The sequence below is a fragment of the Pseudarthrobacter sulfonivorans genome (assembly GCF_014712225.1).
Taxonomy (GTDB): Bacteria; Actinomycetota; Actinomycetes; order Actinomycetales; family Micrococcaceae; genus Arthrobacter; species Arthrobacter sulfonivorans.
In genome coordinates this window covers 1-115,343 of the sequence record NZ_JACXBW010000014.1, presented here as the reverse complement: position 1 = coordinate 115,343, position 115,343 = coordinate 1, and the positions used below count along the sequence as shown (strand labels likewise).

Genomic DNA, 115,343 nt, shown 5'->3' with positions numbered 1-115,343 from the left:
CACGCCGGCGGTTCTCAAGATGCAGGAACTGGTGCAGGAAGGCGCGTTGGGCGAAATCCTGTTCGTTGACTCCATCAGGATCAATCTCGGACTCGTCCAGCCCGATGTGGATGTGTTCTGGGACCTGGCGCCGCACGACCTGGCAATCCTGGACTTTGTGCTTCCCGGCGGCCTGAACCCTGCCGAAGTTTCCGCGTTCGGAGCGGACCCGCTGGGTACGGGACGCGATTGCGTGGGGCACCTGAATTTCAAGCTTCCCAACGACGCCACTGCCCACGTCAACGTGAACTGGCTGAGTCCAACCAAAATCCGGCAGATGGTGATCGGCGGATCGTTGCGGACCCTCGTGTGGGACGACCTGAACCCGCAGCAGCGGCTCAGCGTTTACGACCGGGGCGTCAGCCTGGACCGGCAGGCGAAATCGGCGGGGGAAAGAAAGGCATCGGCAATCTCCTACCGGCTCGGTGACACCTGGTCGCCGGCGCTTCCCGAGAGGGAGGCCCTGGGCCAGGTGGTGGAGGAACTGGCCTCTTGTATCCGGAACAAGCGGGAGGCCCGTACGGGTGGTGCGTCCGGCCTGCGGGTCCTGTCCGTATTGGAAGCGGTGACGCACAGCCTGAGCATGGACGGACAATCCGCGCCCGTGGCAGGATACGAGCTGGCCGGCGCCGGCGCGCAGTTTGGGAGTGCGCTGTGAGCGAGCTCCAGGGGGCCAATGTCCTGGTGACCGGCGGAGCCGGAACCATCGGTTCAACGCTCGTGGATGCCCTCCTAAACGCCGGGGTGAACCGGATTGACGTGCTGGACAATCTTGTCCGCGGCCGGCTGGGCAACCTTGAGCGGGCGCGGGAAAGCGGGCAGGTTGAGCTCGTCCGCGGAGACATCGGCAACCGCGACCTGGTTCACGACCTCACCAAGGGCAAGGACCTGGTCTTTCATCAGGCAGCCATCCGGATCACGCAGTGCGCCGAGGAACCCCGGCTCGCCCTTGAGGTGATGGTGGACGGGACATTCAACATTCTTGAAGCCGCCGCGGAACACAAGGTGGACAAGCTCATCGCAGCCTCCAGCGCCTCGGTCTATGGCATGGCGGAGGAATTCCCCACCACTGAACGCCACCACCACGCCAACAACGACACCTTTTATGGCGCCGCCAAGTCGTTCAACGAAGGAATGGCCCGGAGCTTCCACGCAATGACGGGCCTGGACTATGTGATGCTGCGTTATTTCAACGTCTACGGACCCCGGATGGATGTCCATGGCCTCTACACCGAGGTCCTGGTCCGGTGGATGGAAAGGATCATGGACGGCAAACCACCGCTGATATTCGGCAGTGGCCTGCAGACCATGGACTTCGTGTTCACCGCAGATGTGGCCCGGGCCAACGTGTTGGCCGCCACGAGCGACGTCAGCCAGGGCATCTACAACGTCGCAAGCGGAACCGAGACCAGCCTGCTGGAAATGGCGCAGGCGCTGCTGCGGGTCATGGGTTCGGACCTGACCGTGGAACACGGCCCGGACCGCCTGGTCAACGGCGTGGTCCGCCGGCTGGCGGACACAACGGCCGCGCGGCAGGACCTCGGATTCAAAGCAGAGGTGGAACTCGAAGAAGGACTTCGCGAACTCGTCAGCTGGTGGAAGCCTCTGCGGGAAGAAATTGCAGCGAGCAGGAAAGTTGGTGTCCGATGACTGCAGAAACAACCGTTGCCCGGATCAACGTCATGAAGCCGTGGCTCGGTGACGAAGAAGCCCAGGCACTGGCGGAGGTGGTTGCCTCCGGCTGGGTGGCGCAGGGGCCCAAGGTCAAGGAATTTGAGACCGCCTTCGCTGCCTCGCAGGAAGTCCAGCACGCCGTCGCGACCTCCAGCTGCACCACGGCTCTGCATCTCGCCCTGGTGGTTGCCGGCATCGGTCCGGGAGATGACGTGGTGGTGCCTTCGCTGTCGTTCATTGCCACTGCCAACGCGGTGACGTATGTGGGGGCCCGTCCCGTCTTCTGCGACGTCGACCCTGCCACTGGCAACGTGACTGCAGAGACCATCCACGCGGCGCTGACGCTGGACACGCGCGCCGTCATCGTCGTTGACCAGGGCGGCGTGCCGGTAGACCTGGATCCCATCCGCGAACTCTGCGACCGGCACGAGATCACGATTATCGAGGACGCCGCCTGCGGCGTGGGGTCCCAATATAAGGGCCGGCCGGTAGGCACCGGGGCAGACGTGACCGTCTGGTCGTTCCATCCGCGCAAAATTCTCACCACCGGGGAAGGCGGGATGCTCACCACGCAGCGTGCTGACTGGGCTGCGCGTGCCCGGACGCTCCGGGAACATTCAATGAGTGTCTCCGCGACTGACCGGCACGGTTCATTGCTGGCGCCGCCGGAGGTCTATCTCGAGGTCGGCTTCAACTACCGGATGACCGACCTGCAGGCCGCCGTCGGGATGGTGCAGCTGCGCCGGCTTGCCCGGATAGTGGAGCGGCGCCGGGAAATAGCGGCGGCGTATGTTGCCGGGCTGGCGGGGGTCAAGGGCCTGCGGTTCGTGTCTGATCCCCCCTACGGCACCACTAATTTCCAGTCCTGCTGGGTTGAGGTGCTGCCCGCTTTTGCAACCAGCCGCGACGGCCTGTTGTCCCGCCTCGCGGATGCCGGCATTTCGGCCAGGCGTGGCATCATGGCCGCGCACCGCCAGCCCGCGTACCGCGGACGCGACAACGGCAACGCGGGGCTGCGGCACACTGAGCGAATGACGGACCGGACACTCATCCTGCCCGTATTCCACGAGTTGGACACCGTCAGTATGAACCGGATCATCAACACGATCCAAGCCGCCGCAAAGGGAGTAGGCCCGTGAGTGAGCTGATTCTGGTCGCCGCCAGTGGCCTGGCTCGTGAAGTTTTGGCCATGGTCCGCAGCAGCGGTCAATACGATGTCGTAGGCCTGCTTGATGACGACAAGGAGATGGCAGGCGTCACCGTCGACGGGGCGCCGGTCCTGGGAACCATCGACGACGCGGCCAGATACACGCACGCCTTTGTCCTGGTGTGTCTGGGCTCCGGAAAGTCGCGGGAAATGGTGGTGGACAGGCTCAGCGCCATGGGGCTGCATGAGGCCCGGTACGCCACCGCGATCGACCCGTCCGTGCAGTACCCGGAGGGGTGCCGGATCGGCCGGGGCAGCATCCTGCTGCGCAACGTCACGCTGACAGCCTCCGTCACCCTGGGCTCGCACGTGGTGGCCATGCCGTCGGTGACGTTCACGCACGACGACGACGTGGCGGACTTCGCGACCTTCGCCGCCGGAGCGTCCCTGGGCGGCGGCGTCCGCATTGGCCGTGCGGCTTACGTGGGGATGAATTCCAGCGTCCGGGAACGGACGTCGGTCGGAGCCTACGCCACCGTGGGGATGGGCGCTGCGGTGCTCAGCAATGTGCCGGACGGCGAGACGTGGGTGGGTGTCCCGGCCCACGCAATCCAACGGGAGGCTTTCTCCATCGGGAGCGGACAATGAACCCGGGACGGACGGTCCGAGCGGAAACTTCCATCCCCTTGGTGGACTTGATGGCCCAGCAGGCCGACGTGAACGCGGAAATTATGGAAGAGCTCACGGAGGTCTTCCGCCACGCCGCCTTCATCGGCGGGCCGGCCGTGGCAGAGTTTGAGACGGCATATGCCAACTTCCTGGGCTCCCGCCACTGTGTGGGCGTGGCCAATGGAACCGATGCGCTGGAGCTGGCGCTGCGGGCGGCTGGCGTCGGGGCCGGCGACGAGGTCATCATTCCGGCAAATACTTTCATCGCCACAGCCGAGGCGGCGAGCCGAATCGGAGCCGTCCCGGTGCCGGTTGACGTCGATCCTGACTATTTGCTGATTGACCCGGAGGCCGTGGCCGCCGCCGTCTCGGCGCGTACGCGGGCCATTGTGCCGGTGCATCTTTTCGGCCAGACGGCCTTCGTGGAGCGGCTCATTCCCATTGCGTCGGCCAGCGCAGCCGTGATCGTCGAAGACGCCGCGCAGTCGCAAGGTGCCACACGGTTCGGCCGTTCGGCGGGAACTCTGGGCCTGGCGGCGGGAACCAGTTTCTACCCCGGGAAGAACCTGGGGGCCGCTGGCGACGCCGGTGCGGTGGTGACGGATGACAGCGCCGTGGCCACCCGGGTGCGGACGCTCAGCTCCCACGGGAGCTTGCGCAAGTACGAGCACGACGTCGTCGGGTTCAACTCCCGCCTGGACGCCGTCCAGGCGGTCGTCCTTCGCGCGAAACTCGCAAAACTTCAGACCTGGAACCTGATGCGGCGCGCCGCTGCTGAACGGTACAGCCATCTGCTCGCTGACGTGCCGGGCGTGGAACTCCCCCGCGAAGCTCCCGGCAACGTGGATGTCTGGCACCTGTATGTTGTTCGTGTTCCTGACCGGGATGCCGTGCTCGCCGCCCTTCAGGCCGCGGGAATCCAGGCCGGGGTCCACTATCCTGTGCCGGTGCACCTCAGTGGCGCGTACGCCGGCCCGGGAATGCGTGAAGGGTCGTTCCCTGTTACGGAGGAAGCCGCGGGCCGCATCCTTTCCCTTCCCCTGTTTCCGCACATCACGGCCGCGCAACAGGAACGCGTCGCGGGGGCCCTGAGCACGGCGATGAGCCGGCGATGACTGATACTCAGCGGCGCCAGGGGGCTTCGGGAGCCTTCGGCTGGAGCGTACTGAATACAGTGCTGTCCCGCGTGGGCACCCTGGGCATCGGCATCGTTCTGGCGCGCGTCCTGGGGCCTGAGTCTTTCGGCACGTTCGCGGTGGCTCTCGTGGCCCTCATGGCAGTACTGAGCTTCAATGAGTTGGGCGTGTCCCTCGCCATTGTCAGATGGCCGGGGAATCCGGCAAAGATCGTTCCCACAGTCAACACCATCTCCGTCGTTGGGAGCGCCGTTTTCTGCGGGGCGGCGGTACTGGCGGCGCCGGTGTTCACCGCCGCCGTGGGGGACCCCGAGGCCACCGACGTCATCCGCATCCTGATTATCAGTGTCTTCATCAACGGCGTAGTCGCGTCGCCGGCAGCCCTGCTTCAGCGCAACTTCCGCGAGAAGACGAGGATGGGCATCGACCAAGTCAATGTGTGGGTTGGCGCGGCAGTTTCGCTGGCTCTGGCCTTTGCCGGAGTCGGGGCCATGGCGCTGGCCGTTGGCCGGATTGCCGGCGGCCTGGTGGCAGCGGTCATGTTTTTGCGGGCATCGCCCCTACCGTACCGGTTCGGATTGGACCGGGACTACCTGATGCCGCTCCTGAGGTTCGGCCTGCCGCTGGCCGGCACCAGCACCATCTTCTTCGCCATCGGTTACGCTGACCAGCTAACCGCGGGAATCCTGCTCGGAACAACCGGCCTGGGTTTCTACGTGCTGGCCTTCAACCTCTCCAGTTGGCCGGTGAGCATCCTGGCGCAGCCGTTGCGCCGGGTGGCACCAGCAGCGTTCTCTGCACTCCAGCACGACCCGTCAGGACTCAACGGCACACTGGGCGCCATCTACTCGGTCCTCCTTTGTGCGGCACTGCCGCCCATGATCTTCCTTGCCGCCAGCTCCGAACCACTGATCAACCTGATCTACGGGACTGCCTGGCTTCCCGCGGCCGCCGTGCTGTCCTGGCTGGTAGTAGCCGCCTTTGTAAAGATCATCTGCGACCTCGCGTACGACTTCCTTGTGGTCCTCGGAAGGTCCGGCACGGTCTTCATGATCCAGGCCGGGAGCCTCGTGGTTCTGATTCCCGCGCTCATCTCCGGGGCGCTCCTGTTCGGGCTGGCCGGCCTCGCGGCGGCACAGGCGCTGGTCACGGGCCTCGTCGTCCTTCCCTGCTACCTGCGCCGGCTTCACCGGAACGGCGTCAGTTTCGAAGTTTTCGCGCGCGCCACCTGGCTCCCGCTTCTGGCGGCCCTTCCCGTCGGTGCACTGTCCCTTGGCTTTGCGCACTGGATTGCGGTTCCGTTCTGGGCCCTGGTCGCAGGGGGCAGCACCGCCGTCGTGGTCACGTCAGGTCTGCTGTGGCTGCGGCGCGACGCACTCAAGGCACTCCGCGCCCTTGGCGCCCCAGCCGCTACAACCGAAGTGGAGCTTGTTCCGTGAAAATACTTGTCTACCCCCACGACCTGAAGATGGGAGGCAGCCAGCTGAACGCCATCGAAATCGCCGGAGCCATTCAGCAACGCGGACACGAAGTGGTGGTCTTCGGCCGGCCGGGTCCTCTTGTTGAACACATCGACAGGCTTGGACTGGAGTTCGTGGAGTGCCCTGGAATCCGCCGCCGCCCCTCTCCTGCCGCGATACGGGCGCTGCGGCGCCTCGTGCGGGAGCGCGGCATCGACGTCGTGCACGGCTACGAGTGGCCACCGTCTTTGGAGTGCTACCTTGCGGCCCACCAGATGCCGGGAACAGCCGCGGTTTCCACCGTCATGTCAATGGCGGTCGCACCCTTCATCCCGGCCCACATGCCGGTTGCCGTAGGCACGGGGCAGATAGCGGCAGCCGAGGAGGCGTTCGGGAGAGACTCCGTCACGCTGTTGGAGCCACCCGTTGACGTCGCCAGCAACCGGCCGGGGCTCAGCCTCGACCAGGCCGGTTTCCGGGAGCGGTGGGGCCTTCGTCCCGAAGCACAAATCGTGGCAGTAGTGTCACGACTGGCGCGCCAGCTCAAGCTTGAGGGAATCCTTGCAGCGATAGAGGCGGTATCAGCCCTTTCCGGCACTCAGGATGTGCAACTTCTGATCGCTGGCGACGGCCCGGCGCACGATGAAGTTGCGGCCTGTGCGGCCGAAACCAACAGGGTCCATGGCCGCTCAGTTGTTGTCCTGACAGGCGAACTCCAGGACCCGCGGGCAGCGTACGACGTCGCCGACGTCTGTCTCGGAATGGGCGGATCGGCCCTCCGGGCCATGGCATTCGCCAAGCCCCTGGTGGTCCAGGGCGAAGAAGGATTCTGGGAGCTTCTGACTCCCGACTCGGTTGATCAGTTCCTGTGGCAGGGCTGGTACGGTGTCGGCACGGACGCCCCGGCCGGAGCGGCACACCTGACAGGTATCCTCGCGGAACTCCTGCCGGAACGCAGCCTGCGTGCAGAACTCAGCAACTTCAGCCTGTCGCTCGCGAGGGATCGTTTCACCCTTGAACGGGCAGCAGACACGCAACTGGACATCTATGTACGGGCACTCCATAAGGGGGGAAACCCGGCCTCAACCCTGGCTTCCGACTGCCGCGCAGCGGCCAGCTTCGCCAACTATGAGAGCCGGCGGATGCTCGCTCGCTGGACCGGCCGGGAGTCTGCTGAAGACTTCAATGCCAAGCCCGTGGCGGCCATCCACTCCCAGTTTGTCCGGAGTGCCCGGTGACGGGCGTGCCGGGGTCCACACAGGCTCCACTGGTGTGGATTGCTGGAACGGGCTGGGACGGTGTCGCCGGAACCGACCGGCGCCTTGTCGAGGCGGTGTCGCAGTACCGGCAAGTCCTGTGGGTTGACCCTCCCGTGGCCGCCTCGCCGGCACAGATATTCGATGCCGCGCGAAGAACACTCACGGGCGCGGGCAACGTGGCAGCCACGGAGTGGGTTACCGGCTCCGTCCTCCGCCTCCGCGTCCTCGCTCCGCCGGGTGTCACTAGGCCGGGGATCCGCTCCATTACTGCCGTGTGCCTCAATCGGGCTGTCATCTCCGCACTTGCCTCTGTCGGCTGGCTCCCGGAGGCCGTCGTGCTGGCCTTCCCACAGGCGAGGTTTCCTGCCCGGGTCCCGGGCCGCCGGATCTTCTATGTCACGGATGATTGGCTGGCAGGGTCGGGCCTGATGGGGTTGTCGAGGCGGGCCATGAAACGCGCCATGGCATTCAACGTGGAGCGCAGCCACGTCGTGGCCGCCGTCTCCCGTTCGCTCGTGGAACATCTTCAAACGATGCTTCCTTCGAGGCAACCACACCAGCCGGTCGGTACCCCCGAGTTCGTGGTACTCCCGAACGGGTGCCCGCAGCCGGCAGCTGGCGACCCGCCAGTGCGGGACAACGTGGCCGGACTTGTGGGGCAACTGAACGAAAGATTGGATCTGGACGTGTTGGAGGCTGTTGTAGCCGCTGGCGTGCAGGTCCGGGTCATCGGACCGCGTACCGACCGCGATCCTGGCTTTGGGCGCCGCTTGGACGCCTTCCTGGAAATGGACTCGGTGGAGTGGCAGGGTCCGCTGGACCCGAAAGAACTTCCAGGGCAACTCGCAACCCTGGGCGCAGGTCTCACTCCCTACACGGATTCGACTTTCAACCGTGCAAGTTTTCCGCTGAAAACGCTGGAATACCTGGCGGCGGGACTCGGCGTGGTGGCAACCGACAGTCCGGCTGTCCGTTGGCTCCGGACCCGTCACGTAACCGTCGGCCGCAGCCCGCAGGACTTCGCGCAGGCTGTGGTCGAGGTACTCCGGAACCGGACCGACGGTGCAGGGGAACTCGATCGCCGCGCCTTTGCCGCCAACCATACGTGGGACTCCAGGGCCCGTGAATTCCTGAGGCTGGCCACCCCCTCCCGGGCTACCAGCCAGGCTGACGCCTGAAAGGACAGCTGCCATGACTGCTGTGCAGACGCTTTCCATTGTCACCCCGAGCTACCTGCCCGATCTGGAATTGTGCCGGGATCTTCAGACCTCCGTGCTCAACTTCACGGCTCCCGATGTCGATCAGTTCATCATTGTCCCGGCGGCTGACCGTACTCACTTCGCGGACCTTGCCGGGGCCAGGACAAAGATCCGCGACGTAGGTGACTTCCTGCCGCGGAGCATGGTGAAGGTCCCCGCGATGAACATGTGGGTTAACGCCCGCAGACCATTCCCGCCGGTGCGCGGTTGGGTTGCGCAACAGATCGTCAAACTCGCGGCGGCCGCAGCGATGCCTACTGATGTGGTTCTGCTCCTGGACTCCGATGTTCTCCTCATCCGGTCTCTGACGGCCGCATCGTTTGCTCCGAACGGTGTTCTGCAGCTGTTCGAACTTCCGGATGGGGTGGATGCCACGTTGCCCCGCCACCGAGTGTGGCATCACGCAGCAAGGCGCATGCTTGGGCTGCCGCCTCTAACAGCAGGCCTGCTGCCCGACTACATCTGCTGGCCCTGCGCGTGGTCGCCCGCAATCGTCCGGGACATGCTGGCCCGCGTGGAGTCCGTGACAGGACTACGCTGGCAGACGGCGGTGGGCCGGGAACTCCATTTCTCGGAGATGATTCTCTACGGCGTCTACGTCAGGGAAGTACTCGGTGCGGAATCGCCTGTGGACACCACCGCAAGGATGCGATGCGTCAATCATTCGGACGAGATCCCGCTGGATGAGCAGTCCCTGCGATCCATGCTGGACGCCGTCTCCCCCGAGGACCTTGCGATCATGGTCTCGGCAAAGTCCGGAACCGACCTGACAACCCGCCGGTCAGTTCTCAACGCCTTCCAGGCACCCGCCTGACAGGGTCCTCGCGCCGGTGCACTTCCTGAATGGCGCACCAGCACCACCACCACCAGGCAACGCCTCAACCCAGGGCGACTGGAATCCGGTAGATGTGATGGGTGTATTCGAAAGGAAAGACGTCGGTGAAGGTGGAGTTGCTGATGGGGATGCTTCTTTGTTCGCCCACCACTTCAACAGCCGTGGCCGCGAACGACGCCGGCAGCGTGAAGGTCCGTGAGCCGGGTTCCGTTCCGAGGGCGAGGGAGGCGAAGACATACGCTGCGCCGTCGTGCGCCTTCAGCATGGTGTCTGAATCCGCACCGAAGTCCCACTCGTAGGACTGGGTGTTGAGCACGGGGGCCATCGCGCGAATGCGGGAGATGGCGGTTCGGATGAGCTCCTGGCGGGGCAGGGGGGACTCAACCAGGGAATAGTTCCCATTGATGCCGTCGTTGTTGTGCTGGAAAAACACAATGCCGCGCGCTTCATGGATGATGGCGGACCAGCAGGCACCTTCGATCTGGTCCGGCAGTATGGTCGAGGCGCCCGCTTCAGTGAGGTAGGGCATGGCCGTTTCCACCAGCATCCAGTTGGGTTGGACTCCCGGAGACGCCTGAAACGCCCGCATCCGGTCAACCAGCCAGCCGTAGGTTGCCGAGCGTGCCACAGGAACCCCTAACGGCCAATGCGCCGATGCCACAACAGCAACACCGGTATGCGGTGAGGTATACGCATAATTGTCAACACTTGCCGCATCCACCACGGACATGAAATCACCCATCGTGCCACGGGCCCAAAACGTTTCAAGAACGCCCTTGGAGTAGTTGGCATTGATGAACCTCCCGTCGTTGCGGGATCTGAGCCTGTCCACCTGGGCACGCATGTTGGCCAGGCTTTCCTGCGTGGTCGCGCCCCCGCAGCCCAGGCCCATGTCGCATTCATCGTAGGCAAGGAGCCCGACCGCCAGAGGATCCTCGCCGATCTCAGCGGCGGTGAATTCGTCCTGGGGGATGCAGAACATGCCTTCGGCGGTGGCGACGGAAAGGGGGTCGTTGTGCTCCACGGCCTGGAAAACATTGATTCCCAGTGATTTGAGGTGTTTGGCGTGTGCGGGTCTGCCGAAGAAGACCCCTACCGGAAAGAACGCAGGATCGGTCCAGCCAGCAGCTGCCGCCTTGCCGAATCGTCGCCAGTACTCGGGCCCGCCTTCCCAGGCGATGCGGGGCAGGTCCGTCATGGCAGGCGCCGAGGCTGCCTTTTCCGCTACCCCATCTGTCCGGCTGGCCTGTCCAGTGCCGCTGAGTACGGCGCCGGCGGTCCCGGCCGCGAGGGAGGCCGCCCCGATCCCCATGACAAAATTCCTGCGTCCGAGAATCCGCGCTTGCGGCTTGTCCTGTTCCATGTTTTGCCCCTTGTCTGGTGTGCCTGTCGCTGTTTGACGCTCCCCGGTGCCCGTGCCGCCAAGATGCCCCGTGGATGGGCGACGATCCATTTCAGCGCCGGGACCGGTAGGTGTTACCGCATGACCCGTTCGCCGCTTCGGATTTCGTCTCCTCTCTCTTCAGACGGTGACGTCCGGATTGACCGGCGCGTACTAGGTTGCGGCCCGGGGGGACGCTTTGCGGGGGTTGCCGCCGGAAGGGCGCCCGGCTCTTTGGCCGATGGGACGACATAATGCCACTTGGCGCTGCCTCCGCGCTCCTTGTCGTCGTTGGGTGTTTCCGGGGCATCTCCACCAGAAGTGGGCTGCTTCTTCTTGCGGTGCTGGTTCCGGCGCATCGACGCCGCCGACCTCGCCATGGAAACAGCTGCGAACATCAAGACAGCACCTCCCAGGACCACCATGACCACTGAGCGCAGCCTGCTGGAAAACTGTTCCGTTGCCTTGGCCAGCGGGGTCACGGTGAGGGCTGTGAACAGGAATCTGTCGTCGGCATTGTTGACTTTCTGGACATCGCGCAGGTTGCTCTCCAGTTCATTACCGAGTGCGGCTACTGTCTTGATCGCCAGGTCCTCGGAATCCGCGCTGCCCGTGATGGCGACAACAAATCCATTGCCGTTGATACCTTTGCTGACGGTGTAGTCGGTGCTCAGCCCCTTCGCTTGCAGTCCTTCGGCAACGGCGGTGGTGGTCAGCCGTGCAATCAGCACCTCGCTGATGAGCGCCTGGTCGGAAGATCGCAGGAACGGATTATCGCGATTCACGTTTGCCAGGCTCGCGTCCTGAAGCAGTTCGCGGTCTGACGGCAGGCGCGGATTGACGATCGCGTAACTGGTGTCCGCCTCGTAGTATCGGGGCCCAAACTGGAAAACGTATCCCGCCGCAACAGCGGTCAGCAAGAGCACTGGCAGGACAAACACCTTGTGCAGCCACATTGCCCGGATAACTGCCATCGGATCCATTAGATTTTTCCTTTATTCGTCAGAACATTTTCATTCTTGGTCATGATCCAGGCCGCTCCACCGAGCCCGATGAAGAGCGGATAGGTCAGGGCGAAGATTGGGAAAGAAAGGGAATCGAACGTCAATGAACAGACCATGCCCACGAAGCCGGCGGCCGCAACGGCGGCGGCCAGGCCGCGAAGGGCCGGGGCCTTGGCCGTCCGGGCTGCCAGCAGGGCGGCCACGCCAGGAATGACAAAGTAGGCCACAGTACATGCCAGCCCAACAATCCCCATGGTCACGGTGGCGTTCAGGTACTGGTTATCGAGAATGAGCTGGGCGTTCGCCGGCAGGTAGTTCCCCGGACCGGCACCGATGATGGGCCGCTGCTCGAACATCGCCGCGACGCGAGGGTAGTTGTTTGTCCTGGTACTGATGGAGGGATCGCCCTCTTCGGGCGTCAAGGCGCTGAAAATGGTGCTCACCAACCCTGGAATCCCCATGAAAAGGGCTGCGACAACAACCGGAAGGACAACGATTGTCCATCTGCGCGCGACGACCGGCAGGAAGGGGACGAAAACAGCCAGGGCAATGGAGGCTCCGAGGACCCCGGAACGGGAAATGGTTGCGGCGATCGCGAAGATCAGCAGCAACGTTCCTGCCCAGTGCACCCATTTGCGGCCCTTGGTGTCGAAGAGGCCCCGCCAGACGGAGAGGGGCAGGAGCATCGAACAGACCACGGCGAGCTCTATGGGGGTAAAGGTACTCCCGGCAACGCGCAGGAGCGCTCCCCGATTCTGGAAAGTGGTGTCACCACCGTTGTAGCTGAACCCGGGCATGATGCTTTGGAACCATTCCATGGGATTGATCTGCAGGAAGAACTGCGCGGCGGCTACCAGGCAGCAAAACAGACCACCAGCAAGGAGGGCGCGGACGAACATCATGACATCTGCCATGGTGCGTAGCGTCTCAGTCGCCACAAGAATGAGTGCGGCGCTGGCAAAGAGAAGAATGACGAATCGGTCAGCTGACGCCCTGGCGGCGACGGTGCTCGGCCCGGTCCATCCGGAGTAGAGACCGACGTAGGAAATGCAGGTACCCAGGAGCAGCAGGGCCAGCGCCATGCGGCCGGGGTGCCGGAACGGAATCGGATCGTGCAGGCCGAAAATACATGAACCAAACCACAGGACAAACAGCAGCAGAGCCAGCAGCAGCGGCACCGTTCCCGCTGCCCCGATGGGTTTGATGACCATGGATGACGGAAAGATGAAGATGGCAGCGGCCGTCACGCGAAGGAGCAACGGCACTTTTCCCTCGCGGGACGTCGCCGGGTTGAGGTCGGCCAGGACCATGCTCACCCCGTTCGCTGTGCGGACCGGGGCCCCGGCTGGCAGTGTCCCGGCGGCGTGCCCCAGACGCATCAATGTGGGCACCGCGGGTCGATGGAGTCATCTGTCACGGCGCTCCCGCTCCCGCGGTGCCGGATGGCGTGGGAGAAGCGGCGTAACCAGCAGGCATTTCCTCTGGTGTGGCGTCCTGGTACACCGTGGCGCGGGGCAGTTCATCCCAACGACGGGGCAACACCACCTTGCCCAGGATTCCGGAGCGCCCGGGGATCCCGGACCGCAGCAGCAGGCTCAGGCTCACGGCCGCGTGGAAAGCGCCGGCATAAGCAGGGTTCCGGTGTTTCCTGATGTAGCGCACCCGGTTGGCCGCCATCAAGGCGTCAAGGTCCGATGAGGTGCCGGAGCCGCCGCGGCTGTGCTGCATGATGGCAGTGGGTTCAAACCAAGCTGTGGCACCGGTTTCCCGTACGCGACGGAAGAAGTCGGTCTCCTCCGAATAGAGAAAGAACTGTTCGTCCCAGTTGCCCACGGCGGCCACGGTGTCCGCGCGGACCAGAAGCGCTGCTCCGGTGGCCCATTCCACGCTGTGTGCGTGGCGGTAGCTCTCGGCGTCACGGTCCATTTCAGAGAGCCACCCGGGACGGGCGGGGAGACGGCTGCCCAGGAGCGCATCACCCAGGGCACTCACCAGTGTCGGTTCGCGCCGCAGCGAAGGGTAGACGGAGCCGTCGTCGTCAAGGAGCAACGGAACCACCACTCCGGCGTTGGATGCAAGCATCCTGGCCCGCAGCGCACTGATGGCACCGGGCTCCACCCGTACATCCGGATTGAGGACCAGGTAGGCTGCAGCGGCTCCTGCCCGCTGAACGGCCATGTTGATCGCGGCTGCGTATCCCACATTGCCACCGGTGCGGAACGCATGGACGTCGGGATCATTGGCCGCGACAGCCATGGTCAGCGGTGTGGGCGAGTTGTCCGCCACAATCACCTTGATGGACTGGCTGCCGGTTTCCGCCCTCAGGTCATCCAGGAGAACCGGCAGGGTGTCCTCGTTGTTGTACGTGACCACCAGGACCGCGATGTCGGTGTGCTCGGTGACCGGCTGGAAACCGCACGGCTGGAGGCGGTTGCCTCCACTGGCTGCGGACACGCTGGCCGCTGTCCCGGGCTGCGCGTCCTGCAGGTTACCCGCTCCTTCCCACCAGCTGCGGTTACCCACGGGGCTGCCACTGTGCCGGCCCAGCTTCAGGTACGCCGGGGGCCCATCTACCAAGTATCGGGACGCGAGCCTGCGCGGCTCCAGGGCCAGCCGCCACGCCCACTCGAGCCCGGCATCCCGGACCTGTTCGGGCGCGCGGCGGACGGTGCCGGCCAAAAAATTGATAACGGCGCCAAAGGCGAGCAGCACTTTGGCGCCGCTCTGCCGGCCGTATTCCGTGATCCACAATTCCTGGCGCGGCTTGCCCAGGCAGACGAAGAGCATGTCCACACCCGTGGCCGCGATCTCGGCGGACAACCGCGATGCTGCTGCGTGATCACTCAGCTCCGGGCGCTCCGGCGACCAGAAGCCGGCAATGGTCAGGCCGGGGTAGTCCTCGGCGAGCCTGGTGCGTACCAGTGCATGTGTATCAGCCCGGCCGCCCAGGAATCCGACGCTGAGACCGTTTGCCTGGGCTTCCTGGAGGAGGGTCGGCGAGAGGTCGCTGCCGGCCAGGCGCGGCCACTGTTCTCCGGTGAGCTGGCGCGATCTGGTGACCAAGGGTGCGCCGTCCAATAAGGTCACCCATTCCAGGTCCCGGGTGGACTGCGCCATCCCGGCCCAGCGGCTGCCATGACCAAAGTGCTTGACGTGATCCAGGTTAGCGGAGGCAACAACGAGGGGCCGGGTCCCTCCGGTGATGGCGCGCCCCACAATCAGGGTGCGTGCCTCGTCCAAGGAGAGCAGGTCGACAGCGGTGCCGCCGAGCTTTACAGTGCGTTGTGATCGGGTGAAAGTTGGCGCTGCTGTTGGGCGCATCTGCACAGCGTTCGGGACGGCAGTGGCCGGCGTGGACCGTACAGGTTTGATAATCACGGACATCTGTGGGCTCCAGGGTCGCGGCGCACCCTGCGACGGCCGGATCAGGGGTCTGCACTCCCCGTACCGGCCAGGCACCAATGGTCGGCGCCCTGCCTGATGCGTCAGTCAGTTGTCACCGATACCCCGTCGCCGGGTGACCTGCTGGTCGCCCGCAAAGCAGTCCGGAACCGCGGACTGCTTTCCAGGGGCATCTGTGTCAAACCACCGTATGCATCCCGTTCATCCCCCAACCAGAGGGACGGGCTACTGCTGTGGGTATCCGCACCAACTTTGCGGACGGCCGCACGCCGCCCGGAGTGCCCCGAAGCGCTACACGGCCGTCCTGAAGAACAGCTCCGTTACCGCAGCCAGCCGGCGCGGGTCCTCCACACCGCACAGCTCCCGCGCCGAGTGCATCGAAAGCAGTGGAACACCCACGTCCACAGTGCGGATTCCCAAACGGGTGGCGGTCAGCGGCCCAATCGTGGAGCCGCACGGCATCACGTTGTTGGACACGAACTCCTGGTAGGGCACCCCGGAGTCAGCACACAACCGCGCCCACAAAGCCGCGCCGGGCGCATCGGTGGCGTAGCGCTGGTTGGCGTTGATCTTCAGCAGCGGCCCGCCGTTGAGCACCGGGTGGTTGGCCGGATCGTGCCGCTCGGCATAGTTCGGGTGGACGGCGTGCCCCGCGTCGGCAGAAACACAGAACGACGCCGCCAGGGCCTGCCGCCGCTGGCTCACCGTGGCGCCAAGTCCGTCGGAGACGCGCACCAGCACATCCTCAAGGATGGGACCGCAGGCTCCCGACCGTGAGTTCGAGCCGATTTCCTCGTGGTCGAAAGCGGCCAGTACTGCGACCGGCGCCGCCGCAGCAGAACCTGCACCGGAACCGGCGTCAGACTCTGCAGCAAAGGAAGCGTGCGCGATCAACGCCGCCAGCCCCGCATGGGTGGCGGACAGGTTGTCAAGGCGCCCGGACGCGAAGAACTCGCTGTTGGCCCCGAAAACCGCGGGTGCCTGCGTGTCCGCTATGACGACGTCGTACCCGCCGATCTCCGCCGCGTTCACGGAAACGCCTGCGGGCACATGGGACGCCAAAACACCCAGCAGGTCCACGTCAGCGGGGTTCCCCAGCCCCCAGACGGGGTTCATGTGCCGCTGCTTGTCCAGGGTCAGGCCATCGTTCACGGCACGGTCCAGGTGGATGGCAAGTTGCGGGAAGCGGAGCAGCGGACCGGTGGCCGTGAGGTGCTGGGTCCCGTCCAGCATGACCAGCCGGCCGGCCAGCTGCAGCTCCCGGTCCAGCCAGGAGTTCAGGAGCGGACCGCCATAGACTTCCACGCCGGCCTGCAGCCACCCGAACGCACCCGTGGTGGGTTTTGGCTTCAGCTTGAAGGACGGCGAATCCGTGTGCGCACCCAGGATGTTGAACCCGGTGGTGGGTCCCGCGCCGTGGGGCACAACCCAGGCGATCAGGGCACCGTCGCGGATCAGGTAGAACGAGCCCGCCCCGCCGGACCAGGGCTCCCGCTCGTCCAGGCCAGTGAACCCGGCTTTGTCCAGGCGGCGCGCGGCCTCGTGGACGGCGTGGAAGCTCGACGGCGATGCGCTGACGTACGCGGCAAGGTCCTGGATGTGGTCTGCGGCGGCAGATGGTGAAGGCATGGTTCCGAGTCTAACGCCGGCCCCTGCGCCTCAAGCCGCGCCCGGCGCCTACAGCGTGACGTTCAGGCCCGCGGTGTAGCCCGTGGCGGCCGAGCCGGTCATCGTGGCCAGCTGGTAGATGCCGCCGTCGTCCCGGAAGACATTGTCATTCTGCAGGGTGGTCCGCTTCATGTTCGCCACACTGTCCTCGTAGCCCGGAGTGGCGTAGACGTCGTCGCAGGCGGCCTTCGTCAGCGCGACCTGGGAGACGGCGAGCACCTGCCCGGCCGCCGTGGCGTTGCTCATCGATTCGAACACCTCGAAATGGATATGCGGCCAGCGGCCGGAATAGGCGCCGGGGAAAATGGAGGTGAACGTGACCTGCCCGTTGGCGTCGGCTTCCTGGACGCCGCGGAGGTAGTTTTCGCTGGCCAGGCCCGGATCGTAGAGCGAATACCTCCCCTCGCGGTCGCAATGCCATGCGTAGACTGCGGCCCCGGCAAGGGGAACGCAGCCGTTGGCGTTGTCCAGCAGGGTGAGGGTGAAGGTCAGCGGCACACCGCCGGCCTTCGCGCTGCCGGTCCCGAAACTCGAGGTAATGTCCTGCCGCACCACTCCCGACGCTGCCAGGACGTTGGGTCCGTTCGAACCGTCACCGGGGAACGGGCCCGCGGTCTCCGCCGGAATCTCAACGCCGCACTCGGCGATCGCCCGGGTGAGCGCCGGGCTGGCGGAGGGCGACGCCGTCGTGCTGGCTGCACCGGATGAAGCGGCACTTTCGGTGGCGGCCGACGTCGACGTGCTGGCTGTGCTGCCCGACCCGCCGTTTCCCGATCCACCCGGGGTGCACGCGGCCAGGGCCGCTGCCGCGCCGCCCGCGCCGAAGAGCACGCCAAGTGAACGGCGGCTCATGAGGGTGGAGAGATCGAACTCGAGGCCGCGGTCGTGGTCGCGATGCGGAACGTGATTGCTCATGGCTCCATCCAACCCGCCGCCCCTATCGCCTGGCTAGGGCGTTCCTGTGCTGAAGCTGTGCGTCAGTCGGCCGCGCCAGCGTCAGTAATCAGGGTTGCTCGGAACCACCAGGCCGGTTTCGTAGGCGTAGACCACTGCCTGGACGCGGTCGCGCAGGTGAAGTTTGGTGAGGATGCGCCGGACGTGGGTCTTCACGGTGGCTTCGGACAGGAAGTACCGGTGCGCGATCTCGGCGTTGGACAGGCCCTCGGCCATGGCTTCGAGCATCTCGGTTTCGCGGGGCGTCAGGTCCTCCAGCAGAGGGTCGCGCTGGGTCGAGGATGCCGGCCGGGCAGCACCGCGGACGTATGTTTCGAGCAGCCGCTGGGTGACGCGCGGGGCCACCACGGCGTCGCCGCTGGCCACCACCCGAACGGCGTGGATGAGTTCCGACGGTGCCACGTCCTTGAGCAGGAACGCGGAGGCCCCCGCCTGGAGGCCCGCGAACGCGTATTCGTCCACGTCGAAGGTGGTGAGGATGATGACCCGCGCCGCCGCATTGGCGCCGGTGATGGCACGGGTTGCCTCGATGCCGTCCAGTACGGGCATCCGGACGTCCATCAACACGACGTCGGGCTTCAGCTCCCGGACCTGCCGCACCGCTTCGGCGCCGTCGGAGGCTTCACCCACAATACTGAGGTCGTCCTCACCCTCCAGGATCAGGCGGAACCCCATCCTCAACAGCGGCTGGTCATCCACCAACAGGACGGTGATCGGTTGTGTCTGCGTCATGCTCTGCCTTGGAGTTGTGGAACGTGGTCAGGATCCGGATGGTCATCGCCGGGCCAGCTCAGGACTGCCCGGACCAGCCAGCCTCGGCCGCTCCGCCCCGCCTCCACGGACCCGGCATATATGCGTGCGCGCTCCGCCATTCCCGCAAGTCCCTGGCCGGTGCCGGCACTCCCGGAACCCGGCCCGCCGCCGTCGGCCGCGTCCGGGCCTCCCACGCCCGCGCCGTCGTCGAGCACTTCAATGGTGACCGCGGAACCGGCCCGGACAATGCTGACATCCACCCGGCCCAGCGACCGCCCGTACCGGAGCGCATTGGTCAGTGATTCCTGCACAATCCGGTACACGGTCAGCTGGAACGCGGCGTCGCTGGGCAGCGCCGGGCCGGTGTGCGCGTAGTGCACCGGCAGGCCCGCGGTGCGGAATCCTTCCAGGAGTTTGGCCAGGCTGTCGCCCGAAGCGAGCGGCTGCCGCGGTGCCGTCCCCGCGTCGTCCCGGAGGACTCCCAGGACGCGCCGCATGTCCGCCAGCGCGGTCCGGCCGGTCCGCGACAGTTCGCCGAGCACCTCCGCGGCGCGGTCGGGACTTTTCCGGACCACGACGGCGGCGCCGTCCGAAAGGCTGACCATCACCGTCAGGGAGTGCGCCACGACGTCGTGCATTTCGCGGGCGATGCGGTTCCGCTCGTTGACGGAGGCCAGGCTGGCCGTCCGCGACGCCCACGCCCCGACCTCCTGCTCGTGTTCGCGGCGTTGCCGCACCGAGATGCCGATCCCGGTGGCGATGACATTGGACAGGGCGATGGTGGCACCGGTGGCGATGCTGGTCAGGAGGTGGAAGTCCCCGGGATTGCCCGCGTCAGCGTGGACGAAGGAACTCTCCATGGGGCTCACCGCAGCCAGAAGATACAGCAGGGCCAGCGGCGCAGTGGCCGCGGCCATCGCCATCAGCGCGAACCGGCGCGTGTGCGTCACCGCCACCGCGTACAGCGAGAACCACAGCCCTGCCGAGACATTCGAGCCCCACGGGTGGAGGAGGGTCACGGCCACTTCCATCACCGCGACGAACGCCGCCAGCGCCACGGGAAAGGAGCGCCGAAGGAAGAGTGCACATGCCACGGCCGCGAGCAGCGCCGCCGCAAACCAGGCGCCCTGCAGGATGGCATCCACCATGGTGGGGGCAACCAGCACCGTGTAGCCGGCAACTACTACCGCGTCCATGAGGCGCGGACGCTGGTAAAGATACCGCCTGAACCGGCCGCGGCGCCTGGCCGTGATTTCGGCGAAGGACGCGTGGGCCAGTCCGGCCGACGCGTCCTTCACCTGTGCCGCTTCATTCATGCCTTGAGCCTAGCCTCAGCTCAGACGTCGCGTTTTTTGAGGACGACGGCGGCGAGCACCACCGGGACAACCACCCAGGCGCCGAGGACCAGCGCGGCCTGCCAGACCTCCAGGGTGTCCGGCAAGTGGGTCACAGCTGTCATCGGCTCCACAGTGTTCCCTGGCAGGTATTTGCGGGTCTGGACGAAGAAATCGCCCGGGATCAGCTGAAAGGCGATGGGAGCCACGAAGAAGAGGCCCACCAGGCCCATGATGCCGCCGGCCGAATTCCTGAGCAGGGAGCCCAGTGCCATGCCGATGGCGGCGACGGCCGCCACGTAGATGCTGTTGACCAGCAGCATTTTCATCGACTGCGAGCTGGCGAGGTCCAAATCAAGGTTGTAGTTGTCCAGGATCGGCACCGAAACGAGGCCCGCGACGAACACGGAGACGGCGGTAACAACAAACGCCGTCACCATCACCACGAGCAGCTTGGCCATGAAGGCGGGCGTTCGCCTGGGTACTGCTGCGAACGTTGAGCGGGCCATTCCAGTGGTGAACTCCGAGCTCATCAGCAGCACGCCGAGGGAGCCCAGGATGAGCTGCGCGAAGGCAATGCCGGACGTGGGCACACCAATGGCAAGGTTGCCGCCCTGGGCGGCAAACGCAGCGGCTGCCTCGGGGTCCTGGAGGGCCTGGTCGGCGAAGGAACCCGTGCCCCAGGCGGAAAGCGCGCCGAAGCCGACCACGACCAACACCGTGCAGGCCAGGAGGATCAGGGTGGACAGGAGCGTGCGGAACTTGATGAATTCCGAGTTCAGCACACGGGGGAACGACGGTCCCGGACCGGTGCTGGTGGCGTCGCCGGACAGGGGCCCTGCGGCGGCAGCGTGCGCGCCGCGGCGGGACGGGTTGGGTTCGAGGGTGGTTGAGCTCATGGCTTAGTTGCCTCCGGACTGGGCGGGAGCCTCGGCGGCGCCCGCGGTGATCAGCGAGTGGTATTCGACCTCGTCCTTGGTCAGCTCCATGTAGGCCTCTTCGAGGCTTGCCTGCAGCGGGGTGAGTTCGTAGATCATGGTGTGGCTGTCGAGGGCGGCGCGGGCGATTTGGCGCGGATCAAGGCCGCTGACCTCGAGCAGTTCGTTGTCCTGCAGCTCCACGGAGACGCCGTCCCCGGCCAGGAGCCGCATCAGCTGATCCGGCTGGTCGGTGCGGACCCGGGTGCGTACGCGGCCCTGACCGTTGATGATGTCCTTGATGGGAGCATCGGCGATGATCCGGCCGCGGCCGATCACGATCAGGTGGTCCGCGGTGAGTGCCATCTCGCTCATGAGGTGGCTGGAGAGGAACACCGTGCGTCCCTCGGACGCCAGGTACTTGACCAGGTTACGGACCCAGACAACTCCCTCGGGGTCCAGGCCGTTGACCGGCTCGTCCAGGATGATGGTCTGCGGGTTGCCGAGCAGCGCAGCGGCAATGCCCAGCCGCTGTCCCATGCCAAGCGAAAAGCCGCCCACCTTCTTCTTGGCCACTTCGCCCAGGCCCGTCATTTCGATGACTTCGTGGACGCGCTTCTTCGGAATGCTGTGCGTGGCCGCCATGGCCCGGAGGTGGTTGTAGGCGGAGCGGCTGGTGTGGACGGCCTTGGCATCCAGCAGGGCGCCCACGTCCCGCAGCGGAGCGGCGTGCCGGTCAAACGGTGCACCGTTAACGGTGACGGTGCCCGACGTCGGCCGGTCCAGACCCATGATCATGCGCATGGTGGTGGATTTGCCGGCGCCGTTGGGACCGAGGAAACCGGTGACCCGGCCGGCCTCCACGGTGAAGTTGACTCCGGCGACGGCGGTCTTCTCGCCGTACACCTTTGTCAGGCCTTGTGCCTCAATCATGGACGTGTTCCTTAGAACGGCAGCCTGCCGGCTGCGGGAAGTTTGGTGTGCACTGTCCACGCTACAGACGGGAATCCGGCAATTCGCCTGTCTCAGGGATGATTCAGGGTCGAATCAGGGTAGTCCGGACGGATGATCAGGGCTGTACACGTTGCAATAGCGCGGCTCACGGGCGGGGCGAGTAGTACGTCAGTGCCCGCGGCTCAACCCGGATCCGGGCGCTGCGTACACCTGCCAGCGCTTCGCCGTCCACTGCCAGTGCCATGGGCGAACCCGCCGACTCGATGAGGACCTCTGTGGCTTCCCTCAGGTGCGTAATCCGGGAGGTTGCCACTGTGCCCGTCAGCACCGACCCCAGGAGCCTTAGCCGGGCGAAGGATTCGTCAGCGGTGATCATGCGGACATCCAGGACGCCGTCGTCCAGGACCGGACGGAACAGCGGGGCGTGGTCCCGGGGATAGTAGCGGCCGCGCCCCACGTACGCTATCCAGACCTTGTGCCGCACCCCGTCCACCATCAGGGTGGTGGGCGTTCCCACCGCGAAGGTCCGGAACATGGCCACCACTCCGGCCAATGGTTTCCCAAGCGCAGGCTGCAGCTGTTCACGGCGCCGCACCAAGTTGGGGTAAAGGCCCACGCTGGCGGTGTTGACCATGATGAGTTCGGCCGTCTCCGGGTTTCCTGCCAGCCCGCGTTCGACTGTCACGATGCCCACGTCTGCCCGCGCGGCCTCACCGTTCGTTGCCGCCGCGACTGCCTCCTTCAGGCTGCCGGTCCCCGTGTCGCGGGCGAAGTGGTTCAGAGTGCCGCCGGGCAGCACCAGCAAGGGAAGGGAATGTTCGGCGGCGGCCGCCGCCGCTGTGCCGACGGTTCCGTCACCGCCCCACACACCGAGGGCCAGGGTGCCCGGGCGCTTGGCGGTGGTCTGGACGGCGTCCTTGAGGCTCTCCTCGGGATCCACCGTCCTTATATACGCGTGCGGGAATACCTCCTGCAGGGCCGCAGCGGTTTCCTCCTTGTAGGAGCCGCCCAGGGTATTCACCACGATGCTGAGGCCGGTGCCTCCCGGCAGTTCCGGGGCATCCGTTGCGGCGCGCGCCACCTCGGGAAACGGCGGACGGACGGGCCACCACCTGCGGGTGGCCAGGGCGGCGCCTGCACCGATGGCCGAACCGAAAAACACATCCGAGGGCCAGTGCGCCCCGGTGTGGACGCGTGAATAGGCGACCCCCAGCGCCGCCGGAGCCAGTGCTGCGCCGAGGGCCGGCCTTACCAGTCCGGTGCCAACCGCGAAGGCAATGGCGGAGGCAGAATGTCCCGACGGCATGGAGGAGCTGGTGGGCTGCGGGTGGACAAAGCGGAACACGGGCAGGTGCTCCGGCAGGGGCCGGGTGCGTGGCAACAGGGTCTTGAAGCCGGCGTTGGTCACCGCGGATGCCACGGCCTGGGCGATCAGCCCGTGAAGTGCCGCGCGGCGCGTCTTCCCCGGAAACAGGGCCATGATCGCGGCGGCTCCAATCCAGAGCTTGCCGTGATCGGCGGAGGCAGAGAGACGGCGGAAGAACGTGTCATGTGTCCCCCCGGGGAACGCCGAAACGCTCCGGACCAGATGCCGGTCAAGGCGGCTGATCCACCCCGGTGCCGGGCGCCACTTGCTGTGCATGTCCCTACCCTAATCCCGGGGCGGTCTGAGTGCGGGGAGCAGGCCCCCTTCTCTGTGGTGGGCTTAGTTCCGATCCAGCGGCTTACTGGAAGCCTGTGCCTGCCCGGCAGCCACCCCTTGGCCCGCAGGCAGCGGCTTTGCCGCGCCGGCGAGGAGCATTGCCACCACGATCGGGGCGAGGATGGCGAGCAGGGCAAGGTGGATTCCCGTGAGGTCGCCCAGGTACCCCAGCAGGGGCGGCCCCGCCAGGAACGAGACATAACCCAGAGTGGATACAACTGACACCCTCGCGGCGGCATGCTTCGGATCATCCGCGGCGGCGGACATTCCCATCGGGAAGGCCAGGGCAGCGCCGACGCCCCACAGGGCCGCACCGATGCCGGCCAGCCACACGTTTCCGGCGAGCACAAACAGGCCAAGGCCTGCAGCTGCGGCGCCCATGCTGGCACGGAGCACTGCGACGCGGCCGTAGGCGTCAATCACCCGGCCGCCGAAGAACCGCATGCCCGTCATCGCCAGGACAAACAGGGCAAACATCAGGGCGCCGGTGGATTCTGACGTGCCCAGGCCGTCCACCGTGGCCTTGGCGATCCAGTCGTTTCCGGCACCTTCGGTGAGGGTCGCCCCGAGGACCACCACGCCTATCAGCAGGGTTCGGCTGTCGCGCCAGGCGGACGGGCCCTTCACGGCCCTGGGTTCACCATCGAGGGGCGCCGACTCGGCCTCGTGGGGGAGGAAATAGCGGGGCGTTACGAGTGCCACCACCACCACAACCGCTGCGATCACCAGCAGGTGCTCAGGCAGCCCGACGCCGATGGTCGAGAGCCCTGCACCGATCAGCGCGCCAATGAACGCCCCGCCGCTGAAGGCTGCATGGAACTGGGGCATGATGGTCCGCCGCAGTTTGTGCTCAACGTCGGCCCCCTCAATGTTCTGGGACACGTCCCACAGTCCGATGCCGATGCCGAAGAAGAAGAGGGAAATGGCTGTACCCACCACCGATTCGGCCGACAGGGAGAGTGCAATCCCGACACCGGCCAGTGCAGCCAGCACCCCGGCGGCGCGTACGGCATTAGCCGTGCCGATCCTTCCCACCACTAGCCCCGCCGTCGGAAGCGCCAGCAGCGAGCCGATGGCCGTGCACAGCAGGAGCGTGCCCATCTGGCCGGAGGTGAGGTGCAGCGTTTCCGTGACTGCCGGGATCCGCGCCGCCCAGCTGGCAAAAACGAAGCCGTTGACGCCGAAGACCACAAAAGTCGCGGCCGCCGCTGCCTTGAGGGAGGGACCGGCCGCGGTACTTGAGATGTCAGTCTTCATGCTCGAATGCTAGCAACCGACACGAAACCCAGAGCAAACGCTCTCTCACTTAATGCGCTTAAATGACCGACGCTCTCTCACTTTCCTTAGGAAAGTGAGAGAGCGTCGGTGTTAAAGCTGCATTAAGTGAGAGAGCGTCCGGGGTCAGCGGGCGCGCACCACGCGCTTTTCGTCCCAGACGGGCTCGGCGGACTCATAGACTTTGCCGTCGGAGCCGAACACCAGGAAGCGGTCAAAGGTGCGGGCGAACCACCGGTCGTGCGTCACGGCGAGGACGGTGCCTTCGAAGTGGTCGATGGCCTTCTCCAAGGCCTCGGCCGAGTGCAGGTCCAGGTTGTCGGTGGGTTCGTCCAGCAGCAGGAGGGTGGCACCGGAGAGCTGGAGCAGCAGGATCTGGAACCGCGCCTGCTGGCCACCGGACAGCGACTCATACTTCTGCTCCGACTGTCCGGCGAGGCCGTAGCCGTCCAGCGCGCCGGCAGCGGCCTCGCGGCCCAGCCCGGAGCGGTGTTCGTCGCCGCGGTGCAGGATTTCCAGCAGGGTTTTGCCCAGCAGGTCCGGCCTGACGTGGGTCTGGGCGAAGAAACCGGGCCGGATGCGGGCGCCGAGCTTCACGGTGCCCTCGTGCGGGACTTCGGCGATTTCGACGTCGGACACAGGCAGGTGCTCCCGCTCCGGGTCCGTCCCGCCGGTGGCGAGCAGCCGCAGGAAGTGGCTCTTGCCTGACCCGTTGGAGCCAAGCACACCCACGCGGTCGCCGAACCAGACCTCCGTGGAGAACGGCTGCATCAGCCCGGTGAGTTCAAGCTTCTCCGCCACGATGGCGCGCTTGGCGGTCCGCCCGCCCTTGAGCCGCATCTGCACGTTCTGTTCGATGGGCAGGGCCTCGGGCGGGCCCACCTCCAAGAATTTGGCCAGCCGCGTCTGTGCTGCGTGGTACCGGTTGGCCATGTCGGAGCGGAAGGCGGCCTTGTTTTTGTACATGTTGACGAGTTCCTTGAGCTTCACGTGTTCCTCGTCCCAGCGTTTGCGCAGCTCCTCGAAGCGCGCGTTCCGGTCGGCGCGGGCGTCCACGTAGGAGCCGAAGCCGCCGCCGTGCACCCACGCGCCGGCGCCGTTGATCCCCGGTTCGAGGGTCACGATCCGTCCGGCGGCATTGTCGAGGAGCTCGCGGTCGTGGCTGATGAAGAAGACGGTCTTTTTGGACTCGTTCAGCTTGTCCTCGAGCCAGCGCTTGCCGGGCACATCGAGGTAGTTGTCCGGTTCGTCCAGGAGCAGGAGTTCGTCGGGGCCGGCGAACAGTGCCTCGAGGACCAGTCGTTTCTGCTCGCCGCCGGAAAGGCTCGACGCCGGGCGGTGCTGGGCGCGGTCAAAGGGCAGTCCCAGCGCGGCCATGCAGACCTCGTCCCAGACAGTCTCAACGTCGTAGCCGCCGGCATCGCCCCAGTCCACGATGGCCTGGGCGTAGCGCATCTGGGAGGGTTCGTCGTCGTGCTCCAGCATGGCGAGCTCGGCCTCGTCCACCTCCCGGGCAGCAGCGGCCAGGGCAGGCGGTGCGGCGGAAACCAAAAGGTCCCGGACCGTGGAATCGTCCCGGACCTGGCCGACGAACTGGCGCATGATGCCCATGTTTCCGGAGCGTCCAATGACCCCTTCGTCCGGAATCAGGTCGCCCGAAATGATCCGGAACAGTGTGGTCTTGCCCGTGCCATTAGGTCCGATCAGGGCAGTTTTGGTGCCGTCCGGGACCTTGAAAGTCACGCCGTTGAGGAGCTGGGTGCCGTCGGAAAGGAAGTAGTCGATGCCGGAAACGTCAATATGAGCCACACCATCAATCTTCCCACGCCCGCCGCCTGCGGGTTTTTCGTGGCGTTAGCCCGCAGCGGTCAGGAACTGTTTGAGCAGCGGCCCCGACGTGGTGGCACCTAGTCCGCCGTCCTCGACGAACACCGCAACGGCCAGGTCACCGTGAACCGCCACGATCCAGGCGTGCGTTTTGGGCGGTGTTTCCTTGCCGTACTCAGCCGTTCCGGTCTTGGCCCCCACCGGCGCCCCGGGCACGCTCGCCAGGAAACCTGCGTGGCCGGACGTGACCACTGCGCGCATCATGTCGGACAGTGCTGCGGCTTCCTCGGCCGTGATCGGCTTGTCGGACGCCTGGGCGGGTGCTTCGGGCGTAACGGTCGACGACGGCGACGCAGCCTCCGCCGTCGGCTCGCCCGGGGTGCCGCCGGAGGCACCGGCGTCGGGGTTCAGGACCAGCTGCGGTGAGACGGGGGAGCCCTTGGCCACGGAGCCTGCCATGATGGCCGCCGCGAGCGGGGACATCAGCACCTTGCCCTGGCCGATCATCGACGCGGCGTGTTCGGTGCCGGCAGCCTCGCCGGGGACGGAACCGAGGAAGGCCACGGCACCCAGCGACGGGGCTTCGACGGCCACACCCAGGGCGACCGCGGCGGCTTCAAGCTGGGCCTGGGTGACTTTGTCCCGGGCCGCGATGAACGCCGTATTGCAGGAGTGGGCGAATGCATCGCGGAGCGACACAGACCCGAGCGAACTTTCCGGGTAGCCTTCCGAATTCTTGAAGGTCCGGCCGTCAACCTCGAGGGTGGGGGTGCACTGCACCTTCGAATCCGGCGTCAGGCCGTTGCGGAACATCGCGAGCGAATCGACCATCTTGAAGATGGATCCCGGTGCGTACTGGCCCAGCATCGCGGTGTTATAGCCGTTGCTTCCCGGCCCCGAGGCAGCTGCGAGCACTGCGCCGGTGGAGGGCCGGAGCGCCACGATGGCCGAGGCGGGCCCCACGCCGGCCAGAGTGCTCTCGGCCAGGGACTGGAGGTTCGGGTCGAGGGTGGTTTTCAGTGGCGTGCCGGGCTTGGGTGCGATCTCGAAGACCACGCGGCGCGGATCGGTCCCGGCGGCGTTGATCTGTTCGCGGGTGAGGTCGGCCCGGTGCGCACGGATCACCACGGCGTCGGTGCCGCGGAGCTGGGCGTCGTACTGCTGCTGGAGCCCGCCGATGCCGGTCACATCGCCGGTGCTCAGTGCCCCGGCCGAGGCTTCAATCTGTTCTGCACTGGCCTCGCCGACGGAACCGAGGACTGCCCGGGCGAAGGTTCGGCTGGGAGCCAGGGGCTGGCTTTCCTTGATGGCGCGGCCACCAGGGATCGCCGAGATTTGCTCGTCGGTAATGGTGCGGCCTTCTTCACGCAGGGTGATGGCAGCGACAAATGCCTGGGCGCCCGACGCCGAAACCTGCTGCGCGTAGGCCGCAGCATCCACGCCCACCAGTTCGGCCAGCTTGGTGGCGGACCCGGCCGCGTCAGCTGAGCCGAGGAGCGGCTTGTCGATGCCGACTTTCACCACGGGGCGGTAGGTGACCAGCTTCGCGTCCCCGGCGCCGAGGATGTCGGCGCGTGGCGGAGACTGGGTGCCTTTGGTGAGGATTTCGTTGTCTGCGAGTTCGGGAACCAAGGATGCGGGGTTCCAGACGGTCAGCCATTTGTCCCCGGACTTCGTGAACTCGGCGTAGGTGGTGTATTTCCACTCATCGGAGCCGATTTTCCACGTGTAGTTGAGGGGAACGGTGGCAGTTTTGCCATCCAGCGACAGGTCCCCGGTTTCCACCGAGGGCCTGTCCGGGTCGAGGGCCTTGAACACGTCCTGAACCTGCTGCTTGGCCACAGCGGAATCCTTGCCGTCAAAGGCAACGGGGCCGACGTCGAGTGCTGACACCGCGGCGGCGAACTGTTTGGCCGCGCTCTCGGCTCCCCCTCTGCCGTCGTCGCAGGCCACAAGGGAGGCACCGAGAATGAGACCAGCTATGGCAAGTGAAAGTTTCTTTGAGTTCCCCACGGCGTTATTATCCCCCAGTGCGGCACGTGCCGAGGCCCGGCCAAGCCCGGCCCCGCGTTGCGCGGCCTCACAACCCCAGCGCCGGGACCCGAAGACCGAACATGTCCTTCAAAGCATGCTTCGCGGCGAAGAAGCCGGGCATGCCTGTCACGCCGGGGCCGGGCGGTGTGGAGGAAGAGCACAGGTACACGCCGCGAACGGGTGTCCGCCACGGGACGGGGGATACAACCGGCCGCTGGAGGAGTCCGCGAACGTCCATGATGCCCGCGCTGAAGTCGCCGCCGATGTAGTTTCGGTTGTAGCTGGCCAGTTCCGCCGCGGTGGTCACATGGGTCTGCACCACCACATCCCGGAACCCCGGTGCGAAACGTTCGAGCTGTGCGGTCACGGCCTCGCCCATGTCCCGCGTTGATCCGGCAGGGACATGGCAATACGCCCACAGGATGTGGCGCCCGGCCGGTGCCCGGCCACTGTCGAACCGCGAGGGCTGCGCCACCAGCACGTAGGGCCGCTCAGGATGCCTCCCGGCGGAAACCTCGTTCTCGGCCCGGGCCAGCTCCTTCCGAGTGCCGCCCACATGCACGGTTCCGGCGTCCGCCAATTCAGGAGCTGCCCACGGAACGGGGCCGGACAGGATGTAGTCCACTTTGCAGGAACCATTCCCATAGCGGAATGTCTCAAGGGACCGGCGGTACTTTGCGGGCATCTTGTCGCCTGCGATGTCCAGCAGTCCGCGGGGGGCGACGTCCAGCAGCGTTGCGCGCGCGCCGCCGAGTTGCTGGAGGCTATCGATCGGCTCCCCGGTGCGGATGACGCCGCCATGGGCCCGAATGTCAGCTGCCAGGGCCTCTGCGATGGCCACCGAGCCACCCTGGGGGATGGGCCATCCCCGGGCATGGGCCAGGGCGGTCAGCATCAGGCCGGCTCCCGCGGCAGCCAGCGAGGGCAAGTGCGAAACAGCGTGCGCTGCCACTCCGCTGAGCAGGGCAGGCGCCAGCTCCTCACGGAACCGCGTGTCCCACAGCGGAGTACCCTGTTCGAACGTCCGCAGTCCGAAAAGTGCGGCCGCGACGGGGGACCGGGGGACCCGCAATAACTGGTGCTGGGTGAGGTCCATGACGCCGTCGATGCGGCTGACAAGGGGGCCCAGGAGCCTTCCGTAAGCCGCGCCATCCCGGCCGAGTGCCTCGACTGTCCGCTCCAGCGAGTGATAACCGAGCGCAGCCCGCCCGCCATCGAGCGGTGAACCAAATCCGAGCTCCGGAACCACCAGGTCAACCCTGCGCTCCAGTTCGAAGTCGCGGAAGAAGGGCGAGGCCAGGGCCATGGGATGCACGGCCGAGCAAATGTCGTGCAGGTGCCCCGGCTGCATCAGTTCGGCGGTTCGCGTGCCTCCGCCGATGGTCCCCGCGGCCTCATGGACTTCCACGGACAGCCCGGCCCGGGCCATCACCGCAGCTGCCGCGAGTCCGTTGGGCCCGGATCCTACGACGGCGACATCAGGCATGGTGCTTCGCCCGCCAAGGAAGGACCGCCTGGGGGCGATTGAGGGGACTGAAGCGCAGCCGATCAGGCAGCCCGTTGAAGGGCCCCCCGTGCGGGTCATCGGGATGGTGCCTGCGGACGGGGTCGTAATTGGGATCGTAAATGTCCCAAATGACCCGGATCATTAAATATGCCGTCACGAGCATATGTGCAGCCACCGCCAGAACGTAGTAGGGCATATCAATATTGTGCTGTGTTGGGCCCTGGCTGGTCACTTGGGCCAGGTACATCCAGACTGCAGCCCAGTAAAGGCCTTCAACACCCTGCCACACCAGGAAGTCGCGCCACCGCGGTCTGGCCAGTGCCACCAGCGGAATCAGCCAGAGCACAAACTGCGGGGAGTAGACCTTGTTGGTCAGGATGAGGGCGGCAACGAGCAGGAACGCCAGCTGGGCCAGGCGCGGCCGCCTGGCGGCCGTCAGGGAAATGTAGGCCACCGCCGCGCACGCCAGCAGGAAGAAGGCAAGGGCCAGCACGTTGATGACCGCCGGATCCAGAACGGGCCAGCGCAGGCGCCGTGCGACAAGATTATAGGCAAACCACACGGAACCATACCCGGCCTCGCGGGATTCAGTGGATCCGAAGGAGTGCCCCCAGCCAGCGGGATTGGCTACCGCCACAGGAGCATTGACGGTCACCCAGGCAGCCGCGGCCGTTCCGGCGGTGAGAAGGAATGCCCGGAGCCGCCCAGTGCGGAGGGAGAGGAGGAAGACGGCCACAAGGACCAATGCGGCATAGGGCCTGGTGGCTGCGGCGAGGCCGATCAGGACGCCGGCAAGGGCCAACCGCCCGCGCGCGAAACACAGCATTCCCAGCGCAAGCAACCCCACCGCCCAGAGGTCCCAGTTGATGGTGCCTGCCAGGACAATGCCTGGTGCGAGGGCAACCATGGCAGCGTCCCAGGGGCGCCGCTGTGATATCCGTGCCGTGGCGAGGACAGTGACAATCCAGACGGCGGTTATCAATGTGGCGTTGACGTCGAAATACCCCAGGATGCGGCCATCCGTGACACCGTTCCCGGGGGGGAGCCAGGCCGTGGCACCGGCAATTAAACCCATCAGGACCGGGTAATCGAAAAGGTTGCCCTGGCGGAGGAAGACGAAGGGGTCCTCGCCCAGGCCCCGGTTCCGGAAGAAGTCGGGGAAATCTGAATAGCAGGTGGAATAGAACTGGTCGGGGGACTGCCAGCCATTGGCGCGGCAGTAGCCCTTGACCGCAAGGGCTCCCAGAGCGGCCAGAACCGTCAGGATGATCAGGACCCGTTCCACGGTAAACACGCCGGGGGAGACGATGCCGGGCGCCGACCGGGCACCCAACGGCCCGCCAATCAGTTCCGTGAAGTTCTTCAGCAGCAGGTCACTGCGGCTGGGAACAACCAGGCGGGCACGCTGTGGGCGCACCGGCGGCTTCGTCTCCTGCATGCCCCTGAGCTTACCGGGACGGTGCCCGGGCCGGCCGTGCTTTTTTCCGGGCCCCCGGGCGTCAGCGCAAACCGGTCATCTGCTGGTGTATCAGGACAAAAGCCTCTTCCCGGCGTTGGTCCAACAGTTCACCGTTGAATTCGCGCCGTCCGGGGTGGACAGGCAAGCGCAGCAGGAAGAGCGCCTTCTTGATGTTCTTTATCAAGGGAGTCACCTCCTTTCCAAGGAGAATGGGCATGACAAATAACGCCAATTACGGTCGAAGCAATATCGGCGGTAATTAGGCATGGAAATACCCGGAGTTTATGAGTGGTTCGCAAATGCGAATGCGGCCAAATGACGGTGATGCAACCGGCGGTAATGCAGACCCGGGCGGCGGTGCAACCCGGCCAGGAAACGGGTTCCGAGTCAGTGGGCTGCTGTGTCACCGCGTGGACCGGCACCAAGGCTGCGTCAGCGCGAACCGGGACCTGCGTGAAAGTTGTGCCCTGCTCCGGGGATACCGCGCGGAGGCGGGATCAGGCGGGGCTAGGAGGCAGACACTCCACGAAAATGGCGCGCGGAAGCAGCGAAGGCCGGGGTGGCGGTGATGGTCATCTTCCATCCGCTAGTCAAAGTAATCATTTCTCCCAACCTCCTTTTCTGTCAGCCGTTGTACCAGCAGGCTGGCCCGGCAACGCGCGCCGTGACCCCGGCAGAGTCGCTCTGGGGTTAGGAATAAAAATACCCTACCAACGCAGCGATCCGCCACTTAATTCGAAAAGATTCTCAAGAAATTCTATAAACCGGCTATTACAGTCCCCAGCGCACAATAGCGGGCGTTTTTTTATCCCATCCAAGGGTGCAGACTTTTGCCGTGCCCAGAATGAAGTGGCGCCCTTCGGTGGGGGCCAATTCAAGCCAGCGTGCAGTGAGGATCCGGGAGAAGTGTCCATGGGCCACGATCAGCACGTTGTCGAGTCCGGATTCCAGCACGCGGGCTACGATCTTGTCCGCACGGGCCGCCACTTCATCGAGGGATTCGCCGTTGGGCACGCCGTGGGTCCAGATCAGGTAGTCGGGGTTATCCTTCCGGATCAGGTCCGAGCTGATGCCCTCGTAGTCGCCGTAATTCCATTCCACGGCCAGCGGTTCGTGCTGCGCGTCGGGGAAGCCGGCCAGTTCCGCCGTCCGCCGGGCCCGGCGCAGCGGTGAGGTCAGGACGAGGTCAAAGTCCACCTGGTCCAGGATCTTCCGGGCTTCCACGGCCTGCTGCTCGCCTTCGACGGTCAGGGGCAGGTCTGTGAGGCCGGTGTATTGCCCGCTCTTGGACCATTCGGTCTCGCCGTGGCGCAGGATCCAGAGCTGCGGGCGGGGAGCAGTGTTCGGGACTGTCATTTGGACTCCTCATTCGTGGAAAGTTCGACGGCGGCGGCTGACTGTGGTGCGTCCGGAACGGAGGGTGCCGCTTCGGGCTGCTGCGCCCACCAGGCGAGCAGCCTGGCTTCGGCGTCCTCCGGCTGCAGCGGGCCGTGCTCCATCCGCTCCTCCAGCAGGAACCTATAGGCGCGGCCCACCACGGGACCGGGTTTGAGCTCAAGGAGGGCCATGATCCGTGCACCGTCCAGATCGGGGCGGACCGCGTCCAGGGACTCCTGCTCGCGCAGGGTGGCGATCCTGTCTTCCAGGTCGTCGTACGCAAAGGCGAGCCGTTCAGCCTTGCGCTGGTTGCGGGTGGTGACGTCCGAGCGGGTCAGCCGGTGCAGCCGTTCCAGCAAGGGACCTGCGTCCGTGACGTAGCGCCGGACAGCAGAGTCGCTCCAGCCGGCATCGCCGTATCCGTAGAAGCGCATGTGCAGCTCCACCAGCCGGGCAACGGCCTTGATGGTGTCGTTGTCGAAGCGCAGGGTCTTCATCCGCTTTGACGTGAGCTTGGAGCCCACCATGTCGTGGTGGCGGAAGCTGACCGCGCCGCCCGGTTCAAAACGGCGCGTAGCCGGCTTGCCGACGTCGTGCATTAACGCTGCGAACCGCAGGACGAAGTCGGGACCCGGCACCGCGCCGTCGGCGTCTGTTTCCAGGGCTGCCGCCTGCTCCAGCACCTGCAGCGAGTGCTGGTAGACGTCCTTGTGGCGGTGGTGCTCGTCCGATTCAAGGCGCAGGGCGGACACCTCCGGCAGCACGAACTCGGCCAGCCCGGTTTCCACCAGCAAGTCCACGCCGGTCCTCGGACGCGCCCCGCAGATGAGTTTGACCAGCTCATCGCGGACGCGTTCGGCGGAAATGATGGTGATGCGCTCCGCCATCCCGCTCATGGCCAGGCGGACGTCGGGGTGCACCGAGATGCCCAGCTGGGAGGCGAACCGGGCGGCGCGCATCATGCGCAGGGGATCGTCGGAGAAGGAGTCCTCGGGGGAGCCCGGCGTGGCCAGCACCGAGGCGTGAAGGTCCCGGACGCCGCCGAACGGGTCAACGAGTTCAAGGGACGGCAGGCGCAGGGCCATCGCGTTGATGGTGAAGTCGCGGCGCAGCAGGTCGTCAGTGAGCGAGGTGCCAAAAGCCACTACCGGCTTGCGCGACTCGGGATCGTAGGCCTCAGCCCGGTACGTGGTGATCTCAATCTGGAAGCCGGCCTTGCGCATGCCGATGGTCCCGAAGGCCCGGCCGATTTCCCAGAAGTTGTCGGCCCACTTCTTGATCAGCGCCACCGTCTGGTCCGGGGTGGCGTCCGTGGTGAAGTCCAGGTCCAGCGAGGCGCGCCCCAGGAACAGGTCCCGCACCGGACCGCCCACAAGGGACAGTTCGTGGCCGGCATCAACAAAGCGCTGGCCGAGCTCCAGGACCACCGGGTCCACCTGGAAATCGACGGTGTGGGAATCAGTCTTGTGATGTGGGTGCGCCATAGTTACTTAAGCTTGTCAGAAACCAGCGGCTTGGCAGGCCAAAATCTGGTCAAGATCACGCCTATTCCCTCAGGGGCACTCAAAGTGAGTCATATGCAGTCCATCTTGATGTCATGTTCCGGTCATCAAGAACGGGCAAGAGTCGTTAGAGTGGACTGCATGGCCCATCCCGTACCGAGCGCTCCCGGCAGGAGGACAAGCGCACCGTTGCCGTCGGCAATCGGTGCCCACGTCGCGCCTGCCCTGCACTCGGCACCGGCCTCGCTTCCCACCGTGGAGGAAATCTCCGCCGGCGGCGTGGTGGTGGACACGTCCGACGCCGAACTCAGGGTGGCGATCATCGCGCGCCTTAACAGGGGCGGACGGCTGGAGTGGTGCCTTCCAAAGGGCCATCCGGAGGGCAAGGAAGACAACGAGCAGGCCGCGGTCCGCGAAATTGCCGAGGAAACCGGCATCGAGGGCGACATCCTCGCCCCGCTGGGCAGCATCGACTACTGGTTCACCGTCAGCGGGCACCGGGTCCACAAGACCGTTCACCATTACCTGCTGCGTGCCACAGGCGGGGAGCTCACCATTGAAAACGATCCCGACCATGAAGCCGTGGACGTGGCCTGGGTGCCCATCCGGGAACTCGCACGGAAACTCTCCTTTCCCAATGAACGCCGCATCGCGGACCTGGCGCGGGACGTCCTGCCCGAACACCTCTGAGCCTGTTGCCGCAGGCCAGTGCCGGCCCAAGCCTCGGAGCGGGCCGGCCCGGTGCCGAACAACCAGCGTCCGGGTGAGACGATGAACTCGATGTCAGCTTCCAATCCCCCCTCCAGCAGCGCAGGCCGCGCCGGTTCCACCGGGCCTGCCGCCGGGCCCGCCGCCAGGCCCGCGGCTCCGGCTGATGAGCCAGCCCAGGCCGGGCAGCCAACTGCCCCCGAACCGGTTGCTCCCGGAGAACCAAGCGTCCCCACCGGAGCGAGCGAAACCCGCTCCAGCGCCATCATGGCCGCCGGCACGCTCGTGTCCCGCTTCCTGGGCTTCGGCAAGACGTGGATGCTTGGCACTGCCCTGGGGCTCGGGTCCACGGTCAATGACACGTTCATCAACGCCAACAACCTGCCCAACCTGATCTTCCTGCTGGTGGCCGGTGGCGTGTTCAACGCCGTCCTGGTGCCGCAGATCATCAAGGCGAGCAAGGCTCCGGACAGGGGAGCGGACTACATCAGCCGGCTGCTGACCCTGGCTGTCCTGCTCCTGCTGGGGCTGACTGCCCTGGTGACGCTGGCCGCGCCCTGGGTCATCGAGCTCACCACCCAGGGTTACTCGCCGCAGCAGAAGGCGCTGGCAGTAGCCTTCGCGTTCTGGTGCCTGCCCCAGATCTTCTTCTACGGCCTCTATGCCCTCCTCACCCAGGTCCTGAATGCCAACGGTGCCTTCGGGCCTGCCATGTGGGCGCCCATCCTTAATAACGTGGTGGCCATCGCCGGGCTGGGCATGTTCATCTGGATCTTCGGCACCAACGAGTTCAGTCCACACACCCTGGCCAACTGGGGCCCCACCCAGACCCTGCTGGTTGCCGGGTTCTCCACCATTGGGGTTGTGTCGCAGACCGCCATCCTGATGATCCCGGTGATCCGGTTGAGGCTGGGCCTCCGGCCCAAGTTTGGATGGCGCGGAGTGGGACTGGGCCAGGCAGCGAAGCTGAGTGTCTGGACGCTCCTGACCGCCGCCGTCGGGCAGTTGGCCTTCCTGTACGTCATGCGCATCGCCACGATTCCCGGCGCCGAGCGCCTCCGGCTGATGGAGGCGGGGGACCCCGCGGCCGAAATACTGCCCGGCAACGCCGTCCTCGAGGTGGCCAGCCAGCTGTACCTGCTGCCGCACTCGATCATTGCCCTTTCGCTCGCCACGGTCCTCTTTAACCGGATGACCCGTGCCTCGCAGGACGGCAACCGGGCCGAACTGCGCGATGCTCTTTCGCACGGTCTCCGCACCATGGCCGTGGCAACAGTCTTTGGTGCGCTGGCACTTTTTGCGCTGGCCGGACCGCTGGGAATGTTCTTCTCGGGCGGCCTTCGCCAGGACGGCGTCATGCTGGCCCAGACGCTGACCATTCTGGCGCTCAGCACGCCGTTCATGAGCGCAAACTTCATGATGTCGCGCGTTTTCTACGCCAACGAGGACGCCCGCACGCCGTTCTACGTCCAGCTCCTCCTGGCCGTCGTCTACGTGGCGGGGGCCTTTGCCATCCAGTTCATGCCCGTCGGCCAGATCATCTACGCGATCGCCATCCTGTACATGGTGGGCAACATCCTCTCGGTAGTGATCAGCGCCTTCTTCCTGCGCCGCCTGCTCGGCCACCTCGACGGTCCACGCATTGCCAATTCGTATATTCGGATGGGTTATGCGGCGCTCGGCTCCGCTGTTGCCGGTGCCGGCGCCCTGTGGCTGATGGGCAGCTACAGTCCGGACGGCTTCGCCTGGAGCGACCGCCTTGCCGCCCTGGTGACCCTGATCGTCGTCGGACCCATCATGCTCGTGGTCTACGTCTTCCTCCTCAAGATTTTCCACGTCTCGGAGCTCCGCGATTTGCTGCGCCCCCTGCTCGGGCGGCTGGGACGCGGCGGCGCGGGACCGTCGGCCGCACCGGGGGGAACGCCGCCGTCGCCCGCTTCCGGCTCCGGATCCCGCGCCGAAGCGGAACGTCCGACGCCGGAACGCGCAACGGTGTCGGTGGATACCGGTCTCATTCCTCGCATCTCGGGCGAGTTCGACGCGACATCGTTCCGCGCGGGACCGGCGCCCGAACGCCATGCTCCTGCGGCACCCGCGGCGGCCCCCTCGGAGAACGGCACCGGTGAATACCTGCCGGCCGAAGACGTTCCCGGCACCGCGCGCGGCGGCCTGCTACGCGAAGAGATTCCCCTGCCCGGCCGGCGCACGTTCCAGGGACGGCCCGGCCGGAACCCGCATTTCAGGCCGCGACGGCCCCGCAAAAAGTAATCTCAACGGAGTCGCCGGCTGCCTGTCGCCCGCGGCGGACATGGCCAATCGGCTAGGATCGAACCTGAACAGGGGTAGTTGCAGGCAGGCGCAAACCGGCTAGCCGGCCGGCATTTGACCGGTTCCGGCCGGCAATGGGTTCGTCGACGCCCGCAATTCCCGGACAGTCTAGGAGGAACACGTGTCCCACCCGATCGACGTTGGATCAGTACTCGGCGGCCGCTACAAGGTCACAGCCACGGTACTGACCTCACACGACCAGGATCTGGTGCTGGACGGGATGGACCAGGTGCTCAACCGTCCGGTCAGCATTCTGGTCGCAGGCCCGGACAACACTGAGCAGGTGGCCCAGAGCGCCCGCGAGGTGGCCACCGGCGAGCGTCCAGGCAGTGTCCAGGTCCTTGACCTTGGCGTCACCGAAGCCGCCACGTACCTCATTACGAACCACACGTCCGCGGCAGATCTGCTCGACCTCGTGGTTGCCTCCGATGCGCCCTACGTTGAACCGTTTTTTACGGACACCCTGGGCAGCGAGATTTTCGGCCAGGCGCGTTCGCACGAGCCGGAACCGTACGACGACGAAGAAAATGTCGACGCCGGCTACATCAACTACGCCGACAATCACCCCGGCCAGGTTGACCCCTACCGCCCCGCACCCACCGTTCCGCCGGTGGTTCCGCCCCGGCCTCCGATCCGGCCGGCCACTCGCCCTGCTGCGGGCGCTGCTCGCGGTGCCGGTACCGCTGCGGGCGCGGGCGCGGCTACCGGGGTTGTCACTGGATCTGCCTCTGCACGCGAGCAGGCGACCGCCCCCCAGCCGGTGCAGCCGACGGACCGGGAGCCTGTTTCCGGCTCGGGACGTGGCGGCGGCGCCGCAGCCAGCCAGCCGGACCACCGCACGGGTGCCGATACACCTAAGGTTTCCCTGTGGTCCGAGGACGACTACTCCCATGAGGATCAGGGCGACAGCCGTGGCGAAGCCGCGGAGCCCCAGCAAGTGAAACAGCCCAATCGTTCGGCAGCGGCCTTCCCTTCGCTTGCCCGGAAGACGTCTTTGTCGGCTGCGGCGGTGCCGCCGGCTGGCAATTCCAGCGACCACTACGAGGATGAGCCCGAGCGCGAGCCCCGGTCCATGCGCTGGCTTGTGGGCGGTCTGCTTGCCGTGGTGCTGATCGCGGGGCTGGTATTCGCGCTCACCAACCTGGGTAGCCTTTTCAACGGAGGTCCCCAGGCCAACCCGTCCACCGCCACGACCGGCACTTCGGGTCCCGGCACGGGAACCCCGACGCCGAACGCAAGTCCGGCAGCGCCTCCAGCGGCACCTCCGGCCATCGAAAGCATCACCCGACAGGGCAACTTCGATTTCGCAGCCACGTATGACGTGGATCTTGCGAAGGCATTTGACGGCAACGCTGCCAGCTACTGGTCTGACATGGAGTTCGCTACCGAGGCCTGGGGCGGGCTGGCAGCCGACGGTGTGCCGCTGTTCGTCAAGTTGAAGAGCCCCGCCACGGTCTCTTCCATCACTCTGACCCAGCTCGGGGCCTCGGGCGGCAATCTCAGTGTCTACACCAATGACCGTCCTTCCCTGGACGGGGCCAAGCTGGTGGGAACAAACGGCTTTACGTCAACGGACCTCACCATGCCCCTGGCGGAGCCGGTGAAGGCCCAGTACGTGATTGTGTCCATCAAGGCGCTGCCCAGGCTGGCTGCGCCGAAGACGCGCTACGGATACGGGATCCGTCTGGCGGAAATCAAAGTTCAGTAGCGGGAGCCCGAAGCGCTGCCGGATCTGCTGCGGCTAGCCGCGTCTAGCCGCGCCGGTGCTGCCCGGCATGCGGTCCCCGGAATATTCGCCACCAAGATTCAGTTGTGCCATGTGGCCGGACGAGAAAACCGGCGCATCGATTAAGGAAGAGGTTCACCGTTCAGTGAGCAACGCAGAAAACACCGCGTCCGAAGTACGTGATGTCATCATCGTCGGCTCGGGCCCGGCTGGGTACACGGCTGCGGTCTATACGGCCCGAGCCAACCTGAAGCCCCTTCTGTTGGCTGGTTCAGTCACCGCCGGCGGCGAACTGATGAACACTACCGACGTCGAAAACTACCCGGGGTTCCCTGAAGGGATCATGGGGCCCGACCTCATGGAGAACTTTGAGAAGCAGGCAGCCCGGTTTGGCACGGAGATCCAGTTTGAGGACGTCACCGAACTGGACCTGGAAGGTGACATCAAGACCGTCACTATAGGTACGGGCGAGACATTCCGCGCGCGGGCGATCATCCTGTCCACCGGCTCCGCATACCGGGAACTGGGCCTGCCCAACGAAAAGCGCCTGTCCGGTCACGGCGTCAGCTGGTGTGCAACCTGCGACGGTTTCTTTTTCAAGGACCAGGACATCGCGGTCATCGGCGGGGGAGACTCCGCCATGGAGGAAGCACTCTTCCTGACGAAGTTCGCTAAGTCCGTCACCGTGGTTCATCGCCGAGACTCACTCAAGGCTTCCAAGATCATGGCCGACCGGGCGTTGGCCCACGAAAAGATTTCGTTCATCTGGAACAGCACTGTTGACGACGTCATCGGCCAGGACAAAGTCACAGGCCTCAAGATCAAGAACCTCCAAGACGGAACCGTTTCGGACCTCGCTGTTACCGGCGTGTTCGTCGCCATCGGAAACGACCCCCGTACTGACCTCGTCAAGGACACGCTGAAGATCACGGCCGAGGGCACCATCGCCGTTGATGGTCGGAGCTCCAGGACAAGCGTCCCGGGCGTCTTCGCCGCCGGCGACGTTGTCGACCCCACCTACCGTCAGGCCATCACTGCGTCGGGTTCCGGCTGTGTCGCAGCCATCGACGTGGAGCACTACCTCGCAGACCTGCACGCGTAACACGCGGCACCGCATACGAAGAGAGAGACAACGCTATGAGTAACGCTAAAGACGTAACAGATGCAAGCTTCGGCACGGATGTCCTGTCCGCTAACAAGCCCGTCATTGTGGATTTCTGGGCTGAATGGTGCGGCCCCTGCCGCAAGCTGGGACCCATCCTGGATGAGATCTCCGTTGAGTACAGCGAGAAGGTCGACGTGGTTAAGGTCAACGTCGATGACAACCCGGGCATTGCGGCCGAGTACGGCATTACGTCCATTCCGGCCGTTTACCTCTTCCAGGGCGGCGAGGTCAAGAGCACCGTCATCGGAGCCCGGCCCAAGCAGTACTTCGAAAAAGAATTTGCTGACGTCCTTTCCTAAGTGAAACGGTGCCCTCGGGCATTTGTGGCCACTGCTTCCGTGAAGCCGTGGCCACGGCCGTTTAAGGCCGGCACTTATTATCCGTTTGGAAGATGTTTTAGGTTGGCTAACGCTGCCCTGTGCTCCTGATCGCCCTGCACTGCTTCCGAAGATCAGAATGCACTACGGTTGGCCCCACATCGCGACCAAGTGCCGCTTCAATACGCTTCGAACCCGCGAGAACGGTGTGACGTCCGATGCGTATCAAGTGCGGGGATCGCGCTGCCCCGTTTCACGTGAAACATCACCGGGGTGAGGGGTGTACTCGGAAGCAGTCGGGATTGAGACCCCGGTTCAGGATTTGATTTCTGCAAGTCCACCGCGAACTGCTGTCTCGGGTTGGGGAGGCTCCTCTCGGCCAGACGCAGCGCGAGCTGCTGTCATGGCTTGGGGCCTCCGCGGTCAGTCCACTGTGCACGGCCGGGACGTTCTGTTTCAGCGGCTCCTGGGCTTGCACCAGGCCCAGTTTCATCTGCACTCGGCCGCGTTAACGCAGCGTATGGACGCCTCTGGTCGCAGGAGCCCACGTCCTTGAACCGCGGGTGGGGCTCCCGAGACGACAGTGGCCTCCACGATAGGCGTTCGGCGTATGGCGCCTGGATGACATCAGTCCCTGCTTGGCCAGCGCTTGGTCTACCGCGCAACTGAGTGCTTGCGTACTGCAAAACTAGGATTATGTATCGCGGCACTGTTCGCCAGTTGGGGGCACAGCACGCCCGCACGTCACGTTCCACGACGATGTAGCCCAAAGCGGGAGGCCGTTGCCACAGCTATGTTTCACGTGAAACAAAGGCACCACCGTGCATGTTTCACGTGAAACACCCTGAGCCGTCCCGAGCCACAGCGACAGGCACCCTGAAGGGTTAGGCCGGTTATCGCAACCCCGCCCCGCGCCGGAACCAACAGAGGTGCTCGTCCCCATTCAACGTCCAATCGGAACGAGCAGTGACACCTTAATGAACCGTGCGCTTCTTCGCAGCCTCCACCGTGAGATGTTGGCTTCATCAACCCAGGGTCTCCGGTCCTTGAGCATCAAATGGACAGCCTTGTTACAGCGATGCCGTCTTTACTATCCGCGGGAAGACTCCGGTACGGGAACTCATGCACCAGCCATGGATGGGGTAGTGCGCACGCGGTTCCAACCGCAGCGGGGCGGCAAACCCATTGGGTGCGGTCCAACGATAGGGCCAACGGTCGGATGCTGGGCAACCTAACCTTATTGAGACCGCCTACATGCTCACGAGATCTGTGGAGTCCGGTAAGGGCATGTACCGATCCCGAGGAATACGCCTGTATCGCGGCCTGTACCGCTGCGAATTGCTTACGACCGGGTAGGGGATTGGCCGATACGGCAGACTGTTGGGACTCATCCCGATGAGGAAACACTCTGTCGGACTGAAGTCGGTCCCCGCGGAAAGGAATCCTTTACGGTACGCCATCCCGGAAACGAAAACCACCGTCCCATCCTCCATGCTTGCACCGGACAATCTGAGAGCTCGAACGCTCCATTCTGGGTTCTCTACACTAAGGCCCGGGATTCGCGTGCAACCACCGAATGTCATCACCCCCGCGGGATGCAGCGCACACCCGCATCAGCAGGTCAGCGGAAGAACGGTGCAGTCGCGGGCAGTCCGCGGCAACGGCCCATCCTTCTGCCTCTTTCACGCGCGGTAGGACCGTTGCATAGACGGTCGCGTCGCTCCCAACGGCCGGAGGATCTCCCGGATGACTCGTATACACAGGCAAATCCGAGGCATCCAACCTATCGTTCTGTTCAGCGCGGTGCCTGTATGACTCGGGGCGCGCGGTCAGCCAGTGACCGTCGGCGCAAAGATCCGGTGGCTGCACCCGCGGGTAATCGGATGCCCGCCGTCCACATACGCCTGTATATGTTTCACGTGAAACGCCACTCGAACCGGCCCAACCTCCACGCAGAAGGTTTGGGGAGAACTGAGCAGGGTTACCGGGCTTCCGGAACTGGAGGGGCGGGAGTTTGCCTTGATGCTTCCCACCTGCGCCAAGACGTTTCACGTGAAGCACCTGCGGATACAACAAGCATTCCAGTGAACCTTCAGCGGCACTGCCGGGGCTCATCCGCCCTATTGGGGACAACCGCCTGGGAAAACCTGCCGGAAATACAAAGTAAGGTTACTATCCGTCACCATCATTCGGGCTGCGCTGACCACGCTTCGTCTCGGCACGAAGGCTGCCAACCCGAAGGTTTCGTCACCGGCGCAGCTGGTGCCAAAGAAACTGGTCGTACCTGGTGCTGAAGTCATGAGGGGAGTAGCTGTGGGGCCGGCTAATTCCTACTGGCCGGTGATCCGCTTTAGTGCCCGCCCGTCCAGTGCCCCTTCAGTACTTCGGTCCCGAGCCTGGGTCCCCAGCGGGCATGCCCGAACCTCGCCATGGCTGCGCTCACTTTACCTTGTACCCGGAGCTCTCGCGTTCCAGCACCGGGCGCAATTCAAACAGCCCCGGCAAGTGCAGTTGCAACTGCACCTGCACTCAGCCCAGGCATCAAGTCCAGCCGAACCAACAAGCACACGGGGACCCGTGATCCGAAACTTGGGACCCTCACTTTGTATGGATGTACACGCGGAGTGGACGGGCCACAGGTCGCTCGTCAGTCAGGCCGCGCAGCGCACAGCTATGCCTCGCGAGCGTAATTCCATTGAACACGCCGCGGGCGTCTGACCCTCGGCTGGTAGACACTCCGGCATATTGTGTTCCTGTCAGCCGTCGAGAACGATGGGATGGTGCCCCTTCAGAGGGCCATGAGCGTGGTGTGATCACGGTGGTGATGATGCAGCGCCTACGCATTTGGCTCGGCCCGCAGAACCGCAATTGTTGCTTTATCCCCAGAGCTTATCCACAGCACTATCCACAGGGATTTCCACAGGGTTATCCACTGCCAGTCAAGCTCCAATACCGGTCAGGAGGCGTAGCGCACGAATCGGCCGGAGAATGCAGGCAGCGGGAGACCGTGCGCACCCGGATACAGCCAGATGCCTCGGCGACGGATTCGGGCTCGGAAGCCGGAAAAATCACTGTCAATCAGCCGGTTTTTGGCGATTCCTCGTCCAGACCAGACCGCTGTCAGTGCCCTTGGTCTTGTTTCACGTGAAACACCCGCACTCATCAACCATCCCGGCAACAGGGCAGCAGCGTTCGGCCTCGCCGGATGCGATACACGGCACATGTTATCCACGTCGCTACGCACTTCCTTCCACAAAGTTATCCACAGCACTATCCACCGATTGAGGACCCACGCCAGCCACGAACTTTGGTGGTCTTGTTCACCCAAGGAGCTGCGGAATTCCTGCAGTTCGCGGTCCGGGAGGACGTTCGCATCGGCCCTCAAGATGGTCAGCGGGGCGCGGCACTGTACCCTCTTTCTCTCCCGAATGCGGGCCCCCGATATCGCGAATCACCGGTTATTCCACAGAACAGACCTACCCCTCCGGTAAACCGAGGCACCTATTGATGCTACGAGGCCAACATGCGCTGAGCCATCGGTTGGTCCAGGGCATGGGCACAGGCCAACAGAGACACAGCCCGGGGGAGCATCCAACACTGCCCGCTTCGCGATAAGTTGGGACCGCCGAACATGGATCCTACTAACCCACGGCCGAACTCCTACAGAGTTACGCTGGCCGGCACGGGGCCCACAGCCGTTATGTTGTACCAGGCAGCCGGCTTCTGCGGGTGTCATTCTATTCCTCCACATCGTCGATCTCCCCGATCTTCCGGGCTTCCATCATCACGGCCATCTGCGGTCCTCGAACCCGTTCCGCCTGGGCTAGCCATGCCTGCTGCAACACTGGCCGTCCGCTGAGTGCTCTCGTTCCGGACCGCATGGATCCGCGCGCAGGCGACTGCACTGGCGATGACACCAGTTGACAGCCACCGCCGGGCTCGCTCATTTGCCTGCTGTGGTAGTCCCAGGGCATGGAGCGACTTGGGAGCCGCAATAAACGGGTACGTACGGCAGAGTCACCCACAGCGGCTGTCCGCACGGCCGTCCTCCAGTTCTTCGTCCAACAGTCCTCATGCCACTTGGGCCATCCGTGTTTGCGCCTGCCGGGTTCTTGTCAGCGAAGAGGAAGCCGTCCAATGTTTGAATGGGGCAGCGAAGATACTGGGGCCGTCGGGACGCCTTGGCCCCGGAGTGGACCTTCTACGCCCCGTCCGCCCGCACACGGCACGCTGCGGTCCCGCTGCCGCCGCGGCCCCCATGTAGCCTCGTCGAACGCTCGCGATCGATGCGCGGGGGCGTCAAGTACACGGGAGCACGCACTCCGACGCAGCGTGAATACGCGGCCGTCTTCTGGCACCTGACTGGCTGAGCACCGCCCTGCGCACGCGATCGCACCCCCTATCAACTCACTCATGGCACTCTCAACCGATGCGGTTCCCCTGCGTCGGCTCGACGGTCTCTTCCTGTTTCACGTGAAACATTGCGGGGTTTGCTTCGGGCAGGCATGCCCGTGAGGCTGCCGGATGCATAAGACCCACGGCTGCCGGCAGTAGACGACGCATTTATCTGGTCACGGGGCTGATCGGCCGCTGGGTCCCAGGGGCGGTCCAATCGCAGGAATCGACCGGAGAAATCCGAGACGTCTCGGCAGCAGTAGGGCAAGTGACAGTAATCCCGACGCATCTCGGCACCGCTGACCAGACGCATCGGACATCCGGGTTTCAACTTTGGCAGCCGCTGTTCCATCTGCCGCGGTGTTGGCCGTTGCGACACTGGCCCAGGAGTCGCAGGCCCTGCGCCCCTGCGGTGGGCGGTTGAGGCGGCCCGCTGGAATGGAGGAATCTGGGGCGCTTCTAGGCTGATCAGAGCGGGGTCTGCGCTGCCACACTCAACCTTTGAGGTTTTCTAGACAGCGGGTGGCTGTGAATTCTCCCAGCTATCTGCTCCGAGGAGTCCCGTATACGGCGGGATGCGGCGGTATGCGGCAGCCCCTCCGCCAATGTTTCACGTGAAACTGCGCATTCCCGCCCTAGCTATTCCGGAACACCCGAGCATCTGAGCGGACGTCGAAACGACGTCGAGCTCAATGCCGTACGTCCTCGTACGGGGGATCGCCATTTCTGACCGACAGCAGCGGCAACCCATTCGCCGTTGCACAACAACACCTGGCGCGCTCAAAACCGGACATCCAGCCGGTCGCTGCGCTGACTCTCAGGCCCGATATATCGAATCATTGCAGAGCCGCATCCACCGACCGGGACCGCAGTTGAGTGCGTTTCTCTGCAAAGTGTCATGAGCGGCGAAGGGAAAAGGGAGCCCTGGAGTTGCAGAACGCGAGACCGTGCCTTCACATGGCTCAACTTCGCCATGCGAACATGTGCGAGATTCTGCTTGCGTACTCGAACCGGGGGACAACCCTAGGGCAATCCTTCTGGAGTCGACGACAGCCCCATCGGAATCCGCATGGACGCGACGACTGGCACTACGCCAGGGACAACCCCAGGTGCACCACACGCTCTTAACCGGCCGCCGCAGCGCGGAAACGGTCCGAACCGCCGTCCCGGCCACCTCCCCAACGCAATGTCCGTATGGCGAAGGGACCAGTTATGTGGAACGCACCCTATCGCAGCTCCATCTCACGGCACTTTAGAGACAAAGAAGAGGGCCTGTTTCAAGTGAAACAGGCCCTCCATAAAATACGATCAGACGGGTTAGTTCTCAGATCCAGGGGCAAGAACGTCCATGATCCGGTTCAGATCCTCAACGCTCGCGAATTCGATGCTCACGCGGCCCTTTCGGACGCCAAGGGAGATCTTCACATTGGTATCCAACCGGTCGGACAGAGATGAGGCCAAGTAGTCCAGCCGTTCGTGCCGGGCGCCGGGACGGGGGATGTTGTTCTTGGCCGGCTTGGTGGGATCCTGGTACAGCGTTACGGCCTCTTCGGTCGCCCGCACGGACATTCCCTCAGCCACAATCTTCTGTGCGAGGCGCTCCATGGCAGCAGCGTCCGGCAGGCCGAGCAGGGCACGGGCGTGACCGGCCGAGAGGACACTTGCCGCGACGCGGCGCTGAACCAAGGGCGGAAGCTTCAGTAGCCGGAGAGTATTGGAAACCTGCGGGCGGGAACGCCCAATACGATCAGCGAGCTGCTCGTGTGTGGTCCCAAAATCCTCGAGGAGTTGCTGGTAGGCGGCCGCCTCTTCCAAGGGGTTCAGCTGGCTGCGGTGCAGGTTCTCCAGGAGGGCATCCCGGAGCAGGTCATCATCAGTAGTATCGCGGACAATGGCAGGGATGGTTTCCAAGCCCGCGGCCTGCACCGCACGCCAGCGGCGCTCACCCATGACCAGTTCATAGGGCTCGCCACCCTTTTCGGTTGAAGTCCGCACCACAATTGGCTGGAGAACGCCGATTTCGCGAACCGAATGAATCAGCTCCGCCATGTCGTCCTCATCGAAGACCGAACGGGGCTGTTTGCGGTTCGGGTGGATGTCGGTGACCGGGATCTCGGCGAATCTGACGCCCGGGACCTCAACCAAATCGACGCCATTGTCCTCAGCAACGTTTTGCACTTCGGCAGAAGGAGCCGCGGCATCCTTGGCAGGCCCGACAGTATCGTCGGCCGACGCCGGAGCTACATCCCCGGACTTCACGGCTGCTCGGGTCTTCGCCGGAGCTTTGGCCGGAGCCTTCGCGGATGCAGGGCCCCCGGCCGGCTTGGTGCTTGGCTTCGCGGGGGAGGCGCCCTTCGGGGCAGCCTCATCGTTCGTCACCGCAACATCCCCGGCGGCTGACTGCTTCACCAAAGCCACGGGAGAACCCGTGGTCGAGGACAGAGTCGCCTCACCGGCACCGACGGAGGAGTCAACTTTTTTCCGGCCTTCCGGAAAGAACAGGTCCACGGGTCGCGACGCAGGTGCCCCGTTACCCGCCCCGTTGACAGCGGCGGAACTTGGAATGAGTGCGCCAAGACCGCGGCCCAGGCCGCGTCGCTTCTCGCTCATGGATAAATCCCTCCGATGGAAGAATCCGGCATTGCCGGACTCCGGTTGTTGCAGTTTTTGAAGATTCTAGCGCTCAGCGATTTCCGCTGCGGCTTCCAGGTAGGACAGGGCTCCACTGGAGGAAGGGTCGTACGTCATCACAGTCTGCTGGTAGCTCGGGGCCTCCGAGATACGCACCGAACGGGGAACCACGGCACCCAGGACTTGGTCCGGGAAGTGCTGGCGAACCTCTGCTGCGACCTGGGCCGCCAGGTTGGTACGGCCGTCGTACATTGTCAGGAGGATCGTCGAGACCACCAGATCAGCGTTCAGGTGCTTCTGGATCATCTCGATGTTCTTCAGGAGCTGACTGAGGCCTTCGAGGGCGTAATACTCGCACTGGATGGGGATCAGGACTTCACCGGCGGCACAGAAGGCGTTGACCGTCAGCAGGCCCAGGCTCGGCGGGCAGTCAATGAAGATGTAGTCAAGACGCTCCTCGCCGTTCTTGGCACGGGTCTTGGCGTAGACGTCGATGGCCCTGCGCAGCCGCTGCTCCCGCGCCACCAGGGAAACAAGCTCGATCTCGGCACCGGCCAGGTGAATGGTCGCAGGCGCACAGATCAGGTTGCTGATGTCCGGGCAGGGTGCCACAACATCGGCCAGGGGGAAGTCGTTGATCAGGACATCGTAGATGCTGTCCACATCGGCGTGGTGTTCCACGCCAAGGGCGGTGGAGGCGTTGCCCTGCGGGTCAATGTCGATAACCAGAACATTTAGGCCGGCAGCAGCAAGGGCCGCAGCAATGTTCACGGTAGTGGTTGTCTTACCCACTCCGCCCTTCTGGTTGGACACCGTGAAGACGCGGGTTTTGTCCGGTTTGGGCAGTTCCCTGCCTACGAGGCGCTCCCGACGTTTGGTCTCATGCGCAAGCTCACGGGCAATGGGGCTGGAGTCGTCCATCGTGTCGATGACGTTCATCTTGCCGCCCGACGTTTCACGTGAAACAGACGCAAAACTGGCAACGCCCGCAACCGGATTCGGATGATTCTCGCCGCGCACCGGTGCGGAACCCATGCCAGCCAAGGAACGTGCTGACCCCAAAGACACAAACGGGGGAATCCGTTGTGTGTGGGCTTCGCTACTGGTCACTGGGACACACTCACTCTCGTTCAGCTGTTGCTGCCGTTGTCTAGCCTAACCGCTTCGCCCTGCAGACCTAGGTTACCGGGCCAGGACTAGGCAATCTTTCGGGACTTGTTTACTACGATCCGCACCACAGTTGTGGGCTCTTCCAGCAGGCTTTCACCAACGGTGACCACGGACGTCTGCACGCCGCCAAGTTTACGGATCACTTTCGCGGCCTTTTCGATCTCTTCACCGGCGCTGCGGCCTTTGATCGCCACAACCTCACCCTTGCCCGCAAGCAGGGGAATCGTGAGGCCGGCCAGGTTACTCAGCGCGGAAACGGCCCGTGCCGTGACCACGTCTGCGTCCACCATGCCTACCGCCAGCTCCGCGCGTGTTCGCATCACCGTGACGTTGGTCAGGCCCAGATCATCCACCACCTCCTGGAGCCAGATAACCCGGCGCTCCAGGGGCTCGATCAAAGTGAGCTCCAGATCAGGCCTCGCAATAGCGAGGCACAGTCCCGGCAGCCCCGCACCGCTTCCGACGTCGGCGACGTGACTGCCGTGCGCGATCACGCTTTCGATGACAGCGCAGTTGAGTACGTGCCGGCTCCACAAACGCGGAATCTCACGCGGGCCGATGAGCCCGCGTTCCGTGCCCGACGTTGCGAGGTGTTCAACGTAGCGCCTCGCCAGGTCCAGGCGGTCGCCGAAGATCTTCTCCGCCGCCAGCAGTTCAGCTGCCGTGATATCAACCATGGTTAACGGTTCAGCAATTCTCTAGTCAGCGGATACAACAATGTGGCGGCCGGCGCCTTCGCCTTCGGACTCACTGACCAGTCCAAGGTCAGCAACGGCATCATGAACGATTTTGCGCTCGTAGGCGCTCATCGGTTCCAGAGCCACGGCGTTGCCGGTTTCCTTCACAGTTGCTGCGGCATCTTCAGCAATCTTCTGCAGATGGCCTGCACGCTGCTGACGGTAACCGTTGATGTCCAGGACCAGCCGCGAACGGTTTTCGGTCGCTGACAGCACCGAAAGCCGCGTCAGCTCCTGAAGGGCCTCAAGGACTTCTCCGTCCTCACCTACCAGGCTGTCGAGACTATCGGTCTCTTCCTCGGCGACGATGGAGATGTAGGTCCGTCCATTGCGTACCTCGATGTCAATATCACCGTCGATGTCTGCGATGTCGAGGAGTTCCTCCAGGTAATCTGCAGCGACGTCGCCCTCCTCTTCGAGGCGGCTCGCGGCAGTCCCTTTGGGGTTATCTTCGGTGTCCGTCGAGGCTTCGTCCTGATCGCCAATGATCTCGTCGGAAAGGGCGTTTTCGGTGCTTTCGGCTGACATTACTTCTTCTTCCTGTTCTTACGCTGGGGCTGGACGCGCTGTCCCTTTTGCTCGATAACCGCCGCGGCGGCAGCTGCTTCCGCTTCGGCGTCGGCCTTTTTTCCGCCCAGAATGGGCAGGGCCGGAAGGCCCTTGGCGGCCCGGCGTTCGGCGAGTGCCTTGGCAGCGGGGGATCCCGGCGTCGGCATGCGGCGGATCACGAAGAACTGCTGCGCCATGGTCCAGAGGTTGGTGGTGGTCCAGTAGATGAGGACACCGATGGGGAAGTTGATGCCGCCAACGCCGAACACAACGGGGAGGATGTAAAGCATCATCTTCTGCTGGCGCATGAACGGGCTGGCCATGGCCTCTTCGGACATGTTTTTCGCCATGATCTGCTTCTGCGTGATGAACTGCGAGGCCGTCATGGCCAGGATCATCACGATGCTGAGGACAACAACGGAGACATTGGTGGCACCGCCGTGCAGGAGCGCGGAGGACAACGGAGCCCCGAAGATGCTGGACTCGTCGAACTGGATGACCTGTTCCTGGCTCATCGCACCGATGCCCTTGCCCTGCGTCTTGGCAGAGCTGATGCCCGACAGCACCTGGAACAGGGCAAAGAAGAACGGCATCTGGATCAGCATGGGCAAGCAAGCGGAGAACGGGTTGGTGCCGTGCTTCTTGTACATGGCCATCTGTTCCTGCGCCATGGCCTGGCGGGAGAGCTGGTCAGTCTTGCCCTTGTACTTGTCCTGGAGTTTCTTCAAGTCCGGCTGCAGCAGCTGCATGCCGCGCTGCGCCTTGATCTGTTTGACGAACACAGGGATCAGCGCGGCACGGATCACCAGCACCAGGCCGATGATGGACAGCGTCCATGTCCAGCCGTTGGCCGCAGGCAGCCCAATGACTGTCAGGCCCTCATGGAATCCCACCATGATGACGGACACCAGCCACTTGAACGGAAACATGATTGTTTCAAAGAAGTCCATACGATATCCCTATTCGTCAGGCCGCAGCGCGGCCTTCTCCATCAGTCTGAGCAGCCAGGTACTTGTCCGGGTTGTTCAGGACAACAATTCTGGGGGTCCGGTTTTCGGGCCAACGGCGGTGGCCGGCGGGGACATGGTCCACTCCACCGGCGTTCCACGGATGGCAGCGCGCGAGGCGCCGGGCGGCTAGCCAGCTGCCCTTCACTGCCCCGTGGACCGTGATCGCCTCAAGGGCATAGGCCGAGCATGAAGGAAAGAAGCGGCATACCTGGCCGTACAAGGGTGAAATCACCTTGCGGTAGGCCATGAGCAGCAGGATAAGAATGTTTTTGGGCAGGTTCCAGATGACCCTGCCCGCAGCGGCAACTCCAGGAAGAATGTGGACGACGGCGGCAGTCACGTTATGCACGCTGTGTCCCTTCCTGTGTTGTACCGGTTGAACCGTCTACAGCAGCCCGCGGAAGGCGGCTGCCCAACCGGCTCGTGGTCGATTCCAGTGCAGAGTCGTAGTCCGCCAGCAATTGGTTCCAGCTGGCGGCCGCGGACGCAGGCAGTGCCCGGACCACTATGGCGAACCCGGTACCGTACTCGCGCAGCGAGCCGGCAGCGGCTTCTCTCAGTCTCCTCTTAACGCGGTTCCTGACCACAGCGTTCCCGACACCCTTGGAAACGATGAACCCGATCCGGCTGGGTTCGTCGGCAGCGATGGCTGCCGCATATAACACTACGTTCCGGCGTCCATTGCGGACACCGGAACGTACGGTTGTTGAAAAATCAGTTGCAGTCCTCAAACGGTTACGGGTGGCCAGCACCTTAAACTCGCAAAGAAATGTAAACCGACGAGTCAGTTATTTAGGCCGACAGTTCGGTGCGGCCCTTGCCACGACGGGCTGCCAGGATGGCACGGCCGGCACGGGTACGCATACGAAGGCGGAAGCCGTGCTTCTTGGCTCGACGGCGGTTATTCGGCTGAAAAGTCCGCTTGCTCACGTTAGTTACTCCAGTGGATCAAAGGTGCGCCCACCCGATCAGTATTTTGGGAAGAACTGGCCGACGCTAAGTTTTGTATATGCACGCTTCCCCCGGCTGCTCAAACGCACTGCGTTGGAGAGATTCAGATGGGGACAGAAAGCGTACACAAAGGACTTCACAACACTAGGGCAAACGGCCTGCCTGAGTCAAACCGACGGACCCGCCAGTGCCGGCCAGGGGCTGTGGCAAACGTGCCCCCACAGCCTGTGGATGAAGTGGCTCACAGGGGGCGTTTTAGAACCACACAGGTGTAATTATCCACAAGCTACTTCCCAGCTATCTTCTAGCGTTTTGATCCCCTAGAGTGGCCCAGTAGCCGATTATCCACGGACTGTGCATAACCCTGTGGATGAAGCTGAATCAGACTCCTGGTTCCGGACTCGGGCTGCAACGTAATGCAGGCACGCAAGTTTGAGGAACCGATTGATGACAGTAGACGAAGCCAACCACGCCAATACTGTCGGAAGTTCCTGGCGACGCGTGGTGAGCCTCCTCGAGCAGGACGACCGCGTTTCGCCGCGGCAGCGGGGTTTCGTTATCCTGGCGCAGGCACAGGGCCTGATCGGATCCACACTCCTGGTAGCGGTTCCCAATGAACTGACCCGCGAAGTCCTGCAGACCCAGGTGAAGGAAGCCCTGGACGACGCACTCCACAACGTTTTCTCCGAGGACATCCGCTGCGCCATCGACGTGGACACGGATCTCGTGCCCATCCACAAGGAGCCCGAACCCGTCGTCGAGCCTTCCTATTCGGCGGACCAGCTGATCGAGCAGAAGCCGCAGCCCATGCTGCCGAGCACGTCCCATGAATTCGGCCGACTGAATCCCAAGTACGTTTTCGACACTTTTGTGATCGGCTCATCCAACCGCTTTGCGCATGCGGCCGCCGTTGCCGTAGCCGAAGCCCCCGCCAAGGCCTACAACCCGCTGTTTATCTACGGTGACTCGGGTCTTGGCAAAACCCACCTCCTCCATGCGATCGGCCACTACGCCAGGCGCCTGTACAGCGGAATCCGCGTCCGCTACGTGAATTCCGAGGAGTTCACCAACGACTTCATCAACTCCATCCGCGACGATGAAGGCGCCAGCTTCAAGACCACGTACCGGAACGTGGACGTGCTGCTCATTGATGACATCCAGTTCCTGGCCGGCAAGGACCGCACCCTGGAGGAGTTCTTCCACACCTTCAATTCGCTGCACAACAACAACAAGCAGGTGGTCATCACCTCGGACCTGCCGCCCAAACAGCTCGCAGGTTTCGAGGACCGGATGAAGTCCCGCTTCGAGTGGGGCCTGCTGACCGACATCCAGCCGCCGGAACTGGAAACCCGAATCGCCATTCTGCGCAAGAAGGCCCTCAGCGAAGGTCTGTCCGCACCGGATGATGCCCTGGAGTACATCGCATCCAAGATCTCCAGCAATATCCGGGAACTCGAAGGTGCGCTGATCCGGGTCACGGCGTTCGCCAGCCTGAACCGCCAGCCCGTGGACGTTGCCCTCGCTGAGATGGTCCTGAAAGACCTCATCACCGACGACGGTGCCCAGGAAATCACGTCGAGCCAAATCCTGATCCAGACGGCTGATTACTTCAAGCTCACCATGGAAGAGCTCTGCAGCAAGTCCCGGACCCGGACCCTGGTTACCGCACGCCAGATTGCCATGTACCTCTGCCGTGAACTCACTGACATGTCGCTGCCGAAGATCGGCCAGGAACTGGGCGGCCGCGACCACACCACGGTGATCCACGCTGACCGCAAGATCCGTGAGCTGATGGCTGAGCGCCGTGTGATTTACAACCAGGTCACCGAACTGACTAACCGGATCAAACAGCAGCAGCGCGACTCCTGACCCGCCGCCTCTATACCTTATTAACAGGTGCATGTGGATAACCCTGTGGATACTTAAGGGGACAACCCCGCTTAATGGGCTTAAAACCCTTAAGGCGCCTGTGGATCAGCAAAAACCGAAAAATTGTTATCCCCATCCACAGCCTGTTTAAAACCTGGCTCGCCCACAATCGATGAACAGGGCTTAACCGCTGGATCCTGCGGCCGGATCGAGTTATCCACAGTTTCCACAGGGGTTATTAACACTACTAATCCCAAGAAATTGATTTCCCTCAAACAACAATCTCGATCCGCACCCCGAACCGACCCTGGCCCTGCGGCCCCGGATGGCCAGGCGGCAGGACCGGGGATGGGTTAATCCCCGCTCTTCCGGCTAAGCTGTCAGCAGCGCTCCCATCCTTGGGTTTCTCTGTGGTTCAGCACTCCGGGAACCATGCAGGTTCCGTGGTTGGAGCGCGATTACTTTTGGGCTCCGCTTGGGAGTTTCCGGTTCAGATATGGCAGCAGCAATGAAAGGCGGCACCCTTCCGTGAAGTTCAGAGTCGAACGGGACGTCCTGGCAGAAGCCGTCACCTGGACAGCCCGGTCGTTGTCTCCGCGGCCGCCGGTTCCCGTGCTTTCAGGTTTGCTCCTGAAGGCTGAAGCGGGCACGGTCAGCCTGTCGAGTTTCGACTACGAGACCTCGGCGAGGCTGGAAATTCCGGCTGACGTCAGGACCGAGGGCACCATCCTGGTCTCCGGCCGTCTCCTGGCAGACATCTGCCGCAGCCTTCCCTCCGCTCCGGTGGACGTGGAAACCGATGGCAACAAAGTCACGCTGACCTGCAGGCGCAGCAGTTTCCACCTGGCCACCATGCCTGAGGCTGAGTACCCGCCCCTGCCTGCCTTACCCGCCATCAGCGGTACCGTTCCGGGTGACTCTTTCTCACAGGCTGTATCCCAGGTCATCATCGCGGCCAGCAAGGATGACACCCTGCCCATCCTCACCGGTGTCCGCATGGAGATCGAAGACGATCTCATCACCCTCCTCGCGACGGACCGATACCGGCTCGCCATGCGCGAAGTCCCCTGGAAGCCGGCCACTCCCGGAATTTCCACCAGTGCCCTGGTGAAGGCAAAGACCCTCAACGAAGTAGCCAAAACCCTCGGCAACAGCGGCGATATCAACCTCGCCCTGGCTGACGATGACAGCCGCCTCATCGGCTTCGAAAGCGGCGGACGCACAACCACCTCACTCCTGGTGGACGGCGACTACCCCAAGATCCGCTCCCTGTTCCCGGACTCCACCCCCATCCACGCCACGGTGCAGACCCAGGAACTGGTCGAAGCGGTCCGGCGCGTGTCCCTCGTGGCTGAACGCAACACCCCGGTGCGCCTCGCCTTCACCGAAGGACTCCTGCACCTGGATGCCGGCACCGGCGAGGACGCCCAGGCCTCCGAAGAACTCGAGGCCCAGCTGTCCGGTGATGAAATCACTGTCGCCTTCAACCCCCACTACCTTGTGGAGGGCCTGGCCGTCATCGAGACCAAGTACGTCAGGTTCTCCTTCACCACGGCGCCGAAGCCGGCCATGATCACGGCCCAGGTGGACGCCGATGGTGAGGACCAGGACGACTACCGTTACCTGGTCATGCCCGTCCGCCTCCCCAACTAGTCCCCACCGCCACCCTCGCCTCGCAACCTCGGCCAGGGAACCCTGGCGGCGTGGGCCCAGACAGTGGTTGTCGTTCTGGGCCCCCCAAAACGACAACCGACACCCAATGCAGAAAGAGAACCCGCATCGTGCACATCGGACTGATCGGCCTTGGCAAAATGGGTTTCAACATGCGCGAACGGCTGCGCAAGGGCGGCATTGAGGTCACAGGCTTTGACCGCAACCCCGAGGTCACTGACGTTGCCTCCGTGGACGATCTGATCAAGGCCGTTCCGGCGCCGCGGCTCATCTGGGTCATGGTCCCGTCCGGCGGGATTACGGATGCGGTGATCACGGAGCTGGGCAACAAGCTCGACGCCGGCGACCTGGTGATCGACGGCGGCAACTCCCGTTTCACCGAGGACCAGAAACACGGTGCCGCACTTGCCGGGAAGGGCATCCGGTTTGCGGACTGCGGCGTTTCAGGCGGTGTCTGGGGCCTGCAGAACGGCTACGGACTGATGGCCGGCGGCGACGCCGCCGATATCGAGGACGCGCTGCCGGTTTTTGATGCCCTCCGCCCCGAAGGGGAACGGGCCGACAGCTTTGTCCACGTGGGCGGCATCGGCGCCGGCCATTACGCGAAAATGGTCCACAACGGCATTGAGTACGGCCTGATGCAGGCGTATGCCGAAGGCTACGAACTGCTGGCCGCCAAGGACATCGTGGATGACCTGCCCGGAACGTTCCGCGCGTGGCAAAAGGGCACCGTGGTCCGGTCCTGGCTGCTGGATCTCATGGTCAAAGCCCTGGAGGAGGATCCGGGACTGGCCTCCATCGACGACTACGTCGAGGATTCAGGCGAAGGCCGCTGGACCGTTGAGGAAGCCATCGCCAACGCCGTTCCGGCCCCTGCCATCACGGCCGCACTGTTCGCACGCTTCTCGTCCCGCGAGGACAACTCGCCCGCCATGAAGATGGTTTCCGCCCTGCGCCACCAATTCGGCGGGCATGCCACCCGTCCCGCCAAGTAGCCTCCACCCGGGACCCTGCGGGGTTCTCAGAATTATGAAGACCGCGTGTACCTAGAACACCTTTCCCTGACCGACTTCCGCAGCTACGCCCAGGTTGACCTTGCCCTCGGCCCCGGTGTCACCGTGCTGGTGGGGTCCAACGGAATCGGCAAAACCAACCTCATGGAGGCCATCGGCTACCTGGCCACGCTGAGCTCGCACCGGGTCAGTTCCGACGGTCCGCTGCTCCGCTTTGGCACGGACCGCTCACTCGTCCGTGCCCGCGTGGTCCGCGGTGGCCAGACCACGGTGCTGGAACTTGAAATCAATGCCAGCCGGGCCAACCGGGGCCGCATCAACCGCAGCAACCCGGTCAGGGCCAGGGATCTGCTGGGGATCTGCCAGACAGTGCTTTTCGCCCCGGAAGACCTGGCGCTGGTCAAGGGAGATCCCTCAAACCGCCGCCGCTTCCTTGACGAACTGCTGGTCAGCCTCATTCCGCGGCACGCCGCCACCCGCACGGACTATGACAGGGTCCTGAAACAGCGCAACGCGCTCCTCAAATCGGCCCGGGCCGGAAAATTCACCGCCGGCCATGAAGCCACCCTCGATGTGTGGGACCAGCACATGGCCCGTGCCGGCGCCGAGCTGCTGCACGCCAGACTGGAACTGGTCGAACGGCTGCGCCCACATCTGGCCAAGGCATATGCCCAGCTCACGGACGGCTCCAAGGAAGCCGGTGCGGTGTATCGGTCCACCCTCCAGAACCTGATGGACGACGACGGCGGTGCATCATTTGGTGTCAACGGTGGTTCCCCGGGGGCCGGGGCAGCAGTGTCCGGCTCTGCCGGAACGGAGGATCTCAGCCATCTCACCGTCGTGGAACTCACAGAGCGCTACGTCCAGGCTTTCGCAGGCTCACGCCGCAAGGAACTGGAGCGCGGAATCTCCCTCGTGGGACCGCACCGGGATGAGCTGGAACTGATCCTTGGCGAGGCACCCGCCAAGGGGTACGCCTCACACGGTGAAACCTGGTCGATGTGCCTGTCCCTGCGGCTCGCCTCCTACTATGTGATGCTCGATGACACCCGGACCGGCGGGTCTGCGCCAATCCTCATCCTTGACGACGTTTTTGCGGAGCTTGATGTGATGCGGCGGCGTAAACTGGCCGCAATAGTCTCCGGCGCGGAACAGGTCCTGGTGACCGCCGCCGTCGACGCCGATATCCCGGCCGAGCTGTCCGGCCGGCGGGTGAAGGTTATCCCGGGAGGTATCGATGAATAAGGACGAGAAGGGCGGGCTGCAGCCCGGCCGGGATCCTGACAACATTGATGCGCCGCAGGCTGCACTGAACCGGATGCGTGAGGCCGCCGCGGCGCGCGGGGAGATCCGCCGCAAAACGTCACCTCCCGGCGGGGCCGCCAAATCCAAACGCGGCATCAGGGACACCCGCGGTTTCAGCCAGTTCCATGCCACCGGGCGGGATCCCCTGGGGCTCGGCAAGGTGGTGGGACGCCTGGTGGCCGAACGCGGGTGGACCTCACCGGTGGCCGTGGGTTCGGTCATGGCGGAGTGGGCCACCCTGGTGGGCCCGGAAATCTCCGCGCATTGCACGCCTGAAAGTTTCACCGACACCACCCTGCACGTGCGCTGCGATTCGACCGCCTGGGCCACGCAGCTGAGGCTGCTGAGCCTCAGCCTGCTGGAAAAATTCCGCACCGAACTCGGCGACGGCGTGGTCACCAGCATCCAGGTGCTCGGACCGTCGGCGCCCAGCTGGCGCAAGGGCGGCCGCACCGTCAACGGCCGCGGGCCCCGCGATACCTACGGCTAACCGCCGTCGTCCGCTCTTGAATATTGGTCCGACGGCGTGTAGGGCGCTCTGACTGCCATGGGGCGTATAGGCACCCGGAGACGGGACCGCGAGGGCGCCCTAGGCGCGGTCAACGGCCTCACACGGGCACATCGGGAGTCGGCATGGCCTCCGGAATGCGGGGTTGCGGCCCATTTCACGGTAGAATCACAGCAGATAACTGGGCGCCGGCGAAACGTTGACTGTGTCCGTTTTCCGCGCGCACAGCAGGCGGAAAACGGTTCTGCAGGTCGACCCACTCGTCAGTGCCATCAGCTTGTGCCTGTTGGCGGCCTTTTTCCTTGGGAAAGTGGACGCCGGCCATCATCGAAAAAGAGGAGTCGACAGCACCTGTGGCTAACGACAATACAGATACCCAGGCAGTGGACCGCGCAGCGGAGGACGTCCTGACGCCCGATACGCCGGCGGAAGCCGTGAAACCCCGGGAATACGGCGCAAGCGACATTACCGTACTCGAAGGCCTGGAGGCCGTCCGGAAGCGCCCGGGCATGTATATCGGATCCACCGGACCGCGTGGCCTGCACCACCTGGTCTACGAAGTGGTGGACAACTCCGTCGACGAGGCACTGGCCGGGTACTGCACGCACATCGAGATTGTGCTGCAGGCCGACGGCGGCGTGAAGGTTGTTGACGATGGCCGCGGAATCCCCGTGGACATGCACCCCACCGAGCACAAGCCCACCGTTGAAGTGGTCATGACCATCCTGCACGCCGGCGGCAAGTTCGGCGGCGGCGGATACGCGGTCTCCGGCGGCCTTCACGGTGTGGGCATTTCCGTGGTCAACGCCCTCTCCAGCCGGGTGGACACCGAGGTCCGGCGCCAGGGCAACGTCTGGCGGATGTCCTTCGCCGACGGCGGCAAACCCCAGGGCGGCCTGGTCAAGGGTGAAGAAACCGCCGAGACCGGCACGTCCCAGACGTTCTACCCTGACGCGACCATTTTCGATTCCACCGAGTTCGATTTCGAGACGCTCCGTGCCCGCTTCCAGCAGATGGCGTTCCTGAACAAGGGCCTGCGCATTACCCTGACGGATGAACGCCCCGCTGCAGTGAAGTCCGACTCGGACGATGACCTCGACCTCGACGGCGTGGTCACCGAAGGCGAAGTCGCAGCCGATCACCGCACCGTGGTGTACCAGTACAACGACGGTCTGCTCGACTATGTGAAGCACCTGAACTCAGGCAAGAAGGTTGATGTTGTCCATGAGGACGTCATCGCCTTTGAAACCGAGGACAAGGACCGCAAGATTGCCTTGGAAATGGCCATGCAGTGGACCAGCGCGTACTCCGAAAGCGTCCACACCTACGCCAACACCATCAACACGCATGAGGGCGGCACCCACGAAGAGGGTTTCCGCGCCGCGATGACCTCGCTGATCAACCGCTATGCGCGGGAGAAGGGCATCATCAAGGAAAAGGATGACAACCTCACCGGTGATGACATCCGTGAAGGCCTGACCGCTGTCATCTCGGTCAAGCTGGCCGAGCCCCAGTTCGAGGGCCAGACCAAAACCAAGCTGGGCAACTCCGAGGTCAAGGGCTTTGTCCAGCGCGTCGTGACAGACGGCCTGGGCGACTGGCTGGAACGCAACCCCGGCCCCGCCCGCGACGTGATCCGCAAAGCCATTTCCGCGGCCCAGGCCCGGATGGCCGCCCGCAAGGCCCGCGACAACGCCCGCCGCAAGAGCCCGCTCGAGTCCTTCGGCATGCCGGGCAAACTGTCCGACTGCTCCTCGAAGGACCCCGCCCGCTGCGAGGTGTACATCGTGGAGGGTGACTCCGCCGGTGGTTCCGCCAAGCGTGGCCGCAACCCGGAAACCCAGGCCATCCTGCCGCTGCGCGGCAAGATCCTGAACGTGGAACGTGCCAGGCTGGACAAGGCCCTGGGCAACGCCGAAGTGCAGTCCATGATCACGGCGTTCGGTACCGGCATCGGCGAGGATTTCGATCTCAGCAAGCTGCGGTACCACAAGATCGTGCTGATGGCTGATGCCGACGTCGACGGCCAACACATCACGACGCTGCTGATGACGCTTCTGTTCCGCTACATGCGCCCGCTCATCGAAAACGGCTACGTGTACCTGGCGCAACCCCCGCTGTACCGGATCAAGTGGTCCAATGCCCCGCACGATTACGTCTTCAGCGACAAACAGCGGGACGCCAGGCTGGTTTCCGGCCAGGCCGCCGGCCGGCGTATCCCGAAGGACAACGGCATCCAGCGCTACAAGGGCCTCGGCGAGATGGACTACACCGAACTGTGGGACACCACCATGGACCCGGACAACCGGACCCTCCTGCAGGTGACCATGGACGATGCCCTGGCAGCGGACCAGGTGTTCTCCACTCTGATGGGTGAAGACGTGGAGTCCCGCCGAAACTTCATCCAGCAGAACGCCAAGGACGTCAGGTTCCTGGATATCTAGACGGTTTTCCGCCTGATATTCCCTAACCGACATATACCTGAAACGGAAAATATAAACGATGAGTGACGAGACACCCGAGAACCCGGCGGACTCCGCCGACCTTCCGGACACCGTACTTGAAGGCGATGTGCTGGTCGACCGTGTGGAACAGGTGGACCTGCAGACCGAAATGCAGCGGTCCTACCTGGACTACGCCATGGCGGTTATTGTCGGCCGTGCCCTGCCGGACGTGCGCGACGGACTGAAGCCCGTGCACCGCCGCGTCCTCTACGCAATGTTCGACGGCGGCTACCGCCCCGACCGTTCGTTCAACAAGTGTGCGCGCGTGGTCGGCGAGGTCATGGGCCAGTACCACCCCCATGGTGACACCGCGATCTACGATGCCCTGGTCCGCCTGATCCAGGACTGGACCATGCGGTACCCGCTGGCCCTGGGCCAGGGAAACTTCGGTTCGCCGGGCAACGACGGTGCCGCGGCGCCCCGTTACACCGAAACCAAAATGGCGCCGCTGGCCATGGAGATGGTCCGGGACATCGACGAGGAGACCGTCGATTTCCAGGACAACTACGACGGCAAGAACCAGGAACCCACCATCCTGCCGGCCCGTTTCCCCAACCTGCTCGTGAATGGTTCCTCGGGCATCGCCGTCGGCATGGCCACCAACATTCCGCCGCACAACCTCCGCGAGGTAGCCGAAGGTGTCCAGTGGTACCTCAGGAACCCGACGGCCACCCGGGAGGAGCTGCTCGAAGAGCTGCTGCTGCGCATCAAGGGACCGGACTTCCCGACCGGTGCAACCATCCTTGGCCACAAGGGCATTGAGGACGCTTACCGGACCGGCCGCGGGTCGGTCACCATGCGCGCCGTGGTCAATGTTGAGGAACTCCAGGGCCGCACCTGCCTGGTGGTCACGGAACTGCCGTACCAGGCCAACCCGGACAACCTGGCCATCAAGATCGCCGAGCTGGTCAAGGACGGCAAGGTCTCCGGCATCGCCGACCTCCGCGACGAAACCTCCGGCCGCACCGGCCAGCGTCTGGTCATTGTGCTCAAGCGCGACGCCGTGGCCAAGGTGGTGCTGAACAACCTTTACAAGCACACCGAACTGCAGAGCAACTTCTCGGCAAACATGCTGGCCATCGTGGACGGGGTTCCGCGCACGCTGAGCCTGGATGCGTTCATCCGCCACTGGGTCACACACCAGATGGACGTCATTGCGCGCCGCACCCGGTACCGCCTGCGCAAGGCCGAAGAAGAAGCACACATCCTGCGCGCGCTCCTGAAGGCGCTGGACATGCTGGACGAAGTCATCGCGCTGATCCGTGCGTCCAACACCACTGAAGCCGCACGCGACGGCCTGATGCAGCTGCTTGATATCGACGAGCTGCAGGCCCGGGCCATCCTTGACATGCAGCTGCGCCGCCTGGCCGCCCTGGAACGCCAGAAGATCCAGGACCGGCACGCTGAGCTTGAGGCCCTGATCGCCGAATACAACTCGATCCTTGCCTCCGAGGAGCGCCAGCGCGAAATCATCAGCACCGAGCTGGGCGAGATTGTGGCCAAGCATGGCGATGACCGCCGCACGAAGATCCTGATGGGCTTCGACGGCGACATGTCCATCGAGGACCTCATCCCCGAAGAGGAAATGGTTGTCACCATCACCCGCGGCGGCTACGTCAAGCGCACCCGCAGCGACAACTACCGTTCGCAGCAGCGTGGCGGCAAGGGCATCAAGGGTGCCCAGTTGCGCGGCGACGACGTGGTGGAGCACTTCTTTGTCACCACCACCCACCACTGGCTCCTCTTCTTCACCAACCTGGGCCGCGTCTACCGGGCCAAGGCCTACGAGCTGGTGGAAGCCGGCCGTGACGCCAAGGGGCAGCACGTTGCCAACCTGCTGGCCTTCCAGCCGGACGAACACATCGCGCAGGTCCTGGACCTCAAGGACTACCAGCAGTCCCCGTACCTGGTGCTCGCCACCAAGCGCGGCCTGGTCAAGAAGACCCGGCTGGAGGATTACGACACCAACCGTTCGGCCGGCGTCATCGCGATCAACCTGCGTGACGAGGACGAACTGGTTTCAGCCCAGCTGGTTTCGGAAACGGATGACCTCATGCTCGTCTCACGCATGGGCCAGTCCATCCGCTTCACCGCCACGGACGATGCGCTGCGCCCCATGGGCCGTGCGACGTCCGGCGTGACCGGCATGAAGTTCCGTGAGGACGATGAACTGTTGGCCGCGGACGTCGTCACGGACGGTTCGTTTGTCTTCATCGTCACTGAGGGCGGCTACGCCAAGCGGACCGCGGTGGAGGAGTACCGCCTGCAGGGCCGCGGCGGCCTGGGCATCAAGGTGGGCAAGTACCAGGAGGAACGCGGGCATCTCGTCGGTGCCTTGATTGTCCAGGAAGAGGACGAGGTCCTGGTGGTCATGGAAGGCGGCAAGGTGGTCCGTTCCTCCGTGGCCGGTGTGCCTGCCAAGGGCCGCGACACGATGGGTGTCATCTTCGCAAAACCGGACAAAAACGACCGCATCATCGAGGTGGCCCGGAACAGCGAACGTGGTCTCGAGGGCGAAGAATCCCTGGAGGATGACGTAACGTTGGCTGAAGACGGCGGGTCCCCCGAGGGAGCCGAAGAGTCAGCATCAGCACCAGAATCATCACCGGCTGTTGAGTCAGAGGACGCCTCCGGCGACGCTGAGCCGAACGAAGACTACACCGGAGGTAACGAGTGAGTAATCCCGACTCATATCCCAAGCCGAGCAGCACCGTCCCTGGCGGAGCACCCCCGCCCGCGGCCGCGCCCCGGGTGAACGCACCCGTTCGTCCGCAACAGCGGCCGGCAGCCCCTGCAGGCGCCCCGGGCCAACGTCCCGCCGCGCCCGGCCAGCGCCCCGTCCAGGGCCAGCCGGGTCAGCGTCCCGGTGTCGTCGGTCAGAGGCCCGCAGCTGCGCAGGGCCAGCCGGGCCTGGTCAAGCCCGCGCCGAAGGCCAAGGTCAGGCGTGCCCGCCTGCTGGTCAGCAAGGTGGATCCCTGGTCCGTCCTGAAGATGGCCTTCCTGCTGTCTGTGGCGCTGGGAATCGTCACCGTGGTGGCTGCCATCGTCCTCTGGACGGTCCTGGACCTCACGGGAATCTTCGACCAGGTGGACAGCCTCCTGGGCACCCTGGCCGGTTCCGAGGGCGGTGGCTTCGAACTCAAGAAGGTGGCGTCCCTGGGACAGGTGGCCTCATTTGCCACCATCATCGCCGTGGTGAACGTTGTCCTGCTGACGGCGCTGTCCATGCTGTCTGCGGTGCTTTACAACATCTCTGCCACCTTGGTGGGCGGCATTGGCGTGACCCTTACGGACGACTGAAATCCCATGATTTCGCCGGGAATTCGCCGGCGAAATGCCTCGATTTGAGATCGGGCCGGGATGTGCTGTAAAGTCATGTCTCGGCCCGATGAGGCATCGGGGCGTATAGCTCAGGCGGTTAGAGCGCTTCGCTGATAACGAAGAGGTCCCAGGTTCAAGTCCTGGTACGCCCACGGAACCTGTGCAGGTTTCATGGAAGGTTCGGTTTGCTTAGCGGCAGGCAGAGCCGGAACGGGGTGCATGTGAAGAAGTTGCTGGTACTCGCAGCTGCGATTGCAGGCGTCCTGCTCTACAGGAAAGCACAGGAATCCGAAGCCCGGAAAGCAGTCTGGAACCAGTCGACCGATCAGGTCGAATAGGCCGGATCCCCGGAACGGAAGCTGGCCAAAGGCTTCACCGTTCTAGGGTATGATTGACGGGTTGCTTCTTATGGGGGCATGGCGCAATTGGTAGCGCACCTGCTTTGCAAGCAGGGGGTTCGGGGTTCGAGTCCCCGTGCCTCCACCATAAGAGAGTCCCGGACAGCGGAAACGCTGTCCGGGACTTTTTCGTTGAAGCCGACCAGTAGGGTGAAACAGTGAACCTCCTTCTAGCAGCCCTTGGCGTGCTGGGCGTGGCCTCATCCGGGCCGCTGATCGCCGCCACCCTCGGCGCAACCACTGTCAGTGCCCTCGCCATCGCCTTCTGGCGCAACGCCATCGGGGCCGCCGTGATGGCCACACCCACTTTGGTCCGCGAACCCCGGCAGTTTGGCCGGATCACCGGTCCCGAATTCCGCTGGTCCCTGCTGGCCGCCGTCGCGCTTGCGCTTCACTTTGCCTGCTTCATCACTTCCCTGCAGCTCACCTCCGTCGCGGCCGCCACTGCCCTGGTCTGCCTGCAGTCGGCGTGGATCGCCGTCTTCCAGCTCTTCCGCGGAACCAGGCACCGCTGGCAGGTGCTGGCCGGGCTGGGCATTGCCCTGGGCGGGGTTGTCACCATCACCGGGTTCGATATGGGTTCCTCGCCGGACGCGTTCCTGGGCGACGTCCTGGCCGTGGCCGGCGGGGCTCTGGCCGGGCTCTACACCCTTGCCGGCGGCAGGGCCCGGCAGACCATGACCACGGGCACCTACACCACGCTCTGCTACGGCATGTGCGCAGTTGTGGTCGCGCTGCTGGCTTTGGTCAGTGGCCAGCCTTTGGCAGGGTTCGACGCCGTTGGCTGGCTCGGGATCCTCGCCATCACCGTCTGTGCCCAACTGGTGGGCCACACGGCCTTCAACCACCTGCTGGCCACCATGAGTCCACTGCTGGTGTCCATGATCATCCTGCTGGAAATCCCCGGCGCGGCGCTGCTCGCTGCGGTTTTCCTGCACGAAACACTTCCGGCAGGCACTTATGCCGGCCTGGCCCTCATCCTCGCCGGCCTCGCCGTCGTGGTGATGGGACAGCGGTCAGGCCTCAGCCGCCGTCGGGGTGCCGACTCAGCGGACGGCACCCGGGCTGGCGAACCGCCGTCGGACCGGCTCGCCGAACTCGGCACGGACTGAACTCCCCAAGCCGCCGGGGGAACAGCGGTGCTACTGTCCGCCGCGGCGGACAGGTTGGGCCGTGTTGACCGTGTGAATCGCCCGCAGGAGCTTGGCCGGGAAGTACACCGAGAAGAACACCACCATGGGCGCCTTAAGGGCCATCTTCTTGACGTTGTGCGCCTTGTAGGTCCGGTCGAAGCGGGTCACGTAGTACCGGTAGTCGCGAGGTGAGTCCTCGAGCCGGCGTGCGGACATGCCGGATACCATCTGGGGCCAGTACTGGACCTTGAGGTCGTGGTCGGCGAGGTGCAGGGAGAGGTCGATGTCCTCGTGCATCTCGTCCTTCTCATCACGGCACGTCTCGTCCCGGATAGTTTCCCAGGCGGTGGCACGCAGGGCCATGTTGGAACCGAACAGGAAGTGGTACTGGTGCTTGGCCAGCTTCAGCATCATCTGGCGCATTTTGTCGTCAGCCTTGAGTCCGAAGCGCCGCATCGGCATGTCGTAATAGACCACCGGGCCGGTTGCTGCCTGCACTGACTGGTCCTGGAACGCTTTCCGGACCTGTTCCACCCAGTCGGGCTCCACCACGGAATCAGCGTCAATGCGCCCCAGGATCTCGCCGGTGGCGTGGTTCAGGCCAAAATTCCGGGTGGGAATCAAACCCTGGTCCTGATCCTGGCTGAGGAGAATGATGGGGCTTTCCGGATACTCCAGCTGCATTTGCGCCACAATCGCGGCGGTGCGGTCTGTGGAGAGGTTGTCCACCACGATGATTTCGTGGGCCGGCACCGACTGGTAGACGGCAGCGATGAGGCACTGCCGGATGACGCTTTCCTCGTTGTAGGCCGGGATGACAATGGACACGCGGGGCAGCTCTGCTGCGTCGTTCAAGGCATCCCCAGAGGATTGATCGGCTGACATCAGTCCAAATTTAGCACCGATCGGGGTCTGTCCCACCGGTTACCGGGCGGAGTCCGGACAAACTCCGGGAAAACATTGAAGGGGTCCCGCAAGGCGGAACCCCTTCAATGGACGGCGCTGCGGCGCCGGACTAATCAGATGGTGTTCTTGTCCGAGGAACCGTTCATGTTGGACGCGATGTTCTTCATTGCCGTCTTGGCGTCCGTGGAAGCGCCGGCCGCTGCGTCATCCGACTCGTCAGCGAGGTGCTTCGCCTTGTCGCCAGCCTCGTCAGTGCCAACCTGGGCGTCGCCGGCAACATCCTCCACCTTGTCGGCAGAAACATCGGCTGCTGAGGCCGTGGCGGCCGCAGCCTTGCTGGCGGCGTCCTCTGCCGTGTCCTTCGCCTCGTTCACCGTGGTGGCCGGGACCGGAGCCGGGGTGGGCGTGACCGGTGACGGCGTCTTCCACGGATCTTCCACCGGCTTCGATGCCTTCCAGGCCGCAACACCGGCTGCCACTGCAGCGGCGATGACGCCGAACACCAGCCAGCCGCGCTTCTTCGGCTTCTGGGGCTCGGCGATCTGCACACCTACTGCCTTGCCGGCCTGCTGCGCGGCGGCCCGGAACTGGGTGCCGGCCGTCTGTGCCTGCTCCTGGAGGGCGTGCACCACTCCGGAGTCGGTGAGCCGCTTGGCTACGGCGTCCACGTGGGTGGGAGCACTTTCCAGCGTGCGGTGTACAGCCTCCGAGGCGTGGCCGATCTGGTCCGAGAGACGCGGCAGGTACTCCACCACTACCCGGTCCCGGGCATTGAGGATGACGGGGGTGGCCCTGTCCACGGCCTCGTGCAGGCGGGGGGTGGTGCCCTCCACGGCATCGTGGATTTTGGGGGCGAGGTGTGCAAGCCCGTCCTGGATGCGCGGTGTCACCGTGGCAACGCCGTCCGCAAGGTTATGGGCCGCGGTCTTGAGACCTTCCTGAATCTTGGGAGAAGCGGTATCCAGGCTGTGCTGCAGGCGCGGAACTGCCCAATCCACTGCTGCTTCCACGCGGGGAGATGCCCACTCCTTCGCATACTCAACTGCGTTGTTGACTGACTGCTCAAGGTCACGGGCAATACGATCCGATTTCTTCACAACTACCTCCCGATTAATGTGACGTTTCTGGTGTTAGCCTACGTGGATTGACCTGCACGGGCTATTCTTCCCGCCGATTTACAGCCGATTTCACCCAGCGCGGAACTGCCGGTCCAGCCGCTTTCCGCGTTGACCCGCCGTGAAAGAATGGCGCTATGACTGCCATCGCAACTGCAAAAGCAACCATCCACACCAGCCTCGGCGACATCGTCGTCAACCTCTTCGGGAACCACGCCCCGAAGACGGTCAAGAACTTCGTCGGCCTGGCCACTGGCGAGCAGGCCTGGACCCACCCCGAGACGGGCGAGGACAAGACCGGCACGCCCCTGTATGACGGCACCATCTTCCACCGCATCATCAAGGACTTCATGATCCAGGCCGGCGATCCCCTTGGCCGCGGCGTGGGCGGACCCGGCTACCAGTTCGACGACGAAATCCACCCCGAACTCAGCTTCAACCAGCCCTACAAGCTGGCCATGGCCAACGCCGGCATCCGCATGGGCAAGGGCACCAACGGTTCACAGTTCTTCATCACCACCATCCCCACCGACTGGCTGCAGGGCAAGCACAGCATCTTCGGTGAAGTTGCCGACGACGCATCCAAGAAGGTCGTCGACGCCATCGAAGGCGTCCGGACCGGAACCGGCGACCGTCCGGTCGAGGATGTCACCATCAACAGCATCGATATCGAGCAGCTCTAACCCATCACATGAGTTACGGAATTCCGGCGGCTGAGCCGTCCGCGCAGGTTCCGGTGTGCCCCCGGCACCCGGACAGGCCTTCCTATGTGCGCTGCCAGCGCTGCGGGCGCCCGGCGTGCCCGGACTGCCAGCGGGCGGCCGCCGTCGGATTCCAGTGCGTTGACTGCGTCAACGAAGCAGCCCGGTCGACGCCGGCCGTCAAGACGGTATACGGCGGCGCCGTCGCTGCCGGCAAGCCACTCGTAACGTTCGGCATCATCGCGCTGTGCGCGGTGATGTACGTGCTGCAATTGTTGTTGCCGAATGACGAAGTTTTTCGACGCCTGGCTTATGCCAACGTTTTCGCCGAGCCACGCTGGGGGCAATTTGAGCCCTGGCGGATGCTGACTGCCGCTTTCCTGCACTCGCAGGGTTCCTTCCTCCACATTCTCCTTAACATGTACACATTGTGGATTTTTGGTCAGGCCCTTGAACCGCTCCTCGGCCGAGCACGGTTCCTGGCGCTTTACCTGATCTCAGCGCTGGGTGGCTCTGTTGGCTACCTCCTGCTTACGCCCCTCTATGTGCCGGGCCAGGAACCAGCTGGGGTCGTCGGTGCCTCCGGTGCCATCTTCGGTCTTTTCGGAGCGATGCTCCTGGTGCAGCGGCACCGGGGCGGCGATACCCGGCAGCTGTGGATTCTCATAGCCATCAACGGCGTGATTGGTTTCGTGGTCCCCCAGATCGCCTGGCAGGCCCACCTCGGCGGCCTGATCACCGGCGGCCTGTGCGCTGCCGTGATCGCCTACACGCCCCGCGGTCCCCGCCAGGGCCTGATCCAGGCGGCGGGTCTAGCCGCCGTGCTGATCTTCCTCATCGCCGTGAGCTGGTTCAAGGTCACCACGGGCTAAGCCCGTCCTGCCGCGGTATCCCTTAGACCATAACGCGGCAAACTTCACTTAGACCCCGGCGTCCCCAGTGGACGCCGGGGTCTTCTGCGTGGCGTCCCAGCAGCGGATCGTCCAGCTCCAGTTCTCCCAGCACGGTCAGTGCAGCAGCACGCCGCTCACAGGGGGCTTTGTCGACTCCGAGAGGGCCTGGCTCACGCTCATGCTGCCCGTACGCCCTCCACCCGTGCACTGCTGCGCTGCCTTCGCCCGGGAAGGTGCTGCGCGGGGCGCTTCGCGACGGTCGGCCCCGAATCGTCCGTCAGCAGCGCGCGTAGTTATCCACAGGGGTTATCCACACTGTTGGTAACTTACACACGTGTAGTTCAATCTCCGCCCTGCGCTCAGCTCCCGGAAGCCAGCTACTTTTCGAAATTTCGAGTTTCGACTGTCCACATTTGTGGATAACCTCTGGGGATGAGCCTGTGGTTAAGTGGAAAAAGCGGCCACTTTTGCTGAAATTGTGGATAACTTACCCATTCCGGCCTTTGTAGGCCTAAGTGGCTCAGCCGGGCAGCGGTGTATCAACAGGTTATTCACAGTGTTAATAACTTACAGACGGATAGTTACGTGTCCCGATTTTCCGGACTGTGGCCCATGGAGGGCCTGCTCCGATCGGCCCTGTGGATTGTTGTCCACAACTGTGGATAAGTTGTGGTTAGTCGAATGTTAGTAAGTGGAAAACTCCGGGCTATGGGAAGGTGTTTGTGTACCTTGACCCGCAGATGCTCCCCAGCCAGGAGGACCGCCATGAGCGCCACCACCACCCAGCACATCTTCCTCGACAAGCAGCATCCAGTGGTCTGGCGGGCCCTGAACGGTCTGGGGCTGAAAGTGCGGGAGGCTGCCGAAGCGGCGGGAATCGACCGAAGGACCATCGAGCTGCTCTACGTACGCACGTCCCAAATCAACGGCTGCGCCTACTGCCTGGACATGCACGTGGGGGATGCGGTGAAGGCCGGAGAAACCCAGCAGCGGCTTGCTGTCCTGCCGGCATGGCGCGATACGGCGTTGTTTACGGCCAAAGAGCGGGCGGCGCTTGCCCTGACTGAATCCATCACCGAACTTCCGGACCACCGAACCAGCGAGCATGCGGAAGCCTACGCGCGGGAGCACCTCAGCGCCGACGAGTTTTCGGCCGTGAGCTGGCTGGCGATCACCATCAACGCCTTCAACCGGGTGTCCATCATTAGCCACCATCCCGTGCGTCAGGAACGCTGAGTAGGATCATGAGCCGCAACCTGGGCGTCGGAGTTATCCACAGCTAATCCACACTGTTAATAACCGTGTGCAGGAACACTTCTGCCACGCTTCCGCGCGTCAGGGCCTGCTCCCGAAGGCGAGATTTTGGGTGCGGCAAACGTTATGCACATTGTGGATAACTTTCCCAACAGTTGGGGACAACTTCTGTGGCGCGGGGCCGGATCAGGCGGGCCAGACGCCCGAGGACCCGCGCCGGTGGCTGGCGGTCAGATGGGTATCCACCATGCCGATCGCCTCCATGAGCGCAAACATTGTGGTGGGGCCAACGAAGGAGAACCCCTGCTTGCGCAGGGCCTTGGATAACGCCACCGACTCCGGCGACTGTGTGGGGATCTCCGTGTGGCTGGCCGGCCGGGGTGTCGTTGCAGGCTGGAACTGCCAAACGAAATCAACCAGGCCTCCCCGCTCCCTGAGCGAGACAGTGGCCCGGGCATTGGTGATGGCAGCCCTGATCTTGAGCCGGTTGCGGACAATGCCGGCATCCTGCAGCAGACGCTCGACGTCCGCGTCGGTGAAGGCGGCAACCGTGTCCGGTTGAAAACCATGGAAGGCGCTCCGGAAGGCCGGACGCTTGCGGAGGATGGTGGCCCACGACAGGCCGGCCTGGAAGCCCTCCAGGCTGATGCGCTCGTACAGTCCTTGCTCGTCCCGGACGGGAAGGCCCCACTCGGTGTCGTAGTACTCACGCAAGAGTGGATCTACGGAAGCCCACGGCGGACGGGCAAGTCCGTCGTCGCCGATTACGGTGCCGTCCCCATCGACGGCAGCGGCGGCAGCGGGGATCATGCTCTGACTTCGGGCGGGGTCAGGAGCGCCAGCGCGTGGTCATCAGGAAGCCGATGATGGCGATGCCGAAACCGGCCACGATGTTCCATGACGCCCAGGCCTGCACGGGGAAGCGGCCTTCACTGATGTAGAAGGTGATGATCCACAGCAGTCCGATGATCATCAGGCCGAACATGACGGGCTTGAACCAGACTGCATTGGGCTTGTACGCCTGCGTCGCGGATGCGGGCTGGGCTCCGCTGGAAGTCTTCCGGCGTGGCTTTGACTCGGGCACGTGCTCTCCTTGGCGGACTGGAGCAAGCTCGGCGCCGCGGGCTTGATATCCTGCAAGAAGGAAGTTGCCAGCGGTCTGCGCGATCTTGGTCAAATCTGGATTCTTACTAGCAGTCAATTCTAGCCGCAGTTCAGGGCGCACTAATGCCCGGCGCGGCCGCCCCGGAGGAGAACGCGTGGTAGTGCAGGAGAGGGCGAGGCGCGCCGCCGTGCGGCCCGCCCGTGAGCGGCCCGGCCGCGGCATCCTGCGCGGGACCGTGCAGGTAGTCGGCGAGCTGCTCATCACCGCAGGGATTGTGCTGTTGCTCTTTGTGGGCTGGCAACTGTGGTGGACCAACGTGGAGTCCGACGCCAGGCAGAGTGCCGTCATCAAGGAATTCGCCCAGGAACTGGGCAATGCGGCACCGGAGCCGTCCGCCGCGGAACCGGCAGCGCCGGCGGAGCCGGTGGACTACGGCGACCCCGTGGTCGGTACGGCACCCGGCCAAGCCGGCACCATCGGCATCATGTATATTCCCCGGTTCAGCAACAACTACACGCGCCCCATTGTGCAGGGAACTACGGGCGATGTCCTGGACACTCTCGGTCTGGGCCACTACGCCAATACGGCCATGCCCGGCGCGGTGGGTAACTTCGCGGTAGCCGGGCACCGCCAGACCCACGGCGCCGTCCTGGACAACATCCACACCCTGGTACCCGGCGACAAGATCTATGTCCAGACCAAGGACGGCTATTACATCTACGTGTTCCGAAACAACCAGATCGTGATGCCGTCCCGCACCGACGTCCTGGAACCCGTGCCTACGCGCCCGGGCGTCACTCCGACCGAAAGCTACCTCACCATGACCAGCTGCAATCCGCGCTTCGGTGCCGAGGAACGCATCATCGCCTACGCCCTGCTCGACAGCTGGCGCCCTGCCTCGGCGGGTCCACCGGCCGAAATCGCGGCCCAGGTGGCGGCGGCAGTGGGAGGAGGCTGAGCATGTACGGCTGGATTTTCCGCCATTTGCCGGGACCCCTGTGGCTGCGTATCTTCACATCGCTGGTGCTCATCGCCGGCGCCCTGGTCCTGATGGTCCAGTTCTTGTTTCCCTGGATGTCCGATCTCACCCAATTCACCGACTCAACGATTGGTGCAGCAAGCCAGCCATGACCACAACTAAAATCCTGGTCGTAGATAACTACGACAGCTTCGTTTACACCCTGGTGGGCTACCTCCAGGAGCTTGGCGCCCAGACCACGGTTGTCCGCAACGACGACGTGACCCTCGCCGAGGCGATCGAGATGGCAGAAACCCGCGACGGCGTCCTCATCTCGCCGGGCCCCGGCAACCCCGCCGAGGCAGGCGTGTGCGTCGAACTGATCAAGTGGTGCGGCGCGAACAGCAAGCCAATGTTCGGCGTTTGCCTCGGCCATCAGGCGCTGGCAGAGGCCTACGGCGGCACAGTGACCCACGCGCCCGAACTCATGCACGGCAAGACGTCCCTCGTGGAGCACAACGGCACCAGTGTTTTCGCGGGGCTCCCCTCCCCCGTGACGGCAACGCGTTACCACTCGCTCGCGGCAGTGCGTGACACCATCCCCGACGTCCTGGAGATCACCGCCGAAACGGCCTCCGGCGTCATCATGGGTCTGCAGCACCGCACTGCCCCGCTGTGCGGGGTGCAGTTCCACCCGGAGTCCGTCCTGACCGAAGGCGGCTACCGGATGCTGGGCAACTGGCTTGAGTCCCTCGGCATGACCGGCGCGGCCGCCCGTGCTGCCACCCTGAGCCCGCTCATCCAGCACTGACAGGAAAACGCGTCAACAACGCGGGGTCACTCCACGCCCAATATCCCCTGGCAAAGTCAAGCAGTCGGAGCAACGCGGGGGTTTATGCCGCGGTTAGCAGCTGGTTCAGCCGCGACCGGTACGGGTCGGGCTGGGGGTGGGCGTCGGCGTGGGTGACGGCGTGGGCGGCGGTGCAGGTGCCTTGGCCACCACCACATTGATGGTCTTCCCCTGATCAACGGTGGCGTTCGCGGTCTCGCTCTGGTCCGTCACCCGGCCCGGCTCCACCTGGGAGTTCTCCACTTCCTGAACGTTTGGCACCAAGCCAAGGTCCTTGAGTGCCGTTTCCGCCTCTGCCCGTGTGCTGCCACGAAGTTCCGGCACGGCCACCTTGCCGGTGGAAATGACAATCTCCACCGTGCTGCCCACTCCCACCATCTGGCCCGGCGCCGGGCTGGTGGTTATCACCCGGCCGCCCGGCACCGTGGAGCTGTTGGCCGTGGTGGTGGACGGGGCCCCTACCAGACCGGTCTGCCGCAGAATGTCCCGCGCCGCCGCCTCGGTCTGGCCCGGCAGGTTGTCCGGGACCTTCACAGCGGCCGGACCGTCCGAGATATTCAGAATCACTTCGGCGTTGGGATCCACCGACGTTCCGGCCGCCGGATCGGTGCCAATCGCCGTGCCGGCGGGGATGGTGTCGTGTTTGGTGCGTTGGCTCTTCGGGCGGAGCTTGGCGCCGAAGAGTTCCTGCAGTGCCGCCGACTCGGTCATTGAGGCGACGGCGGGTATTTCCACCTTCGGTGGCGGCGGAGGAGGCTGGTTCAGCAGTTGGAACAGCCACAGGCCGCCGCCAGCCAGGACCAGCAGGGTGAATATCACCAGGGTGGCGATCCACGTACGACGGCGGGACTTCTGCCGTGCGGTCCGCTCGCGTTCCGGCGGGAGGCCCAACGGCATTTCGTCCGCGTCCCGCTGCTCAGCCAATGCGGACGCCTCTACGGGAAAAGTCGTCCCGTCCACCATGTCCGCGAGTTCAAACCGCCCGGTGGGGGCGTCATCCAGGAAACTGGCGCCGGTGACGGCAAACGCCTCGGTGGCCGGTGCGCGCATGGGTGTGGGGACGTGGTCGTTGGGATCGGTGGGGGCCTCGGATGCCGGGAGTGCGGCAACAGCCACCCCTGCCCGGGCTGCGCGCAGTGCACGACGGAACGCCGCGGCATCCTGGAAGCGGTCATCACGGTTCTTCTGCAGGGCCTTGGCCAGGACGCTGTCCAGGGCCGGCGACACGTCCGGGTTCAGGCTGCTTGCCGGCTCGTGGATTTCACGGACGTGCTGGTAGGCCACCGATACCGGGCTGTCACCGATGAACGGGGGACGGCCGGTGAACATTTCGTACAGCAGGCAGGCCGCGGAGTAGAGGTCGCTGCGCGCGTCGACGGTTTCGCCGCGGGCCTGTTCAGGCGAGAGGTACTGGGCGGTGCCCACCACGGCCTGGGTCTGGGTCATGGTGGCGGCGGAATCAGCCATGGCCCGGGCAATCCCGAAGTCCATGACCTTGACGGAATTGGATCCTTCGCAGTACATCACGTTGGCTGGCTTGATATCGCGGTGGACGATGCCTGCTTTATGACTGTATTCGAGCGCCGCGAGCACACCGAGGCAGAATTCGATGGCCTGGTCGATGCTGACTTCCTTGGCCCGGATCAGGTCGCGGAGCGTCTTGCCCTCCACAAACTCCATCACGATGTAGGGCACCCGGACGCTGTCCTCGGAACCGTCTTCGACGGTGTGCTCGCCCGTGTCGTAGATGGCGACGATGGACGGATGGTTCAGGGCGGCCACGGACTGGGCCTCCCGCTTGAACCGGGCCCGGAACTGAGGATCCCGGGCCATGTCCGGCCGCAGCAGTTTCACGGCGACGGTGCGGCCAAGCCGGGTGTCCAGTCCACGGTGGACGTCCGCCATTCCCCCACGGCCGATGAGTCCGCTGAGTTCGTAGCGTCCACTGAGGACACGCTGATTATCCACCGGGAGGCTGTCCTCACGGTGTAGCGGGGTGCGGGGCGAATCGTTCACGTCTGGTTCCTGGCGGCTACGGTACGCAGGCAGGAGGAGTTCCCGGCTGCTGGCCAAGGTTGCAGGTGGGCAGGGTGGGGGCTGCTGCTGGGGTTGATTGGGCAACTGTCGGGCGAGGTGCTGCACTGGTCTGCGTCGGGGTGGGTGTCGGAGCCGGTGCGACGGCATAGGTGATGGTCACCGGGGACCCAACTTCCACCCTTCCGGTCCGCGACAGCGCGATGACCGAGTCCGGCGTGGAGTTCGGGTCCACCTGGGACTGAATGGTGACATCCAGGCCCATGGCGGAGAGCTCTGACTGTGCCTTTCGGTAATCCCCGCCCAAATATGCCTCAGGGATGATGTTCACTGTCTCCGTGGTGGGAGTAGGCGTGGCGCTGGGCTGGGTTGGCGTGGGCGACGCGGACTGCGAGGTCCTCGTGGGGCTCGCACTCGTCGACGGCGGGCTGCTGGACGCGGAGGTGGTGGTGGTGTCCTTGGCCGGGAAAAGAATCCCCTGCTGGGTGAGGAAGAACCCAACCAGCGCGAAAAGGACCAGCAGGATCAAGGCGATCAACGGCCACGTCCAGGGGCTGCGGCCGCGGCGGTCGGGCTCATCGGCGGGCTCGTCGTCGTACCTTTCTTCTTCCTGGACCCAGCTCCGCTCCGCAGCCAGGGCGTCTGCGCGCGCCAGCGTGCTCCCGGCTCCGGTCATGGCGCTGGTGGCAGGGCCGTCGGCAGCCGCGTCGGCCGCCCCCGCGCCGGCGGCACCGGCGGCGGCTCCCGCGGCGGCGGCGCCGAGCACCGGCAGGGCGGAAGTCGACGTCGTACTGCTGTCCTTCTGGCTGATGACACCCGTGGGTGCTGTGGCGATGTCCACCGGCGCCGTGATGGGGCCGGTGGCCGCTTCGAACAGCAGCATGCCGGGAACCGCGGCGTGTGCGGCGCTGATATCGCCGTTCCGGATGGCTTCGGCGGCTTCGGACAGCTTGATTGCGTTGGCCGGGCGGTTCTTGGGGTCCTTGGCCAGCATGGACATCAGGAGCGCCCGGACCGGCTTCGGCAGGCTTTCGGGCAGTGGCGGGGGTGCATCGTTCACCTGGGCCAGGGCAATGGCGATCTGGGACTCGCCCGAAAACGGCCGGTGTCCGGTGAGGCACTCGTAGCCGATCACGCCGAGGGCGTAGATGTCCGAGGCGCCGGTGGCGACCTGGCCGGTGGCCTGCTCCGGCGCGAGGTACTGGGCGGTGCCCATCACCTGGCCCGTCTGCGTCAGCGGAACCTGGTCAGCCAGGCGGGCGATGCCGAAGTCCGTGACTTTGACCCGGCCGTCCGGGGTAATCAGCAGGTTCCCCGGCTTGACGTCGCGGTGCACCAGGCCCTGCGCGTGGGCGACGGACAGGGCACGTGCGGTTTGGGCGATCATGGACAGCGTGCGGTCTGGAGACAGCACCTGCTCATGTTCGATGATGCTGCTCAGCGGCTGGCCGGGGACCAGCTCCATGACCAGGTAGGCCGAGCCCTCTTCTTCGCCGTAGTCAAAGACATTGGCGATGCCCACATGGTTCAGCAGCGCAGTGTGCCGTGCCTCGGCGCGGAAGCGCTGGAGGAAGCCGGGATCGCCCGTGTACTCCTCCTTCAGCACCTTGATGGCGACGATTCGGCCCAGGACGAGGTCTTTGGCCTTCCAGACCTCTCCCATCCCGCCGATCGCGATCCGCGTGGTCAGCTGGAATCTGCCGCCGAGGGTGATTCCTGTTGTTGGCCTCACTTATTCAACACCGCCTCAAAAATCTTCTTCGCATTCGGACTGGTTAGCTTTGCGCCGGTGGTGATGTCCACGCCTTCCATGGCGATGGTGACACTCACCTGCGGATTGTTCGCCGGGGCAAAACCGGTGAACCAGGAGTTGTTCAGGCCGTTGCCCAGTTCAGCGGTTCCGGTCTTGCCGGCAACCTGGACACCGGGGACCCCGGCGCCGCCGGCAATGCCCTGGCTCACCGCGCTGGCCATCCATTCGGTGATCTGCTTGGCGATTTCCGGGCTGGTGGACGTGCGGAGCGTTTCAGGCTTGGGCTCGTCAATGACCCTCAGATCCGGGGACCGCAACGTCTTGACCAGGCTGGGTTTCATCTGGACGCCGTTGTTGGCGATGGCCGCGGTCATCATGGCGATCTGCAGCGGTGTGACCCGGACGTCCTTCTGGCCAATCACCGATTGGGCCAGGCCGGGCGCGTCCAGGTCATCCGGGAAGCCGTTGCCCTTGGCATACGCGAGCTTGAGCTGATCGCCCACGTCCTGGCCGAAGCCGAACTTCGTCGCCTGTTCCGCGATGGCATCCCGGCCGAGATCCAGGGCAATGCTGGCAAACGGTGTATTGCAGGACTGCTGCAGGGCGAAGGCAAAGCTGGCAGTGTTCCGGGTATAGCAGTTGCCGCCGGCGTAGTTGGGCAGCGTGTAGGCAATTCCCGGGAAGGGCATCTGAGCAGGGTTGGGCAGCTCGCTGTCCTTGTTGTACTTTCCGGAGTTCAGGGCGGCGGCAGTGGTCACCAGCTTGAACACGGAGCCGGGGGCGAGCATCTCGCCTGTGGGACCACTGACGTTCTGGTTCAGGTTGATCCCGGGAACCTTGTTCAGCTCGGTGTAGTTTGCCGCCTCCGCAGTGGGGTCCTGCGTGGCGATGAGGTTGGGGTTGTAGGACGGCTTGGATGCCATGGCGAGGATGGCGCCCGTCTTGGGGTTGGTGACCACGATGGACCCGCGCTGGCCGTCCGGGATCAGGTCGTACGCGAGCTTCTGGATGGCCGGATCCACGGTGAGCTCAACCGAGGCACCCTTCGGCTGGCTGCCCAGGAAAAGCTGGCCGACCCGGTCCAGGAACTGCTGGTCCGAGCTTCCCGCAAGCTGGTCACGCATGGACTGCTCGAGGCCGGTGGCGCCGTAGTTCTGCGAGAAGTAGCCGGTGAGGCCGGCGTAGAGTTCCGGCTGCGGGTAGGTCCGCTGGAAACCGCACTGCTCGGTTCCCGGGACAGACTCGGCCACCGGGTTTCCGCCCACAATGATGGCACCGCGGTCGTTGCAGTAGTCCTGCAGGATGGCGCGGTTGTTCCAGGCGTTGGCTTTCAGATCATCCGCGCCCACTACCTGGACGTAGCTGATGGCGCCGAACAGCAGCGCGAACAAGGCGATGGCCGCGACCCATGAGTTCCTGATGGCCTGGTTCATAGGGGTTTCACCGCCTCGGTTGGTTTGTTGCTTGATTCGGCTGCCGGTTCGTTACCCGCCGGCAGGGGCGTCGTGTCGACCGGGCCGCGGGCAGCATGCGAAATCATCAGCAGCAGGCCCACGATGATCCAGTTGGCCAGGAGCGATGACCCGCCGGCCGCCAGGAACGGTGTGGTAAGTCCGGTCAGCGGAATCAGCCGCGTGACACCGCCGATGACCACGAAGCACTGCAGCGCCACCGCGAAGGACAGCCCGCAGGCCAGCAGTTTTCCGAAAGCATCCCGCGTGCCCAGGGCTGCCCGGAACCCGCGGGTGAACAGCAGCAGGTACATCATGACGACCGCGAAGAGCCCGATCAGGCCCAGTTCCTCACCGAGCGATGCAATGATCATGTCGCTGTTGGCGAAGGGGACCAGGTTCGGCCTGCCCTGGCCCAGTCCCGTTCCAACCAGGCCGCCGCTGGCCATCCCGAACAGGCCTTCCACGATCTGGTAGCTCCCGCCGAACTGGCGGCCATAGACCTCTTCGGTAAAGGCGTTCAGCCAGCCGTCGATCCTGAGGCCGACGTGCGAGAAGACCTTGGACGCGACGAAGCCGCCGCCGAGGATCAGCGCGACGCCGATCACCACCCAGCTGATCCGGCTGGTGGCCACGTAGATCATCACGATGAACAGGCCGAAGAACAGCACGGAGGAGCCGAGGTCCCGCTGGAAGATCAGCACGCCGATGCTCACCAGCCAGGCGGTAATCATGGGGCCCATGTCCTTGAACCGGGGGAACTGCAGGGGACCGATCTTGCGGCCGGCAAGCAGGATCAGGTCGCGGTTGGACGAAAGATACCCGGCAAAGAATATGGCCAGGGTGATCTTTGCAATCTCACCGGGCTGGAAGGTCATGGGGCCCAGCCGGATCCAGACGCGGGCGCCCAGAATTTCCCCGGCCGAGATACCGGGCACCAGGGGAAGGATCAGCAGGAGCGCACTGACGGCAAGGGAAATGTAGATAAAGCGGCGCAGCGTCCGGTGGTCCTTAAGGAACCAGATCACAGCGATGGCCACGGCCATGGCGATGAGAGTCCAGCGCAACTGGTTGTTACCGGTGTCATCTCCCGGGGCATCCAGCCGGTGAATCATGGCCAGGCCCAAGCCGTTCAGGCCTACCACCAGCGGAAGTATTACCGGGTCGGCATATTTTGCGCGGATGCGGAGTACCACGTGGAACGCCAGTGCGGCCACGGCCAGAAGGCTGGACTGGAACCAGAAATCCGAGTCGAACGCTTTTTCCTTGTCCACGCCCACCAGCATGTTGGCACCGATGCCGACGCTAAGGGCAAGTAGGAGGAGCAACAGCTCCACGTTGCGTCGTGGCTTGGGGATCGTGCTGAGCTGGGTCATTGACCCACCCCACAGACGGCCGTCGGGCTGGTGGATGCGGTCGGGGTGGGCGCAGCCGCTGGAGTGGAGGCATCCGGTGACGGGGCCGGCGCGGTGGGTGTGGCTCCGGCGGTCGGTGGGGTGGTGGCCGTCGACGACGCGTTCAGGCACTCGTCGGCGGGCGCGATGGTCCCGGTCCCCTCGAGATTCTTGACGATCCGCTGTGCGTCGTAGAGGTCACGCGCCGGAACCGTCTGGCGCACGCGCTGCTGGGAGAACTGGGGCAAGGAGTCCATCCGGATTTGTGTCACGGCCTCGAGGGTTGAAAGTTGGATGGGTCCGAGCCGTTGCGAGACCCCGTTGTAGATGGCCACGCGGGAATCGAATTCTCCGATGTAGTACCGGGTCTGGGTCCAGGCGTAGCCGAGCCAGAGCCCCACGGTCAGCACCAGCAGTACAGAGGCGGCAATGGACCAGGTGACCCAGCGCCGCAGTTTTGCCGGCTCCAGGATCTCGTCTTCTTCGCTCGCCGGGGCGTCGGCCTTGTGCGTGAGGACGGTGGCCGCGCGCCTGGCCACGGTGCGGCCCGCGATGGTGGGAATGGAGCCGGACTCCGCGGCGGTGGCTGCAGCGCCGACCAGTTCGTGGGGCCGCGAGGACAGCTCCTGGCGAAGCACTTCAGCTGACAGGTGCTCACCCAGGTGCGGATCGGTGGAAGTGGCCTGGTCACCGGCGTCCGGCTTCCCGGCTGCAGGCTCCGGGACCGGCGGGGCTTCGCCCTCGGAATCCGCCGCTGCGGCGGTTTCAACCTTGGTATCCGCGGTTTCGGTTTCGGTGACCGGTGCGGGCGGAACGACGTCGACGGCGGCGGTGCTGACGTCGTCGGGCGTTTCCTCCACGATTTCCACCATGACCACCGTGACGTTGTCCGGTGCGCCGGCTTCGAGCGTCAGGTCTACGAGCGTTTCAACGCACTCGCGGAGGTCTTTTGTCTCCCGGACCGTACGCTCCACGACATGTCCGGCCACGTAGTTGAGGCCGTCCGAGCAGAGAAGCCAGCGTTCGCCGGGCTTGACGTCCATGGTGTCCAGGTCCAGTTCGGGGCTGGCATCCACATCGCCCAGGACGCGCATGAGGACGTTCTTGTGGGGGTGGGTTTCGGCTTCATCGGGCCGCAGCCGTCCCTCGTCGATGAGGCGCTGGACGAACGTGTGGTCCACGCTGACCTGCTCGAACACGCCGTCGCGCAGGCGGTAGGCACGGGAATCGCCAATGTGGGCGATGTGGAGCTTCCCCTCGGCGAGCAGCAGCGAGGTGACGGTGGTGCCCATGCCGGCCAGTTTGGGGTTGATGTGCACGAGCTCGGACAGCAGCGAGTTGGCTGTCTGGATTTCGTCGGCGAGAACGGTGACAGCATCGCCGTCGTAATCCCCGTGGTCCAGGTGCAGCATGTCCAGGACCGTCGCGGCCGAGGCGACGTCGCCGCCCGCGTGGCCACCCATGCCATCCGCTACCACTGCCAGATGCCGGCCCACGTAGGCCGAGTCGTCATTCTTGGCACGGATGCGGCCCACATCCGAGCGCGCCGCATAGCGCATGATCAGGGGCCGCTGTACGGGCTTGGCCTCGTCTGCGGGGGTTTCATCGGCCATTGCTACGGCCTCAATTCGATGACCGTCTTGCCGATTCTCACGGGTACGCCAAGCTCGACGGGCAGGGCCCGGGTCAGTTGCTGGTCGGCCAGATAGGTGCCGTTGGTGGAGCCAAGGTCCTCGATGAACCAGCGGCTGCCCTGCGGAAATAACCGCGCGTGGCGGCCCGACGCATAGTCGTCCTCCAGCACGAGCGTGGCTTCCTGCGCGCGGCCCAGCAGGATGGGGCTGGCGGCCAGGGGGAGGGTGGTGCCTTTGAGTGGTCCCTCGGTGACAACAAGCTGGTGGGCCTGCTGTTTGACCGGCTGCGGCGGAGCTTCGGCCAGCTCGGGATTTTTGCGGACCTGCCGCGCCGTGGGTGTGCCCGCGGCGGCCTTCCGGCCCACCATGAGGTCGCGGCGCATGGCGGAGACGATGCTGAAGATGAGAACCCAGAGCAGGATCAGGAATCCAAACCGCAGGGCGGTAATGGTCAGTTCGCTCATGTCACTCACCGGCGGCCACCAGGGCCGGCGGGGAGCAGGCGGAAGATGATCTTTGTCCGTCCCATCGTGATCGTGGAGCCGTCTGTCAGTTCGGTGCTGCCCGCCACTTTGTGGCCGTTGACGTAGCTGCCGTTCGTGGAGCCGAGATCCACGGCGCTGGTCACCCCGCTGGCGGTGCGGATCTCCAGGTGGCGCCGTGAAACGCCGGTGTCGTCAACCAGGATGTCGGCCTCTGAGGAGCGTCCCAGGACGATGGAGGGGGCGTTCAGGGAATAACGCTGGCCGTCGATGTCCAGCACGGGTTGGAGCCGGACCGGCTCGCGGGTGGGGGCGGCCGGGAGGTTGGGCCTGGGCGCCGGTGTACCGGGGGAGCCGGCGGACTTCTCGGTGGATGAGGCGATTTCGAAGTCGCCGGCGCGCATTTCCTCCGCGCGGCGGAACGAGATCCGGACCGGCCCCTGCAGTGTGTACCCCTGGCTGCGGACGTGGTTGATGACCACATCGCACAGTTCTTCAGCGAGCGGCGTCCCCCATTCCTGGGCCCTGGTGAAGTCGTTTTCACTGAGTTGGACGTCAAACACGTTCGGGGCAAGCGTGCGGCCGGCCGAAACGGTGAGCGACTTGTGGTCCAGTTCGCGGCGGAGGCGGCTGGCGATTTCAACGGGTTCCACCTGGGCCCGCGAGCCGGTGGAGAAGACACCGCGGACGGCCTTTTCGATGCCGCGCTCGACCTTGTCCAGCAATCCCATGGTCCTTCTCCTTTCCCCCCGGCTGCGGGGCAGTATTCGTTCCGGAACTCAACCAGCAGCGCAGGTAAGTACGCGGTGCTCCGCCGTGCAGCGGCAGGCACTACTACATCAGATACTACTGGGCAGGCCTGCGAATGACCTTAATCCCCAACGGCCGGGCCGCCGGAAAAGTTCAGTTTCCGGCGTCAGCGGGTGTGGTGGCGCGGCGGGCTTTGGAGGCTTCCGGACGTCAATTAGTGTTTTACCGCTGATGTCCGTTATGCTTGATCTCGCTGCTTTTACAAGGTTGCGGATCGGGGAAACCCGCCGTGATTCGAGGAAAAGAAGTTGCGCGCGAGTGGCGGAACGGCAGACGCGCTGGCTTCAGGTGCCAGTGTCCGAAAGGGCGTGGGGGTTCAAATCCCCCCTCGCGCACGCATCAAAGGAACCCCGGTCTTCGGACCGGGGTTCCTTTGCTTAACCGCAGGGGCGGCGCTACTCCCGTAACGCGCCGAAGCCCCCAATAAGCGCCTCAAGGCCCAGGCTGAACGCCACGTCCGCAGGTTTCCCGTGTCCCTGTGCGGCCAGGCTTCGGACTGCCCCCGTGAAGCTCGGCGTCGATTCCGCCATGCTGCCGGAATCGAAGATGTCGGCCGGGGCAGTCACATCGTAGGCGGAACCAAAGATGAAGGACTCCAGGGCCACGATGGCGGATACGATCCGCTCCTCCGGGAAGCCGGCTGCCCGGAATCCGGCGCTGACCGTCTCATACATGGCGAGGGTCCGGGGCGCGTCAGTCACGGGAAGTACGGCGATGACTGGGATCAGCGGCGTGTGCTCCGCGAAGACGTCCCGGTAGCTCCAGGCCCACTTCCGCACCGCGGACTCCCAGGGTTCTGCCGCGAATGCGGTCACATCGACCAACGCAGTCAGGTGGTCTTCCACGAGCAGGAGCACATCCCGCTTGGATTCCACATGGTTGTAGAGGGCCGACGGCGCGACGTGCAGTGAGCGGGCGAGTGCGGCCATGGTGAGTCCGTCGTAGCCGTTCTCGCTGATGAGGCGCAGGGCCGCTGCCGTGATTCCCGCCAGGTCGAGAACGGCTGCAGCGGGCCGCCCGGCGCGACGCCGCTCCGCGCCGTTTTTCGGCGCGGTTTCGCGCTCCCTGATGCCGGGTGAATTGGCTGGCGGTGCCGGCATTGCTGGCCTTTCTGCGGGCAGTATCCACAGCATTATTCCACCCACCTCTTCCTCGCCGGCCCCACAGCAGCTATAGTTCTCGTAAATGAACGGCATTCATTTAGTGGTTTGCATCACGCGAATTGCCCGAGAAAGGACATCATGCTGAATCTTGACCGCGACGTCGTCATCGTTGGCGCTGGCCCGTCCGGGCTGACCGCCGCCCGCGAGCTGAAGAAGGCCGGCCTCACCGTGGCAGTACTGGAAGCACGGGACCGCGTGGGCGGCCGAACCTGGACCGACACCGTCGACGGGGCCGTGCTGGAAATCGGTGGCCAGTGGGTCTCACCGGACCAGACTGCGCTGCTGGAGCTCCTGGATGAGCTCGGCCTGAAGACCTACTCCCGCTACCGTTCGGGCGAATCCGTCTATATCGGCGCCGACGGTGGGAAGACCCGTTACACCGGCGATTCCTTCCCGGTGAGTGAAGCCACCGGGGAGGAAATGGACAAGCTCATCGGCATCCTGGACAGCCTTGCCGCAGAAATCGGCGCCACCGAACCGTGGGCGCACCCCAAAGCCCGTGAACTGGACACCATCTCCTTCCACCACTGGCTGCGCAAAAACTCCGGCGACGAGGAGGCCTGCAACAACATTGGCCTGTTCATCGCCGGGGGCATGCTCACCAAGCCCGCACACGCATTTTCGGCACTGCAGGCAGTCCTGATGGCAGCCTCCGCCGGGTCCTTCAGCCACCTCACGGACGAGGACTTCATCCTGGACAAGCGGGTTATCGGCGGGATGCAGCAGGTCTCCCTGCTGCAGGCACAGGAGCTGGGTGCCGACGTCGTACTTAACAGTCCGGTGCGCACCGTCACCTGGGAGACGGAAACGGAAGCAGATCACCGCGTCACCGTGGTCGCAGAGCGCGCCACTGTGAACGCCCGGTTTGTGATCATGGCTGTGCCGCCGAACCTCTACTCGAGGGTCTCTTTTGACCCTCCGCTGCCGCGGCGCCAGCACCAGATGCACCAGCACCAGTCGCTGGGCCTGGTGATCAAGGTCCACGCCGTCTACAGCACGCCGTTCTGGCGTGAGGACGGACTTTCGGGAACAGGTTTCGGTGCCGGTTCGCTGGTCCAGGAGGTCTACGACAACACCAACCACGGTGATTCACGTGGAACGCTGGTGGGCTTCGTTTCGGATGAAAAGGCCGACGCCGTCTTCGAGCTGAGTGCCGGGGACCGCCGCCGCGTCATCCTGGAATCGATCGCCGGGTTCCTGGGGGATAAGGCCCTGGAGCCCGAGGTCTACTACGAATCCGACTGGGGCTCGGAGGAGTGGACCCGGGGCGCCTACGCGGCGAGCTACGACCTGGGCGGCCTGCACCGTTACGGCAAGGACCAGCACACCCCCGTCGGCCCTATCTACTGGTGCTCGTCAGACATCGCGGCCGAGGGCTACCAGCACGTTGACGGAGCCATCCGCATGGGCCAGCGCACTGCGGCGGCCATTATTGCTGCGGCGGGCGTTTCCGGTGCGGCGAACAGGGCCGCGGCCGCCGTCGGCTGAGCGCACCAGCCCAAACCATTCAGCGTCGAATGACCATACGAGAGGCAATGCCATGAGTCCCAAAGAAGTGACCGCACAGCCGCCCAGCACCACGGACCCAGGCCGGGCTGACAAAGGCCTGAGCGGGAAGGGCCTGAAGGCCGGAGCGGTGGGGCTGGTGGGCGCCGTCGTGATCGGCGTTTCCTGCATCGCGCCCGCGTACACGCTGACCGCGGCGCTGGGGCCAACGGTATCGGAAGTGGGGGTTCAGCTGCCGGCGGTGTTCCTGGTGGGCTTTATCCCCATGATCCTGGTGGCGTTCGGCTACCGCGAACTGAACAATGCCATGCCCGACGCCGGCACCTCGTTCACGTGGGCATCGCGCGCCTTTGGCCCGTGGATCGGCTGGATGGGTGGCTGGGGGCTGATTGCGGCCACCATCATTGTGCTGTCCAACCTGGCGGCTGTCGCCGTCGACTTCTTCTACCTCATGCTGGCCCAGCTGTTCGGGAACCCGGAACTGGGCGAACTGAGCAAGAACCTGCCGCTGAACATCGCCACCACCCTGGTGTTCATCGCCCTGGCCTGCTGGATTTCCTACCGTGGCATGGAAACCACCAAGGGCGTGCAGTATGTATTGGTGGCGTTCCAGTTGCTGGTTTTGGGCTGGTTTGCCGTTGCTGCCTTCAGTCACGTTGCCGGCGGCACGGCGTTTGATGCGACTGCCATTTCACCGGACTGGTTCAACCCCTTCGCGGTTGGATCCTTCTCAGCCTTTGCTGCCGGGGTTTCCCTCTCCATCTTCATTACTGGGGCTGGGACGTCACCCTGACCATGAATGAGGAAACCAAAAATCCGGAGAAGACCCCTGGGCGGGCGGCCACCGTCACCGTCGTGGTCATTGTGGCGATCTACATGACCGTTGCGTTGGCCACCCTTTCCTTTGCCGGCGTGAGCGACACCGGCCTGGGCGCGGGGAATCCGGAGAACCAGTCGAGTATCTTTGCTGTCCTCGCCGGGCCGGTCATGGGACCATTCGCCATTCTGATGTCCCTCGCCATCCTGAGCAGTTCTGCCGCATCGCTGCAGTCCACGTTTGTCTCGCCGGCGCGGACCATGCTGGCGATGGGCCACTACCAGGCACTCCCGGCCAGCTTCGGCAAAGTCAGCCCGCGTTTCAAGTCCCCGAACTACGCCACGATCGCCGCCGGCGTTGCCGCCGCAGCGTTCTACGTCATCACCCGGACCACCTCTGAGAACGCGCTGTGGGACACCATCACAGCGCTGGGCATGATGATCTGCTTCTACTACGGCCTTACGGCCCTGGCTTGTGTCTGGTTCTTCCGGGCAGAGGCGTTCAGCAATGGCCGCGCCTTCTTCTTCAAGTTCCTGGCGCCGTTGCTGGGTGGCGTCATCCTGCTGGTGATGTTCCTCAAGACAGCCTCCGATTCCATGGACCCCGAGTACGGCTCCGGATCATCGGTGGGCGGCGTGGGGATGGTGTTCATCCTGGGCATGGGCGTGATCCTTCTGGGCGTGGTGATCATGCTGGTGATGTCCCGGCTGCGGCCCGAATTCTTCAAGGGGCAGGTGCTGGCCCGCGGGAACTGAGCTTCCCCGCGACGGCCTGCCGGGCCGCGGCTTTTCCGCCTCCGACAGCTTTTCCCCGCCCGACGGTCCAATCCCCCGGTAACGCGGCGGGGAATGGACCACCAGGCGGGGAATGCCGAGCCGGGCTGGTGTGGTGCGTGGCTCCTAGCGGGCGGCGGCCGGCTCCAGTTTCTCCGACGCGGCGCCTGCTGGCTCCTGCTCGGGGGCTGTCTCCCCACCAGGCGTGGAGGTGTGGCGGCGCTCTTTCAGGAAGTAGACCAGCCCGGCGGCGACAGTGGATGCCGCGGCCAAGGCAAACAGGCCGGGCACAACGCTGCCGGTGCCCTCCTTGATGAGGCCGAAGCCGAACGGTGCCACGAAGCCGCCGAGGTTGCCCAGGGAGTTGATGATGGCGATGGCCGGGGCCAGGACCATCGGGTGCAGGCCTGACTGCGGAATGGTCCAGAACAGCGGCGAGGCGCTCTTGAAGCCCATGGCCGCGATAGCCAGGAAGACGAGTGCCAAGACCGGCGTGGCGACGGCAGCGGCAAGCGTGCCGACTGCGGCGACCAGGAGCGCCACCACCAGCAGGGGCCGCTTGGACGTCGCCTTGTCCTGCATCTTGGCGGCAAAATACATCGCGACGACGGCGCACACCCACGGGATGGCGGACAGGAAGCCGACGCTCAGGTCCGTGGTGCCGGGAATCTGCTTCACGATGCTGGGAAGCCAGAACGTGTTGGCGTAAATGGAAAGCTGGATGGAGAAGTAGATGCCGCACAGCAGCAGGATCTGCGGGTTGAGCAGCATCTTCCAGCGGTTGACCGTCGCGCCGAGCTCGGTGGTGTGCCGGGCGTCCTCCGCCGCGATGGCGCCCACAAGGGCAGTCTTCTCACCGGCCGAGAGCCACTTGGCATCCTGGATCTTGGCATCCAACAGGAAGAACACCACGATGCCCACCACCACCGAGAGCACGCCTTCGAAGCCGAACAGCCACTGCCAGCCACGGATCCCCAAGAGGTCGTCCAGGCTCAGGAGCATGCCGGCGATGGGCCCGGACAGAGCCGCCGCAATGGATGAGCCGGCGATGAAGATGGCGGTCGCCTTGCCGCGCTGGCCCGCCGGGACCCAGCGGGCAAAGTAGAAGATGACGGCCGGGAAGAATCCCGCTTCGGCGGCGCCCAGCAGGAAGCGGAGCACGTAGAACATCATTTCATTCTGGACGAAGGCCATGAGGAACGAGACGATGCCCCAGCTGACCATGATGCGGGCCAGCCACACCTTCGCGCCAAACTTCTCCATCATGACGTTGCTGGGAAGCTCGAAGATGGCATAGGCGATGAAGAACAGCCCCGCTCCGAAGCCGTAGGCGGCCGCCCCGATGCCAACATCGGCCTGGAGATGCTCCTGGGCGTAACCGATGTTGGAGCGGTTGAGCTGGTTGCACACCAGCATGACCAGCATGATGGGCAGCACCCGCTTGAAAAACTTCTTCGTGGCGAGTGCCACATCCGTGACAGCGGTGTCTACAGACTGCATGAGGGGAATCCTTCGAATTTTGTGCGCTGAAGTTGGTTGACCATTGACAGCGCTGTGGTGCGCACCACAGCAAGTGGGGTCCACTTTATTCGGGGATTTTGATGCGCGTCCAACACGTAGTTTGCATGCTTTGATGCCCTCGGAGCATCACGGGAGGTCGTTGCCCGAAAGCCCTACGGTGCCGGGCGAACGGAAGCCTTGAACCGGCGTCGGGAATTCGCCAGGTGACTTCGCATCGCAGCGGCTGCCGCGCCTTCGTCGCCGTCAGCAATGGCGGCGGCGATGGACCGGTGCTCATGGATCACCTGGTCGAAGTGGTCCCGCGCGTAATGCTCGACGCCGGTCATTAGCCGGGTGCGCGGCATCGCGATCATCGTCTGGCCCAGGGCAGCCAGGCAGTCGGAGTAGAAGGGGTTGCCGGAAGCGGCTGCGATGGCGCGGTGGAAATCGAAGTCGGCCTTCATGGCGTGGCCGGGGTGGTCCGCGCTGGAGGTGAATTGTTCCAGGGCGGCGTTGACCGCCCTGAGCTGGCGGTCGGAGTGGTTGCGGGCGGCCAGCGCCGCTGCCTCGGCCTCCACCCCCATCCGGAATTCGAGCAGGTGGAGGCGGTCCTCGACGCTGGCCACGGGCCGGCTGCCGGGAACCGGCTGGTGGCCGTCGTCGGGCGGGGTCAGCGCGAAGCTGCCCCGCCCGCGTTCAGTTTCCACGAGCCCCTCGGCCTGGAGCCGCGTCAGCGCCGAGCGCACCACCGTGCGGCTGACATTGAAATCGCCCATCAGCGTGTTTTCGCTCGGAAGTTTGTCTCCCGGCTGGATGGCGCCGTCCACGATGCGCATGCGAAGCTCTGCGGTGAGGTCCGCGGTCAGGTTCCGGGTCATGCGTTCAAGGTTACGCGCCGAACTCCACGGTCTCGGTGGTCCAGGCGCGTGCCTGGTCACTGAGGGTCACGCCGAGGCCCGGGCGGTCCGGCACGATCATCCGGCCGTTCTTGGTTTCCAGGCGTTCGTTGAAGAGCGGGTCCAGCCAGTCGAAGTGCTCCACCCACGGTTCGCGCGGGTAGGCCGCGGCGAGGTGCAGGTGGATTTCCATGGCGAAGTGCGGTGCCAGGCCCAGGCCGCGTTCGTCCGCGAGGGCGGCGAGGCGCAGGAACTGGGTGATGCCGCCGACGCGCGGCGCGTCCGGCTGGATGATGTCGCAGCCGTTGGCGTTGATGAGGCCCTTGTGCTCGGCCACCGAGGCCAGCATCTCGCCGGTGGCGATAGGGGTGTCCAGGACGTTGGCGAGGTGGGCATGGCCCTCGAAGTCGTAGGCGTCCAGCGGCTCTTCGATCCAGATCAGGTTGAACTGCTCCAGCTGGCGTCCCATGCGCAGGGCGGTGGCCCGGTCCCACTGCTGGTTGGCATCCACCATCAGGGGAACATCCCAGCCGATGTGTTCGCGGATGCCGGCCACGCGGCGAAGATCCTCGGCCGTGTCCGGCAGGCCAACCTTGATCTTGATGCCGCCGATGCCCTCCTCCAGGAGGACGGTGGCCCGGGCCTTGACCTCCTCGAGAGAAGCGTTAAGGAAGCCGCCGGACGTGTTGTAGGTCTGGACGGAGTCGCGGTAGGCGCCGAGGAACTTGGCCAGTGACAGGCCGGCCCGCTTGGCCTTGAGGTCGTACAGGGCAATATCAATGGCGGCGAGGGCCTGGGTGGCGACGCCCGAACGGCCAACGGAGGCGCCGGCCCACAGCAGTTTGGTATAGATCTTGCCGATGTCGTTGGGGTCCTCGCCGATGAGTCCCTCGGCCACTTCCTTGGCGTGGGCATACTGGGCGGGGCCGCCGGCGCGCTTGGAGTAGCTGAAGCCGATGCCGCTGTGCCCGAGTTCGGTGGTGATTTCGGCGAACAGGAACACCACTTCGGTCATGGGCTTCTGCCGGCCGGTGAAAACCTTGGCATCGCTGATGGGGACGGCCAGCGGCAGCCGGGCGGTGGAAAGCTTGACGTGCCGGATGAAGTCGACGGTACTCATTGATGCTCCTCGAAAGCAGGCTGTCCGGGCTGCATTGCCCTCACACATAGGATACAAGTCTGAAGCTTGTAATACAAGCATCGCTTGTGGTGCCGCTGTCTCCCGCCGGTGTCCCGTAAGCCTGGTCCGTTCCTTGACGACGGTCCGTTCGAATTCGGCGAAGCGCCCCTCACCGACAGCACGAGGTTTGCCATAGGTGGGTTCTCGTCCGTGATGCCAGGTGAGCCTTGCGAACTCCACGCGCACACCCTTGTCGGTCGGCGTCTGGACGAGTGAGCGCAGGCGGTCCGGTTTCAGGCGTGTGCCTGACGTCAGGTTTGGGTGTGCTTCAGCCTGACAACAGGGGGCGAGAAGTCCGTCCAAATTCTTTCTGTTTCTGTTGAGACTTGGCAACGCGGCGCAAGGAAAGCTGAAGGGGCTGAGCTCGGTGGATACCGAATTCAGCCCCTTCAGCTCCTACGCTCACGTGATCTGGTTACCTCGCGGGTGAGTTATTTCTTTTCGGGGAGGAACATTGCCTTTTCCAGCGGTGTCACGGTGAGTGATTTGAGCTGGGCGCTCCCGCCTTCGGCGAAGAGGGCCATCTTGTCGGCTCCTGGGTTGGGGAACACCTGGTCGGTGATGGTTTTTAGGCCGTCCTGGGCGAACACCTCCACGGAGGAACGGTCGAGGTAGATCCGCAGGGTGACGTTGCCGTTCTTGTCCAGGGTGACGGGGGCGTCCTCGATGGAGGCGAAGGCAGGGTGGAAGGTTGTGTTGCCGGATTTTGTGCGGTCAACGAACATCTTCCCGGTCGTGGCATCGTAGCCGATGACGGTGGCTGAGTTTCCGTCGCCCAGGACGGTGATGCCGGATTTTGTTGCGGTACCGGGGGCGAAGGTGATGTCCACCTGCTGCACCTGGCCTGCCGACTGTGCGGGCAGCGGGTGCGTCCCTGCGGAAATCGGGCCGCCCTTCCTGTCGTTATAGGTGACCTTCCCTCCCAGTTTTTCCACCTGCTTTACGGCACTTTGGGCGAGGCGGGGGCCGTCAGGGGTTTGCGTGAGTTTCACTTCGCGGGGCAGGGCCATGGCGCTGCGCCAGGGGCTGGTTGGGATGTTGTTGGCGTAGTCCCAGTTGTTCATCCAGCCCAGCATGACCCGCTTGTCGTCGGGCATATTGGCGAAGGATACGGTGGCGTAGTAGTCCCGTCCGTAATCCAGCCAGTCATAGGACTCCAGCCGGGACGTCGCTGCTGTGGAGCTTGCTGTGAATTCGTCGGCGAGTATATGCCCCCAGCCGAACCTGTTGTTATCGACAACCTTGATTTGTGCCTGCTGGCCAACAAATTCCTTGACATTCCATGATGCCCAGTCCAAGGTCTCGCTGTCGTTGCCGGTGGCCGTACGGACCACCTGCCCGTTGACTACCAAGTTCACTGTTTCTTCATCGGACCTGGGAACAGCGGCAGTGTCAGTGAGCATGACGTGGTCAAGGGTCACGTGCCCCCACCCCCCGGTAGCTTGGTCAACGATCCTCAACTGTGCATTCTGGCCCGCGAATTCCGAAACGTCCCAGCCTTTCCAGTTCAGCACCCCGGCGTTGTCGCCGGCCAGGGAGCGGACCACACTGCCATTGATGAGCAGCTCGACGGCCAAGGTCTGTCCGGAGTCGGCCGGGCGGTTGCCGCCGCCGACCAGCATGCTCATGAAATTCTTCGTGATGGGGAAATCGGGTGATGTCAGGGTACCCTGCCGGTCATCACCGGGTACGGTGCCGGCTTCGAACGTATTGATCCGTTTGGCGCCAAGGTAAAAGTCCCCACCGCTGGTGGCTGGCTGGAAATTGGGGGTCAGGTCTCCTGTGCCGGTCCAGCCGGCATCGGCCAGCGTCGTCCCCTCGGGAACCTCGAAGCCCCCAAACTTGAGCTCCCCCTCGGGCGGGTTATTGTCCAGCTTGTCGGAGACGCGGGGGTGCTTGCCCCCGCCAACGAGGAAATTCAGGTAGTCATCGGTCACCGTGAAGGTTGGTGACTGCATGGAACCGAGGGGCCAGTCGCCGTCGTTGAAGGAGTTGCTCAGTCCGCTGCCGCCGAATCCGGTCACCAGGTTCTGACCGGGCAGGGAACCGGTCGCCGGGGCGTCACCGAAGGGGCCGTTCTTCCAGTTGCCCGGTTCGTTGTTCACGGTCCAGCCGTTGTAGGTTCCGTCGTTGAATCCGGCGAGGACTGTGCCGGCCGGTGCCACAGTGGCGGGTTCGGTGGTTTCGGAGGTGAAGGTGGTGCCGTCGAAGTCGCCCACGAAGTACTGGCCGGCGGAGCCGCCAGCCACGCCGCCGGGATTGATGTTGACCACCATGACCCATTTGATGTTTTTCTTGTCGCCATCTACGGCCAGGGGGAACAGGTCGGGGCATTCCCACTGTCCGCCGGTGGCGTTGGCTGGCCCGAACTCGCTCAAAGCGGTCCAGTCCTTGAGGTTGTCGGACTTGTACAGGACGACCTTGTGCTCCTGCGCCTCCACCGCGGTCATGACCCAGTAGCCGCCGCCGGGTTTGCCATACCAGAACACCTTGGGATCCCGAAAGTTGGCCGAATTCCGGTTCAGCACGGGATTGCCTGAGTATTTCGTCCAGGTCTGGCCGTCGTCCAGGCTGTAGGCCAGGGACTGCGCCTGCAGGCCGCGGTGTGGAGAAGCATCCTTGTAGGCGCTGGTGTAGATCGCAATCATCGGGGGATTCTTTTTGGTTCCCAAACCGGAGGTATTGTCCTTGTCCACGACGATGCTGCCGGAGAAAACATCCTCTTCCGCATCAGTGGAGATAGCCAGCGGCTGTTCTTCCCAGTGGACGAGGTCCTTGGACGTGGCATGGCCCCAGGACATGTTCCCCCACGTGTTCCCGGAGGGGTTGTGCTGGTAGTACATGTGATAGACGCCCTTGTGGAAGACGAGCCCGTTGGGGTCGTTCATCCAGTTCTTTTCCGGCGTGTAATGGATGGCCGGTCGGTGCTGCTCATCCCCGAGTTCGGCCGCGGAGGCCGGTAAAGAACCCGCCAGTGCGGCGGCCAGCGTCAGTCCCGCCAGCGTCAGTGCAGAAACGCCATGCGTCCTGCGGGTAGTCGTATTTTTCATATGCCTGATTCGCCCTTCATCGCGCGTCGCCGTTAGACAACGTTGTCAGTGCGAAGGACACTAGGTGATGTCCGTTAGACAAGTCAACGGTCTCCGGCGGAGTTGGAATCGCCTCCCCGCGGCACCTCCGATGGGCCTGCCAAGTGGCGGCGGGCAGCAAAAAGTTCCCCACCAGCGGCGAGCGGGAAGGGAACGATTCGTGGCCGGATTTGGCCGGGGGGCTACTCCACCGGCAGGAGCCAGGTCAGCTCCGAGGCGTCCCCTTCGATGTGGCGGGTCAGTTCCTGGTTGAACGTGGCGCCGTAGTCGGCGCTGATGTGTTCCTGGAATGCGGCTTCATCACGGTAGACCTCGAAGACAAAGTACTCCCGGGGGTTTTCTTCCCTGGTGTAGGGAAGAAACAGCTCGTTGCCCGGTTCCTGGCGGACGCGCCGGGTCAGTTCGAGCATCATCTCCGCTACGCGGGCTTCGCTGCCTGGTTGGACGGTGAACTCGGCGTACAGGGTTTTGGTCATCATTGATGCCTTTCAGGTCGATGGGTTCGTCTGATTGTGCGGGAAGCCTTAGCCGTGTCAGGCCGGGGGGAGGAGCTCCCCGGAGCCCCTTTGTATCAGCTCGGACGGCACAACATAGGTGTGCGGGGACTGTTTGTCGCCATCGATCCGGGCCAGCAGCCGCTCGGCGGCAAGCTTCCCGATCCGCTCCGGGTGCTGGGCGATGACGGTCACGCCGGGGTCCATCATGTCTGCAAGAGTGAAGTCATCGAACCCGATCAAGGCCACGCGTTTGCTGAGCCCGAGCTCTCGCAAGGCACGCATGGCGCCGAAGGTGACGAGGTTTTGGCTCGAGAAGATTGCAGTCGGTGGTTCCGTAGCGGTGAGAAGCTCCAACGCAGCCAGCCTTGCTGATTCTTCGTCGTGAAGGTTTTCGCGGACGGGAACTGTTGAGGTGGGAATTCCCTGTCGACCGAGCTCCTCAATGAACCCCCTCCGGCGTTCCCGGGCGGTCTGGATGTCTGTGCGGTCCCCCAGATACGCGAGCCTGCTGTGGCCGCGGCTGATCAGGTGTCTGGCTGCCTTCGCGGCGCCGGTGGCGTTGTCCGTCACGACGGCGTCTGCTTCAATTCCTACCGGTTCACGGTCTATGAAGACCAGCGGCAGGTCCCGGGAGTGCTCCGGGATCACATAGGCCTGGCTCCTGGTGATCGGCGTGAGGATTAGCCCGTCAACGCGTCGGCCCAGGAATGCTGCAACTATGGCCTTCTCCCTCTGGGGGTCATCATCGAGGCTGGCTGCAAAAACGGCTATTCCTCTCGCGCCGAGCGCATCTTCCATGGCACGGTTGATCTCCCCGCTGAACGGGTTGGAGACACTTGGAAGCAAGAGGCCCACCGAGAGTGTCCTCCTGCCTGCCCGGCGCAGGCTGCCGGCCGCCATGTCCAGCTGGTAGTTGAGCTGCTGGGAAGCGTTGAGCACCTTGCTGCGGGTGGCTTCGGACACGCCGGGTTCGTCATTGATCACCCTGGAGACGGTCTTAATCCCGACGCCCGCCAGCGCGGCCACGTGGCGCATTGTTGGACGGCTCGCGGACAGCGCCGGCTGGCTACGACTGGACATCGTTGTCAAAATAATCGCTCCTCCTAGTTGCATCTATTGACTCTCCCGTGTGATGCTGCTTACATCGTACATGACATCGTTGTCGAGGCCTGGGAGGGCCTCAAACACCAGGAGATTCAATGTTGAGTTCCAAAGCCCCCCGTTCAACGGCCACCCGCATCCTCGCTGCCGGAGCAGCCCTGACCCTGGGAGCACTCAGTCTTTCTGCATGCGGCGGCAGTTCCAGCGGTCCGTCTGCCAGTGGAGGGACCGCTGACGAAAAAGTCGGCGTCTCCCTCATCGTCAAAACCACCACCAACCCGTTCTTCGTCTCCATGCAGGACGGGGCGAAGAAGGCCGCCGAAGCGAACGGCGTAGACCTGAAGCTCGCGGCAGGAAAAGCCGACGGCGACGAGGACACCCAGATCCAGGCCATCGAAAACGCAATCTCCAAGGGCGACAAGGGAATTCTGATCACCCCTAACGGCCCGTCCGTCGTGGATGCCCTGAAGAAGGCCAAGGACGCCGGCCTATTCGTAATCGCCCTGGACACGCCGCCGGACCCGGCCGACGCCGCTGACATCACCTTCGCCACGGATAACTTCGCCGCCGGGGAGCTGATCGGCAAATGGACCGCAGCGCAGCTCAGCGGCAAGAAGGCCACCATCGCCCTCGTCGACCTCTTCGACGACAAGATCGTTTCCGTGGACTACAACCGGGACCAAGGCTTCCTGACCGGGCTGGGTATCGCCACTGCGGACAAGAAGAAGAACGGCGACGAGGCCAAAACCGGCAAGTACACCGGCGGCAAAGGCGGCGACTACGAGATCGTCGGCAACCAGGCCTCCCAGGGCAACGAGGACGGCGGCCGCACCGCCATGGAAACACTCCTGTCCAAGAACCCGAACATCAACGTCATCTACACCATCAACGAACCTGCCGCCGCCGGCGCCTTCGAAGCACTGAAGTCCGCCGGCAAGGACAAGGACGTGCTGGTCGTTTCGATCGACGGCGGCTGCACCGGCGTCAACAACGTCAAGTCCGGCGTCATCGGCGCCACCGCCCAGCAGTACCCGGTCAAAATGGCCGAACTTGGCGTGAAAGCCATTGTTGACCTCGCCAAGACCGGCAAGAAGCCCGCCAACTCCGAAGGCCTGGACTTCTTCAACACCGGTGTCGAACTCGTCACCGACAAGCCCGCCGACGGCATCAAGAGCATCACCACCACCGCTGCTTCCGACATCTGCTGGGGAAAGTAACCACCCAGCTTCACGGCGGGGCGGGGAGGCCGGAGCCGCTATCGCCCCGCCCCCCGCGCTTGCCTACCAAGCTAGCTCCGCTCTAGCTACCATCACTGAAGATCAGGACCCATCGTGACCCAGCAACAGACCGCCGGCCCGCCCAGCGCCGGGCATGCCGACCTGGCGGAGGAATTCCTTGACCGCCAGACACCGCTTAGCCGGATACGCAATATCCTCCACCGCTATCCTGCCGTCAGCCCTGCCCTCGTCCTCCTCATCGCGGTGGTCGTGTTCGGCCTCCTCAATGACAGGTTCCTGCGGGTTGAAAACCTCTCGCTGATTACCCAGCAGGTCTCCGTCGTCGGCACCCTCGCCATCGCGCAGACACTCATCATTCTCACAGCCGGCATCGACCTGTCCGTCGGAGCCGTGATGATCCTGTCCTCCATGGTCGTCGCCCAGCTCGCCGTCAATAACGGACTTCCCGCGCCCGTTGCCCTGCTGGCAGGCCTGATCGTCGGACTCGCCGCCGGAGCCCTCAACGGATTCCTGGTCACCAGGTTCCGGCTCCCCCCGTTCATCGTCACCCTGGGTACGCTGAACATTTTCATCGCCCTGACGCTGCTGTACTCCAACGGAGCGACAGTGCGCGGCTCGGCGATGCCGGATCTGCTGACCTGGACAGGCACCACGTTCCCGGTGGGCCCGGTGAGGATCTCCACCGGCGTCGTCGTGATGCTCCTGCTGTACATCGCCATTGCGTTCATCCTGGGCAAGACCGCCTGGGGCCGGCATGTCTACGCCGTGGGCGATGACAAGGAAGCCGCCCGACTGGCCGGCATCGCCGTGAACAAAGTCCTCATGAGCGTCTACCTCGCTGCCGGCGCCGTTCTGGCCATCGGAGCATGGATCCAGATCGGCCGCACCAACGCAGCCAGCCCCAACGCCGGTGTGGACCTGAACCTGGACTCCATCACCGCAGTCGTCATCGGCGGAACCAGCCTCTTCGGCGGCCGCGGCTCCGTCTGGGGAACGCTCCTCGGCGCCCTGATCGTGGGCGTCTTCCGCAACGGGCTTTCCCTCGCCGGTTTGGACGTTTTGTACCAGACCCTCGCAGTGGGCGTCCTGATCATCCTCGCTGTGTCCATCGACCAGTGGATCCGAAAGGTCAAGTCATGACCATGACAGAATCTGCAGCCCAGCACATCGCCACCCGCGAACCCATCCTGACGGCCAGGAACCTCGTCAAGACCTTCGGCCGCGTCGTCGGCCTGGACGGAGTCAGCCTCGACCTCTACCCGGGCGAAGTCCTGGCAATCATCGGCGACAACGGCGCCGGGAAATCAACCCTGATTAAGTGCCTGACCGGAGCAGAAGTCCCGGACTCCGGCGAGCTCTTTGTCTCAGGACAGCCGGTGCACTTCAAACGTCCCCAGGACGCCAGGGTCCACGGCATCGAAACCGTGTACCAGAACCTGGCAGTCTCGCCGGCCCTGGATGTCGCCTCCAACCTCTTCCTTGGCCGGGAGGAAAGGCGCGCGGGAATCCTCGGGAGCGTGTTCCGGATGCTCGACACCAAAGGTATGCGCCTGAAGGCCAAGCAGGAGCTGACCCGGCTGGGCATCTCCACGCTCCAGGACGTGACCGTGCCGGTGGAGAACCTCTCCGGCGGCCAGCGCCAAGCCGTTGCCGTGGCCCGTGCAGCAGCGTTCGGTTCAAAGGTTGTCGTGCTCGATGAGCCCACAGCGGCACTCGGCGTCCGGGAATCCAACCAGGTCCTGCAGCTTGTCCGCGACCTCCGGGACCGCGGCCTGCCAGTGATCCTGATCAGCCACAACATGCCCCACGTGTTTGACGTGGCGGACCGGATCCACATCCAGCGCCTCGGCAAGTGCGCGGCCACCATCACGCCGCAATCACACAACATGACCGATGCAGTGGCGATCATGACCGGCGCAGCCACCGCCTGAATTACTGCTGTCCCCACGTCAGTCCGCAGACCGGTAACCGGTCCGCGGACTGACGTGGCTTGGACCGCCGCCACCACCAGATTCCCACGAGAGACAGACCATGGATTACCTCAAAACAGCCCGGCATGCCGCCCACCAGCCCCTGGACGTCATGGTCGTAGGCGAAGCGCTGATCGACGTGGTGACAACCTCACACGGCCGGGTGGAACACCCCGGCGGCTCGCCCGCCAATGTCGCCTACGGACTTGGCCGCCTCGGCGTAACCACAGGTCTGCTCACGGCCATCGCCCCGGACCCCCGGGGGAACTCTATAGAAAACCATCTCCTCAGCGCAGGAGTCATACTTCTGCCCGGATCAAAATCCCTCGCCCGGACGGCCTCGGCAACAGCAACACTTGCACCGGACGGTTCCGCAAGGTACGACTTCGACATTTCCTGGGACCTTGCCCCAACAGCCCCTGCCTACTTCCCAAAAATACTGCACACCGGATCCATCGCTACGTTCCTTAGCCCCGGTGCCAGCGCCGTGAAGGCTCTGCTCGAACAGGCCCACAGACAATGCATGATCACCTATGACCCCAACATCAGGCCAGCCCTGCTCGGCAGCCACGCCGAAGCGAAAGCCATCTTCGAAGAGCTCGTGGCCTTAACCGACGTCGTCAAACTCAGCGACGAGGACGCCCAGTGGCTGTACCCCCAAAAGAGCTTGGACGAAACCGCAACCCACATCCTCGGACTGGGTACCGGACTCACCATCATCACCAAAGGCGCCGAAGGCTCACACTTCACCACCGCCGCGGCCAACATCAGCATCCCTGCCGTGAAAACCAAAGTTGCAGACACCATCGGCGCCGGAGACTCCTACATGTCCGCCCTGATCCTGGGCTTCCTCACCCGGGGAACCGAAGGCTTCGCCCCGGCCGTCCTTGAACAACTAGGACACACCGCAGCTGCAGCCGCGGCCATCACAGTACAGCGCCCTGGCGCGAACCCCCCGAGCCTGGAAGAACTCAAAGTGGCAATGGAAGCACATGCCGCCGCCCAATACGCTGGAGCCTAAAGCACATCACCAGCAAAGCCCGGCCCCACCAGGAGTACCTCGTCGCGGCACCGGGTTGGGTTGATCACGCGCTGCAGCAGGAGAAAATGCAAGACAGCGGGACGGGAGTTCTCGAAGATCAATCCCGGCCCTAGCCCACCAGCCAGGCGACAACCACCAGTGCCCCCACGCTGAGCACCGTGGTGCACAGGATGACGTCGCGGGCCACGGTCATGCCGCGGCCGTAGGGGGAGGCGAAGAGGAAGACGTTCTGGGCGGTGGGCAGTGCGGCCATGATCACGCTGGCCAGGAGGTGCTGGCCTTCCAGCCCAAAGACAAAGCGGCCCAGCACCCACACAATGAGCGGCATGCCGGCAATTTTAAGGAAGGTGGCCACGAAGGTTTCAACCCGGCCATCATCCTTCTGCAGCGGTGCCCGGCCGGCGAGGGAGAGCCCGAAGGCGAGCAGGACCATGGGCACGGCCCCGCCCGCCAGCATGTCGATCGGCTTCTGCAGCAGGTCCGGAGCGTCCCAGCCCGTCAGTGCGACGACGGCTCCCAGGGCCGAGGCGATGATCATGGGATTCGCGAACGGCGTGAGCAGCATCTTTTTCCACGAGATTTTGGAACCCGAAGCCAAGCCCATGACTGTGAGGTAGAAGGGGGCCATCACCAGGAGCTGGACCAGCAGTACCGGCGCCACGTGCTGGGCCGTTCCCACCGCATAGAGGGAAACGGGGATGCCGATGTTGTTGGCGTTGGCGTAGCTGCTGGCCATGGCCCCGACGGCGGTTTCCGCCACCGGGCGCCGGAAGAACAGGAAGCTCGCCAGAGCATAGAGAAGCCCCACTATCGCTGCGGAGAGCAGTGCCAGCGGGGCGTCGGTCCCGAGGGCGGCGCGGATGTCGCTGCCGGCCACCACGGTGAAGAGCAGGGCGGGGTTGGTGACGTAGTAGGCGGTGCGGGTCAGTGCACCCTGGACCTCCGGTCCCAGAACCCGCAGCCGGGCGGCAAAATAGCCCACGGCAATGACGGCGGAGACGATCAGGATTCCGGAAACTACGCCGCCCACAAATGCGCCCTTCTATTTAACTGTTGGGGTTCCGCACGGCCGTCTCCTCTCACGGAGAGGGGTCCGGCCGTGCGGAATTAGTTCGTCTTGCCGCAGGCCGGGGCTAGCGCACCAGGCAGGGCCGCTTCGGGTCGAAGGACCAGCCGTTCACGTAATACTGCATGCCGATGCTGTCGTCCCGGGCATCGAGCCCGTGCTGCAGGTACAGCTCGTGGGCCTTGTCCAGGGCGGCGCGGTCCAGTTCGATGCCAAGCCCGGGCGCATCGGGCACGGAGATGGCTCCGTCGCGGATCTGCAGCGGGTTCTTGGTAAGACCCTGTCCGTCCTGCCAGATCCAGTGTGTGTCCAGCGCGGTGATCTCGCCCGGCGCGGCCGCACCGGTGTGGGTGAACATGGCCAGCGAGATGTCGAAGTGGTTGTTCGAGTGCGAGCCCCAGGTGAGGCCAAACTCGTTGCACAGCTGCGCCACCCGGACTGAGCCGGACATGGTCCAGAAGTGCGGATCCGCCAGGGGGATGTCCACGGCGTTGCTGCGGATGGCATGGGACATTTCCCGCCAGTCGGTGGCAATCATGTTGGTGGCGGTCTTGAGGCCGGTGGCACGGCGGAATTCCGCCATCACCTCGCGGCCGGAGAACCGGCCTTCGGCACCGCAGGGATCCTCCGCATAGGCAACGACGCCCTGCATCCGTTTGCCGAGGCGGATGGCTTCTTCCAGGAGCCAGCCGCCGTTCGGGTCGAGGGTCACCCGCGCCTCGGGGAAACGCTGGTGCAGAGCGGTGACCACATCAACTTCGTCGTCCCCGGACAGCACGCCGCCCTTGAGCTTGAAGTCGCTGAAGCCATATCGCTCCTGGGCGGCCTCGGCCAGGGCCACCACGGCTTCGGGGGTCATGGCCTCGTGCCGGCGCAGCTTCTCCCAGCGGTCCGACGGCGCGTCCTCCACCAGGTAGGGAAGGTCGGTTCGGGCGTGGTCACCAATGAAGAAGAGGTATCCCAGCATGGGCACCGAGGTGCGCTGCTGCCCGTCACCGAGCAGTTCCGCGACGGGAACGCCGAGGAACTGGCCGTGCAGGTCAAGCAGGGCGGACTCGACGGCGGTGACGGCATGGACCGTGGTGCGCAGATCGAAGGTCTGCAGGCCGCGGCCACCGGCGTCGCGGTCTGCGAATTCCGCGGCAATCTCGCGCAGGAGCGACCGGAACCGTGCCACCGGCTTGCCCTTGATCAGGGCGCCGGCTTCCTCGATGGTCGCCTTGATTTTCTCGCCGCCGGGCACTTCGCCGAGGCCGGTGCGGCCCTCGGAATCGGTAATGATGACCACGTTGCGGGTGAAGAACGGGCCGTGCGCGCCGCTGAGGTTCATCAGCATGCTGTCGTGGCCCGCCACCGGAACCACTTCGATACGGGCAATGGTGGGCTGGGTGCTCATGCGCTGACCTCTGCATCTGCAGCAACAACGGTGCCGTCGATCCGGCGGTTGAGCTGCCACGGGTTCTCATCCTGCAGTGCCGCGGGCAGCAGTTCCTGGGGGAGGTTCTGGTAGGCGACGGGCCGCAGGAACCGGTTGATGGCCAGGGTGCCGACTGAGGTGGTGCGGGTGTCGGAGGTGGCGGGGAACGGGCCGCCGTGGACCATGGCATGGCCGACTTCGACGCCGGTGGGCCAGCCGTTGACGATGATCCGGCCCACTTTCTGTTCGAGTGCCGGGATCAGGGGTGCCGCCGTCGCGTAGTCCTCCTCGGTGAGCTGCAGGGACGCCGTGAGCTGGCCCTCGAGCCGGCCGATGGCTTCCAAAAGCTCGGCGGTGGAGGAGTAGCGGATCACCAGCGACGCGGCGCCGAAGATCTCCTGGTGCAGGACATGGTTGGTGACGAAGTCCCTGACCTGCGTGCCGAAGATGGCGGGGGCAGGGGCGTTTTCCGTGGGGCCGGCGGTGCCCTGACCAACGACGGTGACGCCGTCCGCGGAGCCCAGTGCCTCGGCGCCGGCGTTCCAGGATCCGGCGATGCCCTCGGTGAGCATGGTCTGTCCCGCGCAGGCGGAAACGGCGCGGCCGACGGCGGCAGCGAACTTGTCGCCCAGTTCGCCTGCGGGGGCGAACAGGAGTCCGGGGGAGGTGCAGAGCTGCCCTGAGCTGCCGGTGACCGCGGTGACGTACTGCTGGGCGAGGGCGTCGATCTGCGCGGCGGAGCCGCTAAGAGCGCCGTCGAACACAAACACCGGGTTCAGCGAGGACATTTCCGCGTACACGGGAATCGGCTCCGGCCGGGCGGCGGCGGTGCGCATGAGCGCGATGCCGGCGGACTGCGAGCCGGTGAAGCCGACGGCCTTGATGGCCGAATCGGCAACGAGGGCCTGGCCGATGCTGCTGCCGGGGCCGTAGATCAGGGAGAAGACGCCGGGGTGCAGGCCCGCATCGGCAACGGCCTTGGCAATGGCCTGGCCCACCAGTTCGCCGGTGCCGGGGTGCGCGTTGTGTGCCTTGAAAACAACCGGGCAGCCGGCGGCGAGGGCGGACGCGGTGTCTCCTCCCGCCGTCGAGAATGCCAGCGGGAAATTGCTCGCACCGAACACCGCGACGGGACCCAGCGGGATCTGGCGCTGCCGGATGTCGGCGCGCGGCATCGGCGTGCGCTCCGGCAGGGCCGGGTCGATCCGCACGCCGCGGAAGTCGCCCTGGCGGACCACGTTCGCGAAGAGCCGCAGCTGTCCGGTGGTGCGGGCGCGTTCGCCGGTGAGGCGGGCGGCGGGGAGACCGGTTTCCTGGCCGGCCCGGATGATGAGCTCATCGCCGATGGCCTCGATGTTGTCCGCGATGGCGTCCAGGAACGCTGCGTGGGCTGCGGGATCCAGCGTGCTGAAGGAAAGGTAGGCAGCCGCGGCGGCGGAGGTCGCCGTCGTCAGCTGCTCCTCCGTGATCAGCGAATACGCGGGCTGGAGCTGTTCGTTGGTGGCGGGGTTGAAGCCGAAGGCCGTCTTCCCGCCGCCGACGACGGTCTGGCCGGCGATGAGGGAATGTCCGGTGAGTGTCACTGTGGTTACTCCTTGGAGAGGGGGGATCAGGAGATGTTGTCGATGAGGGTTTTGAGGTCCGCCAGGTCCTGGGGCGCCAGGTTCTGCAGCGGCGGACGGACTCCGCCGACCGGGCGGCCGATGGCGTCCAGTCCGCCCTTGACGATGGACACAGAGTAGCCCTTCACGCGGTCGCGGATGTCCAGGTAGGGGATCACGAACTCGTTGAGCTTCCTGTTGACGGCCACGCGGTCGTTGTTGCGGACGTCCTGGTAGAAGTCCAGCGCGAACTGCGGAACGAAGTTGTACATGGCGCTGGAGTAGGTGCTCATGCCCAGCTGCAGCAGCGGGAGGGCGAACGTTTCAGCGGTGGGCAGGCCGCCCAGGTAGAACAGGCGGTCGCCGAGCTTGGCGTAGACGCGGGCATCGTGTTCGAGGTCGCCCACGCCGTCCTTGAAACCGATGAGGTTTTCGTGGCGGTCAGCCAGGGTGGCCACCGTGGTGTCCTTGTAGATGGCGTTGGCGCGGTTGTAGATGATGACGCCCAGCGAGGTTGAGCTGCAGATGGCGCTGACGTGGTCAACGAGGCCGGCCTGGTCGGCTTCGGTCAGGTACGGCGGGAGGAGCAGGAGGCCGTCGGCGCCGGCTGCTTCGGCGGCCTGCGCGTTTTCGATGGCCTGGGCCGTGGAGCCGCCCGCCGAGGCAAGGACGGGGACAATGCTGCCGACCTCATCGACGGCGGCGCGGACCACGCGCTCGGATTCCGCGGGGGTGAGGGAGAATCCCTCGCCGGTGCCGCCTGCCGCGAAGAGGCCAGCCACCGGGAAGCTGGCCTGCCAGGCGAGGTGCTTGCGGTAGCTTTCCTCATCGAACTGCAGGTTGGCGTCGAAAGCGGTCACCGGGAAGGACAGCAGGCCTTCCTTGAGGGTGTCTGCCAGTTCCTGCGGGGTGTACTTTGCCACGATGTTGTCCTCTGTGTGAGCGCCGCTGGGTGAGTGTCGCGGACGGTTGGTGTGGGTTCCTGTTCAGGTTAGGCAGAGGACGTTATGCCTGTCTAAGTGTATTTGTGTATCCGGTGATACTAAAAGGGTATTGCACCACGACGGCGGTGCTTGCTACTCGGTGCGGAACTCCAGGTCCTGGAGCAGGCGGCGCAACGCGGGGTTGACCACCTTGCGGTTCCAGATGGCGTGAAGCTCCACCGGCTGCTCGCTCTCCATCCCCGCGAGGGGCAGGAACTCGACGCCCTTGATGGCGAGCAGTGTCGCGGAGTGGGGAACGAAAGCCACACCGCGCCGGGCGGCCACCAGGGAAACCATGGTGAGGATCTGGCTCACCGTGTGGATGACGTTGGCGTGCTGGATGGGGAACATCCTGACCACCAGGTCGTAGAAATATGTCGCCTTGGTGGGCGAGTGCATGATCAGCGGCTCATCACTGATGTCCGAATCCCCGATGGGGCGGGCGAGATCCGCGAGGTGATGGCCGCTGGGCACCGCCAGCATCATGGATTCCTTGTACAGCAGGTGCGAATCGAAGACGTCCCGGTCGAAGGGAGGCCTGGCGAGGCCCAGGTCGAGGCCGCCGGTGAGGAGGCCCTGGATCTGTTCGCCGGTGACGAGTTCCTGCAGGTCGATGTCCACGTCCGGGATGATTTCCGAGATTTCCTCGAGCAGGGGGCCCAGGATGCTGAAGCCGCTGGCCGCGGTGAAGCCCACCCGCAGGTGGCCCGAGCGCCCGGTGGCGATGCGTCGGGCGGTGACGGGCGCGCGGTTCGCCAGGGCCATCAGGCGTTTGGCTTCCTCCATGAACGCTTCGCCGGCAGGGGTGAGCTGTACCTTCCGGTTGTCCCGTTCCAGCAGTTCGGTGCCGATGATTTTTTCCAGCTTCTGGATCTGCCGGCTGAGTGGCGGCTGGGTCATGTTGAGGCGTTCCGCTGCCCTGCCGAAGTGCAGTTCCTCGGCGACGGCGATGAATCCGGCCAGTTGGTCAAAGGTAAACATGATGCCTTCCGGGTATCACCTGATGCTCATAAGGGCTTAGACATGCATCATAGCGGCTCCCTACACTCGACTAGCGAGCCGACGTGATTCGGTTCACATGCCCCTCCGGGATCCGCCCCGGAAACTCTACGAGGAGTCCCAATGACGCACTTCCCCGCCCGCCGCACCGTTCTCGGAGCGGCATCTGCCCTGACGCTCCTTGCCCTGACCGCCTGCGGAAATGTGGCAGGCGGCCCGGCCGATTCGTCCAAGTTCCCCGCCGGTCCCGTCAACCTCACGGTGGGCCAGGCTGCCGGCGGCAGCACCGACCTGATCGCCCGTGCCCTGGCCGAGGGCGCCTCCAAGACGCTCGGCAAGCCGATCCCCGTGGTGAACAAGCCCGGTGCAAACGGCGCCCTCGCCACCAAGGAAGTTGCCGGCAAGCCGGCCGACGGCCAGGAGCTGGTCCTGCTGACCGCCTCCCTCATTACCATTACGCCCCTGGCGGTTTCGGCCGACGAGGCCGTCAACATCGACGACCTGGACATCCTTGCCGGCCTGTCCCAGGACGACTACGTCCTGGTGGCCAGCCCCGGCTCGGGCTTCAAGAGTTTCAAGGACGTGACCGGCGCCGGCCGGAACGTCACCTTCGGCACCACGGGCGTCGGCACCGGAAGCCAGCTGGCACAGAAGGTGCTGTTCAAGCAGGCCAACGTCACCGGCACCGACGTTCCGTTCGACAGCGGCAAGCCGGCCCTGACGGCGGCCCTGGGTAACCAGGTTGAGCTGACCACCATCCAGCTGGGTGAAGCGATGCCGCAGATCACGGCGGGCAAGGTTGCGCCGCTGCTGGTGTTCTCCGAAGACCGCAACACCTTCCTGCCCGACACCCCCACTGCCAAGGAAGCCGGCTACGACGTCCCGGTGGCGCAGTACCGTGCCGTCGCCGCCCCCAAAGGCACCCCGCAGGACGTGAAGGACAAGCTGCTCGCATCGTTCCAGGACACGTTCAAGACGGACACCTACAAGGAATTCAACAAGAAGAACATGCTGACCCCCAAGGAAATCTCCGGTGAGGAAGTCGTCAAGGAGTGGAAAGGCTACGCAGCCAAGTACAAGGAGCTCGTGGAGAAGTACGACATCAGCCTGAGCGGAACTAAGTGATTCCAGTGAAGGAAACTCCCGCAGAGCCCGCCGTGGAGGCGGACGCCGCCGAGGCGGACGACCTGACGCCGGAGCAGCTTGCCGCCCAGTGGGAGGAAGAGAAGCCTCCGGCGGCAGGGGCCCTGGCCAACGCAGCCTCCTCGCTGGTGGTCCTCGGAGTGGGGATCGCCGCCGTCGTCCTCTCTGTTGCGATGGGCCTGGGCACTCCGGCCAGCCCGCAGCCCGGCCTCTGGCCGTTCATCATCAGCTGCGTCATGGTGGCACTGGGCCTGTTCCAGCTGATCGCAGGCCGCCACAACCGGGACGCGGAGAAATTCACCCGCATGTCCACAGCTCCGCTCACCGGACTGGTGACCCTCGCCGCCATGGTGGCACTGATGCCGCTGATCGGCTTTGAACTTCCGGCGCTGGTGCTGTGCGTCATCTGGATGCGCTTCCTGGGCGGCGAAACCTGGCGCGCCACCCTCGTTGTCAGCGCAAGCGTGGTCATTGCCTTTTATGGCATCTTCGTCCTCGCGCTCGGCACTTCCATTCCCCACCTCTTCTAGGAGAACCCGTGGATTTTCTGAATCCCGTCATCAACGGATTTGTGGTGGTCCTGGAGCCGACAAACCTCCTGTACTGCCTGATCGGCGTTGTCATCGGCATGCTGATCGGTGTGCTGCCCGGACTGGGGCCCGCGGCAACCATCGCCATTCTGCTTCCGCTCACCTACAACGTTGAGCCCGTCACGGCCATCATCATGCTGGCCGGTATTTTCTACGGCGCCCAGTACGGCGGCACCATTACCTCGGTGCTGCTGCGCCTCCCCGGCGAGGCGTCCTCCGTGGTCACCGTCTTCGACGGCTACCAGATGGCCAAACAGGGCAAGGCCGGCACCGCGCTGGGCCTGGCGGCCATTGGTTCCTTCATCGGCGGAACGGCAGCCATCATCGGCCTGACGTTCCTGGCCCCCATCGTGGCCAGCTTCGCCCTGGACTTCGGCCCGCCTGAATACACCGCACTGGCGCTGCTGGGCATCCTCCTGGTGGCCACCATCAGCAACGGATCAAAAGCCAAGGCGCTCATCGCCGCGGCCCTGGGACTCCTGCTCGCCACTGTCGGGCGGGACATCTTCACCGGCGCAAGCCGCTTCACCTTCGGCAACCTGCAGCTGGCGGACGGCATCGATTTTGTGCCGATCGCGATGGGTCTCTTCGGCCTCGGCGAGATCCTCTACAACCTGGAGGAGAGGCACCGGGCCGCGAAGGCGCCGTCGAAAGTTACCAACGTCTGGCCGTCCCGGAACGACCTCAAGCAGGCATCCGGCGCAATCGGGCGCGGCTCCGTCCTGGGATTCTTCCTGGGCATCCTCCCCGGCGGCGGTGCGACGATCGCCTCGATGGCCTCCTACGCCATGGAAAAGAAGCGCGCCAAGCAGCCCGAACGCTTCGGCAAGGGCGCTCCCGAAGGTGTGGCCGGCCCGGAAACCGCCAACAACGCCGCCGCCACGTCCTCCTTCATCCCGCTGCTGACCCTCGGCATCCCCGCCAACGCCACCATGGCGCTGATGTTCGGTGCCCTGCTCATCCAGGGCGTCACCCCCGGGCCGCAGCTGGTGGAGCAGAACCCCGAGCTGTTCTGGGGCGTGGTGAACTCCATGTACATCGGCAACATCCTGCTGCTGATCATGAGCCTGCCGCTCGTGGGCATCTTCGTGAAGATCCTGCGCGTCCGGGCGGCCATCCTGGCTCCGGTCACGGCGCTCATCACGCTGCTGGGCGCCTACACCATCAACAACAGCATGTTCGATGTGACGCTCGTGGTGGTCTTCGGCATCGTCGGCTACCTCATGAAGAAGTTCGGCTTCGAGCCCGGACCCCTGGTGCTGGCCTTCGTGCTCGGGGAGCTGCTGGAAAGCTCCATGCGGCGCTCCCTGCTGGTGTTCGGCGGAGACCCGACCGGCTTCTTCGGCCGTCCCATCTCGGCCACGCTGCTGGTGGTGTTCGTCCTGGTCGCCGTGCTGCCGGTCATCCGCGGCGCGGCAGCCAAGCGCAAGGCCTCCACCCCGGCCGTCACGGCAGCCTCAGAAATCAAGGAGAAGGTATGAGCATCATCGTTGGATTCGTCCCCACCCCTGCCGGGGAAGCCGCCCTGGTGGCGGGCATCGCCGAGGCCACCCTCCGGAAGGAGGACCTGGTGATCGTCAATTCGGCCCGCGAGGGCGCGCTCGTGGACAAGTCCGTGGCGCCGTCGGACCTGCTGGCGGACGCCGCCCGCCGGGCGGAGGACGCAGGTGTCACGGCAACCGTGATGCAGCCCCCCTACCTGAATGACCTGGCCGATGAGTTCCTGGAGGTGGCACGCCAGGTGGACGCGTCCCTCATTGTGATCGGGCTGCGGCACCGTTCCCAGGTAGGCAAGTTCATCCTCGGCAGCCACGCCCAGAGGATCCTGATGCAGGCCGACCGTCCCGTGCTCGCCGTCAAGGCCGGCAACTCCCACTTCTAGGCGCCCGACGGCGGGGCGCGGCCTGGGTGCCCACGAACCCGGGGTGGATTCTAAGCATGCTTACCAATAGGCTGGCGGGGGGAACTTCCCCGGTTGGATCAGAACGAGGTGAGAGCATGACGGAGACTGAGAACATCAGCAAAGTTACGGACATCATCAACGATTCCCACATCGGAATGTTGACCACCATCAACGAAGAGGGTGCCCTGGTCAGCCGCCCGCTCGCCGTCCAGGATGTTAAGGACGACGGCGACCTGTGGTTCTTCACGGGACAGGGCACCTCGCAGGTGGCCCACGTCCGGGCCGACCCGCGGGTCAATGTTTCGTTCGGGAAGCGCACCGAGTGGGTATCGGTGGCAGGCACCGCCGAAGTGGTCACCGACCGGGCCAAGATCCGCGAAATGTGGAACCAGACTGTTGAAGCCTGGTTCCCGGACGGGCCGGACACTCCCGAAGTGTGCCTGCTCCGCGTGGATTCGGACTCCGCCGAATACTGGACCAGCCCCGGCGGAACAGCGGCCACGGTCCTCCAGTGGGTGAAGTCCAAGGTGACCCACAGCCGGATGAGCGTGGGCGAAAGCGGGACGGTAGAGCTCTAGGGAGCTGTTCCGTTGGCTGCGCGGCCCTACTGCCGCGCAGTCAGCGTGGCGAGGACGGCCGGCAGCAGCACGTCATTTCGGCCCCAGAGCGGGTCCAGGATTTCCACGTACCAGGAGTCGGCGAGCAGCAGCGCCAGGGTTTCGTTGGTTTCGTCCGCCCAGTCCTGGATCTGCTCCTCGTCCACCGGGTTCTCACTGGAGCCAAGGACGGTGACTACCTCGTCGCCGTCGAGCGTGACGGGGATGGCGGCGCTGCTGGCCTCGCCGGGGGCGTGCGCCACCGTCACCAGTTCGGTGCGGGTGGACAGGGCGAGCAGGTCGGCGGCCACTTCGGCGCTGCAGAATCCGGTGACGTACTGGCGCTGCGCTGAGTCATCGGAACGCAGGCCGGGCTGGGATTCCTTCGTGAAAAGCCCGTTCCGGTTGAGGGCGGCCAGCTCGACGGCGATCGGTGCGGTTTCGTCGTCGAAGCGGACAGTGAAAGTGGCGGCCTGGTATTCGCTGTGGCCCTCCAGCCACCTGGCCGTCAGTTCCCCTGCCCCCGCGAGGGTGGTCGCCTGCCGCCAGGCCCCCTTGTCCTCCAGGCGCCTGCCGAACTGGTCACGGATGTCCGCTTCTGTGGGTTCCATCCTCGGATGCTACGGCGCCCCGCCGCCGGACTCCAGCGGCGGCGACACAGCAGTTAACTTCGGGCGGCCGGGATCCCCGCGGCCTGCTCGGCGGCGGTGAGGGCAACGGCAAAGCGTGCGACGGCGGGAGCGTAACCTTGGTGCCGCCCGGCCCGCAGCTGCTCAGCCTCCCGCATGGCCTTGATCAGTGCCGACGTTTCAGGAAGCCGGACATCCGTCATGGCGGGATAGTCGATGCAGCTGGCGGGGTCCAGTTCGTAGTGGCGCCAGCGGGCCAGCAGTGTGTCGTGCTCAGCCTGTGCCGCAGTGTAAACGGGCTGGTCCAGGCGTTGCTGCCGGAGCCGTGAGTGCCAGGCGGTGATCCGCGGGCTGCTTCGGTACGCCGCCATGCCCGCCCCGACGCCCAGCACTGTGAGCACGGCGCCGGACCACGGCGCCGCCAACGAGGGAATCAGAATCGCCGGGATGGCCACGGCCGATCCCATAAAAACGTCCCAGAACACCGTGTCGGGGGCACTTGCCCCGGGCGCCGGCGTCGAATGGTGGCGGACAGCCAGGACGGTGGCGGCCACCGCGCACACCAGCACCGCGCCCCAGAACACCAGCTGAAACGCTCCCACCGGGACGGATTCTGCAAATGCCGGCACGTCGGCACCTCCCCGTATCAGGCCCGGCCCAGGATTCCGGACTCTCCCTCCATTGCATCCCCTGCGGGGACTGGGGTCAATGGGCTGCCGGGGTCCCGACGGGTTTTGCGCGCTGGCGGCTCCCACGCCTGTCCGGGGCCGGGTAGCTTGGGACCATGCGAATGAAAATGTGCAGCATCCATGTCACGGATCCGGCTACCGCCCACGCGTTCTACACCGGGACCCTCGGGTTCGAAACGCTGATGGCGATGCCCGAACACAACCTCTTCATCATTAAGGACCCGGGCGCCGATGACAGTTCGGTGGGGCTGCTGCTGGAGCCAAGCGACAACCCGATCGGTGCGGACTACATGAACGCGGTGCACGACGCCGGCATGCCGGCCATCGTCTTCGGCGTACCGGACGTACAGGCCGAGTACGAACGGCTGGTGGCGGCCGGTGTGAGGTTCACGGGCGAACCGGCGGAGAACCCGTACGGAATCACTGCAGTGTTCGAGGACGGCTGCGGAAACCTGGTGCAGCTGCACCAGGACTGAAAATTTCCCTGGCAAAACAGAAGCTTGTCCGCGGATCCGGGCCTTGTAGGTGCGGATCCGCGAACAAGCTTAGGTTTCCTGGCGGCCTGAGCTGCGCGGGCAACTCAGTCGGTGCCTGCTACTCGGCCTTCGCGCGGTCCTTCTTCGCGTCCTTCTTCGCAGCTTCGTCCTTGACGCGCTGGGCTTCCGCGCGGACGGCCGCGTGGGTCGAACGCTCGGTGACCAGCCACGCAGGGGGAGCCTGCAGCAGCGCGGTGATTTCCGCCGTCGTGAGCGCTTCTTCAACGCCGCCGCGGGCCAGGCCGCTGATGGAGACGTTCAGCTTCTGGGCGACCACCGGGCGGGGGTGCGGGCCGTTGCGGCGCAGCTCTGCGAGCCACTCCGGCGGGTTGGCCTGGAGCTCGGCGAAATCGGCGCGGGTGATGGTCGAATCCTGGAACTCCTGCGGTGTTGCGGGCAGGTAGATGCCAAGTTTTTTGGCAACGGTGGCCGGCTTCATGGACTGGGAGTTTGCAGAGGTCATGCTTCAAGGGTATCCGGGCGGGCGGTACTGTGAAGACGTGCCCGCCGACAATGAATCCCCGCAAAACGCCAGCGCCTCCGATAGCGTCCCCTCCGAAGCCACGGAGCAGGAGGCGCCCCGCGTGCTGCGTTTCGCCTACGTGGCCGGCGTGACGCCCGGGAAGTGGATCCGCCGCTGGGAAGAGCGCGTGCTGGACATCCCGCTGGAGTCCTTTATGTCCGACGACGGCGCGCAGCTGTCCGTATTAAGGGACGGTACCGCGGACCTCAGCTTCGTCCGGCTTCCGGTGGAGCGCGAAGGCCTCAACGTGATCCCCCTGTACGAGGAGCAGCCGGTGGTGGTGGCGCCGAAGGGGCACGAGATCTCGGTGTTTGAGGAGGTGGCCCTGGAAGACCTGGCCCAGGAAACATTCCTGGACGTCGCGGAACTCGGTGGCCCGGAGATGGCCATGCAGGTGGTGGCGTCCGGCGCTGGCCTGGTCATCCTGCCGATGTCCGTGGCCCGGCACTTCAACGTCAAGGACACGGTGGCCCGGCGCCTCACGGGCGCGCCGGTCACCGAGATTGGGCTGGCCTGGCCGAGCGACTCGACGGACGAGATCATCGAGGAGTTCATCGGGATCGTCCGCGGCCGGACGGCTGCCAGCTCCCGGCAGCCCTCGGCCCAGCAGGAGAAACCCAAGAAGGAACCGAAGCCGGACCGGCGCGGACCTGCCGTTAAGAAACCCAAGGTGGCCCAGCGGTATGCGCCCAACCCGGACAAGGGCCGCGCCAAGGGCTCACGGAAGAAGGGGAAGCGCTAGGCCTGGCCGGTCCTTGCCGCGACTGCGACGGCGACGGCGACGGCGCAAGATTCGCGCCGACCCGCCATTCAGCCCTCCGCTCAAAAGTGTCAGCTTGGAATTTAGGGCTTTCACATCGGTATGTCCAGAATCGGCGCAACGGACCTTATTCTGACGATGTTTGCGAAGCTGCCTGACGTCAGGTTGACGTGTGCCCCAACCCGGCAGGTCTGTGTTCCTAAGTAACCGTGCGAATGGCCGACCCGATTATGCCTGCCTGGTTGCGAAGGACGCGTCCGAAGTCTCAGGTGGGGCAGGTATTCGCGCGTGCGTTGGGAAATGCCACCTCCGATGACGAAGAGTTCAGGTGAGAGCAGGAGTTTCACGTGCGTTAGGTAGCGTTGCGGCAGCACGCTGTACCGTTCCCAAGACAGTCCGTGCCGCTCGCGTGCCAGGGGCTGAAGTCCCTGATTTGAAGCCGTCATTTTGGGACGACGGCGGTGATGGGGCCGATTGCCAGCCTCGCATCCGGATTAGGTTTGCGCGCGTGCGAGGCGGGTGCGGCGCTCCTCCTCCCGTTTGGAGTACGCGGCCGCGCGGATTGCTTCCTCCGACTCGAGGCCGGTGCCGAGGGCACCGCCGACGGTTGCCGCCGACGCGACAAACCAGGTCAGGACGAACAGGTCGCCATAGTCGAGCGTTTGCTGGAGGTAGCCGCCCATTATGGCCGGGTCGAGGACGAACATCGCCCAGGCCAGGTTGACTACGTAGAGCGCCAGGTAGCAGATGATTATTCCGATGGTCAGCGTTATCAGCGTGGAGGTGTTGTACAGGCGGGACCTTTCCCTGGCGTCCGCCGAATCGTTGTCGGGTCGGTCCCACAGTTCGCCGTCGATCACAAGCCAGGCAACAATGAGGGCAATGGAGACGATCGTCGCCACTATGAGGCGCCACGGTTGCAGGGAGCCCGCGAGCAGCCAAACCGTGGAGTTGATTGTGGCTACCGCCCCTGTTGTCAGCGCCGCCACGAGCGCGGACTTAAGTCCGGGCACCAGGAGCCACGGACGGTTGGCAAGCACCATTCCCACGAGCAGGCGCCAACGGCTGGTGAAGCGGGGCATCGGTTCGCTGTGTCCCGCCTGCGTGTCCGTTGCCATGCCGCCGATCAGCGTGCGCACTGCATGCCGGGCACGCGCCCGCATACCGAACCCGCCCAGCGCCGGCAGCGACAGCACAGCTGTGCGTTGCTGCGGGTCGGTTTCTGTGAGCAGGTAACGGCGGTCATCCCCGTCACGAAACGGAAGTTCTGTCAGCCCGATGACAATTTCCCAGTCGTGTTGACGAGCATGATCACGCAGCCGGACCAGGGCAGTTTCGACGTCCTCGGAATCCATGGTGAATGGTTCGCTGACGATCTCGATGGTCCAGTCCTCGCCGTCCCGGTCGCCCGGTGGCTCGAGGTCTGTCAGCAGGCACGCGATCTCCGTGGGCGAGGCAGGGTCTGCCACCAACCCGACCCGGATCCGATTCGTCACGGCAAGCTACCGCAAAGGGCGGGGATGAACTTTTTTGGCACGATTTTTCTCCTCCGGATCCAGCGCGATGTATGTCTGCAGGCTTCTTCCCAGCCGCTTTCCCGAACCAAGTCCTGTTCGCGGTCTCCATCATCCTTGCCCGCGGACCTCGCCCAGTAAGACGTACGGGTGTCACCGGCGCACGCGCTGCTGGTGACACCCGTAGTTCGCCACCGCTGCAGGGCTGTTGTTGTTAGGCTGTGCGGTGCTTTCGCAGCGCCCGGACCGCTGCAACACCAGCCAGTCCGGTGAGCACCCAGGGGGCCCCCACTGATATGTAGATCTGGTTGTCAATGGGCAGCGGTGAGCGGCTCCTGGTTTTTA

At 64.6% G+C, this 115,343-nt stretch carries 96 protein-coding genes, 3 tRNA genes and 2 pseudogenes (1 of these 101 running past the window's edge); 46 read left to right on the top strand and 55 right to left on the bottom strand.

Features of this window, described 5'->3' with window-relative positions:
- The 9 genes in view from IAQ70_RS17295 to IAQ70_RS17255 are tightly spaced (at most 50 nt apart) and all read left to right on the top strand, a layout consistent with a single transcriptional unit that may run on beyond the window.
- Nucleotides 1-697, top strand: partial view of a Gfo/Idh/MocA family protein gene (locus tag IAQ70_RS17295; RefSeq protein ID WP_190990557.1) — the 3' portion only. It extends 428 nt beyond the left edge of the window; 697 of the gene's 1,125 nt are visible here — the last part of the coding sequence; its start codon lies beyond the left edge, outside the window; its stop codon occupies nt 695-697.
- Nucleotides 694-1,689: an NAD-dependent epimerase/dehydratase family protein gene (locus IAQ70_RS17290; RefSeq protein ID WP_190990556.1), complete on the top strand. Its 996-nt coding sequence runs from the start codon at nt 694-696 to the stop codon at nt 1,687-1,689. Before IAQ70_RS17295 ends, IAQ70_RS17290 begins: the two co-directional genes overlap by 4 nt.
- Nucleotides 1,686-2,852, top strand: coding sequence for a DegT/DnrJ/EryC1/StrS family aminotransferase (locus tag IAQ70_RS17285; protein WP_190990555.1), 1,167 nt, complete (start codon nt 1,686-1,688; stop codon nt 2,850-2,852). The genes IAQ70_RS17290 and IAQ70_RS17285 overlap by 4 nt, the downstream gene beginning before the upstream one ends.
- Nucleotides 2,849-3,508: an acetyltransferase gene (locus IAQ70_RS17280; RefSeq protein WP_190990554.1), complete on the top strand. Its 660-nt coding sequence runs from the start codon at nt 2,849-2,851 to the stop codon at nt 3,506-3,508. Before IAQ70_RS17285 ends, IAQ70_RS17280 begins: the two co-directional genes overlap by 4 nt.
- Nucleotides 3,509-3,558: 50 nt before the next feature.
- Nucleotides 3,559-4,644: a DegT/DnrJ/EryC1/StrS family aminotransferase gene (locus IAQ70_RS17275; RefSeq protein WP_223860234.1), complete on the top strand. Its 1,086-nt coding sequence runs from the start codon at nt 3,559-3,561 to the stop codon at nt 4,642-4,644.
- Nucleotides 4,641-6,104 carry an oligosaccharide flippase family protein gene (locus tag IAQ70_RS17270; RefSeq protein ID WP_223860233.1) on the top strand — a complete coding sequence of 488 codons (1,464 nt, stop codon included), beginning with the start codon at nt 4,641-4,643 and terminating at the stop codon, nt 6,102-6,104. The genes IAQ70_RS17275 and IAQ70_RS17270 overlap by 4 nt, the downstream gene beginning before the upstream one ends.
- Nucleotides 6,101-7,363: a glycosyltransferase gene (locus IAQ70_RS17265; RefSeq protein ID WP_190990552.1), complete on the top strand. Its 1,263-nt coding sequence runs from the start codon at nt 6,101-6,103 to the stop codon at nt 7,361-7,363. The genes IAQ70_RS17270 and IAQ70_RS17265 overlap by 4 nt, the downstream gene beginning before the upstream one ends.
- A 32-nt stretch (nt 7,364-7,395) precedes the next feature.
- On the top strand, nt 7,396-8,562 hold the full coding sequence (locus tag IAQ70_RS23215) for a glycosyltransferase (RefSeq protein WP_190990551.1): 1,167 nt from the start codon (nt 7,396-7,398) through the stop codon (nt 8,560-8,562).
- A gap of 13 nt (nt 8,563-8,575) precedes the next feature.
- The gene (locus IAQ70_RS17255; protein WP_190990550.1) at nt 8,576-9,457 is read left to right on the top strand and encodes a DUF6492 family protein; all 882 of its coding nucleotides are present in this window, start codon (nt 8,576-8,578) and stop codon (nt 9,455-9,457) included.
- 64 nt (nt 9,458-9,521) lie between these two features.
- Here the strand turns inward: IAQ70_RS17255 and IAQ70_RS17250 are convergent, their stop codons facing one another.
- The 19 genes from IAQ70_RS17250 to IAQ70_RS17160 form a co-directional block, all read right to left on the bottom strand.
- A complete protein-coding gene (locus tag IAQ70_RS17250) occupies nt 9,522-10,841 on the bottom strand; it encodes a hypothetical protein (RefSeq protein WP_223860232.1) in 1,320 nt (439 codons plus the stop codon).
- Nucleotides 10,842-10,954: 113 nt separating this feature from the next.
- Complete coding sequence (locus IAQ70_RS17245) at nt 10,955-11,842, bottom strand: chain-length determining protein (protein ID WP_190990549.1); 888 nt, start codon at nt 11,840-11,842, stop codon at nt 10,955-10,957.
- Complete coding sequence (locus IAQ70_RS17240; RefSeq protein WP_190990548.1) at nt 11,842-13,173, bottom strand: O-antigen ligase family protein; 1,332 nt, start codon at nt 13,171-13,173, stop codon at nt 11,842-11,844. The genes IAQ70_RS17245 and IAQ70_RS17240 overlap by 1 nt, the downstream gene beginning before the upstream one ends.
- A 103-nt stretch (nt 13,174-13,276) precedes the next feature.
- The gene (locus IAQ70_RS17235; protein ID WP_190990547.1) at nt 13,277-15,247 is read right to left on the bottom strand and encodes a WecB/TagA/CpsF family glycosyltransferase; all 1,971 of its coding nucleotides are present in this window, start codon (nt 15,245-15,247) and stop codon (nt 13,277-13,279) included.
- A 309-nt stretch (nt 15,248-15,556) separates the two neighbouring features.
- Nucleotides 15,557-16,894: a M18 family aminopeptidase gene (locus IAQ70_RS17230; protein WP_190990546.1), complete on the bottom strand. Its 1,338-nt coding sequence runs from the start codon at nt 16,892-16,894 to the stop codon at nt 15,557-15,559.
- A 48-nt stretch (nt 16,895-16,942) separates the two neighbouring features.
- Nucleotides 16,943-17,848 (bottom strand): intradiol ring-cleavage dioxygenase, encoded by a 906-nt coding sequence (locus tag IAQ70_RS17225; RefSeq protein WP_190990545.1) that lies wholly within the window; start codon nt 17,846-17,848, stop codon nt 16,943-16,945.
- Nucleotides 17,849-17,929: 81 nt separating this feature from the next.
- Nucleotides 17,930-18,619, bottom strand: coding sequence for a response regulator (locus tag IAQ70_RS17220; RefSeq protein ID WP_190990544.1), 690 nt, complete (start codon nt 18,617-18,619; stop codon nt 17,930-17,932).
- Complete coding sequence (locus IAQ70_RS17215) at nt 18,616-19,956, bottom strand: sensor histidine kinase (RefSeq protein ID WP_190990543.1); 1,341 nt, start codon at nt 19,954-19,956, stop codon at nt 18,616-18,618. Before IAQ70_RS17215 ends, IAQ70_RS17220 begins: the two co-directional genes overlap by 4 nt.
- Nucleotides 19,957-19,976: 20 nt before the next feature.
- The gene (locus IAQ70_RS17210) at nt 19,977-20,873 is read right to left on the bottom strand and encodes an ABC transporter permease (RefSeq protein ID WP_223860231.1); all 897 of its coding nucleotides are present in this window, start codon (nt 20,871-20,873) and stop codon (nt 19,977-19,979) included.
- Between the two features lie 3 nt (nt 20,874-20,876).
- Complete coding sequence (locus IAQ70_RS17205; protein WP_190990542.1) at nt 20,877-21,824, bottom strand: ABC transporter ATP-binding protein; 948 nt, start codon at nt 21,822-21,824, stop codon at nt 20,877-20,879.
- Between the two features lie 166 nt (nt 21,825-21,990).
- Nucleotides 21,991-23,487, bottom strand: a complete 1,497-nt coding sequence (locus IAQ70_RS17200; RefSeq protein WP_190990541.1) for a bifunctional phosphatase PAP2/diacylglycerol kinase family protein — start codon at nt 23,485-23,487, stop codon at nt 21,991-21,993.
- Nucleotides 23,488-23,550: 63 nt separating this feature from the next.
- Nucleotides 23,551-24,804 carry an MFS transporter gene (locus IAQ70_RS17195; protein ID WP_190990540.1) on the bottom strand — a complete coding sequence of 418 codons (1,254 nt, stop codon included), beginning with the start codon at nt 24,802-24,804 and terminating at the stop codon, nt 23,551-23,553.
- 144 nt (nt 24,805-24,948) lie between these two features.
- On the bottom strand, nt 24,949-26,631 hold the full coding sequence (locus tag IAQ70_RS17190) for an ABC-F family ATP-binding cassette domain-containing protein (protein WP_190990539.1): 1,683 nt from the start codon (nt 26,629-26,631) through the stop codon (nt 24,949-24,951).
- 45 nt (nt 26,632-26,676) lie between these two features.
- Nucleotides 26,677-28,662 carry a penicillin-binding transpeptidase domain-containing protein gene (locus IAQ70_RS17185; RefSeq protein WP_190990538.1) on the bottom strand — a complete coding sequence of 662 codons (1,986 nt, stop codon included), beginning with the start codon at nt 28,660-28,662 and terminating at the stop codon, nt 26,677-26,679.
- Between the two features lie 67 nt (nt 28,663-28,729).
- Nucleotides 28,730-30,169 (bottom strand): phytoene desaturase family protein, encoded by a 1,440-nt coding sequence (locus tag IAQ70_RS17180; RefSeq protein ID WP_190990537.1) that lies wholly within the window; start codon nt 30,167-30,169, stop codon nt 28,730-28,732.
- Nucleotides 30,162-31,628 (bottom strand): glycosyltransferase family 87 protein, encoded by a 1,467-nt coding sequence (locus IAQ70_RS17175; protein WP_190990536.1) that lies wholly within the window; start codon nt 31,626-31,628, stop codon nt 30,162-30,164. Before IAQ70_RS17175 ends, IAQ70_RS17180 begins: the two co-directional genes overlap by 8 nt.
- Before the next feature lie 61 nt (nt 31,629-31,689).
- Nucleotides 31,690-31,866 (bottom strand): hypothetical protein, encoded by a 177-nt coding sequence (locus IAQ70_RS17170; protein WP_190990535.1) that lies wholly within the window; start codon nt 31,864-31,866, stop codon nt 31,690-31,692.
- A 554-nt stretch (nt 31,867-32,420) separates the two neighbouring features.
- Nucleotides 32,421-33,005 carry a histidine phosphatase family protein gene (locus tag IAQ70_RS17165; RefSeq protein ID WP_190990534.1) on the bottom strand — a complete coding sequence of 195 codons (585 nt, stop codon included), beginning with the start codon at nt 33,003-33,005 and terminating at the stop codon, nt 32,421-32,423.
- Nucleotides 33,002-34,510, bottom strand: coding sequence for a CCA tRNA nucleotidyltransferase (locus IAQ70_RS17160; RefSeq protein WP_190990533.1), 1,509 nt, complete (start codon nt 34,508-34,510; stop codon nt 33,002-33,004). The genes IAQ70_RS17165 and IAQ70_RS17160 overlap by 4 nt, the downstream gene beginning before the upstream one ends.
- Before the next feature lie 207 nt (nt 34,511-34,717).
- On the opposite strand from IAQ70_RS17160, the gene IAQ70_RS17155 reads away from it, so the two are divergent.
- The 5 genes from IAQ70_RS17155 (at nt 34,718) to trxA (ending at nt 40,754) form a co-directional block, all read left to right on the top strand.
- Nucleotides 34,718-35,218: an NUDIX hydrolase gene (locus IAQ70_RS17155; RefSeq protein ID WP_190990571.1), complete on the top strand. Its 501-nt coding sequence runs from the start codon at nt 34,718-34,720 to the stop codon at nt 35,216-35,218.
- Nucleotides 35,219-35,308: 90 nt separating this feature from the next.
- On the top strand, nt 35,309-37,504 hold the full coding sequence (gene murJ, locus IAQ70_RS17150) for a murein biosynthesis integral membrane protein MurJ (protein WP_190990532.1): 2,196 nt from the start codon (nt 35,309-35,311) through the stop codon (nt 37,502-37,504).
- A 181-nt stretch (nt 37,505-37,685) separates the two neighbouring features.
- A complete protein-coding gene (locus tag IAQ70_RS17145) occupies nt 37,686-39,272 on the top strand; it encodes a protein kinase family protein (protein WP_190990531.1) in 1,587 nt (528 codons plus the stop codon).
- A gap of 163 nt (nt 39,273-39,435) precedes the next feature.
- Nucleotides 39,436-40,392 (top strand): thioredoxin-disulfide reductase, encoded by a 957-nt coding sequence (gene trxB / locus IAQ70_RS17140; protein WP_190990530.1) that lies wholly within the window; start codon nt 39,436-39,438, stop codon nt 40,390-40,392.
- 35 nt (nt 40,393-40,427) lie between these two features.
- Nucleotides 40,428-40,754, top strand: coding sequence for a thioredoxin (gene trxA, locus IAQ70_RS17135; protein ID WP_190990529.1), 327 nt, complete (start codon nt 40,428-40,430; stop codon nt 40,752-40,754).
- Nucleotides 40,755-46,484: 5,730 nt separating this feature from the next.
- On the opposite strand, the gene IAQ70_RS17130 is transcribed toward trxA, so the two are convergent.
- The 8 genes from IAQ70_RS17130 to rpmH all read right to left on the bottom strand — a co-directional run bounded on the left by IAQ70_RS17130 (nt 46,485) and on the right by rpmH (nt 52,194).
- Nucleotides 46,485-47,777, bottom strand: coding sequence for a ParB/RepB/Spo0J family partition protein (locus tag IAQ70_RS17130; protein ID WP_190990528.1), 1,293 nt, complete (start codon nt 47,775-47,777; stop codon nt 46,485-46,487).
- Nucleotides 47,778-47,843: 66 nt separating this feature from the next.
- On the bottom strand, nt 47,844-48,908 hold the full coding sequence (locus tag IAQ70_RS17125) for a ParA family protein (protein ID WP_317983694.1): 1,065 nt from the start codon (nt 48,906-48,908) through the stop codon (nt 47,844-47,846).
- An 86-nt stretch (nt 48,909-48,994) separates the two neighbouring features.
- Complete coding sequence (rsmG, locus tag IAQ70_RS17120) at nt 48,995-49,645, bottom strand: 16S rRNA (guanine(527)-N(7))-methyltransferase RsmG (protein ID WP_190990527.1); 651 nt, start codon at nt 49,643-49,645, stop codon at nt 48,995-48,997.
- A gap of 21 nt (nt 49,646-49,666) precedes the next feature.
- A complete protein-coding gene (locus tag IAQ70_RS17115; protein ID WP_190990526.1) occupies nt 49,667-50,233 on the bottom strand; it encodes a Jag family protein in 567 nt (188 codons plus the stop codon).
- Complete coding sequence (gene yidC / locus IAQ70_RS17110) at nt 50,233-51,204, bottom strand: membrane protein insertase YidC (protein ID WP_190990525.1); 972 nt, start codon at nt 51,202-51,204, stop codon at nt 50,233-50,235. The genes IAQ70_RS17115 and yidC overlap by 1 nt, the downstream gene beginning before the upstream one ends.
- Nucleotides 51,205-51,220: 16 nt before the next feature.
- Complete coding sequence (gene yidD / locus IAQ70_RS17105) at nt 51,221-51,613, bottom strand: membrane protein insertion efficiency factor YidD (protein WP_190990524.1); 393 nt, start codon at nt 51,611-51,613, stop codon at nt 51,221-51,223.
- Nucleotides 51,606-52,016: a ribonuclease P protein component gene (rnpA, locus tag IAQ70_RS17100; protein ID WP_190990523.1), complete on the bottom strand. Its 411-nt coding sequence runs from the start codon at nt 52,014-52,016 to the stop codon at nt 51,606-51,608. The genes yidD and rnpA overlap by 8 nt, the downstream gene beginning before the upstream one ends.
- 40 nt (nt 52,017-52,056) lie before the next feature.
- A complete protein-coding gene (gene rpmH / locus IAQ70_RS17095; protein ID WP_003800212.1) occupies nt 52,057-52,194 on the bottom strand; it encodes a 50S ribosomal protein L34 in 138 nt (45 codons plus the stop codon).
- A 468-nt stretch (nt 52,195-52,662) separates the two neighbouring features.
- Here rpmH and dnaA point away from each other — a divergent pair, with 468 nt between their 5' ends.
- From dnaA to IAQ70_RS17040, 12 genes are all read left to right on the top strand, one after another.
- Complete coding sequence (dnaA, locus tag IAQ70_RS17090) at nt 52,663-54,084, top strand: chromosomal replication initiator protein DnaA (protein ID WP_190990522.1); 1,422 nt, start codon at nt 52,663-52,665, stop codon at nt 54,082-54,084.
- A 528-nt stretch (nt 54,085-54,612) separates the two neighbouring features.
- The gene (dnaN, locus tag IAQ70_RS17085; protein WP_190990521.1) at nt 54,613-55,737 is read left to right on the top strand and encodes a DNA polymerase III subunit beta; all 1,125 of its coding nucleotides are present in this window, start codon (nt 54,613-54,615) and stop codon (nt 55,735-55,737) included.
- A gap of 128 nt (nt 55,738-55,865) precedes the next feature.
- Entirely contained in the window at nt 55,866-56,750 is an 885-nt protein-coding gene (gene gnd, locus IAQ70_RS17080; protein ID WP_190990520.1) for a phosphogluconate dehydrogenase (NAD(+)-dependent, decarboxylating), read from the top strand.
- Between the two features lie 45 nt (nt 56,751-56,795).
- On the top strand, nt 56,796-58,013 hold the full coding sequence (recF, locus tag IAQ70_RS17075; protein WP_190990519.1) for a DNA replication/repair protein RecF: 1,218 nt from the start codon (nt 56,796-56,798) through the stop codon (nt 58,011-58,013).
- Complete coding sequence (locus tag IAQ70_RS17070) at nt 58,006-58,563, top strand: DUF721 domain-containing protein (protein WP_190990518.1); 558 nt, start codon at nt 58,006-58,008, stop codon at nt 58,561-58,563. The genes recF and IAQ70_RS17070 overlap by 8 nt, the downstream gene beginning before the upstream one ends.
- Nucleotides 58,564-58,934: 371 nt before the next feature.
- A complete protein-coding gene (gene gyrB / locus IAQ70_RS17065) occupies nt 58,935-61,025 on the top strand; it encodes a DNA topoisomerase (ATP-hydrolyzing) subunit B (RefSeq protein WP_190990517.1) in 2,091 nt (696 codons plus the stop codon).
- A 58-nt stretch (nt 61,026-61,083) separates the two neighbouring features.
- Nucleotides 61,084-63,762, top strand: a complete 2,679-nt coding sequence (gene gyrA, locus IAQ70_RS17060; protein WP_190990516.1) for a DNA gyrase subunit A — start codon at nt 61,084-61,086, stop codon at nt 63,760-63,762.
- Nucleotides 63,759-64,385 carry a DUF3566 domain-containing protein gene (locus IAQ70_RS17055; RefSeq protein WP_190990515.1) on the top strand — a complete coding sequence of 209 codons (627 nt, stop codon included), beginning with the start codon at nt 63,759-63,761 and terminating at the stop codon, nt 64,383-64,385. The genes gyrA and IAQ70_RS17055 overlap by 4 nt, the downstream gene beginning before the upstream one ends.
- Nucleotides 64,386-64,484: 99 nt before the next feature.
- Nucleotides 64,485-64,558: transfer RNA gene (locus IAQ70_RS17050), tRNA-Ile, on the top strand.
- A gap of 63 nt (nt 64,559-64,621) precedes the next feature.
- The gene (locus IAQ70_RS22825) at nt 64,622-64,744 is read left to right on the top strand and encodes a DLW-39 family protein (RefSeq protein ID WP_407682600.1); all 123 of its coding nucleotides are present in this window, start codon (nt 64,622-64,624) and stop codon (nt 64,742-64,744) included.
- Between the two features lie 72 nt (nt 64,745-64,816).
- Nucleotides 64,817-64,892 (top strand) — tRNA-Ala (locus IAQ70_RS17045).
- 70 nt (nt 64,893-64,962) lie between these two features.
- Complete coding sequence (locus tag IAQ70_RS17040) at nt 64,963-65,916, top strand: DMT family transporter (RefSeq protein ID WP_190990514.1); 954 nt, start codon at nt 64,963-64,965, stop codon at nt 65,914-65,916.
- 30 nt (nt 65,917-65,946) lie between these two features.
- Here the strand turns inward: IAQ70_RS17040 and IAQ70_RS17035 are convergent, their stop codons facing one another.
- Together IAQ70_RS17035 and IAQ70_RS17030 are read right to left on the bottom strand one after the other, a co-directional pair.
- Nucleotides 65,947-66,822 carry a glycosyltransferase gene (locus tag IAQ70_RS17035; protein ID WP_190990513.1) on the bottom strand — a complete coding sequence of 292 codons (876 nt, stop codon included), beginning with the start codon at nt 66,820-66,822 and terminating at the stop codon, nt 65,947-65,949.
- Between the two features lie 134 nt (nt 66,823-66,956).
- A complete protein-coding gene (locus tag IAQ70_RS17030; protein ID WP_190990512.1) occupies nt 66,957-67,940 on the bottom strand; it encodes a hypothetical protein in 984 nt (327 codons plus the stop codon).
- Nucleotides 67,941-68,095: 155 nt separating this feature from the next.
- On the opposite strand from IAQ70_RS17030, the gene IAQ70_RS17025 reads away from it, so the two are divergent.
- From IAQ70_RS17025 to IAQ70_RS17015, 3 genes are all read left to right on the top strand, one after another.
- A complete protein-coding gene (locus tag IAQ70_RS17025; RefSeq protein WP_190990511.1) occupies nt 68,096-68,641 on the top strand; it encodes a peptidylprolyl isomerase in 546 nt (181 codons plus the stop codon).
- A gap of 8 nt (nt 68,642-68,649) precedes the next feature.
- On the top strand, nt 68,650-69,531 hold the full coding sequence (locus IAQ70_RS17020; protein ID WP_190990510.1) for a rhomboid family intramembrane serine protease: 882 nt from the start codon (nt 68,650-68,652) through the stop codon (nt 69,529-69,531).
- A 786-nt stretch (nt 69,532-70,317) separates the two neighbouring features.
- Nucleotides 70,318-70,788 carry a carboxymuconolactone decarboxylase family protein gene (locus IAQ70_RS17015; protein WP_190990509.1) on the top strand — a complete coding sequence of 157 codons (471 nt, stop codon included), beginning with the start codon at nt 70,318-70,320 and terminating at the stop codon, nt 70,786-70,788.
- Between the two features lie 204 nt (nt 70,789-70,992).
- Here the strand turns inward: IAQ70_RS17015 and IAQ70_RS17010 are convergent, their stop codons facing one another.
- Nucleotides 70,993-71,616, bottom strand: a complete 624-nt coding sequence (locus tag IAQ70_RS17010) for a DNA-3-methyladenine glycosylase I (protein ID WP_190990508.1) — start codon at nt 71,614-71,616, stop codon at nt 70,993-70,995.
- A 19-nt stretch (nt 71,617-71,635) separates the two neighbouring features.
- Complete coding sequence (locus IAQ70_RS17005) at nt 71,636-71,890, bottom strand: cell division protein CrgA (protein WP_190990507.1); 255 nt, start codon at nt 71,888-71,890, stop codon at nt 71,636-71,638.
- 175 nt (nt 71,891-72,065) lie between these two features.
- Between IAQ70_RS17005 and IAQ70_RS17000 the strand changes: the two genes are divergently transcribed.
- Genes IAQ70_RS17000 through IAQ70_RS16990 form a run of 3 tightly spaced genes read left to right on the top strand, consistent with a single transcriptional unit; the run spans nt 72,066 to nt 73,680 of the window.
- Nucleotides 72,066-72,869 carry a class E sortase gene (locus IAQ70_RS17000; RefSeq protein WP_190990506.1) on the top strand — a complete coding sequence of 268 codons (804 nt, stop codon included), beginning with the start codon at nt 72,066-72,068 and terminating at the stop codon, nt 72,867-72,869.
- Between the two features lie 2 nt (nt 72,870-72,871).
- Nucleotides 72,872-73,042 carry a hypothetical protein gene (locus IAQ70_RS16995; RefSeq protein WP_190990505.1) on the top strand — a complete coding sequence of 57 codons (171 nt, stop codon included), beginning with the start codon at nt 72,872-72,874 and terminating at the stop codon, nt 73,040-73,042.
- The gene (locus IAQ70_RS16990) at nt 73,039-73,680 is read left to right on the top strand and encodes an aminodeoxychorismate/anthranilate synthase component II (protein WP_190990504.1); all 642 of its coding nucleotides are present in this window, start codon (nt 73,039-73,041) and stop codon (nt 73,678-73,680) included. Before IAQ70_RS16995 ends, IAQ70_RS16990 begins: the two co-directional genes overlap by 4 nt.
- Nucleotides 73,681-73,785: 105 nt before the next feature.
- On the opposite strand, the gene pknB is transcribed toward IAQ70_RS16990, so the two are convergent.
- The 7 genes from pknB to IAQ70_RS16955 are packed head-to-tail and all read right to left on the bottom strand — an operon-like array spanning nt 73,786 to nt 83,198.
- A complete protein-coding gene (gene pknB / locus IAQ70_RS16985; protein WP_190990503.1) occupies nt 73,786-75,735 on the bottom strand; it encodes a Stk1 family PASTA domain-containing Ser/Thr kinase in 1,950 nt (649 codons plus the stop codon).
- Nucleotides 75,736-75,751: 16 nt separating this feature from the next.
- Nucleotides 75,752-77,485, bottom strand: a complete 1,734-nt coding sequence (locus tag IAQ70_RS16980) for a serine/threonine-protein kinase (protein WP_190990502.1) — start codon at nt 77,483-77,485, stop codon at nt 75,752-75,754.
- Nucleotides 77,482-78,939, bottom strand: coding sequence for a peptidoglycan D,D-transpeptidase FtsI family protein (locus IAQ70_RS16975; RefSeq protein ID WP_190990501.1), 1,458 nt, complete (start codon nt 78,937-78,939; stop codon nt 77,482-77,484). Before IAQ70_RS16975 ends, IAQ70_RS16980 begins: the two co-directional genes overlap by 4 nt.
- Nucleotides 78,936-80,333 carry an FtsW/RodA/SpoVE family cell cycle protein gene (locus IAQ70_RS16970; RefSeq protein WP_190990500.1) on the bottom strand — a complete coding sequence of 466 codons (1,398 nt, stop codon included), beginning with the start codon at nt 80,331-80,333 and terminating at the stop codon, nt 78,936-78,938. The genes IAQ70_RS16975 and IAQ70_RS16970 overlap by 4 nt, the downstream gene beginning before the upstream one ends.
- Nucleotides 80,330-81,964, bottom strand: coding sequence for a PP2C family protein-serine/threonine phosphatase (locus IAQ70_RS16965; protein WP_223860228.1), 1,635 nt, complete (start codon nt 81,962-81,964; stop codon nt 80,330-80,332). Before IAQ70_RS16965 ends, IAQ70_RS16970 begins: the two co-directional genes overlap by 4 nt.
- Before the next feature lie 2 nt (nt 81,965-81,966).
- Nucleotides 81,967-82,449 (bottom strand): FHA domain-containing protein FhaB/FipA, encoded by a 483-nt coding sequence (locus IAQ70_RS16960; RefSeq protein ID WP_190990499.1) that lies wholly within the window; start codon nt 82,447-82,449, stop codon nt 81,967-81,969.
- A 5-nt stretch (nt 82,450-82,454) separates the two neighbouring features.
- Nucleotides 82,455-83,198 carry an FhaA domain-containing protein gene (locus tag IAQ70_RS16955; RefSeq protein ID WP_190990498.1) on the bottom strand — a complete coding sequence of 248 codons (744 nt, stop codon included), beginning with the start codon at nt 83,196-83,198 and terminating at the stop codon, nt 82,455-82,457.
- A 331-nt stretch (nt 83,199-83,529) separates the two neighbouring features.
- On the opposite strand from IAQ70_RS16955, the gene IAQ70_RS16950 reads away from it, so the two are divergent.
- Nucleotides 83,530-83,612 (top strand) — tRNA-Leu (locus tag IAQ70_RS16950).
- A 60-nt stretch (nt 83,613-83,672) separates the two neighbouring features.
- Here IAQ70_RS16950 and IAQ70_RS16945 read toward each other — a convergent pair.
- Complete coding sequence (locus tag IAQ70_RS16945; protein ID WP_190990497.1) at nt 83,673-84,410, bottom strand: TetR/AcrR family transcriptional regulator; 738 nt, start codon at nt 84,408-84,410, stop codon at nt 83,673-83,675.
- A gap of 108 nt (nt 84,411-84,518) precedes the next feature.
- Between IAQ70_RS16945 and IAQ70_RS16940 the strand changes: the two genes are divergently transcribed.
- Together IAQ70_RS16940 and IAQ70_RS16935 are read left to right on the top strand one after the other, a co-directional pair.
- The gene (locus IAQ70_RS16940; protein WP_190990496.1) at nt 84,519-85,928 is read left to right on the top strand and encodes an FAD-dependent oxidoreductase; all 1,410 of its coding nucleotides are present in this window, start codon (nt 84,519-84,521) and stop codon (nt 85,926-85,928) included.
- Between the two features lie 52 nt (nt 85,929-85,980).
- Nucleotides 85,981-87,518: pseudogene (locus tag IAQ70_RS16935) on the top strand (APC family permease).
- A 144-nt stretch (nt 87,519-87,662) separates the two neighbouring features.
- On the opposite strand, the gene IAQ70_RS16930 reads toward IAQ70_RS16935, so the two are convergent.
- The 6 genes from IAQ70_RS16930 to IAQ70_RS16905 all read right to left on the bottom strand — a co-directional run bounded on the left by IAQ70_RS16930 (nt 87,663) and on the right by IAQ70_RS16905 (nt 95,733).
- Nucleotides 87,663-89,036 carry an MFS transporter gene (locus tag IAQ70_RS16930; RefSeq protein WP_190990495.1) on the bottom strand — a complete coding sequence of 458 codons (1,374 nt, stop codon included), beginning with the start codon at nt 89,034-89,036 and terminating at the stop codon, nt 87,663-87,665.
- Nucleotides 89,037-89,209: 173 nt separating this feature from the next.
- Complete coding sequence (locus IAQ70_RS16925; RefSeq protein ID WP_190990494.1) at nt 89,210-89,914, bottom strand: FadR/GntR family transcriptional regulator; 705 nt, start codon at nt 89,912-89,914, stop codon at nt 89,210-89,212.
- Between the two features lie 10 nt (nt 89,915-89,924).
- Nucleotides 89,925-91,052, bottom strand: a complete 1,128-nt coding sequence (locus IAQ70_RS16920) for an L-talarate/galactarate dehydratase (RefSeq protein WP_190990493.1) — start codon at nt 91,050-91,052, stop codon at nt 89,925-89,927.
- Nucleotides 91,053-91,543: 491 nt separating this feature from the next.
- Nucleotides 91,544-94,162 (bottom strand): GH32 C-terminal domain-containing protein, encoded by a 2,619-nt coding sequence (locus IAQ70_RS16915; protein WP_190990492.1) that lies wholly within the window; start codon nt 94,160-94,162, stop codon nt 91,544-91,546.
- A 221-nt stretch (nt 94,163-94,383) separates the two neighbouring features.
- On the bottom strand, nt 94,384-94,677 hold the full coding sequence (locus IAQ70_RS16910; RefSeq protein ID WP_190990491.1) for a putative quinol monooxygenase: 294 nt from the start codon (nt 94,675-94,677) through the stop codon (nt 94,384-94,386).
- 57 nt (nt 94,678-94,734) lie between these two features.
- Nucleotides 94,735-95,733 (bottom strand): LacI family DNA-binding transcriptional regulator, encoded by a 999-nt coding sequence (locus tag IAQ70_RS16905; RefSeq protein WP_190990490.1) that lies wholly within the window; start codon nt 95,731-95,733, stop codon nt 94,735-94,737.
- Nucleotides 95,734-95,897: 164 nt separating this feature from the next.
- Here IAQ70_RS16905 and IAQ70_RS16900 point away from each other — a divergent pair, with 164 nt between their 5' ends.
- The 4 genes from IAQ70_RS16900 to IAQ70_RS16885 all read left to right on the top strand — a co-directional run bounded on the left by IAQ70_RS16900 (nt 95,898) and on the right by IAQ70_RS16885 (nt 100,028).
- The gene (locus tag IAQ70_RS16900) at nt 95,898-97,016 is read left to right on the top strand and encodes a substrate-binding domain-containing protein (RefSeq protein ID WP_190990489.1); all 1,119 of its coding nucleotides are present in this window, start codon (nt 95,898-95,900) and stop codon (nt 97,014-97,016) included.
- 114 nt (nt 97,017-97,130) lie between these two features.
- Nucleotides 97,131-98,177, top strand: coding sequence for an ABC transporter permease (locus tag IAQ70_RS16895; RefSeq protein WP_190990488.1), 1,047 nt, complete (start codon nt 97,131-97,133; stop codon nt 98,175-98,177).
- On the top strand, nt 98,174-98,968 hold the full coding sequence (locus IAQ70_RS16890; RefSeq protein WP_190990487.1) for an ATP-binding cassette domain-containing protein: 795 nt from the start codon (nt 98,174-98,176) through the stop codon (nt 98,966-98,968). The genes IAQ70_RS16895 and IAQ70_RS16890 overlap by 4 nt, the downstream gene beginning before the upstream one ends.
- A gap of 100 nt (nt 98,969-99,068) precedes the next feature.
- Entirely contained in the window at nt 99,069-100,028 is a 960-nt protein-coding gene (locus IAQ70_RS16885; RefSeq protein ID WP_190990486.1) for a carbohydrate kinase family protein, read from the top strand.
- Between the two features lie 130 nt (nt 100,029-100,158).
- Here the strand turns inward: IAQ70_RS16885 and IAQ70_RS16880 are convergent, their stop codons facing one another.
- The 5 genes from IAQ70_RS16880 to IAQ70_RS16860 form a co-directional block, all read right to left on the bottom strand.
- A complete protein-coding gene (locus tag IAQ70_RS16880) occupies nt 100,159-101,079 on the bottom strand; it encodes an AEC family transporter (protein WP_190990485.1) in 921 nt (306 codons plus the stop codon).
- 103 nt (nt 101,080-101,182) lie between these two features.
- Nucleotides 101,183-102,511: an enolase C-terminal domain-like protein gene (locus IAQ70_RS16875; protein ID WP_190990484.1), complete on the bottom strand. Its 1,329-nt coding sequence runs from the start codon at nt 102,509-102,511 to the stop codon at nt 101,183-101,185.
- Nucleotides 102,508-104,115 (bottom strand): aldehyde dehydrogenase (NADP(+)), encoded by a 1,608-nt coding sequence (locus IAQ70_RS16870; RefSeq protein WP_190990483.1) that lies wholly within the window; start codon nt 104,113-104,115, stop codon nt 102,508-102,510. The genes IAQ70_RS16875 and IAQ70_RS16870 overlap by 4 nt, the downstream gene beginning before the upstream one ends.
- A 26-nt stretch (nt 104,116-104,141) precedes the next feature.
- Entirely contained in the window at nt 104,142-105,056 is a 915-nt protein-coding gene (kdgD, locus tag IAQ70_RS16865; protein WP_190990482.1) for a 5-dehydro-4-deoxyglucarate dehydratase, read from the bottom strand.
- A gap of 153 nt (nt 105,057-105,209) precedes the next feature.
- On the bottom strand, nt 105,210-106,097 hold the full coding sequence (locus IAQ70_RS16860; RefSeq protein WP_190990481.1) for a LysR family transcriptional regulator: 888 nt from the start codon (nt 106,095-106,097) through the stop codon (nt 105,210-105,212).
- Between the two features lie 141 nt (nt 106,098-106,238).
- On the opposite strand from IAQ70_RS16860, the gene IAQ70_RS16855 reads away from it, so the two are divergent.
- The 5 genes from IAQ70_RS16855 to IAQ70_RS16835 all read left to right on the top strand — a co-directional run bounded on the left by IAQ70_RS16855 (nt 106,239) and on the right by IAQ70_RS16835 (nt 110,329).
- Nucleotides 106,239-107,240, top strand: coding sequence for a tripartite tricarboxylate transporter substrate binding protein (locus IAQ70_RS16855; RefSeq protein WP_190990480.1), 1,002 nt, complete (start codon nt 106,239-106,241; stop codon nt 107,238-107,240).
- A gap of 5 nt (nt 107,241-107,245) precedes the next feature.
- Nucleotides 107,246-107,788 (top strand): tripartite tricarboxylate transporter TctB family protein, encoded by a 543-nt coding sequence (locus IAQ70_RS16850; RefSeq protein WP_317983692.1) that lies wholly within the window; start codon nt 107,246-107,248, stop codon nt 107,786-107,788.
- Nucleotides 107,789-107,796: 8 nt separating this feature from the next.
- On the top strand, nt 107,797-109,329 hold the full coding sequence (locus IAQ70_RS16845) for a tripartite tricarboxylate transporter permease (RefSeq protein ID WP_190990478.1): 1,533 nt from the start codon (nt 107,797-107,799) through the stop codon (nt 109,327-109,329).
- Complete coding sequence (locus IAQ70_RS16840; RefSeq protein WP_190990477.1) at nt 109,326-109,730, top strand: universal stress protein; 405 nt, start codon at nt 109,326-109,328, stop codon at nt 109,728-109,730. Before IAQ70_RS16845 ends, IAQ70_RS16840 begins: the two co-directional genes overlap by 4 nt.
- A 116-nt stretch (nt 109,731-109,846) precedes the next feature.
- On the top strand, nt 109,847-110,329 hold the full coding sequence (locus IAQ70_RS16835) for a pyridoxamine 5'-phosphate oxidase family protein (RefSeq protein WP_190990476.1): 483 nt from the start codon (nt 109,847-109,849) through the stop codon (nt 110,327-110,329).
- Between the two features lie 26 nt (nt 110,330-110,355).
- Here IAQ70_RS16835 and IAQ70_RS16830 read toward each other — a convergent pair whose 3' ends face one another.
- Together IAQ70_RS16830 and IAQ70_RS16825 are read right to left on the bottom strand one after the other, a co-directional pair.
- Nucleotides 110,356-110,958, bottom strand: a complete 603-nt coding sequence (locus IAQ70_RS16830; RefSeq protein ID WP_190990475.1) for a DUF6919 domain-containing protein — start codon at nt 110,956-110,958, stop codon at nt 110,356-110,358.
- Nucleotides 110,959-111,011: 53 nt separating this feature from the next.
- Nucleotides 111,012-111,605 carry a hypothetical protein gene (locus tag IAQ70_RS16825; protein WP_317983691.1) on the bottom strand — a complete coding sequence of 198 codons (594 nt, stop codon included), beginning with the start codon at nt 111,603-111,605 and terminating at the stop codon, nt 111,012-111,014.
- 155 nt (nt 111,606-111,760) lie between these two features.
- On the opposite strand from IAQ70_RS16825, the gene IAQ70_RS16820 reads away from it, so the two are divergent.
- A complete protein-coding gene (locus IAQ70_RS16820) occupies nt 111,761-112,141 on the top strand; it encodes a VOC family protein (protein WP_190990474.1) in 381 nt (126 codons plus the stop codon).
- Nucleotides 112,142-112,259: 118 nt separating this feature from the next.
- Here IAQ70_RS16820 and IAQ70_RS16815 read toward each other — a convergent pair whose 3' ends face one another.
- On the bottom strand, nt 112,260-112,664 hold the full coding sequence (locus IAQ70_RS16815; protein ID WP_190990473.1) for a DUF5997 family protein: 405 nt from the start codon (nt 112,662-112,664) through the stop codon (nt 112,260-112,262).
- On the opposite strand from IAQ70_RS16815, the gene IAQ70_RS16810 reads away from it, so the two are divergent.
- Complete coding sequence (locus IAQ70_RS16810) at nt 112,663-113,466, top strand: LysR substrate-binding domain-containing protein (RefSeq protein ID WP_190990472.1); 804 nt, start codon at nt 112,663-112,665, stop codon at nt 113,464-113,466. The genes IAQ70_RS16815 and IAQ70_RS16810 overlap by 2 nt on opposite strands.
- A gap of 217 nt (nt 113,467-113,683) precedes the next feature.
- Here the strand turns inward: IAQ70_RS16810 and IAQ70_RS22820 are convergent.
- A pseudogene (locus IAQ70_RS22820) lies at nt 113,684-113,900 on the bottom strand (ROK family protein); the annotation flags it as partial.
- A gap of 78 nt (nt 113,901-113,978) precedes the next feature.
- Nucleotides 113,979-114,980, bottom strand: coding sequence for a hypothetical protein (locus IAQ70_RS16805; RefSeq protein WP_317983689.1), 1,002 nt, complete (start codon nt 114,978-114,980; stop codon nt 113,979-113,981).
- Nucleotides 114,981-115,343 lie beyond the last annotated feature (363 nt).

What these genes read in the sequence shown, in the direction of transcription:
- IAQ70_RS17285 (WP_190990555.1), top strand. Translation starts at nt 1,686, where the DNA reads ATGACTGCAGAAACAACCGTTGCCCGGATCAACGTCATGAAGCCGTGG.
- IAQ70_RS17275 (WP_223860234.1), top strand. Translation starts at nt 3,559, where the DNA reads ATGGCCCAGCAGGCCGACGTGAACGCGGAAATTATGGAAGAGCTCACG.
- IAQ70_RS17270 (WP_223860233.1), top strand. Translation starts at nt 4,641, where the DNA reads ATGACTGATACTCAGCGGCGCCAGGGGGCTTCGGGAGCCTTCGGCTGG.
- IAQ70_RS17255 (WP_190990550.1), top strand. Translation starts at nt 8,576, where the DNA reads ATGACTGCTGTGCAGACGCTTTCCATTGTCACCCCGAGCTACCTGCCC.
- IAQ70_RS17250 (WP_223860232.1), bottom strand. Translation starts at nt 10,841, where the DNA reads ATGGAACAGGACAAGCCGCAAGCGCGGATTCTCGGACGCAGGAATTTT.
- IAQ70_RS17245 (WP_190990549.1), bottom strand. Translation starts at nt 11,842, where the DNA reads ATGGATCCGATGGCAGTTATCCGGGCAATGTGGCTGCACAAGGTGTTT.
- IAQ70_RS17240 (WP_190990548.1), bottom strand. Translation starts at nt 13,173, where the DNA reads ATGGTCCTGGCCGACCTCAACCCGGCGACGTCCCGCGAGGGAAAAGTG.
- IAQ70_RS17235 (WP_190990547.1), bottom strand. Translation starts at nt 15,247, where the DNA reads ATGTCCGTGATTATCAAACCTGTACGGTCCACGCCGGCCACTGCCGTC.
- IAQ70_RS17230 (WP_190990546.1), bottom strand. Translation starts at nt 16,894, where the DNA reads ATGCCTTCACCATCTGCCGCCGCAGACCACATCCAGGACCTTGCCGCG.
- IAQ70_RS17225 (WP_190990545.1), bottom strand. Translation starts at nt 17,848, where the DNA reads ATGAGCAATCACGTTCCGCATCGCGACCACGACCGCGGCCTCGAGTTC.
- IAQ70_RS17220 (WP_190990544.1), bottom strand. Translation starts at nt 18,619, where the DNA reads ATGACGCAGACACAACCGATCACCGTCCTGTTGGTGGATGACCAGCCG.
- IAQ70_RS17215 (WP_190990543.1), bottom strand. Translation starts at nt 19,956, where the DNA reads ATGAATGAAGCGGCACAGGTGAAGGACGCGTCGGCCGGACTGGCCCAC.
- IAQ70_RS17210 (WP_223860231.1), bottom strand. Translation starts at nt 20,873, where the DNA reads ATGAGCTCAACCACCCTCGAACCCAACCCGTCCCGCCGCGGCGCGCAC.
- IAQ70_RS17205 (WP_190990542.1), bottom strand. Translation starts at nt 21,824, where the DNA reads ATGATTGAGGCACAAGGCCTGACAAAGGTGTACGGCGAGAAGACCGCC.
- IAQ70_RS17200 (WP_190990541.1), bottom strand. Translation starts at nt 23,487, where the DNA reads ATGCACAGCAAGTGGCGCCCGGCACCGGGGTGGATCAGCCGCCTTGAC.
- IAQ70_RS17195 (WP_190990540.1), bottom strand. Translation starts at nt 24,804, where the DNA reads ATGAAGACTGACATCTCAAGTACCGCGGCCGGTCCCTCCCTCAAGGCA.
- IAQ70_RS17180 (WP_190990537.1), bottom strand. Translation starts at nt 30,169, where the DNA reads ATGCCTGATGTCGCCGTCGTAGGATCCGGGCCCAACGGACTCGCGGCA.
- IAQ70_RS17175 (WP_190990536.1), bottom strand. Translation starts at nt 31,628, where the DNA reads ATGCAGGAGACGAAGCCGCCGGTGCGCCCACAGCGTGCCCGCCTGGTT.
- IAQ70_RS17170 (WP_190990535.1), bottom strand. Translation starts at nt 31,866, where the DNA reads ATGCCCATTCTCCTTGGAAAGGAGGTGACTCCCTTGATAAAGAACATC.
- IAQ70_RS17165 (WP_190990534.1), bottom strand. Translation starts at nt 33,005, where the DNA reads ATGACAGTCCCGAACACTGCTCCCCGCCCGCAGCTCTGGATCCTGCGC.
- IAQ70_RS17160 (WP_190990533.1), bottom strand. Translation starts at nt 34,510, where the DNA reads ATGGCGCACCCACATCACAAGACTGATTCCCACACCGTCGATTTCCAG.
- murJ (WP_190990532.1), top strand. Translation starts at nt 35,309, where the DNA reads ATGTCAGCTTCCAATCCCCCCTCCAGCAGCGCAGGCCGCGCCGGTTCC.
- trxA (WP_190990529.1), top strand. Translation starts at nt 40,428, where the DNA reads ATGAGTAACGCTAAAGACGTAACAGATGCAAGCTTCGGCACGGATGTC.
- IAQ70_RS17130 (WP_190990528.1), bottom strand. Translation starts at nt 47,777, where the DNA reads ATGAGCGAGAAGCGACGCGGCCTGGGCCGCGGTCTTGGCGCACTCATT.
- rsmG (WP_190990527.1), bottom strand. Translation starts at nt 49,645, where the DNA reads ATGGTTGATATCACGGCAGCTGAACTGCTGGCGGCGGAGAAGATCTTC.
- IAQ70_RS17115 (WP_190990526.1), bottom strand. Translation starts at nt 50,233, where the DNA reads ATGTCAGCCGAAAGCACCGAAAACGCCCTTTCCGACGAGATCATTGGC.
- yidC (WP_190990525.1), bottom strand. Translation starts at nt 51,204, where the DNA reads ATGGACTTCTTTGAAACAATCATGTTTCCGTTCAAGTGGCTGGTGTCC.
- dnaA (WP_190990522.1), top strand. Translation starts at nt 52,663, where the DNA reads ATGACAGTAGACGAAGCCAACCACGCCAATACTGTCGGAAGTTCCTGG.
- IAQ70_RS17070 (WP_190990518.1), top strand. Translation starts at nt 58,006, where the DNA reads ATGAATAAGGACGAGAAGGGCGGGCTGCAGCCCGGCCGGGATCCTGAC.
- gyrA (WP_190990516.1), top strand. Translation starts at nt 61,084, where the DNA reads ATGAGTGACGAGACACCCGAGAACCCGGCGGACTCCGCCGACCTTCCG.
- IAQ70_RS17035 (WP_190990513.1), bottom strand. Translation starts at nt 66,822, where the DNA reads ATGTCAGCCGATCAATCCTCTGGGGATGCCTTGAACGACGCAGCAGAG.
- IAQ70_RS17025 (WP_190990511.1), top strand. Translation starts at nt 68,096, where the DNA reads ATGACTGCCATCGCAACTGCAAAAGCAACCATCCACACCAGCCTCGGC.
- IAQ70_RS17020 (WP_190990510.1), top strand. Translation starts at nt 68,650, where the DNA reads ATGAGTTACGGAATTCCGGCGGCTGAGCCGTCCGCGCAGGTTCCGGTG.
- IAQ70_RS17015 (WP_190990509.1), top strand. Translation starts at nt 70,318, where the DNA reads ATGAGCGCCACCACCACCCAGCACATCTTCCTCGACAAGCAGCATCCA.
- IAQ70_RS17010 (WP_190990508.1), bottom strand. Translation starts at nt 71,616, where the DNA reads ATGATCCCCGCTGCCGCCGCTGCCGTCGATGGGGACGGCACCGTAATC.
- IAQ70_RS16995 (WP_190990505.1), top strand. Translation starts at nt 72,872, where the DNA reads ATGTACGGCTGGATTTTCCGCCATTTGCCGGGACCCCTGTGGCTGCGT.
- IAQ70_RS16990 (WP_190990504.1), top strand. Translation starts at nt 73,039, where the DNA reads ATGACCACAACTAAAATCCTGGTCGTAGATAACTACGACAGCTTCGTT.
- IAQ70_RS16975 (WP_190990501.1), bottom strand. Translation starts at nt 78,939, where the DNA reads ATGAACCAGGCCATCAGGAACTCATGGGTCGCGGCCATCGCCTTGTTC.
- IAQ70_RS16970 (WP_190990500.1), bottom strand. Translation starts at nt 80,333, where the DNA reads ATGACCCAGCTCAGCACGATCCCCAAGCCACGACGCAACGTGGAGCTG.
- IAQ70_RS16965 (WP_223860228.1), bottom strand. Translation starts at nt 81,964, where the DNA reads ATGGCCGATGAAACCCCCGCAGACGAGGCCAAGCCCGTACAGCGGCCC.
- IAQ70_RS16960 (WP_190990499.1), bottom strand. Translation starts at nt 82,449, where the DNA reads ATGAGCGAACTGACCATTACCGCCCTGCGGTTTGGATTCCTGATCCTG.
- IAQ70_RS16955 (WP_190990498.1), bottom strand. Translation starts at nt 83,198, where the DNA reads ATGGGATTGCTGGACAAGGTCGAGCGCGGCATCGAAAAGGCCGTCCGC.
- IAQ70_RS16945 (WP_190990497.1), bottom strand. Translation starts at nt 84,410, where the DNA reads ATGCTGTGGATACTGCCCGCAGAAAGGCCAGCAATGCCGGCACCGCCA.
- IAQ70_RS16940 (WP_190990496.1), top strand. Translation starts at nt 84,519, where the DNA reads ATGCTGAATCTTGACCGCGACGTCGTCATCGTTGGCGCTGGCCCGTCC.
- IAQ70_RS16930 (WP_190990495.1), bottom strand. Translation starts at nt 89,036, where the DNA reads ATGCAGTCTGTAGACACCGCTGTCACGGATGTGGCACTCGCCACGAAG.
- IAQ70_RS16925 (WP_190990494.1), bottom strand. Translation starts at nt 89,914, where the DNA reads ATGACCCGGAACCTGACCGCGGACCTCACCGCAGAGCTTCGCATGCGC.
- IAQ70_RS16920 (WP_190990493.1), bottom strand. Translation starts at nt 91,052, where the DNA reads ATGAGTACCGTCGACTTCATCCGGCACGTCAAGCTTTCCACCGCCCGG.
- IAQ70_RS16915 (WP_190990492.1), bottom strand. Translation starts at nt 94,162, where the DNA reads ATGAAAAATACGACTACCCGCAGGACGCATGGCGTTTCTGCACTGACG.
- IAQ70_RS16910 (WP_190990491.1), bottom strand. Translation starts at nt 94,677, where the DNA reads ATGACCAAAACCCTGTACGCCGAGTTCACCGTCCAACCAGGCAGCGAA.
- IAQ70_RS16905 (WP_190990490.1), bottom strand. Translation starts at nt 95,733, where the DNA reads ATGCGCCACGTGGCCGCGCTGGCGGGCGTCGGGATTAAGACCGTCTCC.
- IAQ70_RS16900 (WP_190990489.1), top strand. Translation starts at nt 95,898, where the DNA reads ATGTTGAGTTCCAAAGCCCCCCGTTCAACGGCCACCCGCATCCTCGCT.
- IAQ70_RS16890 (WP_190990487.1), top strand. Translation starts at nt 98,174, where the DNA reads ATGACCATGACAGAATCTGCAGCCCAGCACATCGCCACCCGCGAACCC.
- IAQ70_RS16885 (WP_190990486.1), top strand. Translation starts at nt 99,069, where the DNA reads ATGGATTACCTCAAAACAGCCCGGCATGCCGCCCACCAGCCCCTGGAC.
- IAQ70_RS16875 (WP_190990484.1), bottom strand. Translation starts at nt 102,511, where the DNA reads ATGAGCACCCAGCCCACCATTGCCCGTATCGAAGTGGTTCCGGTGGCG.
- IAQ70_RS16860 (WP_190990481.1), bottom strand. Translation starts at nt 106,097, where the DNA reads ATGTTTACCTTTGACCAACTGGCCGGATTCATCGCCGTCGCCGAGGAA.
- IAQ70_RS16855 (WP_190990480.1), top strand. Translation starts at nt 106,239, where the DNA reads ATGACGCACTTCCCCGCCCGCCGCACCGTTCTCGGAGCGGCATCTGCC.
- IAQ70_RS16840 (WP_190990477.1), top strand. Translation starts at nt 109,326, where the DNA reads ATGAGCATCATCGTTGGATTCGTCCCCACCCCTGCCGGGGAAGCCGCC.
- IAQ70_RS16835 (WP_190990476.1), top strand. Translation starts at nt 109,847, where the DNA reads ATGACGGAGACTGAGAACATCAGCAAAGTTACGGACATCATCAACGAT.
- IAQ70_RS16830 (WP_190990475.1), bottom strand. Translation starts at nt 110,958, where the DNA reads ATGGAACCCACAGAAGCGGACATCCGTGACCAGTTCGGCAGGCGCCTG.
- IAQ70_RS16820 (WP_190990474.1), top strand. Translation starts at nt 111,761, where the DNA reads ATGCGAATGAAAATGTGCAGCATCCATGTCACGGATCCGGCTACCGCC.
- IAQ70_RS16810 (WP_190990472.1), top strand. Translation starts at nt 112,663, where the DNA reads ATGCTTCAAGGGTATCCGGGCGGGCGGTACTGTGAAGACGTGCCCGCC.
- IAQ70_RS16815 (WP_190990473.1), bottom strand. Translation starts at nt 112,664, where the DNA reads ATGACCTCTGCAAACTCCCAGTCCATGAAGCCGGCCACCGTTGCCAAA.